We start from the raw sequence: 114,780 nt of genomic DNA, 5'->3' as shown, positions 1-114,780 counted from the left end.
CCTCGCCCGGCGCCGGGCGGATGTCCTCTTCGCGATGCTCCGCGACGGAACCTTCTACGAACCTCAGCCCGCTGGATCAGCCTGAAGCACCAAGAACGCGTCTGGCCTCGACCCACACGCGCTCGAACTCCTCCGCAGAGATCTCGGCTGCCTGCGGCTGGTCCTGCCAGCCGTCGAGCGCAGCCTCGGCCAAGACACCGTATTGACGTTCATAGCGACCCATCGCCGCGAGATCGGCGTGATCACGCAAGTGCAGCACCTCTTCCAAAGAGGCCGCCGTCACCGGCCGTGAGTCCTTGCCCCGGACCTCAACGTGACGCGCCGCCCAGCCCTCGTCATCGGCCTCGAAATACAGCCACAGATCTTCGTCCTCGTAGTAGGTGCGGAACCAGGTCGTCATGCCCCCATCCTCACTCACCAGCAGCCCGCGCCACCTTGACCGAACAGATAGGGGCACCCCCCGACCACCACGCCTGGTCCGGCCGGCTCCGGGACAGTGACCCGCGGGCCGATCCGTGGTTGCATGCGAATCGCCTCTTCGTCGACGTGAAAGGACCCCGACTCCTGATGAGACGTCAACTCGCCGCCCTGGCCGCGTTACTGGGTGCCCTCGCGCTGGGCTCGGGCACGGCCTCGGCCGCCGGTGAGCCGCACTGGGCCGAGGCCGGCACGGCGTACACCGGCACCCTCGGCGGCGGTCAGGGCCTGGCCAGCCGGGCGGACGGCTCGCTGCTGTACCGCGGACTGGCCTCCATCCCGCTGGAGCTGCGCCTGAAGGGCTGGAACCACATCGGTGACCCGGACATCGCGCGCGGGTACGTCGTCGACGCCTACCAGGGCGCCGACGCCGCCACTTCGAAGATGTTCACGGTGACGACCCCGGCCGGCCGGCGCCTGGAGTACGTCCACCCGCTGAACCCGGGCGAGAAGGTGAACAACTCCTTCGCCGCCGTCTCGCCCGACGGGCAGTGGCTGGTGGCGGGCGAGTGGGGCGAGCAGCGCCGGCTCCAGGTCTTTCCCGCGCCGCTGCTGAACCCGTCCACACCGCAGGCCGGCGGGGAGCTGAAGGAGGCCGGGCAGATCAGCCTCGACCGGCCCGTGCGGGACATCCAGGGCTGCGACTTCGTCACCGACACCCGCCTGGTGTGCGCCTCCAACGACGCCACGGGCACGCTGTTCCCCGACATCCGGCCGCTGCTCCAGGTCGACCTGCCGGGGAGGCTGGACGGACGGCCGGTCACCGGCACGGTGAAGAGCCTGTTCGCACTGCCGCAGCGCAGCGTGTGCACCGGCACCTTCGAGGCGGAGGGCGTCGACTACGACGCCGGCAGCGGCACCCTGCGGACGCAGATGATCCCGCCGGGCGTGTGCGCGGTCAGCACGACGGTGTACTCCTACCGGCAGGTCACGGACTGACCGGTGAGCGGTACGGGGGCCGCGCGACGGGTGGGACGTCGCCGCGGCCCCCGCCGCGTACGCCGGGCGCGGGGCTCAGGCGTAGAACCGCGACAGGCTCTGCAGGACCGCCGCGGGCTTCGCGCCGCCCTCGATCTCGAGGGTGCCGTCGACGGTGATCTGCACCCCGCCCGGCACCTCCTCGACCTCCGCGAGCCGCCCGGCCAGCCGGATGCGGGAGCCGACCTTCACCGGGGCGGGGAAACGGACCTTGTTCAGGCCGTAGTTGACCTTCGTCGTCACACCCTGGACGTCCAGCAGTTCGGTGAACAGCGGGATGAAGAGGGAGAGGGTGAGGTAGCCGTGCGCGATGGGCGCGCCGAACGGGCCGTCCTTGGCGCGCTCGGGGTCCACGTGGATCCACTGGTGGTCGCCCGTGGCGTCGGCGAACGTGTCGATGCGCTCCTGCGTGACCTCGATCCACTCGCTGGTGCCCAGGTCGCTGCCCGCGAGCTTCTTCAGTTCGTCGAGGCCGTTCACGGTGATGCTCATGCGATTCCTTACCTGTTGCCGTACCGGGTACGGACTCGGGACTTGAGGAGCTTTCCTGAGGCGGTGCGCGGGAGTTCGTCCGCGAGCACCACCGACTTGGGGATCTTGTACTTGGCGAGCCGGCCGGCCAGGGAGGCGAGCACCTCGTCGGGGTCGAGCGAGGCGCCCTCACGCGGGACGACGACCGCGCGCGGCACCTCGCCCCACTTGTCGTCGGGCACGCCGATGACCGCGCACTCGACGATGTCCGGGTGGGCGAGGAGCTGGTCCTCGATCTCGGCGGGGTAGATGTTCTCGCCGCCCGAGATGATCATGTCCTTGATGCGGTCGACGATGAACACGTAGCCGTCTTCGTCGACCTGGGCCGCGTCCCCGCTGCGGAACCAGCCGTCGGCGAACGAGGCGGCCGTCTCCTCGGGCAGCCCCCAGTAGCCGGGCATGACGTGCGGCCCGCGCACGACGACCTCGCCCACCTCCCCGACGTCGACGGGTGTCAGGTCCGGCCGCACCACCCGTACGTCGCTGAAGAAGTGCGGTACGCCGGCCGAGCCCGCCTTGCGCACGGCGTGCTCGGCGTCCAGGAACAGCGTGCCGGGCGCGGCCTCGGTCATGCCGTAGCCCTGGAGGAAGGTCAGACCGCGCTCCTGGTAGGCGGCGATGAGCGGGGTGGGGACCGGGGAGCCGCCGCAGGTGAGCAGGCGCAGGGACGACAGGTCGGCGTCCTTCCAGCGCGGATGCCGGGCCACCTGGTCGAACATCGTCGGCACCCCGAACATGAAGGTGATCCGGTGCCGTTCGATCAGGTCGAAGGTGGCCTCCGGGTCGAACGCCTCGACCAGCACGCAGGTGCCGCCCTTGAGCAGCACCGGCAGGGTCAGCATGTTCAGGCCGGCGGTGTGGAACAGCGGGGCGGAGACCAAGGCGCGCTCGTCGGCGATCAGGTCGGTGTCGACCAGGACGTTGACCGCGTTCCAGGTGATGTTGCCGTGGGTGAGCATCGCGCCCTTGGGGCGGCCGGTCGTGCCCGAGGTGTACATGATGATGCAGGTGTCGTCGGGACCGACCGGTTCGTCGATCGGCTCCTGGGACGCCTCGGCGACGGCCCGCTCGTACTCGGCCCCCACCTCGAGGTACGCCCGTACGTCCGTGCTGCCCGGCAGCCCGGCGACGAGCCCGGCGTGGGAGGGGGCGTACACCAGCGCCTTGGCGCCGGAGTCCGCGAGCTGGTAGGCGATCTCCGGGCCGGCGAGGCGGGTGTTGAGCGGGACGAAGACCGCGCCGAGCGTGCCGGCGGCGAACAGGGTCTCCAGGTAGGTGGGGTGGTTCGGGCCGAGGTAGGCGATCCGGTCGCCGCGTCGTACGCCCCGTTCCCGCAGGGCGTGGGCGAGGCGGGTGGTGCGGTCGTACAGCGTGGCGTAGTCGGCGGACGTCTCGCCGTGGATCAGGGCGGTGCGGTGGGGGGTCTTGCGGGCCCGGCGGGCGGGCCACGACCCCAGTCCCTCGTTGCGCATCGTCGCGCCCCTTTACGGTGTCGTCAGCCCGAGCAGGCGGGCGGCGTTCTCCTTGAGGATCCTCGGCCGCACCTCGTCCTTGATCGGCAGCTTCTCGAAGTCGGCGAGCCAGCGGTCGGGGGTGAGGACGGGGAAGTCGGAGCCGAAGAGGACCTTGTCCTTCAGCAGTGTGTTGGCGTACTGCACCAGCTGCGGCGGAAAGTACTTCGGCGACCAGCCGGACAGGTCGATGTACACGCCCGGCTTGTGTGGCGACGGCGAGGGCCTCGTCCTGCCAGGGGAAGGACGGGTGCGCCAGGATGATCTTCAGGTGCGGGAAGTCGGCGGCCACGTCGTCCACGTGCAGGGGGTTGGAGTACTTCAGCCGGATACCGCCCCCGCCGGGGACCCCGGCGCCGATGCCGGTCTGGCCGGTGTGGAAGAGGGCGATCGTGCCGGTCTCCTCGATGACCTCGTAGAGGTCGTACGCCACCGAGCGGTCGTTGGGGAAGAAGCCCTGGATGCTGGGGTGGAACTTGAAGCCCTTCACCCCGTACTCCTCCACCAGGCGCCGGGCCTGCCTGACTCCCGCCCTGCCCCGGAAGGGGTCGATGGAGGCGAAGGGGATCAGCACGTCCGCGTTGGCGGCGGCGGCCTCGGCGACCTCCTCGTTGGGGACCGGCCGGGTGCCGGTGGCGGACTCGGCGTCCACCGTGAAGATCACGGCGGCCATGTTCCGCTCGCGGTAGTAGGCCGCGGTCTCCTCCAGCGTCGGCTTCCGCTTGCCCTCGACCTTGAAGTAGGCGGAGGAGGCGTCGTGCAGGTCGTCGTCGAGCGAGGAGTGGCCCTTGGAGGACACCTCCGCGTGGGTGTGGACGTCGATGGCGACCAGGTTGTCGATGTCCATCAGGCCTCCGGCAGCTTCGGCGCGGGGATGCCGACCGTCTGCGGTTCGGCGCCGACCGAGGTGGGGAAGGCGTCGGCCAGGGCGTCGGGGGTCCAGCCGCCGTCGGCGTACGCCGCCCTGATCTCCTGCGGATGCGACCAGAGTGCCACCTTGTCGCCGCCGATGCCGATGCACTGGCCGGTCACGTCCCGCGCCCGCTCGGAGGCGAGGAAGGGGACCAGGGCCGCGCAGTCCTCGGGGGTGCCGAAGCCCTCGCCCTTGCGCAGGAAGTCCGGCAGCGACTCGCCGTTGCGCAGGGCCTCGACGTACGGGGCGAAGGCGGGGATGGTCTCGGTCATCGCGGTGGCGGCGACCGGGATGATCGCGTTGACGGTGACGCGGGCGCGGGCCAGCTCCATCGACCAGGTGCGGGCCATCGCGGCGATGCCGGCCTTGGCGGCGGCGTAGTTCGTCTGGCCGAAGTTGCCGCGCTGCCCGGCCGGCGAGCCGACCAGGATCAGCGTGCCGCCCTCGCCCTGCTCGCGCATCCGCACGGCGGCGGCGCGCGCGCAGGTGAAGGTGCCCCTGAGGTGGGTGGTGAGCACCGCGTCGAAGTCGTCGTCGGTCATCTTCCACAGCACCTTGTCGCGCAGGATGCCCGCATTGGTGACCAGGATGTCCAGGCGCCCGAACTCCGTAACCGCCCGGTTCACCAGCCGGTCGGCGGCCTCGGAGGTGCCGACCGGCACGACCTCGGCGACGGCGGTGCCGCCCGCCTCGGTGAGGGACTTCACGGCCGCCTCGGCCACGGCCTCGTCGACGTCGTTGACGACCACGGACGCGCCGTGGGCGGCCAGGGCCTGGGCGTAGGCGAGGCCGAGGCCGCGGCCGCTGCCGGTGACGACGGCGGCCTTACCGGTGAGATCGATGCTGGGCACGGTGCGGTCCCTTCACGCAGGGTCGGGTGGTGCGGATTCCGAGATCGAAGCTAAGAGCAATAATTGGTGACGTCAATAGTTGTTGCGGACCGGGTGGCTGCGCCAGACTGGACCCAGCACCAGCGACCGCCGCACGACCAGGGAGTCCGCCATCGCCCGCCAGCCGCACCCGACGAGTCCGACCGCCGCTCCGATCGACGCGCACGAGCCCTGGATGCGGGAGCTGCACGCCGACACGGGCTATCTGCTGTACCGCCTGGGCCTGCGCTCCGGGCAGCTGTTCAACGCCACCCTCCAGCAGTCCGGCCTGCGGCTGCGCCACTACGCGCTGCTGCGCTTCCTCGCCACCGCCGAGGGCGCCCTGCAGCGCGAGCTGAGCGCCCGGCTCGGCTACGACCCGAGCGCGATCGTCGGCCTGGTCGACGACCTGGAGAAGCTCCGGCTCGCCCAGCGCCGCCCCTCCCCCGACGACCGCCGCAGCCGGATCGTCGTCCTGACCGAGGCGGGCCGGGCCTTCCTGCGCGACACGGACGAGGCCGGGCAACGGGTCACCGACGAGCTGCTCGCCCCGCTGGACCCGGCCGAGCGCGCCACGCTGCACGCGCTGCTGCTACGGGTCGCCGAGGACGGATTGAGCTGATGCCCGCGGGCACCCCCACCGCGCCCGACCGGCTGCTGGCCGTGCTCGCCGCCTTCGACCACGAGCACCCGGCCCTGTCGCTGACGGACATCAGCCGCCGGGCCGGGCTCAGCCTGACGACCGCGCACCGCCTGGTCGGCGCGCTCGCGCGGTGGGGCGCGCTGGAGCGGGACCCCTCCGGCGTCTACCACGTCGGGCTGCGGCTGTGGGAGGTCGCGGCGCTCGCCCCGCGCGGCCTGGCGCTGCGGCAGCTGGCCCTGCCGTACCTGGAGGACCTGTACGAGGCGACGCACGAGAACGTGCAGCTGGCCGTGCGCGACGGGCGCGAGGTCGTCTACATCGAGTGGCTGTCGGGGCGGTCGGCGGTCGGGGTGCACATCCGGGTCGGCGCGCGCTGGCCGCTGCACGCGACCGGGGTCGGCCTCGCGCTGCTGGCGCACGGCGAGCCGGAGGTGCAGGAGGAGTACTGCGCGGGCCCGCTCGCGTCCTTCACCCCGTACACCCTCACCGATCCGGTGCGGCTGCGCCGGGTGCTGGCCGAAGTGCGGCGTACCGGGGTGGCGGTGAGCGACCGTCAGGTCACCGAGGACGCGCTCTCGGTGGCGGCTCCGGTCCGCGGGCCGGGCGGGTCGGTGGTCGCCGCCGTGTCCGTCGTGGTGCCCCAGGCCGGCGCGCAGGTGCCGGCGCTCGTCCCGGCCGTACGGCTCGCGGCGCGGGGGATCTCACGGGCGCTGGGCTGGCAGCCGGAGCGCGTCTGAGCTACTCGTTCGACCGGACGACCGGTTCGGCGACGGGCACGGTCGGTGCCGGCGCCCAGGTCGACCGGACGAGCTGGAACGTTCTCATCATCCGGGTCCCGTCCGAAGCCGCAGCAGCGGACGAGACCGCCGACGCCTGCGAGCCGCCGAGTCCGGGCTCGGGGCGAGACGTCCGTCCGGCCGACGAGGCCGACGAGGCGCCGGCCGCCGGAGTGGGCCGCTTCATCCACGGCGGCGGTGAAGCAGCGGCTCACGCCGCCCTCGCGGTCGCCGATGCGTGGAGAGCACGGGCCTTGCCGCGGGATCGGGAGACTTCCTCACCGCGGACTCCGCCAGCCGGCCTTCGATGCCGGGCGTGCATACCACCAGCGCGCCGCCCCGACTGCCGCTCCAGTGCATCTTTGCCCCACAAGTCCGTTGCAATTTCAATGAATTGAGGTACTGTCAGCGACGGAACCGGATCTACAGCTTCCATTCGTTCCTCTTCCCCAAAGGGTGACGTATGCACAGAGCACGACGAGTGCTGCTCCGGCTGGCGACGGGTTTGACAGCCCTTGCGACGCTGAGCGGCATCGCTACCACCGCTTCCGCCTCCCCCCACGACCCGTCCCGGACCGGGACACGGCAGTACAGCGCGGACGACGACTTCACAGCCGTCTGGTCCCGCGCGGACGCCCTCAAACTCCGGCAGGACAAGACCAACACAGCTCCTCGCGTGTCGCCCGACTTCCCGGTGATGACCGACAAGGTGTGGGTGTGGGACACCTGGCCGCTCACCAGGCTCAACACCCAGACCGCCACCTACAAGGGCTGGCACGTCATCTTCTCGCTGACGGCTCCGCGCTCGGTGCCGTTCGGTGACCGGCACTGGTACGCGAAGATCGGCTACTTCTACTCGCGTGACGCCAAGAGCTGGAAGTACGGCGGCGACCTGTTCCAGCCCGGCACCTCGTTCGGCTCGCGTGAGTGGGCCGGCTCGGCGGCGCTCGTCGGCGACAAGGTGTACTCCTTCTACACCGCCTCCGGGCGCGACAACGGCGGGGTCGACCCCAACGACGCCCTGCAGCGTCTGGCGCAGGCGACCGGCAAGATCCACGCGGACAGGAACCGCGTGTGGTTCACCGGCTTCCGGGACCACCGCATCATCGCCCAGGCCGACGGCAAGCTGTACCAGACCCTCGAACAGTCGCAGCAAGGCCCGATCATCTACGCCTTCCGTGACCCGTTCGTCTTCCGCGACCCGCGGGACCGCAAGATCCACCTGCTGTTCGAGGGCAACACGGGCGGCACCGCGGGCACGTACCAGTGCACCAAGCGTGACATCGGTGACGTCCCGGCCGGCCACGAGGTGCCGGCAGACGCGAAGTACTACACGGGCAACATCGGGCTGGCCACGGCCGACGGCGACAGCATGCGGAACTGGAAGCTCCAGCCCCCGCTGCTCTCGGCCAACTGCGTCAACCAGCAGACCGAACGGCCGCACCTGGTCATCCGCGGCGGCAAGTACTACCTGTTCACGATCAGCCACAAGTTCACGTTCGCGCCGGGGCTGAGCGGCTGGGACGGCCTCTACGGCTTCGTCGGACCGGCGCTGCGCAGCGACTACCGGCCGCTCAACGGCAGCGCGCTGGTCCTCGGCAACCCCGAGGACGCCCCCACACAGCAGTACTCGCACTACGTGATGCCCAACGGACTGGTGGAGAGTTTCATCGACACGGTCCCGACCCCCGACGGCGGGACCCGCTTCGGCGGCACCCTCGCACGCACGCTCGTGCTGGCCCTCAAGGGCGACCGGACGAGGCTGGTCGGCCAGTTGGGCTACGGCTTCATCCCGTAAAACAGCCTGAGTCGAGCAGCCATCCGATCCCACCACGTCAACCGTGGGTGGTGGCGGGTGACCACTCGGCGAAGCACGAAGCCATGCGCTTGCGGGCGCCCTGGACCCGCTGCGGGTGACACGCAGCGGGTCCTGTCGGGCGATCTTCCGGCTGTACCCGCATGAGGGACAGGCCGACGGGCGATGCCCGGGGACTTGCTCACTGGCCCGGCGAGGCACGTGCCGGGAGACACCCCTGTCCCGAGGGCCACCGAAGCTGGTGAAGAAGGCCGCCACCACACCTTCATGGGGTGAACTCCCCGTCTTCTCAAGCACTTTGTTCTGCTTCACCTCTTGACGACCGCAGGGGCGCGGAGCACATTGGCGACACTTCTGAGAGCGCTCTCATACTCCCCGGAGGCGCGCTCGAAGCCACCCGCGCAGCTTCATCCGTACGAGAGGCAACCCCCACATGAGCCAACTCTCCGGCACATCCCGCAGACGGCGGCCGCTGAGGCAGGCGCTGGTCGCCGTGGCCGCCACGCTCGGTCTGGCGGCGGGCGCCGCGGCCGTCGCCGGCCCGTCCGCGAGCGCCGCGGCGCCGCCTCCCCCGTCGGGCTGGACCCAGGTCTTCGCCGACGACTTCAACGGCGCCGCGGGCAGCGGCGTCAACACCGCCAACTGGCAGTACGCGACCGGCAAGGGCTACCCGGGCGGCCCCGCCAACTGGGGCACGGGCGAGATCGAGACGATGACGTCGAGCACGGACAACGTCTCGCTCGACGGCAACGGCAACCTGCGCATCACCCCGCGGCGCGACGCGGCCGGCACCTGGACGTCGGGCCGCATCGAGACCAACCGCACCGACTTCCAGCCCCCGGCCGGCGGCAAGCTGCGCGTGGAGGCCCGCATCCAGGTCCCGAACGTCACGGGGGCCGCTGCGAAGGGCTACTGGCCGGCGTTCTGGATGCTGGGCGCGCCCTACCGGGGCAACTACTGGAACTGGCCCGGCGTCGGCGAGCTGGACATCATGGAGAACACCCAGGGCCAGAACACGGTGTTCGCCACGATGCACTGCGGCACCTCGCCGGGCGGCCCCTGCAACGAGACCAGCGGCATCGGCGGCAACACGACCTGCCCCGGCACGACCTGCCAGGCCGGTTTCCACACCTACCGCATGGAGTGGGACCGCTCGACGAGCCCGGAGGAGATCCGGTTCTCCGTCGACGGCCTCACCTACCACACCGTGCGCGCCAACCAGGTCGACGCGACGACCTGGCGGAACGCCACGGACCACGGTTTCTTCATCATCCTCAACGTGGCGATGGGCGGCGGCTTCCCCGACGCGTTCGGCGGCGGCCCGGACGCCGGCACCCAGCCGGGCCACCCGATGCTCGTGGACTACGTCCAGGTGCTGTCGGCCGGCGGCAGCGGCACCACCCCTCCGCCCGGCGGCGGCACCCGCGACGCCTACGGCACCCTCCAGGCCGAGTCGTACGACGGGCAGTCCGGGGTGAGCACCGAGGCGACGTCGGACGCGGGCGGCGGCCAGAACATCGGCTCGCTGGCCAACGGGGACTGGGCGCTGTACAAGGGCGTCGACTTCGGCTCCACCGCGGCCCGGCAGTTCAGCGCCCGGGTCGCCAGCGGCGCGGCAGGCGGGGTCAGCGGGCTGGTCGAGGTGCGGCTGGACAGCCGCAGCAACGCGCCCGTCGGCAGCTTCGCGGTGGCCAACACGGGCGGCTGGCAGTCCTGGCGGACCATCCCGGCGAACATCACCGGCGTGACCGGCACCCACGACGTGTATCTGACCTTCACCAGCGGACAGCCCGCGGACTTCGTGAACGTCAACTGGTTCACCTTCGGGCACTGAAGCGCCTCGCCGTAGCGGGGTGGCTCCGCGGGTGCGCGGAGCCACCCCGCGCCGGTGGAAAAGCGCGTGCGGGCCGCCGGCGGCCCGTGGCAGGCTCCGCCGGGTGAACCGTGCGCAGCTCTCCCGACTGGCCCACGCGGACCATCCGATCGCGGCCCCGCTCGACGACGACTCGGTGCGCCGCCTGCTGGACCAGGGCATCCCCCGCCCCGACGCCCGGGTCCTCGACCTCGGTTGCGGCGGCGGGGAATGGCTGCTGCGCGCCCTGACCGCGCATCCGCGGCTGCGGGCCGAGGGCGTCGACCTCGCCGAGGCCGCCCTGGCGCACGCCCGGCGGTCCGCGCACCGGCTCGGCGTCCAGGACCGTCTCGTCCTGCACCACGCGGACGCCGCCTCCTTCACCTGCCCGCACCCCTTCGACCTGGTGCTGTGCGTGGGCGCCACGCACGCCTTCGGCGGCCTGCCGCCCACCCTGGCGGCGGCGCGCCGGCACCTGGCTCCCGGCGGACGGGTCCTGGTCGGGGACGGCTACTGGGAGCGCCCGCCCTCCCCGGAGGCGGTCGAGCTGCTCGGCGACCTGGCCGACCTGCCGACCACGGTGGACCGCGTGGTCGCCGACGGGTGGACCCCGGTCCAGGGGCACCTCAGCACCCGCCGGGAACTCGACGCGTACGAGTGGGCCTGGACGGGCTCACTGGCCTCCTGGGCCCTGGACCACGCCGACGACCCGGACAGCGGGAAGGCGCTCGCGGCGGCGGACGCCCACCGCACCCAGTGGCTGCGCGGTTACCGGGACTCCTTCGGCTTCGTCTGCCTGGTGCTGCGGCCGACGTCCGGCTGAGTCGGTCCGGGCACGGTCCCTCAGCGGCCGGGGCCGCACCGGTACAGGGTCGGTACGCTCGTCGTTCCCCCGGCCGGGACACGCGAGGGAGTGGTGTAGGCCGAGGCCGGGACCCGGGCGCAGGCCGACTCGACCCAGTCGGTGATCCGCGCGGTGGCCGTCGTCCCGCCGCCCCGGCCGCCGGGCAGGGCGCCCGCGCCCCGGGCGCCGCCCAGCAGCACGTACCGCAGCTCGCCGCTGCCGACCAGCTGACGGAACCGCGCCGGGGTCGGGAAGGGCACCGCGCCGCTGAAGCCGCCGAGCGGGAGGACGTGAGCGCCGGTGGCGAGGATGTACGGGGACGCGGTGGTCCAGCTGGTGGTGGCGAAGACGTAGGCGGCCGAGCCCTGGTGCGCGGTGGTGTAGTCGAGCACCTCGCGCTGCGCCGTGGTCAGTTGCCCGTCGCCGAACCCGCCGAAGCCTCCCGCGAGGAGTGCCCGGCTGCCGTGCGGTGTGCCGCCGTCCCACCGCACGCGGGCGACCGGACCGCCCGCCGCGGTCACCGCGCCGTGGCCGCGGTCCGGGCCGGTCGGGCCGACCGCGCCCATGCCGGAGGCGCGGTAGCCGGGGTCGAAGACCTGCACCGCCCACGCGCCCGGCGCGAGCAGTACCGCCGCGAGGGACGCGGCCAGGGCGGCGACGGCGAGCCGCCCGCCGGACGGGGTGCGGCCGGGGCGGGCCAGGACCAGCAGGACGACGGCGGTGAGCCCGAGCGCGCCCACCACGGGCGCCAGCCACGGCAGGAACGAGGGGAACCGGCCGGCGAGATACGCGCTCCACCCCGCCGTCGCCGCGACCGCGCCCGGCAGGGCCCAGGCGCGGCGGCCGCCGGCCCGGTAGGCGCGCCACAGCACCGCCAGGCCGCCACCGGTGAGCGCGGCGAGCGGTACGGCGATGACGCCCATGTAGTACGTGTGGCCGCCGACGCTGCCGGCGCTGAACACCAGGAAGAACGTGGCCAGCCAGGTGCCCCACAGAAGGAATCCGGCACGGATCCCGTCGGTGCGCGGGCTGCCCCGGCGCCACAGCAGGCCGCACAGGAGGGACACGGCGGCGAACGGGTAGAGCCAGCCGGTCTGCGAGGCGAGCGACGTGCCGAACATCTTCGCCCAGCCGTTCTGGCCGGCGCCCCGGCCGCCGGCCGTCGCCCTGGTTGTGCGCCGGTGGCCCGCCCCACGGGCCGCGCTGCCGCCGTACCGGCCGCCGCCCGACTTCCCTGCGCCGCCGGGGTGTTCGACCCGGCCGCCCGGACCGGGACCACGCGCGCCCGCGTGCCATCCCCCTCCCCCGCCCTGCGTGGCGCTGACGCTGCCGGTGGCCGCCGCGCTGATGCCGAGTGCGGGGAAGCGGTTGAGGAAGTTGTAGCCGACCACCATGCTGAACGCGGAGTCGTCGGTGGTGCCGTCCACATAGGGCCGGTCCCTGGCCGGGGTCAGGCTGACGGCGAGCATCCAGGACGCCGACACGGCGGTCATCACGACGGCCGCCGCCCCGAGGTGCGCCAGCCGCTTGCGCGCCGGGACCGGCGCCGAGACCAGGTACACCAGGGCGAGCGCGGGAAGCACCGCCCACGCCTCGAGCATCTTGGCCTGGAAGCCGAGTCCGACCCACACCCCCGCGAGCAGCAGCGGCCGCAGCCGGCCGTCCCGCGCGGCACGCTGGGTGGCCTCCGCCGCCAGCAGCAGGCACAGGGTGAAGGCGGGGTCCTCGACCGCGGTACGGAAGAGCCCGACGGCCACCGGCGTCACCAGGAACGCCGTGGCGGCGGCCAGCGCCGCGTTCACCCCGGCCCAGCGGCGCACCAGCCGGTGCAGCACCAGCAGGCTCGCCACGCCCTCCAGGACCTGGGGAACCGTCAGCGCCCACGGGTGGAATCCGAGGACCCGGGCGAAAAGGGCCTGCGGCCACAGGAATCCCGGCGCTTTGTCGAGGGTGAGGGAGTTCCCCGGGTCGAACGAGCCGTAGACGAACGCCTTCCAGCTCTCCGTCATGCTGCGGACGGCGCTCGCGTAGAACGTGTGGTACTGGCTGTGGTCGATGCCCCAGGTGTAGAGCGCGGCGGCGAGCGCGGTGAGGATCAGCAGGGCCAAACGCGCGTACGCGGGCTGGTGGGCCGGTGACCTCCAGGGCGCGCGGCGGCGGGGACCGTCGGGGACGGGACGAACGGGGGCTGTGGTGGCCATGCCCCGCAGTTTTCGGCAGCGCGCACCGCCCGTGACGCCGCGGCGGCGCCCTTCGGGCGGATTCTCGCCGGACTCTGGTGATTCCCTTGTCTCTTCCGGGGATTTCCCCGTGCTTCTGGGCATCGTCTTGTACATCCACCGCACAGTGGGCGCACAGCGCTCCCTCAGCGCAGCTCCGCCCGGAACGCCGCCGGTGTCCGGTCGGTGTGCTGGTGGAAGAACTTGGAGAAGTTGGCCGCGTCGGGGAAGCCGACCGCCGCGCCGACCCGGCCGATCGGCAGGTCGGTGTGGGCGAGCAGCCGCTTGGCCTCCAGCACCACCCGCTTGTCGATGAAGGACTTGGGCGTCTCGCCGGTCGCGGCGCGGACCGCGCGGACCAGGGTGCGGCGGGAGTAGCCGAGCGCGTCGGCGTAGGCGCTGACGCTGTGGTTGGTGGCGAAGCCCTGCTCCACCGCGTCGCGGAAGCGGGTGAAGGTGGTGTCGCTCTGCCCGGGCGAGGCCTCGGCGGAGCTGGTCGCGAGGTGGGCCAGGCGGACCAGGAACGCGGACAGGGAGTGCCGCAGCACCGCCGTGTGCAGGCTCAGCGGCAGGGTGGTGGTGTCCTCGTACTCGCGGCGCAGCTGGTCGAGCGCCGCGCGCAGGGCGGTGAGCTGCGGTTCGTCGGGGTGCAGCAGGGGCGGCAGGTCGTAGCGGTACAGGCCGGTGGCCTCGACGGTGGCGCGGGGCAGGAAGCCGGGCTGCATGGTCAGCACGGTTCCGCGGTACTCGCTGGTGCGCGAGAAGCGGTGGACCTGCCCCGGGCGGATCCACAGCAGGTCGCTGGCCGTGGCCTCGTACTCGGCGAAGTCGACCATGTGCCGGACCGGGCCGTCGCTGAACAGCATCACGACGTGGAAGTCGATGCGGTGCACGCGCTCCGGCTGCACCCCGCCGGGATGCCAGGGGCGGCCGGGGCCGCTCATCGGGCCGACCTGCATACCGACGCCGAGGACGCTCAGATCGACCGGGAAGGGGAAGGTTCTGATCCCGTCGCCGCCACCGTCCCCGTCCGCACCCCGCACGGTTGTGTCCGCCATGTCCGTCTCGTGCCGTCCTGTTCCCGCCGCGCCGTCGTGGTGCTGTCCCACTTTCACCACAGGCTGGCACACCGCGACCTACCGCCCAAAAAATCAGACTTTTACTTTTGAACGCGTCAGACCAGCTACTTCGCTCGGATCGAGGACTTCTTGAAGATGAGCACGCAGACAACCGACCGCTTGGAGTGGACCGAACTGGACCGGCGTGCCGTCGACACCGCCCGCCTGCTGGCGGCCGATGCCGTGCAGCGGGCCGGCAACGGCCACCCGGGCACCGCGATGAGCCTGGCCCCGGCCGCGTACACGATCTTCCAGAAGCTGATGCGGCACGACCCGGCCGACCCGGAGTGGACGGGCCGGGACCGTTTCGTGCTGTCGCCGGGCCACACCTCGCTGACCCTCTACACCCAGCTGTACCTCGCGGGCTACGAGCTGGAGCTGGACGACCTGAAGGCCTTCCGGACCCACGGCTCCAAGACTCCGGGCCACCCGGAGTACGGGCACACCGCCGGGGTGGAGACCACCACCGGCCCGCTCGGGCAGGGCGTCGCCAACGCCGTCGGCATGGCGATGGCCGCCCGCTACGAGCGCGGCCTGTTCGACCCGGACGCCCCCGAGGGGACCTCCCCCTTCGACCACACCATCTGGGCGATCGTCTCCGACGGCGACCTGCAGGAGGGCGTCTCCGCCGAGGCGTCCTCGCTCGCCGGTCACCAGAAGCTCGGCAACCTGGTCTTCCTGTACGACGACAACCACATCTCCATCGAGGGCGACACGGCGACCGCGTTCTCCGAGGACGTGCTGAAGCGGTACGAGGCGTACGGCTGGCACGTGCAGCGGGTCGAGCCGGCCGGCAACGGCGACATCGACGTGCACGCCCTGTACGCGGCGCTGAAGGCGGCGCAGGCCGAGACCGGGCGCCCCTCGATCGTCGCGATGCGCACGATCATCGCCTGGCCGGCCCCGAACGCGCAGAACACGGAGGCCGCGCACGGCTCGGCCCTCGGCGAGGACGAGGTCGCGGCCACCAAGCGGGTCCTCGGCTTCGACCCGGAGCGGACCTTCCAGGTCGACGACGAGGTCCTCGCCCACACCCGCAAGGCCCTCGACCGGGGCGCCGAGGCGCACGCCGCCTGGGACAAGCGGATCGCCGCCTGGCGCGGGGACCACCCGCAGCGCGCCGAGCTGTTCGACCGGGTCAGCAAGGGCGAGCTGCCCAAGGGCTGGGAGGACGCCCTGCCGGTGTTCGAGCCCGGCAGGTCGGTCGCCACCCGGGCCGCCTCCGGCAAGGTCCTCCAGGCGCTCGGCGCGGTGCTCCCCGAGCTGTGGGGCGGCTCCGCCGACCTGGCCGGCTCCAACAACACCACCATCGACAAGAACAGTTCCTTCCTGCCGAAGGACAACCCGCTGCCCGAGGCCGACCCGTACGGCCGCACGATCCACTTCGGCATCCGCGAGTTCTCCATGGCCGCGGAGCTGAACGGCATCGCCCTGCACGGCAACACCCGTGTCTACGGCGGCACCTTCCTGGTGTTCTCCGACTACATGCGCAACGCGGTGCGCATGTCGGCGCTGATGCAGCTGCCGGTGACGTATGTGTGGACGCACGACTCCATCGGCCTGGGCGAGGACGGCCCGACGCACCAGCCCGTCGAGCACCTGGCGTCGCTGCGGGCCATCCCGGGCCTGAACGTGGTCCGCCCGGCCGACGCCAACGAGACCGCGATCGCCTGGGCCGAGATCCTCACGCGGCACGCCACCCGCCCGGCGCCGCACGGTCTGGCCCTGACCCGGCAGGGCGTGCCGACGTACGCGCCGGACCCGGACGCGGCGCGCGGCGGCTATGTGAGGGTCGAGGCGGAAGGCGGCGAGCCCCAGGTGATCCTCATCGCCACCGGCTCCGAGGTGCACCTCGCCGTCGAGGCGCGCGAGCGGCTCCAGGCCGCGGGTGTGCCGACGCGGGTGGTGTCCATGCCGTCGGTGGAGTGGTTCGAGGAGCAGCCCCGCGCGTACCGCGAGCGGGTCCTGCCGCCGTCCGTGAAGGCGCGCGTCGCGGTGGAGGCCGGGGTCGGGCTGACCTGGTACCGGTTCGTGGGGGACGCCGGGCGGATCGTCTCCCTGGAGCACTTCGGCGCCTCCGCCGACGCGAGGACCCTGTTCGCCGAGTACGGCTTCACCGCCGAGAACGTCGTCGCCGCGGCCCGGGAATCCCTCGCCGCCGCGCGTGGCTGAGCCGACTTCCGGAAAGAAGAAGATCACTGTGACCACCGAAGCAACCACCACCGCGGGAGCGCTCGAGCGCCTCTCCGGTCAGGGTGTCTCCGTCTGGCTGGACGACCTGTCGCGCCGGCGGATCGAGTCGGGCAACCTCGCCGAGCTGATCGCGACCAACCACGTCGTCGGCGTGACCACCAACCCGTCGATCTTCCGGGCGGCCATCGGGTCCGGCGAGGGGTACGAGGAGCAGCTGGCCGAGCTGGCGGTGCGGGGCGTGACGGTCGACGAGGCCGTGCGGATGATGACGACCGCCGACGTCCGCGCCGCCGCCGACGTCCTCAGGCCGGTGTACGAGGCGACCGGCGGCCGGGACGGCCGGGTCTCCCTCGAGGTCGACCCGCGCCTGGCCCACGACACGGCGGCCACCGTCGCCGAGGCCCGGCAGCTGGCCTGGCTCGTCGACCGGCCCAACGTGATGATCAAGATCCCGGCGACCAGGGCCGGCCTCCCGGCGATCACCGAGGTGATCGGCGCGGGCATCAGCGTCAACGTGACGCTGATCTTCTCGCTGGAGCGCTACCGCGCGGTCATGGACGCCTACCTGGCGGGCCTGGAGAAGGCCGCCGCCCAGGGCCTGGATATGAGCACCGTCCACTCCGTGGCGTCCTTCTTCGTCTCCCGCGTCGACACCGAGATCGACAAGCGGCTGACCCTGCTGGGCACCGACGAGGCCCTCGCCCTGAAGGGCCGGGCGGCGCTGGCCAACGCGCGGCTCGCCTACGAGGCGTACGAGCGGGTCTTCGCCGGTGAGCGCTTTCTGGCCCTGGCGGGCGCCCGCGCGAACAAGCAGCGGCCGCTGTGGGCCTCCACCGGGGTGAAGGACCCGGCCTACCAGGACACCCTGTACGTGGACGAGCTGGTCGCCCCGGGCACGGTCACCACCCTGCCGGAGGCCACCTTGCACGCCGTCGCCGACCACGGCGCCGTCACCGGCGACACGGTCACCGGCGGCTACGCCCAGGCCCGCGCCGACCTCGCGGCGATCGAGCGGCTCGGCATCTCCTACGACGAGGTCGTGGAGCAGCTGGAGGCCGAGGGCGTCGCCACGTTCGTCACGGCCTGGCAGGACCTGCTGGACGCGGTCACGAAGTCCCTCAACAGCAAGGGAGTTGACGCTTAGATGAGCGAGGAGATCCCCGTGGCGGACCCGGCCGCCGCCCCCGCCAAGAGCACCGCCGTCCTGGCGGCCGCGCTCACACCGGAGAACCCCGAGCGACCGGACTTCTGGTCCAACCCGCTGCGCGACCCGCGCGATCGCCGCCTGCCGCGGGTGGCGGGCCCGTCCGGTCTCGTCATCTTCGGCGTCACCGGCGACCTGTCCCGCAAGAAGCTGATGCCGGCGGTGTACGACCTGGCCAACCGCGGCCTGCTGCCGCCGGGCTTCTCGCTGGTCGGCTTCGCCCGCCGGGACTGGGAGGACCAGGACTTCGCGCAGGTCGTGCACGACGCCGTGCGCGAGCACGCCCGGACCCCGTTCCGCGAGGAGGTCTGGCAGCAGCTCGCCGAGGGCATGCGGTTCATCCCGGGCGACTTCGACGACGACACGGCGTTCAAGCAGCTGCGCTCCGCCGTGGAGGAACTGGACGCCTCCCGGGGCACCAGTGGCAACTACGCCTTCTACCTGTCCGTGCCGCCGAAGTTCTTCCCGAAGGTCGTCCAGCAGCTGAAGAAGCACGGCCTGGCCAACGCGCCGGAGGGCTCCTGGCGGCGGGCCGTCATCGAGAAGCCGTTCGGGCACGACCTGGCCTCGGCGCGCGAGCTGAACGCGATCGTGCACGACGTGTTCGACCCCGAGCAGGTCTTCCGCATCGACCACTACCTGGGCAAGGAGACCGTCCAGAACATCCTGGCGCTGCGCTTCGCCAACCAGATGTTCGAGCCGATCTGGAACCGGTCCTACGTGGACCACGTGCAGATCACCATGGCGGAGGACATCGGCATCGGCGGCCGGGCCGGCTACTACGACGGCATCGGCGCCGCCCGGGACGTCATCCAGAACCACCTGCTGCAGCTGATGGCGCTCACCGCGATGGAGGAGCCCGCCTCCTTCGACGCGGCGTCGCTGCTGACGGAGAAGCTGAAGGTGTTCCGGGCCGTGCAGCTGCCCGAGGACCTCGGCAGGCACACCGTGCGCGGCCAGTACGCGCCCGCCTGGCAGGGCGGCGAGCGGGTGTGCGGCTACCTGGAGGAGGAGGGCATCGACCCGGCCTCCACGACGGACACGTACGCCGCGATCAAGCTGAACATCGACAACCGCCGCTGGGCGGGCGTGCCGTTCTACCTGCGCACCGGCAAGCGGCTGGGACGGCGGGTCACCGAGATCGCGGTCGTCTTCCAGCGGGCCCCGCACTCCCCCTTCGACGCGACGGCCACCGAGGAACTCGGCCAGAACGCGATCGTCATCCGCGTCCAGCCCGACGAGGGCGTGACGGTCCGGTTCGGTTCCAAGGTGCCCGGCACGTCGATGGAGATCCGGGACGTGACGATGGACTTCGCCTACGGCGAGTCGTTCACCGAGTCCAGCCCGGAGGCGTACGAGCGGCTCATCCTGGACGTACTCCTGGGAGACGCCAACCTGTTCCCCCGTCACCAGGAGGTGGAAGAGTCCTGGCGGATCCTCGACCCGGTCGAGGAGTACTGGGCGCACCACGGCAGGCCCGCGCAGTACGCCGCGGGCAGCTGGGGACCCGCGGAAGCCGACGAGATGCTCGCACGAGACGGACGGAGCTGGCGCAGGCCATGAAGATCGATCTGACCGACACCACGGCAAGCAAGATCAACAAGGCCCTGGTGCAGGGCCGCCGGGCGATCGGCACCCCCGCCGTGGGCATGGTCCTGACGATGGTGATCGTCACGGACGAGGAGAACGCCTACGACTCGATCAGGGCCGCCGAGGAGGCCTCGCACGAGCACCCCGCGCGCACCCTGGTCGTCATCAAGCGGCACGCCCGCACCCCGCGCGACCGCACCCGCTCCCACCTCGACGCCGAGGTCCGGGTGGGCGCCGACGCGGGCACCGGCGAGACGGTCGTGCTGCGCCTGTACGGCGAGGTGTCCGAGCACGCCGACTCGGTGGTGCTGCCGCTGCTGCTGCCGGACGCGCCGGTGGTGGTGTGGTGGCCGGTGGACGCGCCCGAGAACCCCGCGAAGGACCCGCTCGGGGCGCTCGCCCAGCGGCGCATCACCGACATGTACGCCGTCGAGCACCCGCTGCAGGCGCTCCAGGCCCGGGTGACGTCGTACGCGCCCGGCGACACCGACCTCGCCTGGACCCGGCTCACCCCGTGGCGCTCGATGCTGGCCGCCGCCCTGGACCAGGCCCGGCTGACGGTGACCTCGGCGGCCGTGGAGAGCGAGGCGGAGAACCCGAGCGCCGAGCTGCTGGCGCGCTGGCTCCAGGCCCGGCTGCACGTGCCGGTCGAGCGGGTGGAGACCGCCGGCCCGGTCGTCACCGGCGTACGGCTCGGCACCGACAAGGGCGAGATCGTCATCGACCGGCCCGAGGGCCCGCTGGCCACCCTGCACCTGCCGGGCCAGCCCTCGCGCACCCTGGCGCTGAAGGTCCGCCCCACCTCCGAACTGATCGCCGAGGAGCTCCGGCGCCTCGACGCGGACGAGATGTACGCCGTCGCCCTGCGCGGCGAGGCAACCGAGGAGATTCCCGCACATGTCTGATTCCCCCCTGCTCACCCGGCGGCCCGAGTGGACGGCCCTGGAGGACCACCGGGCGCAGTGGCACGCGCATCTGCGTGACCTGTTCGCCGACGACCCGGGCCGCGCGGAGCGGTACGTCGTGCACGTCGGCGACCTGCGCATCGACTACTCCAAGCACCTCGTCACCGACGAGACCCTCGCCCTGCTCCGGGAACTGGCCGCCGCCACCGACGTGTTCGGGCTGCGCGACGCCATGTTCCGCGGCGAGAAGATCAACATCACCGAGAACCGGGCCGTGCTGCACACCGCGCTGCGGGCGCCCCGGGACGCGGTGATCGAGGTCGACGGCGAGAACGTCGTGCCGAAGGTGCACGCCGTCCTGGACAAGATGGCCGGCTTCGCGAACCGGGTCCGCTCCGGCGAGTGGACCGGCCACACCGGCAAGCGCATCCGCAACGTCGTCAACATCGGCATCGGCGGCTCCGACCTGGGCCCGGCGATGGCCTACGAGGCGCTGCGCCCGTACACGGCACGGGAGTTGACCTTCCGGTTCGTGTCGAACGTGGACGGCTCCGACCTGCACGAGGCGGTACGGGACCTGGACCCGGCGGAGACGCTGTTCATCGTCGCCTCCAAGACCTTCACCACCATCGAGACCATCACCAACGCCACCTCGGCGCGCTCCTGGCTCCTGGCCGGGCTCGGGGGCGACGAGAAGGCGGTCGCGCGGCACTTCGTGGCCCTGTCGACGAACGCCGAGAAGGTCACCGGGTTCGGCATCGACCCGGACAACATGTTCGAGTTCTGGGACTGGGTCGGCGGGCGCTACTCGTACGACTCGGCGATCGGCCTGTCGCTGATGATCGCCATCGGCCCGGACCGGTTCCTGGAGATGCTGGACGGTTTCCGCATCGTCGACGACCACTTCCGCAACGCCGACCCGGAGGCCAACGCCCCGCTGATCCTCGGCCTGCTGGGCATCTGGTACGGCGACTTCTTCGGCGCCGAGTCCCACGCGGTGCTGCCGTACTCGCACTACCTGTCGAAGTTCACCGCCTACCTGCAGCAGCTGGACATGGAGTCCAACGGCAAGTCGGTGCAGCGCGACGGGCGGCCCGTGCAGTGGCAGACCGGGCCGGTGGTGTGGGGCACGCCCGGCACCAACGGGCAGCACGCCTACTACCAGTTGATCCACCAGGGCACCAAGCTGATCCCCGCCGACCTCATCGGCTTCGCCCGGCCGGTCGCCGAGCTGGCCGACGAACTCAAGGCGCAGCACGACCTGCTGATGGCCAACCTGTTCGCGCAGGGGCAGGCGCTCGCCTTCGGCAAGACCGCCGAGGAGGTGCGCGCGGAGGGCGTGCCCGAGGAGCAGGTGCCGCACCGCACGTTCCAGGGCAACCACCCCACCACCACCGTCCTGGCCACCGAACTGACCCCGTCGGTGCTGGGCCAGCTGGTCGCCCTCTACGAGCACAAGGTGTTCGTGCAGGGCGCGATCTGGAACATCGACTCCTTCGACCAGTGGGGCGTCGAGCTCGGCAAGGTCCTCGCCAAGCGCGTCGAGCCCGCGCTGACCGAAGGGGCCGAGGTGCCCGGCCTCGACTCCTCCACCGCCGCCCTCGTGGCCGCCTACCGCTCGCTGAAGAACGCTGACAACGCGCAGGGAGAAGTGAACTGACATGCAGCTGGGCCTGATCGGTCTCGGGAAGATGGGCGGCAACATGCGCGAGCGGATCCGCCGCGCCGGCCACACCGTCCTCGGCTACGACCGCAACCCCGACCTGTCCGACGTCGGCAGCCTGGCCGAGCTGGCCGAACGGCTCGACGCCCCGCGCACGGTGTGGGTGATGGTGCCGGCCGGCGCCGCCACCCAGTCGGTCATCGACGAGCTCGGCGAGCTGCTCGAGCCCGGCGACACCGTCGTCGACGGCGGCAACTCGCGCTGGAGCGACGACGAGAAGCACGCCGCCGAACTCGGCGCCAAGGGCATCGGCTTCGTCGACGCCGGCGTCTCGGGCGGCGTGTGGGGCCTGAAGAACGGCTACGCCCTGATGGTCGGCGGCGACAAGGAGCACGTCGACCGGCTGAAGCCGATCTTCGACGCGCTCAAGCCGGACGGCCCGTACGGTTATGTCCACGCGGGCCGGGTGGGCGCCGGGCACTTCGCGAAGATGGTCCACAACGGCATCGAGTACGCCATGATGCAGGCCTACGCCGAGGGCTGGGAGCTGCTGGAGGCGGTGGACTCGGTGGACAACGTCCGCGAGGTGTTCCGCTCCTGGCAGGAGGGCACCGTCATCCGCTCCTGGCTGCTGGACCTGGCGGTGCACGCCCTCGACGAGGACGAGCACCTGGAGAAGCTGCGCGGCTACGCCGAGGACTCCGGTGAGGGCCGCTGGACGGTGGAGGCGGCCATCGACAACGCCGTGCCGCTGCCCGCGATCACCGCCTCGCTGTTCGCCCGGTTCGCCTCCCGCCAGGACGACTCCCCGCAGATGAAGATGATCGCGGCGCTGCGCAACCAGTTCGGCGGGCACGCGGTCGAGCAGGCGAAGAAGGCGTGAGGCACCGTGGGTGATCTGCTGCTGGTCCGGCACGGCGAGACCGAGTGGAGCAGATCGGGACAGCACACCAGCTTCACCGATCTGCCCCTCACCCGGCACGGCGAGGAACAGGCCAGGTCCCTCGCCCCGCTGCTGGCACACCGCCCCTTCGCGCTCGTCCTGACCAGCCCGCTGGCCCGCGCGGTGCGCACCGCCGAGCTGGCGGGCCTGTCCGGGGCGGTGCGCGAGCCGGACCTGCGCGAGTGGGACTACGGCGGCTACGAGGGCGTCACCACCGAGGAGGTACAACGCACCCGGCCCGGCTTTGACCTGTGGACCGACGGCGTGCCGCCCGGCCCCGACGGGCACCCGGGCGAGTCGCCCGAGGAGGTCGGCAAGCGCGCCGACCGGGTGCTGTCCCGGGCGGCCATGGCCCTGCCGGACGGCGATGTCCTCCTCGTCGCCCACGGCCACTTCCTGCGCGTCCTCACAGCCCGCAGGCTCGGCCTGCCGCCCGCCGAGGGCCGGCTGTTCCGGCTGGAGACGGGCACGGTGAGCCGGCTGTCCACCGAGCACGGCAGGCCGGTGATCCAGGAGTGGAACGTCCGGGCGGCAAACGGGAGTTGACAGTGCGTGCCGGAGCCCGTCAGAGTCCCGGCTGATGGAGATCGACGAGCTGACGGCAGCGGAAGTGCGGGTGTGGCGGGCGTTCGCCACGGGTGCGCTCGTGGACTTCCGCGAGACACCCGAGGAGGACCCGGCCGGCGGCGGCACCTGGGGACCGGAGCGCACCGTCCGTGCCGAGGTGGTGCGGACGCTGCTCCTCAACGGCCCCCAGATGGACGGCGAGGTGGCCGCGCTGAGCCTGGCGGGCGCCCGGATCACCGGCTTCCTCGACCTTCAGTACGCGACGGTCGACCACCCCGTGCGGCTGCGGCACTGCCACTTCGAGGAGGTGCCGCGGCTGTACGCCTGCCGGCTGCGCGAGCTGAACCTGAGCGAGTCGGTGCTGCCCGGGCTGGTCGCCCACGCGATGCGGGTCGACGGGGTGCTGCGCATGACCCGCTCCCGCTTCCAGGGGCCGGTGCGGCTCGGCGGAGCCGAGATCACCGGCAGCGTGTACATGGAGAGCGCCGAGGTCGCCGCACCGGACGCCGACGAGCCGGTGCTCCAGCTCAACCAGGCCGCCCTCGGCGCCGACCTGTGGGCGCCCGGGCTGCGCACCCGGGGGCAGATACGGCTCAACGGCGCGAGCGTCGCCGGGTCGCTCAACCTGAACGAGGCACGGCTGGCCAACCCGGGTCTGCCCGCCCTCGACGCGGAGACGCTCGGCGTGGAGGGGCACCTGCTGCTGCGGCACGCGGAGGTGCGAGGCTGGGTCGGCCTGCGCGGCGCCCGGATCGCCGGCCGCCTCGACCTGTCGTACACCCGCCTGTCCCACCCCGACGGAGCCGTGCTGCGCGTCGGCAGCGCCACCATCGGGGAGCTGTGGCTGCGCAAGGGCGGCCCGCTGGAGGGCGCCCTGAGTCTGCGCCGCGCCCAGCTGGACGTGCTCTACCTGGAGCCGGAGAAGGTGCCCGAGCGGGTCCACCTCAGCGGGCTGGCGTACACCACCCTCACCCCCCATGAACCCGCCGAACGGCGCCTGCCGATGCTGGAGCGGGAGGGCGACGGCTACGTCCCGCAGGTCTACGAGCAGTTGACGGCCGCGTACCGCCGCATCGGCGACGACCGCGCGGCCCGCCAGGTCCAGCTCGCCAAGGAGCGCCGGCACCGCGGCACCCTCCCCTGGTACGGCCGGGTGTGGGGGCACGTACAGGACGCCACCGTCGGCTACGGCTTCCGCCCGCTGCGCGCCGCCGCCTGGCTGCTGTCGCTGCTGGCGGTCGGCTCCGTCGTCTACGCCCTGCACCACCCGGCCCCGCTGAAGGCGGACGAGGCCCCGCCGTTCAACCCGGTGTTCTACACCCTCGACCTGCTGCTGCCGGTGATCTCCTTCGGGCAGGAGCCGGCGTACGCCCCCGAGGGCTGGTACCAGGCGCTGGCGTACGGGCTGGTGCTGACCGGCTGGATCCTGGCGACGACCGTGGTCGCCGGTGTGTCCCGGACGGTCAGCCGCCAGTAGCGCGGCGCGGAATCCCGTACACCCGCTCCACCCGCAGCCGCAGGACCATGCGGCGGTCGCGGACCATGGCGGCGCGGTAGTCGTCCCAGTCGGGGTGTTCGCCAAGGACGTCGCGGTAGAGGCGGATGAGCTCCTCCACCGTCTCGTCGTGGGGGTCGCGTGCGACCGGTGAGAGGTCGGCGGTGCCCTCGGCGACCGTGTAGGCCCAGCGGTCGGGGGTGGTGACGTGGTAGGACGCCCGGGGGTCGCGGCGCAGGTTGCGGGTCTTGGCGCGGTCGGCCGTGATCGAGACCCGGATGATCCGCTCGTCGGGGTCGTAGGCGTGGCTGACGTTCGACAGCTGGGGGCGGCCGTCGCGTTTGAGGGTGACCAGCACTCCCCCGTGGCTGTCGGAGAGCAGTGCGAGAAGGGCGTCCTGCGTCGCGTCCTGAGTCATGTCTTGGGCAACGGGTGGGCGGGCGGTCGGATTCCCTCCGTTTCCTGCGCCACGATGCGTCTGAGGTGCTCAGGTGCGGGTATGCCGGATGTCACCTCGACGAGCACGACGGAGGAAAAGCGATGGCACAGCTGTGGCAAGAGGTCGACCCGGGCGAGGCGGGGCTGGACGACAAGGCGCTGGACCGTCTGGACCAGCATCTCGCCCACTACGTCGACGAGGGGCGCCTGCCGGGTTTCCTCGTGTCCGTCGCCCGTGGCGGGCGCGTCGCCCACCTCACCACGCACGGCCTGCGGGACGTCGCGGCCGGGCTGCCCGTCGAGAGCGACACCCTGTGGCGGATCTACTCCATGACCAAGCCGGTCACGGCGGTGGCCGCGCTGATGCTGGTGGAGGAGGGGCGGCTGTCGCTCGACGACCCGCTGGAGCGGCACCTGCCGCAGTTCGCGGAGCCGCGGGTGTACGTCAGCGGCTCCGGGCCCGAGGACCTGGTGACCCGCCCGGCGGCCGGGCCGATACGCGTGCGGCACCTGATGACGCACACGGCGGGCCTGACCTTCGGCTTCTACCACACCCACCCGGTCGACGCCCTCTACCGCGCGGCGGGCCTGGAGTCGTCGGTGCCGCCGGGCAAGGACCTGACCGCGACGATGGAGGTGTACGCGAGCCTGCCGCTGCAGTTCGATCCGGGGACGCAGTGGAACTACTCGGTGGCCAGCAACGTGCTCGGCCGGGTGATCGAGGTGGTGTCCGGGCAGCCGCTCGACGTGTTCATGGCCGAGCGGGTCTTCCGGCCGCTGGGCATGACGGACGCCGGGTTCTGCGTGAGTCAGGAGCAGGCGGGACGGCTGGCCGAGATGTACGGGGAGGCGAGCGACGGCGGCATCGAGGTGATCCCGGGGCTGCCGCTGCACGGCCGGCCCCGGTTCCTGTCCGGCAGCGGCGGCATGGTGGCCTCCGCGCACGACGTCCACCGCTTCATGGAGTTCCTGCGCCGCCGCGGCGAACTCGACGGCGTACGGCTGCTGACGCCCGGGACCGTGGAGCTGATGACCTCCAACCACCTGCCGGGCGGCGCCGACCTGCGCTCGTTCGGCAGCAGGCCCGCGCACGACGAGCCCGGCAACGAGGGCGTCGGCTTCGGCCTCGGCGTCTCGGTGGTGATCGACCCGTCCCGTACGCAGGCCCCCTCCGCGCTCGGCACGTACGGCTGGAGCGGGGTGGCGACGACGACGTTCTGGGTGGACCCGGGCCGTGACCTGACGGTGCAGTTCATGACGCAGGTGCGGCCCAAGTCCTCGCACACGATCTTCCGGGACCTCAAAGCGCTGGTCCACGAGGCCGTCGCCGGGTGAGCCCTACTCGTTCGCGAGGCCGAGTTCGCGGCAGGCCTGACGGAACCGGTCCAGGCAACGCCCCCACGGCCCGCTGACACCGAAGTCGAGCAGGTGCGGCAGCAGGGCGGCGGAGAAGTCGGTGCTGGACTCCTTCGGCAGCAGGGAGGGCAGGTTGTCGATGGCGATGAGGTCCAGCGGGGGCTGTGCGCGCAGGCGGCGCACGGGGGCGTCCCAGTCGGTGGTGCGGTCGTAGACCGGCAGGACGTTCAGCGGGGAGCCGACGTCGCACGTCACGTCGCACAGGGTGCGCAGGCGGCGGGCGGGGTCGTCCAGGTCCTGCTCCCGCAGGAAGGGCGGCACGGGGCTGGTGGCGAGGACCGCGTTGACCATCACCTCGTGGTCGAGCAGGGCCCGGCGGTCCAGGTCGCGGGTCTCGGCGACATCCCAGCAGGTCGGGTCGGTCCCGGCGGTGGCGAAGGCCACCCGGGCGCCCCGGCCGCTGCGGCCCAGCGCGCCGACCACCAGGGCGGTGAGGGCGGGGTCCGCGGCGGCGGGCCGGAGCGTCTCGTCCAGCTCCTCCTTCGTGGTGGGGGTCAACGGGGCCGTCAGCCTCCCCCGGTGCTGGAGCACGGCGAGCGCGGCGCCCAGGTACCCGGCCCAGAAGCCGAAGGCGGCGAGCCGCCGCCCGCTGTCGTCGACCAGGTACTCCAGGTCCAGCAGCGCCCCTTTCCCGGCGGTGAACCGGCGCAGCAGCTCTGCGGCGCCCGGCTGCTGCTTGTAGGCGTGTCCGAAGAACACGTGGCGGTGTGCCAACTCCGCGGGCTCGTCGGGCAGTTCCTTCAGGCCGACGACGACGGCGTCCCGGGGCGCCGACACCCAGGAGCCCGCGGGCGCGACGCCGCAGCCGGCCGCCTCGTACTCCTCCACGGGGAAGATCCGCTGCGGGGACTCCTCCACGGTCACCCGTACGCCGGCCTCGACGAGCCGTCGGGCGTCGGACGGCACGATCGGCGTGCGCCGCTCGGTGCTGCGGGCCTCGTGGCGCAGCCACAGGTGGAGCTCGGTCATACCAGGTGGTCCTCCGGGCGCGGAGCGCCGGCCGCCGACCGGCCGGCGCTGAGCGGACTGACGTCCCCGAAGAGTACGCGGCCCGAAGGCGCCGTCAGGACCAGTGCGCCACCGCGTCGAGGTGGGGCAGGTGGTGGTCGAGGCGCTCCCGCTTGGTGCGCAGGTAGGTGATGTTGTTCTCGCACGGCTCGATCAGCAGCGGCACCTGCTCGGCGACCTTGATGCCGTGCTCCAGCAACGCCTCGCGCTTGCGCGGGTTGTTGGACATCAGGCGCACCGAGCGCACCCCGAGGTCGTGCAGGATCTCGGCGGCGACGCGGTAGTCGCGGGAGTCCACCGGCAGGCCGAGCGCCAGGTTCGCCTCCACGGTGTCCAGGCCCTCCGCCTGGAGCGCCATGGCGCGCAGCTTGGCGAGCAGGCCGATGCCGCGGCCCTCGTGCCCTCTGAGGTAGACGACGACGCCGGCGCCCTCGGCGACGACCGCGCGCAGCGCGGAGTCGAGCTGGTCGCCGCACTCGCAGTGCTGGGAGCCGAACGCGTCGCCGGTCAGGCATTCCGAATGCAGTCGCACCAGCACGTCGTCGGTGCCGATCTCGCCGTAGACGAGCGCCACTTGCTCGTCGCCGCGGTCGTGGTCGAGGTAGCCGACCGCCTGGAATTTCCCGTACACCGTGGGCAGCGGGGCATTCACGACGCGTTCCGCGCCGGTGCGCTGCGGGGACTTCTTGCCGAGGACGCCAACTTTTTCTGTCATGATTCTCGAGTTCCTAAGCAGAGACGAAAGGCCGTGAAGCAATGAGTGGTTCGGGGACGCGGGCGGCATTCGGTCCGGTGGCGGGACTGCTGCCGGTGGACACCACGGAAGACGTACGGACGCGGGGCTCGGGTGTCTCAACGCAGGTCGCGGTGCTGCCCGTCGGGAGCTTCGAGCAGCACGGCCCGTACCTTCCGCTGGCGACCGACACGCTGGTGGCCTGTGCCGTCGCGCGGGAGATCGCCGGCGCGTACCCGGTGCACCTCCTTCCTCCGGTGACGATCTCCTGCTCGCACGAGCACGCGGCCTGGCCGGGGACCGTCTCCATCTCCTCGGTGACCCTTCACGCGGTGATACGGGACATAGCGGCTTCGCTCCGCCGTTCGGGCGTCGACGTCCTGGTGGTCGTCAACGGGCACGGCGGAAACTACGTACTGGGCAACGTCGTTCAGGAGTCCTGCGCGCGGGGCGAGCGGATGGCGCTGTTCCCTGCCGTGGAGGACTGGGAGGCGGCGCGCGAGCGGGCGGGGGTGGCCACCTCGCTGCTCACCGACATGCACGCGGGGGAAATAGAGACCTCCATCCTTCTGCACGCGCACCCGGAATTGGTCCGCCCCGGATACGAGACCTCCGATTTCGTCGCGGACGACCGGCGTCATCTGCTCTCCCTCGGTATGTCCGCCTATACCGATTCGGGCGTCATCGGACGCCCTTCCCTCGGCTCGGCGGAAAAGGGGAAGGAACTGCTGGCGAGCCTCGCGGATTCGTTCGCCGCGTATTTCTCGCTGCTGACCGGTGGGAAGGACGCCGAGCCCGGGCGGGACTGACCGGCGCGCAGGCCGCCGTACCAGCGGGCGAGGAGGACGACGACGCCGGGCAGGCTCGCCACCAGGCTGAGCACCCCGTAGACGACGGCGACGGCGAGGCCCCTGCCCGCGCCCAGCCCGGCGGCGCCGAACGCCCAGGCGGTGACGCCCTCCCGGGGCCCCCAGCCGCCGACGTTCAGCGGCAGGCTCATGGCGAGCAGTGCCAGCACCGCCAGCGGCAGCAGCACCGTCGCCGGGGCCGCGGTGCCGGCGACACGGGCGGCGAGCACGAACATCGCCACGTACCCGGCGAGCACGACGACCGAGGAGGCCAGGACGCCCGGCCCGTTGCGCCGGGAGACCAGGCTCTCGCGGGCCTCGGTGAGCGTGGCGCGCAGCGCCCGGCCACGGCGGGACGGACCGCGGTTCATCCGCACGGCCAGGACGACGGCGAGCGCGCCGAGCGCGGCCAGGCCCGCGAGCGGGGCGAGGTGCCGGGCCTCGGCCAGCACCGGCGACGGCATGGTCAGCAGCACCACGGCGCCGACGGCGAACAGCGCGAGCTGCCCGGCGGCCCGCTCCAGCACCACCGACCGCACGCCCCGGCGCAGGTCGCCGGTGCTCTGCCCGTGCCGCACGGCCCGGTGGACGTCGCCGAGGACACCGCCGGGCAGGGCCGCGTTGAGGAACAGGGCGCGGTAGTAGTCGGCGACGGCCGCCCCGAGCGGCAGCCGGATGCCGAGTCCCCGGGCCACCAGGGCCCACCGCCAGGCGCTGCACACGGTGGTGACGAGGCCGATGCCGAGCGCCGCGAGCAGGCTCACCGCGTCGATCCGGCGCAGCCCGTCCAGGAACACCCCGGTGCCCAGCCGCCACAGCAGCACGGCGAGGATGGCGATCCCGGCGAGGGTGCCGAGGTGGGCGCGCAGGCCGCGCGGGGCCCGGCGGGCCTCCTGGTGCGCGGGCCCGGCCACCACCGGCGCCTCGGCCGTCTGCGCGCTCATGAGGCTCCGCCCGCCGGCCGGCACAGGGCGAGCAGGTCGCTGTGGTGGACGACCACCCGCAACTCGCCCGCCGCGCAGGCGCGGAGACGTTCCGTCAGGTACGCCTCGGCGCGCTCCGCGAGCTCCGGACGCTGCTCGACGGCCGCGCCGACCCAGCCGCGCAGCCACTGCTCGGTCAGCGCGGCCTGGTCCGGGCCGAGCCGCCAGGGGCTCGGATGCACCCGTACGGTCGCGCCGTGCGCGGCGAAGGCCTCGGCGGCGACCGTGACCGCGTCGGGGCCGAGCAGGCCGGTGCGGCGCTGGTGGGCGTTGAACGCCTCGGCGATCTCCGCGTCCAGCGGGTGGGACGGGGTCAGGTCGACGCGCCCGGCCACGGACAGCGTGAGCAGGGCCGGGCAGCCGGCTCCGGCGCAGGCGGCGGCCAGGGCGTCGATCTCCTCGCGGGTGAGGACGTCCAGGAGCGCGGAGCAGGTGACCAGGGACGCGCCGTGCAGGGCGTCCGCGGTGAGGCGGGCGACGTCGCCGCGGCGGGTCTCGACGGTGACCCGGCTGCCGTCGGCGGCGGAGCGTGGGGCGGCGACGGCGGCGAAGTGCAGCAGGTAGGGGTCGCGGTCGTGCAGCACCCAGTGCTGGGCGCCGTCCAGCAGCGGGGCCAGCCAGCGGCCCATCGAGCCGGTGCCGCACCCGATGTCGTGGATCACCAGCCCGCCTCGGCCCGGCAGGTTGGCCAGCCGGATCCGCAGCGGGTCGAGCAGGTCGTGGGCGCGTGCGGCGGCGTCGGCCGGTTCCCGCAGCTGGAGCCACTCGGGCGCGTAGCGGGGCGGCTCACCGGCCTCCTCCGGCCCGGATTCCCGCAACCGCAGCGTGGCCCGCTCGGCAGGCCCCGCACCGGGGATGACCTGCCCGGCCGCCTCGGCACCTGCGCCCGGGGCGACCCGGCGGGCCGCCTCGACGGAACCCGCACCCGGCGCGGTCCGTCCGGCCGCCTCGACGGCGCCCATGCCCGGAGCCGTCCCGCCGGCCGCCTCTGCGGGACCCGCACCCGGAGTCATCCGGTCAGCCATCTCGACGGAACTCAGGCCCGGGGCCATCCCGCCGACGACCTCGACAGGCCCCGCCCCCGCGGCCATCCGGCCGGCCGCTCCGGCGGTGTCCCCAGGCCCGGGCTGGGCCGGTATCGCTCCGCTGAACTGCGCGGTCGCCGGGTTCGTCATGCGGCCCTCCGGGGCTCGGTCGGGAGTCGGCGCAGGACGGCGGCCAGACTCTGTGCCGTGGTCGCCCAGCCGTTCAGGGCGGCGCGGCGGCCGCGGGCGGCGGCCTTCAGCCGGCGGCGTACATCGGCCTCGCCGAACCAGCCGCGCAGTTCGGCGGCGATCGCCGCGGGGTCCTCCGGCGGTACGAGGATGCCGGGCACCCCGCCGTCGGGGGCGCGGCCCACCGCCTCCGGCAGCCCGCCGACGTCCGTGGCCAGCACCGGGATGCCGCGCGCCAGGGCCTCCGTCACCGCCATGCCGTACGTCTCGGCGTAGGAGGTGAGGACCATCAGGTCGGCGCTGGCGTAGCTGGCGTCGAGTGCGGCGCCGGACTGCGGCCCGGCCAGCTCCAGCCGGCCGGCCAGGCCGTACTTGGCGATGAGCGTCCGCAGGTGGGCGACGTACTGGGGGTCCTGGGTCAGGGAGCCGACGCACACGCAGCTCCACGGCAGGTCGGCGACCTTGGCCAGCGCCTCGATCAGCCGGTGCTGCCCCTTGCGCGGGGTGACGGCGGCGACGCACAGCAGCCGGGAGACCCCGTCGGTGCCGGGCGCGAGGGGCGCGATGTCGGCGCCCGGGGCGGCGACGTGCACCCGGTCGGGGGCGAGGCCGTGGTGGGAGACCAGGCGGCGCACCGCCCAGTCGCTGGTGGCGATCACGGCCGGCACGGCCCGCAGCACCGCCCGTTCGAGGGCGTCCAGTTCGGCCGCCAGGGCGGGCTCCAGCCCCGTCTCGTCACCCAGGGGCAGATGGACCAGGACGGCCATGCGCAGCCGGTCCGCCTCGGGCACGACGATCTCGGGGACCCCGCAGGCCACCAGCCCGTCGAGGAGGACGACACTGCCGTCCGGCAGCTCCGCCAGCGTGCGGGCGAGTTCAGTACGGGCCGCCGCGCCGGGCCGGGGCCAGTCGCCGGGTACGGCGTGCTTGTGCACCTGCCAGCCGAAGCCGGGCAGGTCCAGGCTCACGCGCCGGTCGTAGGCGTTGCCGCCGCTCGGCGCGGATGGGTCGTCGACACCGCCCGGCAGCACGAAGTGCACGGAGCGCAAGGACATGGGGATGATCTCGGCGTTCTTCAGGGCCGGGTGCTGCACCGGCACGTAGTTCAGTGCCGGTGCGGCCTGCCCGGGCCGCAGCACGGCCGGGGCCGCCTGCTCGGGCCGTTCGATGGTCGTGTCGGTCACAGCGCACGCTCGTAACTCGCCCAGGCGATGTGCGACTCGTGCAGGGTGACGGTGAGCCCCGCGATGCCCTTGGCGCCCTCGCCCATGGCGCCCTTGTGGATGCGTTCGGCGAGCCGGTCGGCGATGACCTTGGCCAGGAACTCGGTGGAGGTGTTGATTCCGGCGAAGTCGGGCTCGTTGTCGAGATTGCGGTAGTTCAGCTCGCTGACCACGGCCCCGAGTTCGCGGGTGGCCAGGCCGATGTCGACGACGATGTTGTCCTCGTCCAGCTGTTCACGCCGGAACGTGGCGTCCACGAGGAACGTGGCCCCGTGCAGGCGCTGCGCGGGTCCGAAGACCTCCCCGCGGAAGCTGTGGGCGATCATGATGTGATCGCGGACGGTGATGCTGAACAACGGACGACCCTCCAGGTGCGGCGCGTCTGCTCCCCGGCCGATGGCCGCCGGGGATGCCGTGTAGTACGGCTGTTTCCCTTCCCGTGTTCAGCCCCTCTTACGTTCTTTTCTCAGGTCAGGCGGTCTTGCTTTTTCCCAGGTCCGGCCTACGGAGTGTCAGCGGGTGCCGCCGTACCGCACGCGGTGGCACAGGGCGGGGATCTCGCCGGAGGCGAGCTTCGGCAGCACCTCGGGCAGCTCCTCGAAGGCGGACTCGCCGGTGACCAGGGCGTCCAGGGCGGGGTCGGCGAGCAGGTCGAGGGCGAGGGCGAGCCGGTCGGCGTAGCTGCGGCCGGCGCGGCGCGGGGAGACGGTGCCGACCTGGCTGCTGCGGATGACCAGGCGGCGGGAGTGGAACGCCTCGCCGAGCGGGAGGCTCACCTTCCGGTCGCCGTACCAGCTCAGTTCGACGACGGTGCCCTCGGCGCCGAGCAGTTCCAGCGACCGGGTCAGGCCCTGCTCGGTGGCGCTGGCGTGCACGACCAGGTCGCAGTCGCCGAGGGCGTCCCCGGGTGCGGCGAAGCCGACGCCGAGGGCCTTGGCGATGCCGGCGCGGGAGGGATCGGCGTCGACCAGCTGGACGCGGACCCCGGGGAAGCGGGCGAGCAGGGCGGCGACCGAGCAGCCGACCATGCCGCCGCCGACCACCGCGATCCGGTCGCCGACCAGGGGCGCCGCGTCCCACAGGGCGTTCACGGCGGTCTCGACCGTCCCGGCGAGCACGGCCCGTTCGGCGGGCACAGCGTCCGGTACGACGGTGACGGCGCTCGCCGGAACGACGTACCGGCTCTGGTGCGGGTAGAGGCAGAACACGGTGCGTCCGGCGAGCGCCTCGGGCCCCTCCTCCACCACGCCGACGCTGAGGTAGCCGTACTTCACCGGACCCGGGAAGTCGCCCTCCTGGAACGGCGCCCGCATGGCCGCGTACTGGCTTCGGGGCACCCCGCCCCGGAAGACGAGCGTCTCGGTGCCGCGGCTGACCCCGGAGTACAGGGCGCGCACGAGGACCTCGTCCTCGCCCGGCGCCGGCAGCTCGACGTCCCGGATCGCGCCCCGGCCGGGCGTCTCGAGCCAGAACGCGCGTGCGCTGCGGTTCATCGGAAGTCCTCCTGAACGATCGGGAAGCGGCGTGCGTACCGAGGGGTGCACCGAGTGGGTGCACAGGCCGCGCACAAGGTAGCGGCGTTGATCGACTCTGTCACACGGCCGGAGGATGTTCGGTGGCCCTGAACAGTACGTACGACGCGAGGCTCGTCCAGCAGGAGACCGCCGTGGGGGCGGGTGTGCAGGTCCTGTTGCTCGCCCTGCTCGGCTCGGCGATCGGCATGGGCCCGGCGGGCTGGCTGACCGGCCTGGCGTTCGCGTTCGCCACCTGGGCGGTGCTCTCCCGGGCCCTGCACCGCTCCCGGCTGCGCTCCTTCGGTCCCGCCAACCGGGTCACGCTGGGCCGCGCCACCCTCGTCGGCGGCGTGACCGCGCTGGTCGCGGACTCCTTCCAGGACTCCCCGCCGGTCTCGCTCCTCGTCGGCCTGACCGCCGTGGCACTGATCCTCGACGGGGTCGACGGCAAGGTGGCCCGCCGCACCGGCACCTCCACCGCGCTGGGCGCCCGCTTCGACATGGAGGTCGACGCGTTCCTGATCCTGGTGCTCAGCGTGTACGTGTCCATGGAGCTGGGCCCGTGGGTGCTGCTGATCGGCGGCATGCGGTACGTGTTCGTGGCGGCGGCCAAGGTGTGGCCCTGGCTGACCGCTGCGCTGCCGCCGAGCACGGCCCGCAAGACGGTGGCCGCGCTGCAGGGCGTGCTGTTGCTGCTGGCGGGCGCGGATCTGCTGCCGTACGCGGCCGCCTTCGGGGTGGTGGCGCTGGCGCTGGGGCTGCTGGTGTGGTCGTTCGGGCGGGACGTGCTGTGGCTGTGGCGGACCTCCAGGACCGCGGCCGGGACCGGGACCGGGACCGAGGCCGGGACCGGGACCGAGGCCGCACCCGTGCCGTCCCGGCCGGCCGTCGCCGAGCTCGTCGCCTGACGGGCCCGTGCCCTCCAGGGCAGGCCGGTCGCCGGGCTCGTCGCCTGACGGGCCTCACGCCCGGCGCGGCAGCACCACCACCGCCAGCGCCGGTACGGCGGCCAGCACCAGCCACGGCACGGCCGGGGGCAGCCCGGCGTCCAGCAGGGTGCCCGTCGCGGAGCTGCCCGCCAGGACGATCAGGCCGGAGACCGAGGACAGCGCCCCGGTGTACAGGCCGAGCCGGCCCTCCTCGGCGAGGTCGGGCACCCAGGCCCGGGCCGCGGGGGCGACGAGCATCTGGCCGAGGGTGAGCAGGACCACGTAACCGGCCGCGGGCACAAGCCCGGTGGTTCCCGTCCACCCGGCGGGCCGCGCGGCGCCCACGACCGCGAACCCGGCCGCGATGAGCAGCAGTCCGGCCGCCATGGACCGGCGCAGGGCCAGCCGCTCCCCCACCCAGCGGGTGACCGGCAGCTGCGCGGACACCACCAGCAGCGAGGACAGCGCGAACAGCCAGGCCAGCGCCGCCTGTGAACCGGTGGCGCGCTCCACCTCCTCGGGCAGGGCCAGGTAGAGCTGGTTGTAGGCGAGCAGATAGGCGCCGTACGCGCAGCACAGCGCCAGGAAACGGCGGTTGCGCAGCAGCAGCCGCGCCCCGCCCTCGACCCGGGTGTGCGCCCGGCCGGGGATGCGCTGCGGCAGCAGCCGGGCGTGCCCGGCCAGGACCAGTACGAAGATCCCGGCGCCCGCGAGGCACACGGTGCGGAAGTCGACCGCCAGCAGCAGCGCGCCGAGCAGCGGCCCGAGGAACGCCCCGGCCTGACCGGCCACGGTGAACAGCGCCAGCACCCGGGTACGGGACCCGCCGCCCGCCTCCTCCCACAGCACCGCCTGCCGGGCGACCTCCGACTCCACCGCCGGTGAGAACAGCGCGGCAGCGAACCCGATCAGCAGCACGGCACCGATGACCGTCCAGGTCCGCTGCGCGTAGCCGAGCCAGACGAACCCGGCGACCCGCAGCACACAGCCCGCCAGCACCACGGGCCGGATGCCGTACCGGTCGGCCAGTGCCCCGCCCACGACGAACAGCCCCTGCTGGCTGAACGTCCGCAGCCCCAGCACGAACCCCACCAGCCAGCCCGCCATGCCGATGGCCTGTCCGAGGTGTGCGGACAGGAAGGGCAGCACTGCGAAGAAGCCGATGTTGAAGGCGAGTTGGGTGGCGATCAGCAGCCGCAGCAGGGGCGACAGGCGGGTCCGTCCGGGCGTCTCGCGCCGGCGGACGATCGACAGGGTGGTCATCATCGGGCTGCCACCAACTCCCTTGGCTGTACTTGTGGTTCGGGTGCCTGGTCGGGCGTGCGTGGGGTCCGGCGGGGCCGTCGTACGCCGCCTGCCGCGGTGACCGCGAGGGCGCCGAGCAGGGCGAGGGCGGCGGCCGGGGCGAGGACGGCCCAGGGGGCGCGTTCGGCGTAGGGCTGGTTCTCGGCGAGCAGCAGGCCCCACTCGGGGGACGGCGGCTGGGCGCCGAGGCCGAGGAAGCCGAGCGAGGCGAGGGCCAGGGCCACGCCCGGCAGCCGCAGCAGGGCGTGGCGGGTGACGGGCGGCAGGACGGCGGGCAGCAGTGCGCGGCGCAGTAGGTACGGACGGTCCGCGCCGAGGGCCCGGGCGGCGGCGAGGTGCGCGGTGGCGCGCTCCTGCCGCAGCAGTGCGGAGGTGTGCGTGGCGAGCGGGGCCCAGGCGACGGCGGTCACCGCGAGGGCGGGCGTGGCGCCGCCGCTGCCCGCGACGGCGGCGACGAGGAGCGCGGCGAGCACGGGCGGTACGGCGGCGGCCATTTCGGCGAGCGGCCCGGACAGCCGCGGCACCAGCCCCAGCAGTACGCCGAGGAACAGGGTGGCGGCGCTGAGGGCGAGGGCGAGCAGCAGCGTGTCGAGGGCGCCGTGGGCGACGCGCGCGAGCACGTCCCGGCCGAGCGCGTCGGTGCCGAACGGATGCGTGAGGGAGGGCGCCTCAAGCCGTTCGCCGGTGTTCAGGGCGAGCGGGTCGCGGGGCAGCCCGAGGGCGAGCACGCCGAGCAGCAGACCGCCGTGCGCGAAGGGCAGGATCCGGCGGGCCGGCGGGGCCGGCCGGTGCAGGGTGGGCAGGGCGCCGTCGCGCAGGGCGGGCCCGCCGAGGAAGCGGGCCGCGAGCCGGCCGCCGCCGGTCGCCACCGCGCCGGTCAGCAGCAGGGCGAGGGTGCCGGTCTGCAGGACGGGCAGGTCCTGGGCGAGGGCGGCCTGGAGGGTGGTGCGGCCGAGGCCGGGGATGTCGAAGACCTGTTCGACGGCGACCGCGCCGCCGGTCAGGCCGACGGCGAACAGGCCGAGGTTGGGCAGCAGGGCGGGCAGACAGCGGCGTACCGCCTGACGGGCGATGCGCCGCCCCGGTATGCCCCGCGCGACGGCGGCCCGCGCCCAGGGTTCCGCGAAGGCGCCGGGCAGCAGGTCGTCGAGGAGCCGCCCGAGCACGGCCCCGGCGGGCAGGCCGAGAGCGAGCGCGGGCAGCACGGTCCACCGCGGCCCGTACCAGCCGAGCGCGGGCAGCCAGCCCAGCTGCACGCCGACGACGGTGGCGAGCACGGACGCGGTGAGGAACTCGGGCAGCGCGGCGAGCACGGCGGACCCGCTGCCGCCCCCGCGGGCCCGTCCGCCGCTGCGCAGGGTACGGGCGCACACCAGCGCGGCGGTGCAGCACGCGACGGCGAGCGCCACCGCCATCAGCAGCAGCGAGACCCCGAGCGCCCGTAGGACGCCGGGCATGACCTCGGCGCCGGAGATCCAGGACCGCCCGGCGTCGGCGCGCCACAGCCCGCCCAGCCACCCCGCCAGCAGGCTGAGCGGCCCCTGGTCCAGGCCGAGTTGGGCGCGGATGCCGGCCAGCACCTCGGGGGTGGGGTCGCGGTCGGCCGACCGGGCCTTGAGGACGGTCAGGGCCGGGTCGGTGTGCGACAGCCAGGGCAGCAGCCCGATGCCGCACACCAGGGCGAGGGCGAGACCGGCCCGCCACAGCAGGTGCCTCATGGGTCAGCGCCGCGTTCCCGTGCCGACGAGGGTGCGCTCGTACGGGTCGAGGAGCACGCCCCGCACGTCGGTGCCGACGCCGGTGATGATGCGCTGGTGCACCAGCGGCAGCACGGCGTCGGTGCGCAGGACCGCCGCCTCCGCCGCCATGGCCGCGTCCTGCCGTTCGGAACTGTCGGCGGTCCCCTCGGCCTTGGCCACGGCCCGGTCGACGGCCTTGTCGCACAGCTGGGCGATGTTGAAGCCGCCGTCGCAGGTGTGGTCACTGGCCAGGACGGCGACGGGATCGCCGGTGTCGAGGAGGGTGTTGCGGGCCAGCACGAAGGCGTCGAACTTCCCGTTCAGGGCGTCGCTCTCCAGCCGCGAGTACTCCCGCACCTCCAGCTTCACCCGGAACCCGGCCTGCTCCAGCTGCTGCTTGATCACCTGGGCGACCTCGGGCAGTTCGGGCCGGTTGTCGTACGTGGCGAGGGTGAGGGACGTGCCCTTGGCGCTTCCCGCCGCCGCCCGGTCGGCGGGCTTGACGCGCTTGCCCTCGGCCCAGGTGACGGCCGGGCCGTAGATGCCGGCACCGGGGTCGGCGTGCCCCTCGTACACGCCCCGGGCGAGCGCGGAGGTGTCGACGGCCTGGCGGGCGGCGGCGCGCAGCTTCGGGTCCTTGAAGGGACCGGAGGCGGAGTTGAGCAGCAGGCTGGTGGTGCGGGTGGTGGCGGTCTCGCGGCGGGTGTCACGGTCCAGCGTGGCCGCCTGGGAGACGGGGACCGCCTCGGCGATGTCGACCTGGCCGGTGCGCAGGGCGTTGGCGCGGGCGGTGCCGTCGGCGATGAAGCGCGCGTCGATACCGGGGGCCTGGGCGCGGCCGCCCCAGTAGTCGTCGAAACGGTCCAGGGCGGCGGAGGAGGACCCGTCGACCTCGGTCAGCTCGAACGGCCCGGTCGCGGTGCCGACCGGGTCGACGCGGCCCTCGCCCTTGTACGCCTTCGGGGAGAAGACGGCCAGGCTCGGGCTGGACAGCCGCAGCGGCAGGATCGGGTCGGGCGCGCCGGTGGTGATCCGTACGGCGTGGCCGCCGTCGGCCGTGGCCGTCAGGCGCACGCCGGACAGCGCCGCGGGAACGGGCTTGGCCTTGGTGGCGCGGGTCAGGGCGGCGGCGACGGCGGACGGGGTGACGTCGGTACCGTCCTGGAAGGTGGCCTCGCGCAGGGTGAACCGCCAGGTGCGGTCGTTCTCGCGGCGCCAGGACGCGGCGAGCGCGGGCGAGGCGGCACCGTTGGCGTCCAGCGCGGTCAGCCCCTCGGTGACCCCGAGCCGGCTGAGGAGGGTCGCGTCGGCTCCGTACGGGGAGAGGCGCTCGGCGGGCGGGAAGGCGAGGGCGACCCGCAGCCGGGAGCCACCGGCGGCGTCCCCCTTGGAGGAGTCGCCGCCCTGCGAGGCGAAGCAGCCGGTGAGCAGCGGGGCGAGGGCGAGAGCGCTCAACAAGCGGCGGGAGGTCCGGTGCATGGTGCTCACCGCCCCATCGGTATCTCGAAGTGCACCACGCCGTTGCCGCCGCCCGGGTCCTCCCGTTCGTCGTGCACGACCTTGCCGATCGACCGCCAGAACGCCTCGGCGCCCGGCACGGCCGGGTCGGTGTGCAGATAGACGGACCGGTAGCCGCCGTCGGCCTCGGCGAAGGCGAGCAGCTCCTCGACGAGACGCCGGGCGAGACCCCGGCGCCGGTGGCCGGGCCGGACGTACACGCGGCGCAGCTGGGCGGTCTCGCCGGAGGGGTAGCGCTCGGCGAGATGACGCGGGTTCGGCGGATGGGCGGGCCCCCGGGAGTCCAGCGCACCGGTGGCGACGACGTCCCCGTCGTCCGGGTCGAGCGCGACCAGGAGGGTGTGGCGGGCCGGGAGCAGGTAGGCGGACACCGGGTCGATGATGTCGCCGTGCCAGCGGGGCACGTAGCCGGTGCCGAAGTCGCGGTAGACGGTGTCGAGCATCACCGCGCGTGCGGCGTCCAGGTGTGCGTGACCTGCCGTCTTGATGCTGTAGATGTGCACTTGCACATCATATGCATTAAGGCGGGGGTGGGTGATGGTGGGGGTGGGGTTCTGAGGCAGGGCCGGGGTTGAGCCTGGGGCGGGTCGCGGGGTGGGGCCCGAGGTGGACGCCGGGGCGGATCGAGGGGTGGACCCCGAGGTGGGCGCAGATGCAGGTTCTGCGGCCGACCTGGGGTGGGCACCGAGGCGGGTGGCATGGCGGGCGCCGAGTGAGTTCGCGGCGGTTGCGAGGCGGATCCCCGGGCGACGCTGGGCCTCGGGGCGGCCGGCAAGGCGGACCGGATCGGGCGGCACAGGACACCCCAGGTCAGGTTCGACACCGGACCACGGGTCGGGCCGAACGACGGCCCCCGAGTCGGGCCGCGAGACCAGCCCCGCGCCCCCAGCGAGCCCGGGACGGGCCGCTGGACAAGCCCGAGGCGACCGGCCGGGCGCGACCCGTCGGCGAGTTGAGAGGGAGACGCGCGATTTGACAGTGATCAACACAGACCTCAACCTAGCAACATGACATCCATTTTCAAAAATAAAATCGAGGAGCAGCGGGCGTGAGGATCGCGTTCGTCGGCAAGGGCGGCAGCGGCAAGACGACCCTGTCGGCCCTCTTCTCACGCCATCTGGCGCACTCCGGGGCCCCGGTGCTCGCCATCGACGGCGACATCAACCAGCACCTGGCCGAGGCGCTCGCCCCCGAGGCGCCGGAGCCCTTCGCCGCCCCTCCCCTCGGTCCGCACCTGACCGAGATCAAGGACTACCTGCGCGGCAGCAACCCCCGCGTCCCCTCCGCCGAAGCCATGATCAAGACGACCCCGCCGGGCCGCGGCTCTCGCCTGCTGCGCCTGCTCGGCGACGACGAGCTGCACGCGCGGCACGTCGGCCGGGCGGGTGGCGTGCCGCTGATGGTGACGGGCGAGTTCGACGAGAGCGACCTGGGGGTGGCCTGCTACCACTCCAAGCTCGGCGCGGTGGAGCTGTATCTGGGCCACCTGGTCGACGGCCCCGGCGAGTACGTGGTCGTCGACATGACGGCCGGGGCGGACGCCTTCGCCTCCGGCCTGTTCACCCGCTTCGACATGACGTTCCTGGTGGCGGAGCCCACCCGCAAGGGCGTCTCGGTCTACCGCCAGTACCGGGAGCACGCCGAGCAGTTCGGCATCCGCATCGCGGTCGTCGGCAACAAGGTGACCTGCGAGGACGACCTGCTCTTCCTCAAGGAACAGGTGGGCGACGACCTACTGGCCCACCTGGTGCACTCCCCCTGGGTCCGCTCGGCCGAGCAGGGCCGCCCCGACGGCGGCCTGGACACCCTGGAGCCGCACAACCGGCACGCCCTCGACGTGCTGCGCGAGGCGGTCGACGCCCACCCCCGCGACTGGGAACGCCTGCACCGCCACGCCGTCGAGTTCCACCTGCGCAACGCCCGCTCCTGGGCGGACGCGCGGACCGGCCAGAACCTGGCCGAGCAGATCGACCCGAACTTCGTACCGGGCCCGTCCGCACTGACCTGACGACCCCCCTCTGTCACTTCCCCCTCTCCCTCTCTCGACCAGACAGGACACCCCGACATGTCTCTCGACGTCTCCCCCGAGCTCCTCGCCGAAGCCGAACGCGGCGACATCCGCGAGCAGGACTTCGTGGACACCGTCCGCACGTCCCTCCCCTACGCCTACGACCTGATCGCCTCCCTCGCCGCCGACCTCAGGACCGGCACGGCCGAGTTCACCGACAACCAGACCCCTCCCCCCTCCGAGAAGGAACGCGGCCAGCTGCTGCGCGCCCTGGCCAGCGACGCGATCCGGGGCAGCCTGGAGCGCCACTTCGGCGTGAAGCTGGCGTTCCAGAACTGCCACCGGGTGGCGGCGTTCCGGCCGGAGGCCGGGGACGGGGAGACGTATGCGCGGTTCACTTCGGTGCGGGCGCAGGTACTGAATCAGTCGCCGGAGTTCAGGGACTGCTGAGGCGGGGAAGAAGCGGTTCTCGTGATCCTCGGGGCACCTGATGTCGGCGGCGCGATGACAGGTATCGGGTTACCCGCATCCGGCAGGCGGGTGACGTCATGAGGAGTGCAGAGCCCCGAGCACGTCATGACGACGGAGCCTCTTCCTGGGGCCTCGCGCACGAAGTGGAGAGCCGCCTCAGGCCGGATCAGGTGCGGGACAGGGTCGCCGCCAGCGACTGGAACCAAGCGCCGTAGGAGAACGGCTCGGGCGCACCGACCTCCATGCCGAGTTCGGCGGCTGCCAAGGCGTAGCCCCCCTCGTCCAGAGGGAGGGCGAGCAACTCGTGGAGTTCGCCCACGAGGCGTGCGACCAGGTGGGGGTCGGTGGTGGCGGCGTAGTCGGCAACGGCGGCGTCGTGGTCGGGGAACTCGTCGACGATGTCCTGCGAGAACCAGCCGCCGAGCAGTTGCGCGGTTTCCGGGAAGCGCGCGTGCCACTCCCAGTGCGTCTGCGGGGACGCCGGTTCCGGAACGTCGCCTTCCTCGATGCTCTTCCACAGGTGGTCAGCCAGCACCATCAGCCAGTCGCCGATCTCGGACTGAGGCATCCCAGTGTCCGGGATCGCGTAGAACTCGCCCAGTTGGTGCCGGACGCGACCCGGTGGGTTGCGGCTGTACTCGCGCAGCTGGCGCTCCGCCTCCGCGATGGCCCACGGGCGGGTGTGCCAGGTGTGACGGAGATACGCGTCCAGCGCGCGACTGCGCCGCTCCGGGGTGTCGTCGGCCGGCTGCCCCAGGTAGGCGCGCATCACCTGGTCCAGCTCGCCGTAGCGGCGGTCGTGTTCGAGAGGCTTCATGGACATGAGCGGCAGCAGCCCTACAGGTAGAACGGGACAGTCGTGTGGACGACGAAGCCGTGCGGGCTCGATGGCTCCCGGCGCAGCACCACACGTGCCGCGCGGACGTCGACGGGTCCTCGCCCGGCCAGCAAGTCGCCCTCCAGCTGAACCCGGCCCACGGGCTCCTCGCGGGACGGCCAGGCGGCCTCGATGGTGAGGCGGGCCCGGGTTCCCTGGGCGAGCCAGCGGTGGATGGCCTGCTCGTTGGCGGTCACCACCTGCTGGGTCGCCCAGGGGGCGGTCATCCGGTCGGGGTAGGAGGCGGAACGGGTCAGCACGGGGGCATCCTCTCGAAGGATCTGGTCTGGGGCTGTGTACGACGGTCACTAGTGCCGCATCAGGCAACGTTCGCCCTGTTCACGATCTCGCGGAGCCGTTCGTCGGCGGCGTGCTTGTTCCGCCAGATGATGTAGCGGCGGATCATGCTGCCCTGCTCCTTGTGGCTGGCGTGGTCAGTGCCATCGAGCGTGAAGTAGCGCAGGGCGGTGAACTGGGCCTCGATGCGGTTCAGCCAGGAGCTGTTGGTCGGCGTGTATGCGAACTCGACGTTGTTGGCCGCGGTCCAGTCGCCGACCCGGGTGTCCTTCTTCGTGGTCAGGTGCGGGGAGTAGTTGTCGAGCACGATCGCGATGCGGATCTTGGGCGGGTAGAGGCTGCGCAGGTAGCGGCAGAACTCTGCAAACCTCGTCCGGCTCTTCCTCGGCTTGATGTGCCCGTAGAGCTTGTCCTTGCCCAGGTCGTAGGCGGCGAACAGGTGCCTCACCCCATGCGGGCGGGTGTAGGTCGCCCGCATGCGGGGCCTGGGTTCCCGGTCGGGATCCTTGTGCTTCCCGCTGCGCTCGGCCCACTGTCTCCCGGGGTGGGGCTGGAGGTTGAGCGGCCCGAACTCGTCCAGACAGAAGATGACGTCGGGCTCGCCGTCCTCGGGTATGACCTCGCCGTCGGCGATCGCATACAGGTGCTCCACGCGGGCCTTCTTGGCGGCATAGTCGGGGTCGCGAGAGGTCTTCCAGGTCTTTATGCGTTGAAAGGACACGCCCTCCTCGCGGAGCAGGATGCGCAGGCCCTCGTGGCTGATGTCGTCGACCACCCCCTCGGCGACCAGGAAGTCGGCCAGCTTGGCCAGGCTCCAGGTCGAGAACGGCAGGCCGTGCTCGGCCGGCCTGGACTTGGCGATCTTCTTGATCTCGCGCCGCTCGGGCAGCGTGAAGGACCTCGGGCGTCCGCCCTTGTACTTGAGGGCGCCTCGAAGCCGTCGGCGTTGAAGTCGTGGATCACATCGCGGACCCGGTCGTCGCTGGTGAACGTCACCTCGGCAATCTTCGCCACGAGCATGCCCTGTGCGGACAACAGGACCATCTGCGCCCGCCGCCAGGTCACCACCGAGCCGGTGCCCCTGCGGAGGATCCGCAGCAGCCGCCGCCCCTCATCGACATCGATCTCACGAACCCGCACCCGCCAGGCCACCGATCAGCCCGGCTGCCCGGTCCGGCCGCCGGCACGACGCCGCAGCCACACCGCCTCCGCAGGCGTAAGGTACGGGTCGGCCAGCTTAGCTTCGGTCACTTCCCGGATACGTCCCGCAGGATCGGTCCGACAGCCCTTGCACACGCTGTTCACCAGCAGACTCCGCCCCAGGCGGGCGGCCAGTCCGGGCACCTCCGCGCAGCCGATGGTCACCATGGTCATCGCAACATCCGCAGCGGGATCACCACCCCCCGCGTTGCGCCAGTCGATCACCACGGGGCCCCGCTGGGTCAGAAGCACGTTGCCCGGATGCAGGTCCAGATGCAGCACTCGGTCGTCACCTGACCTCGCGAACCGCTGGGGCAGCCACGTCGGCGCCGGCAACGCATGCAACCGGTCGTGCAGGCCGCCCAACGTTCGGCCGAGGGATCCGACCCGCCACGGGCGCCGGGCCAGCACCTCCAGCATCGTCGGCCCGGTCAACCGCTCCAGGACCATGTCGGTATCGGTGACCTCGTACACCTTCGGCACGGGATACCCACAGGCCGCCAGATGCGTCATCAACCGCGCTTCCAGCTCCGTTGGCCCGCCCTGCCGATAACGCCGCAGCACCCTGGACTCGTCCAGGGCATACACGTCAGCGTCCCGCCCCCGCCCGATCAACTCCATGCAGGGCAGTCTGTCCTGACGGCGTACCAGCCGCCAACAGGGCGAACGTTGTCTGACGCGGCACTAGTTGGAGAAGCTCCAGAACAGGCCGACCTCGGTGTCCGAGACGACGACCAGGCCGCAGTCCTCCATGAGGACGCTCAGCGGGGCGTACCCCAGGCTCTCCAGCGTGAAGTCGAGTGTGCCGGGCGCGCTGCCAGTCTTGCTGACGTTGGTGTGATAGGTGGCCTCGTCCCCGTACCGCGCGAGGATCGTGCGTGCCATCTCCCTCAGCTCGTCCGGAGACTCGTCGAAGTACCGGAGGTTGGACAGGGTGCAGCCGGTCTCGGTGAGGGCCAGGAGCAGGTTCTCGGCACTGTCCCGGTCGATCTCCTCGAGGCGCGGCGCGACGTACTCCGGGCGGTGGACGGCGAAGGGCCAGGTGGGGTTCCCCACGCGCTCCGGGTCCTTCTCCGCATCGTCGACGCGGGCCCAGCCCCGAGGGTCCGGCACGGCCCGGGCCATCAGCGCGAGAACGTCGAGCGTCCAGTCCTCGTGGCGGCGCGGGCCGGTGGCGATGTACGCAAAAGCGTCCCGGTACAGGTGGTGTACCGCGGAGTCCCAGGACGTCTGGTCGGTGGACATGTGGTGCGGGCCTTTCTCACCAGGGCTAGGGCTTGTAGGGCATCGACGTCATGACCGTGAACGGCGGGTTGCGGCTGCTGTCGTACCTGATGCGCGTGTCGATGCCGGTCACGTCGTACGCCTTGGCGTTCACCCCGCCCTCTTTGTACCCGGACAGCGGTCGAGGCGCTGAAGCACCGGCTGATCCCCTCCCCACGCGACAGCAACCGCTCGTACGCGGACTTCGTCGGGGACCTCACGGACTGGACCTCACCACCGGTCATGGGAGGCCTGTCCTCGGAAACAGCACTTGCGCCTTGCTGTAGGCTTCAGGGTCGCGTGCTCGCGCCGGGTCGTGACTTTGAGCCCTGCTGCCTTGGGCCGAGCCTGTTCCCGCCGAACGGACGGTACGGCGCCATCGTCACCGGCCGCTTGCCGGGCCCTCGGCTCGCGGCACAACGAGCCGGGCGGCGACGGAGGCGAGCCAACCGCTGGGGCTGTACGGGGCCGGAGGGTCGACCTCCATTCCTAGTTCGGCGGTGGCCACGGCGTAGTCGGACTCGTCCAGGTCGAGGGCGAGGAGCTCGTGGAGCTCACCGAGGAGCCGGGCCACCAGCTGCGGGTCGGTGTGCGCCAGGTAGTCGGTGACGGCTGCCTCGAGGTCGTCGAATTCGTCCGGCATGTCCTGGGAGAACCAGCCGCCGAGGAACTGTCCGAGTTCCGGGAAGCGTGCGTGCCACTCCCAGTGGGTCACGGGCGTGGCCGGGGGCGGGACCGCGCCCTCGGTGACGCTGTGCTTGATGTGGTCGGCGAGACAGTGGAGCCACTGCTGGATGTCGCTCTCGGGCAGTCCTACGTCAGGGACGGCGTAGAACTCCCCCAGACGCAAGCGCAGTCGTCCGGGCGGGTGCTCGGCGTACTCGCGCAACTGCCGTTCGGCGACAGCCAGCGCCCACGGGCGGGTGTGCCAGGTGTGCCGCAGGTAAGCGGTCAGCGCCAGGCTCGCTCGCTCCGGTGTGTCGTCGGCCTGCTGTCCGGTGTAGACGCGGATCACCTGGTCCAGCTCGCCGTAGCGGCGGTCATGATCGAGGGGGCTCAGGGACACGGGTATTCAGCCTCTACGGGGTCACAGGTAGATGGGGAACGTGGAGTGCACGACGAATCCGTGGGGACGGGATGCGTCGCGTCTGACGATCACTCGCGCCGCCCGCACGTCGACGGGCCCCCGCCCCGCCAGCGTCATCGCCTGGAGGAGTACCTGCCCGACGGGATCGTTCCGGGAGGGCCAGGCCGACTCGATGGTCAGTCGCGACCTCGTGGACTGCGCCAGCCATCGGTGGATGACCTGCTCGTTCGCGGTGACGACCTGCTGGGTAGCCCACTGAGCCGTTTCGCGGTCGGGATATGTAGCGCTTCGGGTACGCATGACAGTGGACCCGTCACCTGGCATCAAACGCCCAGAAAACTCCGACCTCTTCGGATGACACGACGACGAACCCGAAGTCACCGATGAACTCGGTGAAAGGATTCCAGCCGGTGATCCCGTTCGCGAGGTCCGGTGACGGTGTTTTCCGTGCTTCAGTGACGTTGCTGTAACAGGAGATTCGGTCTCCGTACCGGTGGAGCACAGCTCGAGCGTCAACGAGCGCCGCCCTGGTCTGTTCCTCAGTTCCGACCGGTCCCCATTCGTACGTCATCTCGACCAGCAGGCGAGCGGTTGTCTCGGCCGTCACGGGATACAGACGGCTCCCCAGCCCCTCCTCGGACAGCGGGACGAAGGGATAGCAGGGTCGGCTCTCGGTCCGCTGCTCGTTGCCCTTGTCCCAGTCCAGGATGATCCATCCGCGAGGATCGTCGACCTCCCGGTTCATCACCGCCAGCGCATCCCTTTGCCAGCCGGCACGGGTCCGCGGGCCGGTCGCCGCGAAGGTGTACACGTCCTCCAGTAGACGCTGGACAGTGTTTTCCCATGGGACCTGGGTCATGATTCGCATTCTCTTTTCGTACGGATCGGTCACAGCGCTGCTCGCCAGATCAATGCGGTAGACGCCGTTCTTGGTGTCCTCCGGGTTGGTCCAGCGATGCTCGGTCTTAAATTCGTTGAGCGCCCTCATACCGACTCCCTCCGCCCGCGCCTCCTGGGCTTCGAACATCGGAGCACTCCGGTGTGCTTCGTCCAACGGTCCTATAAGCGCGTCGAGTTGCGGAACGAGCACGTCGACCCGTCGGTTGTACTCGGTGACGATCGCGTTCAGCTTCGCCGTGTCCATGCTCAGGACGATGCCCTGACCGGTCGCGTCGTGACCGGTCTCGGGAATGTGCCGACGTGCGCTCAGTCGACGCGGCAGGTGCGGCCTTTGAGGCACGAGGAACGTTGTAGAGCCGTCCGGGCGTGTTTTCACCACCTGAGGGTGGTCTCGCTGTGCGGCAACGAACGGTGCGAGCGCGTCATCGACTACAGGGGAGCGCCGACCTCGGCAAGCAGCACGGGACCGTTGACACTTGTCTTGTCCCAGGAGGTGCGGCCCGTGTGCCGCCCCGGTGCAGGAGGGGGCCCTAGGGGGCCGCTCCTGGCCTCGGAGGCCCGTCACCGCTGTGGTGACGGGCCTCCGTGTGCCGCTAAGCCACCGTCACCGGCGCCGCCGCATACCCCACCGGCCGCACCGTGAAGACGCCCCGCCCCCGCGTCCGCCCCCGCAACGCCGTCGCGTAACCGAACACCTCCGCCAGCGGCACGGTCGCCGTGACGACCACCGCGCCGGCCCGGGTGATGGAACCCCTCACCCGGCCGCGGCGGGCGGCCAGGTCACCGAGGACGCCGCCGACCGCGTCCTCGGGCACAGTGACCGTGACCTCGACCACCGGTTCCAGCAAGACCATCGCGCAGGCGCGCAGCGCCTCGCGCAGGCCGAGCCGGCCCGCCGTGCGGAAGGCGGCCTCCGAGGAGTCCTTCACGTGAGTCGCCCCGTCGGTGAGGGTGACGCGCAGGCCCGTCACCGGGTGGCCGCCGAGCGGGCCCTCGGTGAGGGCGTCCCGGCAGCCGGCCTCGACCGCGCGGAGGTACTCCTGCGGGACCCGCCCGCCCACGACAGTCGAGCGGAACTCGAACCCCGTGCCGCCGTCCAGCGGCTCGACGTCGAGGACGACGTGGGCGAACTGCCCGGCGCCGCCGTCCTGCTTGACGTGTCGGAACACGTGACCGGAGATCCCGCGTCCGACGGTCTCCCGGTAACTGACCTGCGGACGGCCGGCCTTGATCTCGAGGCCCTGCTCCCGGCGGATCCGCTCCACCGCGACCTCCAGATGCAGCTCGCCCATGCCCGCCAGCACGGTCTGGCCGGTCTCCGGGTCGGCCCGTACGCCCAGCGAGGGATCCTCCTCCACCAGCCTTGCCAGCGCGGCGGCCAGCCGGCCGGTGTCGGTGGCCCGGCGCGCCTCGACCGCGACGGAGACCACCGGCTCGGCCACGCCCGGGGGTTCCAGGACGATCGGCGCGTCCGGAGCGCACAGGGTCGAACCCGTGCGGGCCGACTTGAGGCCCACCACCGCCACGATGTCCCCGGCAACGGCGCGCTCCAGCGGCACGTGCCGGTCCGCCTGCACGCGCAGGATGCGGCCGATCCGCTCGGTGCGCCGCGCGCCCGCGTCCCACACCGTGTCTCCCTTCTCGATCGTGCCCGAGTACACCCGCAGGTAGGTGAGCCGTCCCGTCGGGGTGGCGTGCACCTTGAACGCCAGCGCCGCGAGCGGGGCCGCCGGGTCGGCGGGCCGTTCCTGTTCCATGCCGTCGCCGTCGCCGCCACCGTCGCCATCACCATCACCATCGCCATCGCGGGTGCCGCGTACAGGCGGTACGTCGAGCGGCGAGGGCAGGTAGGCCACGACGGCGTCCAGCAGCGGCTCGATGCCGCGGTTGCGGTAGGCCGACCCGCACAGCACGACCACGCCGTCGCCGTCGTGGGTGAGGTCCCGCAGGGCGGTGGTGAGCGTCCGGGCGGAGAGCGTCCCCGTGGTGCAGTACTCCTCCAGTGCCTCCGGGTGGAGTTCGGCCACCGCCTCCTCCAGCAGTCGGCGACGCCGGGCCGCCTCCGCGAGGAGGCCGTCCGGCACAGGGCCCTCGGTGACGGCGTCGCCGTCCGCCCAGAGCAGCGCCCTCATGCGCGGCAGATCGACGACACCGGTGAAGCCATCCTCCGCGCCGATCGGCAGCTGCGTGACCAGCGGCGCCGGGTGCAGTCGCGCGCGGATCGACGCGACGGCCGCGTCGAGATCGGCACCCGCGCGGTCCATCTTGTTGACGAACGCGATCCTCGGCACGCCGTGCCGGTCCGCCTGCCGCCACACCGACTCGCTCTGCGGCTCGACACCCGCGACGGCGTCGAACACCGCTACGGCTCCGTCCAGCACGCGCAGCGAACGTTCCACCTCGTCAGCGAAGTCGACGTGGCCGGGTGTGTCGATGAGGTTGATCCGGTGTCCGTCCCAGGCGCAGCTCACCGCCGCGGCGAAGATGGTGATGCCCCGGTCCCGTTCCTGCGGGTCGAAGTCGGTGACGGTCGTGCCGTCGTGGACCTCGCCGCGTCTGTGGGTGGTGCCGGTGGCGTACAGGATCCGCTCGGTGACGGTCGTCTTGCCGGCGTCGACATGGGCGAGGATGCCCAGGTTGCGGACGGTGGCGAGCGGGTGGGCGGGGTGGCGTTCGCGTGTGGTGCGCACGGCCCTTGGCCTTTCGGTGGGTGCTGTTGCGGGCAGCGCGATCGGCCGGACGAGACAGCGGCCCGCCAAGGGGGCCTGAGAGACAGCAGCTACTTGCTGGAACTCGGGACGCTCGTCACGGCATCCGGTGCCGGCCGCGCAGCGGGCACCGGGCGGGCGAGGACACCAGGATCACCTCGTACCGGGAGGGGGGAACGACGACAGCGGTGCGGTCACGCACGGCCGGGCTCCCCTCTCTCGTCACGACGACGCACCGCCTCGGCGCGGGCGGCGCGTGTGATGTGTTGTGTGGTGAGTGTAGGGAGACCAGCCCGCTGCGAGCACCGGGTTTTCCGCCCGCCCGTCCGCCCCGAGGCCCCACCCGGGTAAGACGGCCACACGCACCGGCCTTACCTCCCCCCGCTACCGTCCCCCCGGCCCACTCCCCACTCCCCGAGGAGGCCCATCCGCATGACCGCTGACGCGACCGCAGCCCCGCCGGAGCTGACCACGGGCCGGCTGCTGTCCTCCTGGCAGCCGGACGTGCCCGCGCTGCTGCTGGTCGCCGTCCTGGGGGCGCTGTACGGCTGGGGTGTGCTGCGGCTGTGGCGGCGCGGGGAGCGCTGGCCGGTGGGCCGGGTCGTGGGGTTCGCGATGGGCGGGCTGGGCGGGCTGGTCGTGGCGACGATGTCCGCGCTGGCGGTGTACGACCATGTGCTGTTCTGGCCGGCCGCCGTGCAGAACGTCCTGCTCGACCTGGTCGTCCCGCTGGGCCTGGCTCTCGGGGATCCGCTGAGCCTGGCCGTGCGCGCGCTGCCGGAGGGCGCCTCGGCCCGGGTCCGGCGGGCGGTGACCGGCCGGGTGGTGCGGGTGCTCACCTTCCCCCTGGTCAGCACGGTCCTGGTGCTGGCCACCGAGCTGACGCTCTACCTCACGCCGTACTTCGCCACCGCCCTGCGGATCGGCTGGCTGCACGAGCTGATGTACCTGCATCTGCTGCTGGCCGGCTGTCTGTTCGTGATGCCGGTGCTCACGCACGAGCAGGCGCTGCCCGCCTGGTGCACCCACCCGGTGCGGGCCGCGCTGGTGTTCCTCGACGGGGTCGTGGACGCGGTGCCGGGCGTGGTGGTGATGACCCACGGCACCCTCATCGCGGGCGCCTGGTACCTGCGTCACACGCCGGGCTGGGCGCCCGACCCGTCGTACGACCAGCAGCTCGGCGGCGGGGCGATGCTCGGTGTCGCCGAACTGGTCGCGGTGCCCTTCCTGCTGGCGCTGCTGGTGCAGTGGGCGCGGCACGAGCGGGGCCGGGCGGCGGACCTGGACCGCCGTCTGGACAGCGAGCTCGTTCCCGCGGCCGGTGCGGCCCGGCGGTCCGACACCGGCCCCGCCGGACCCGAGCTGGTCCGCCCCTGGTGGGAGACGGAGCAGAGCGAGATCGCCGACCGGATCCGCCGGCAGGGGACGGTGGGCTGATGCCCTCAGGCCGCGGTGTAGCCGAGCTGGCGCCTCATATAGGGGGTCATGAGGGTCTTCGCCTTGGTGAGGGTGGTGGTGCGGCTGCCGAGGACCGCGGTCTCGCCGCCCGGCACGGGCAGCAGGGTGACGCCGTCGGCCGGGCCGAACGGCACGATGAGCGGGGTGCGCCGGATCGGCCGGTAGAACCGGGGCTGTCTGCGGTGTCTGGCGGAGGCGCGCAGGTGGGCGCGGATGTTGTGGGCGGCGAGGTCCGCCTGGGCCAGCGCCGCCGGGGTGATCTTGAGTTCGCTGACGTCGTTCACGTCGCCCACCGCGAAGACGTCGGACCGGCCCTCGACCCGCAGCGTGCGGTCGACCTTCACGTGCCCGCTGCCGTTCAGCCAGTCGCCGTGCCCGGCCAAGCGCAGCCAGAGCGTGTTGGGGGTGGTGCCCGTCGCCCAGAAGGACAGGTCGGCGGTGAGGACGGTGCCCTGGGCGTCGCGGTAGGTGCCGTAGTCGTGGCCGGGCGAGATGAAGGAGTCGAGCCGTACCTCCACGTCGTGGGATTCCAGCCAGGCGCGGGCCTTGTCCCCGGCCCGGGCGCTGCCGGTGGAGTGCAGCAGTGCGGGGCCGGAGTGCGCGAGGGTGACGCGGGCGTCGGGGCGGGCCAGGCGGATCTCGGCCGCGAGTTCGACGCCGGAGGGCCCGCCGCCGACGACGAGGACGTGTGCGGCGCCGGCGATCTTCTGCTGGTGCTCGGCGTACGACTTGGCCGCCTCCTCGACCGTGGTGCCGGTGAAGCGGGCCGGCTCGGGATAGTCGGCGCCGGTGGCGATCACCACCACGTCGTACGGGAGGCGCTCGCCCGTCGCCAGGACCACCTGCCGTTCGGCGGTGTCGATGCGGACCACCTTGCCCACGACCATCCGGCCGTGCTCCAGCAGCCGGTCGTAGGGGATGAAGGGGGTCATCGACCACTCGGGGTGCACACCGGCGCGCAGCGAGGCGACGCGGTGGAAGAAGACCTCCTTGCGGTCCACCAGGGTGACGCGCGCGGTCGCGTCCAGCCGTTTCGCCAGGCGGACGCCCGCATAGCCGCCACCGATCACCACTACGTCGCCGTCACGCACACCGAGTCTCCTGTGCCTGGAGGGGGAGGGATGCGAGCGCCGCGACGGGTGCGCCGGCTCCGGCCGCTCGACTGCCGGTGCATTAAAGGACTGACGAGGCTTCGTGGGTGTTCTGTGAAGTGACGGCACGGGATGCGGCACGGAATGCGGCGCGGAATGCGGCGCGGAATGCGGCGCCGTATCGCGGCGCGGGATGCCGTACGCGGCGGGCCCGGCGGGTTCGCCCACCCGCATCCGGTCGCCCCCAAAGGCGACACAGTGCTAGAAATGGGACATGATCGGACGTTCCCTCCGGTCGCGGACGACAGCGGCACCGCCGTCCGGCGGACGGCGGCTCCCTCACCCGTCCCGCCGTCCGGAGGGGGGACGGGGGCCCGGCCGTCGCCTGTCGCCCTCCCTGAGCGTCCGTACGCTGGCCGCGCAGGTCTTCCTGCTCCAGCTGGTCATCGTGCTGGTGCTGGTCGCGGCGGCGGTGGCCGCCCTGGTGGTGCAGGGGCGCTACGACGGGGAGGAGGACGCCAGGAACCGGTCGCGGGCCGCGGCGGCGGCGTTCGCGCACGCGCCGGGCACGGCGTACGCGCTGCGCTCGGCCGATCCGACGGCCCTGCTCCAGCCGGCCGCGGAGCGGGTCAGGCAGGGGTCCGGCGTCGACTTCGTCACCGTGACGGACCGGCGGGGCGTACGGCTCACTGATTCCCAGCCGGAGCTGATCGGCACCAGAGCCGAGGGCGTGGAGCGGGCGCTGGCGGGTGAGGCGTTCACCGAGACGTTCCATGGGAAGCCGGTCGACGCCGTGCGTGCGGTCGTCCCCGTGACCGACGCCAGCCGGCGCGTGGTGGGCGTGATCAGCGCAGGGGTCCAGTTCGAGACGCTGGGGCACGTGGTGAACCGGCAGCTGCCGGTGATGCTGGGCTCGGCGGCGGCGGCGCTCGCGCTCGCGACAGGCGGGACGGCACTGGTCAGCCGTCGCCTGCGGCGGCAGACCCACGGCCTGGGGCCGGTCGAGATGACCCGGATGTTCGAGCACCACGACGCCGTGCTGCACGCGGTGCGCGAGGGGGTGCTGATCGTCAGCGGCGACGGGCGCCTGCTGCTCGCCAACGACGAGGCGCTCCGCCTGCTCGACCTGCCCGAGGACGCCGACCAGCGCCCGGTCGCCGAGCTGGGGCTCAGCCCCCGCCTGACGCGTCTGCTGGTGTCGGGCGAGCCGGTGTCCGACGAGGTCCTGCCGGCCGGTGAGCGGCTGCTGGCGGTCAACACCCGGCTCACCGAGCCCTACGGCGGCGCGCAGGGCCTGGTGGCGACCTTCCGGGACACCACGGAGCTGACGGCCCTGTCGGGACAGGCCGAGGTGGCGCGGGGACGGCTGACCCTGCTGTTCGAGGCGGGGGTGCGGATCGGCACCACCCTCGACATGCGGCGCACCGCGGAGGAACTGGCGGACGTGGCGGTGCCGCGCATGGCGGACTACGTCACGGTGGAGCTGCTCGACTCGGTGCTGCGCGGCGAGGAGCCCACGGGCGCGGTGTCCCGGATGCGGCGTACCGCGCTGAGCGAGGCCCGGGCCGGGCATCCGCTGCAACCCGTCGGAGACCTGATCCGGTTCGTGGTGGCCGACACGCCGATGGTGGCGGCGCTGCACCGCGGCAAGGCCGTCCTGGTGCCGGACCTGCACACCGCGCAGGACTGGCGGGCCCAGGACCCGGAGGGAGCCCGCGAGGCGCTGGAGTACGGCATCCACTCGCTGATCACCGTGCCGCTGCGGGCCCGGGGTGTGGTGCTCGGCATGGTCAACTTCTGGCGGGGCCGGGGCGCTCCGCCGTTCGAGGAGGAGGACGTCGCGGTCGCCGAGGAGCTGGTGGCCCGGGCGGCCGTCGCCATCGACAACGCGCGCCGGTACGCGCGCGAGCACGCCATGGCCGTGACCCTGCAGCGCAGCCTGCTGCCCCGGGAGCTGCCGGAGCAGGACGCGCTGGAGATCGCCTGGCGCTACCTGCCGGCCCAGGCCGGGGTGGGCGGCGACTGGTTCGACGTGATCCCGCTGCCCGGCTTCCGGGTGGCGCTGGTGGTCGGTGACATCGTCGGGCACGGGCTGCACGCCGCGGTCACCATGGGCAGGCTGCGGACCGCCGTGCTGAACTTCTCCTCGCTGGACCTGCCCCCGGACGAACTGCTCGGCCACCTCGACGAGATGGTGAGTGCGCTGGACACCCGTACGGCGCACGCGGACAGCGACGGCGCGCCGGTCACCGGTGCCACCTGCCTGTACGCCGTGTACGACCCTGTCAGCGGGCACTGCGCGCTCTCCCGCGCCGGGCACGTGGCACCGGCCGTGGTGGATCCAGAGGGCCGGGTCACCTTCCCCGACCTGCCGCTGTCGCCGCCGCTGGGGGTCGGCGGGCACCCCTTCGAGGTGGGCGAGCTGGACCTGCCCGAGGGCAGCCGGCTCCTGCTGTTCACCGACGGTCTGGTCGAGGACCGCAGACGGGACATCGACGAGGGCCTGGAGCGGCTCCGGTCCGCCGTCGCCCGGCCGGACCAGTCGCCGGAGGAGACCTGCCGCGCGGTCATGGACACGATGCTGCCCGGGCACCCGAGCGACGACGTGGCGCTGCTGGTCGCCCGCACCCGGCGCCTGGACCCGTCCCGGGTCGCGGTCTGGGACGTGCCGTTCGACGTGACGGCCGTCTCCCGGGTCCGTACGGAGGTGGGCCGCCGGCTGGCCGAGTGGGGACTGCACGCGTCGTCCTTCAGCACGGAACTCATCCTCAGCGAGCTGCTCACCAACGCGATCCGGTACGGCGCCGCGCCGGTACGGGTCCGGATGCTGCTGGGCCGCACCCTGGTGTGCGAGGTCTCCGACGGCAGCAACACCTCCCCCCGGCTGCGGCGCGCGGCCACCACCGACGAGGGAGGCCGCGGCCTGTTCCTCGTCTCGCAGTTCGCGCAGCGGTGGGGCACCCGGTACGTGGCCGACGGCAAGGTGATCTGGGCCGAGCAGACCCTGGGGCACATGCCGGAAGCGGACGCGGCCGGGCTGATCGAGCAGCTGGCCTGGTGAGACCGTCCGGGGAAGCGGCTGCCGACCGCTCCCCCGGCGGTGGCGGCCGCCCGGTGTCCCCTTCTGTCACAGCGGTGACAGTTGTCGGCGTTTCGGCCACCTCGGCCCGCACCACAGGCCGTGCGGCACCGCGCGCACGCCGTCACGCCCCCCGGATTCCACGGCCGGCAGGTCGTCCGAAATCGAGCGTGTTCGATTCCCTCGCGGTCTCGTTGTGCCTGGCACCGCCGGACCGTCCGGGTGCGGCGCCGACGCGACGAAGGGACGCGGATGACCGTGACCGACACCTCGGCCGAACACTGCGAGACACCACCTCCGCCACCGCCGGCCACCATCAGCTTCGAGGGAAAGTTCGGCAAGAACCCGCTGGAAGACGCCAGTTTCGCGAGGATGTGCGCGCGCCTGCCGTCCGTCCTCGGCCAGACCGCGCGCATGGCCTGGGGGGTCGACCGGCGCGCGGTCGTCCTGCTGCTCGCCTGTCAGCTCCTCACCGGTGCCGCGGCCGCCGTGGTCCTCGGCTTCACCGCCGAGGCCATGACGCACCTCCTCGGAGGCGGGACGGTGGCCGACCGTCTGCACGCCGCCCTGCCCGCCCTCGTGGTCGTCACGACCGCGGCGGCCATCGGCCGGATCAGCGGCGCCCTGGCCTCCTACGCGGACGGACGCATCACCCCGCGTCTGGTCACCGAGGCCGACGTCGCTCTGGTCTCCGCCGTCTGCCGGGTCGAGGCCTGCGCATACGGGGAGGACGGGTTCGCCGACCGGCAGGAGGCCGCCGAGGTCGGTGTCACCCGCACCACGATGATGGTCCAGGACGCGCAGCGGTTCATGGCCGCGCTCATCCGCATGATCGCCGCGGCGGGCGTGATCACCGCCCTGCACTGGCTGATGCTGCCCCTCCTCCTGCTCGCCGTGCTCCCCGCCGGCGCGGGGGCCGTGCTGTCCGCCCGAGTCGACTACGAGACCCACTACGCCAACATCGGCGACCGCAACGTGCGCGGCATGATGCGCTGGTGGGCCACCTACGCGCGGCACGGCGACGAGGTCCGCGCCAACGGGATGACCGGTTACCTCGTCTACTGGTACCGGGCCCTGTCCGAACGCATCGACCAGCGCACGCTGACCGCGGCCCCGCGGATGCTCCGTATCGTCCTGGCGACCTCGGGCCTGGGCGGCGTGTTCCTGCTGACGACCTGGGCCGCCCTCGCGTGGCTCGCCGGCACCGGGCGTATCGCCCTGCCCGTCGCCGCCACCGCCGTGGTCGCCGTGCAGACCACGCTGGGCGCGCTGTCCCAGCTCGTGCAGAACGGCGCCGCGCTGTTCCACACCTCGCTGTACCTGGCCGACATGCGCGACTTCCTCGACATGGCCACCGAGCGCGCCCCGCAGCGCGGAGAGCTGACCGTCCCGGAGCGGGTGGAGGAGATCCGGCTCGACGAGGTCGTCTACCGGTACCCCGGCAAGGACGAGCCCGCCGTCGACGGCGTCTCCCTCACGCTGCGCCGCGGCGAGATCCTGGCGATCGTCGGCGAGAACGGCTCGGGGAAGTCCACGCTGACCAAGCTCATCACCGGGATCCTCCTCCCCGACAAGGGCCGCGTCCTGTGGGACGACACCGATCTGGCCCGGGCAAGGCCCGACTCTGTCTGGCAGCGGACCTCACTGGTCCCGCAGAACTTCGCCTGCTGGCCCCTGAGGGTCCGGGAGAACATCACCCTGGGCCAGCCCAGGAGCTACGACGACGCCCTGGTGTGGGAAGCCATCGACGCCGTGGGCATGCGCGAAGCCGTCGAGAAACTGCCCAGGCAGCTCGACACGCTGCTCGCCCGCGAGCTGTTCGGCGGCGCCGAGCTGTCCGGCGGACAGTGGCAGCGGCTGGTCTGCGGCCGTGCCCTGTACCGGCGTACTCCCCTGATGATCCTCGACGAGCCCACCTCGCAGATGGACCCGCGCGGTGAGCACCGGATCTTCCTCGAGATCAGGCGCATCGCCGCCGAGCGGATGACGATCGTCGTCACGCACCAGCTGGAGAACACCCGGCTCGCGGACAGGATCATCGTCATGCAGAACGGCCGCATCACCGAACAGGGACGGTACGACGAGCTGATGCACGCCGGCGGTCTCTTCGCCGAACTCGTCGCCCTCGCCAAGGACCGGTAGGCACGGCAGGGTGCGCATACGCGAAGGGGTGGCCGGGACTGCTCCCGGCCACCCCTTGAACGCTCTGTGTCCGAGGGGGGACTTGAACCCCCACGCCCGATAAAGGGCACTAGCACCTCAAGCTAGCGCGTCTGCCATTCCGCCACCCGGACTAGGTGTCTGCCGCCTGACCGGGGCGTTTCCCCGCGGCGACACGCACCACCATACCAAGGTTTCGGAGTGCCTTTCACCTGCGTTCTTCCGTCCTCGCAGGGCCTGGGCACATGGCCCTATCCGTCACCTCGGTCGCGTAGGGCGCGTACGAGGCGGGCCGTCTCGGTCGGGGTCCTGCCGACCCGGACACCCGCCGCCTTCAGCGCCTCCTGCTTGGCCGCGGCCGTGCCCGACGAGCCGGACACGATCGCGCCCGCGTGGCCCATCGTCCTGCCCTCGGGCGCGGTGAAACCGGCGACATAGCCGACGACCGGCTTGGTGACGTGCTCGCGGATGTAGGCCGCCGCGCGTTCCTCCGCGTCGCCGCCGATCTCGCCGATGAGGACGATCAGCTCGGTGTCGGGGTCGTCCTGGAAGGCAGCGAGGCAGTCGATGTGCGTCGTGCCGACGACCGGGTCGCCGCCGATGCCGACACAGGTGGAGAAGCCGAGGTCGCGCAGCTCGTACATGAGCTGGTACGTCAGCGTGCCCGACTTGGACACCAGTCCGACGGGGCCGGGTTTGGTGATGTCGGCGGGGATGATGCCCGCGTTGGACTGGCCGGGGGTGATCAGGCCCGGGCAGTTGGGGCCGATGACGCGGGTGCCCTTGGTCCTGGCGTACGCGGTGAAGGCGACGGTGTCGTGGACGGGGATGCCCTCGGTGATCACGACCGCGAGCCCGATGCCGGCGTCGGCCGCTTCGACGACGGCCGCCTTGGCGAAGGCGGGCGGCACGAAGACGACGCTGACGTCGGCGCCGGTCGCGCGGATGCCGTCGGCGACCGAGCCGAAGACGGGCACGGCGCGGTCGTCCAGGTCGACGGTCCGGCCGGCCTTGCGCGGGTTGACGCCGCCGACGATGTCCGTGCCGGCGGCGAGCATGCGCCGGGTGTGCTTCATGCCCTCGCCGCCGGTCATGCCCTGGACGAGGACCTTGCTCTCTTTCGTGAGGTAGATCGCCATGTGCTGTCTCCTCAGGGTGTGGTGGCGAGTTCGGCGGCGCGGCGGGCGGCGCCGTCCATGGTCGGGACCTGGTGGACCAGCGGATGGGCGCGTTCCTCGAGCAGGGCGCGGCCCCGCGCCGCGTTGTTGCCGTCGAGACGCACGACGAGCGGCTTGGTCAGGTGCATGCTGTCGACGGCCCTGACGATGCCGTCGGCGACGGCGTCGCAGGCGGTGATGCCGCCGAAGACGTTGACGAGCACCGACTTCACGTCCGGGTCGGAGAGGACGAGCGACAGGCCGTCGGCCATGACGCGGGCGTTCGCTCCGCCGCCGATGTCGAGGAAGTCGGCGGGGCGCGCCCCGCAGCCGGCGACCACATCGAGGGTGGACATGACAAGCCCGGCGCCGTTGCCGATGACGCCGACCTCGCCGTCCAGCTTGACGTAGTGGAGGCCCTTGGCGGCGGCCGCCGCCTCCAGCGGGTCGTCGTGCTCCGCGTCCTGGTCGCCCCAGCGGGCCTGGCGGAAGCGGGCGTTGTCGTCGACCGTGACCTTGCCGTCGAGCGCCAGGATCCGGCCCTGTGGCGTGCGGACGAGCGGGTTGACCTCGACGAGCAGGGCGTCCTCGCGGACCAGGACCTCCCACAGGCGTACGAGGACGTCCGCGGTCTGCGGGGGGAGCCCGGCCGCCTTCGCGATCTCGGCGGCTTTGGCCGAGGTCACGCCCTCGGCCGGGGAGACGGGGACGCGCGCCACGGCCTCGGGCCGGGTGGCGGCGACCTCCTCGATCTCCATGCCGCCCTCAGCGGAGGCGATCGCGAGGAAACCCCCGGCGGCACGGTCGAGCACGTAGCCGACGTAGAACTCCGCTTCGATGTCGACAGGCTGGGCCAGCATCACCGTGCGGACCGTGTGGCCCTTGATGTCCATGCCGAGGATCTGGCGCGCGACGAGTTCCGCGGCGACCGGGTCGGCGGCGATCCGCACCCCTCCCGCCTTGCCCCGGCCTCCGGTCCTGACCTGGGCTTTGACGACGACGCGGCCACCGAGCCGGCGGGCGATGTCCCGGGCTTCCTCGGGTGAGCCGGTCACCTCGGCCCGCGGCACCGGAATGCCGTGTGCCGCGAACAGGTCCCTCGCCTGGTGTTCGTACAGGTCCATTCCGACTCCTGCCTCGAAAGTGCCGCACGCCCCCTGGACACCACCCACGGGATGCGGGATAAAAAGCTTCATACAGTATCCGTCGACTGTATGCAATGTACGGCAGGCGTCGGCACTCCCCTGAAGGGACAGGACGCCCGGAACCATGCACCAGACGAGGTACAAGTGAGGTGAACGCCCATGACCACCAAGGCGCTTGAGGGCATCCGGGTCCTCGACATGACGCACGTCCAGTCCGGGCCCTCAGCGACCCAGCTGCTGGCCTGGCTCGGCGCGGACGTCGTCAAGCTGGAGGCGCCGACCGGCGACATCACGCGCAAGCAGCTGCGCGACCTGCCGGACGTCGACTCCCTCTACTTCACCATGCTCAACTGCAACAAGCGGAGCATCACCCTCAACACCAAGACCGAGCGCGGCAAGGAACTCCTCACCGAGCTGATCCGGCGCTCGGACGTCATGGTCGAGAACTTCGGGCCGGGCGCGGTCGACCGGATGGGCTTCACCTGGGACCGCATCAAGGAGATCAATCCACGGATCGTCTACGCCTCCATCAAGGGGTTCGGCGAGGGCCCCTACACCAACTTCAAGGCGTACGAGGTCGTCGCGCAGGCCATGGGCGGGTCGATGTCGACCACCGGTTTCGAGGACGGGCCGCCGCTGGCGACGGGGGCCCAGATCGGGGACTCGGGCACGGGTGTCCACGCCGTGGCGGGCATCCTCGCGGCACTGCTCCAGCGGGAGCGCACCGGGCGCGGGCAGCGGGTGAACGTGGCCATGCAGCACGCGGTGCTCAACCTCTGCCGGGTGAAGCTGCGCGACCAGCAGCGCCTGACACACGGTCCCCTCGCCGAATATCCCAACGAGGACTTCGGCGACGAGGTTCCCCGCTCCGGGAACGCCTCGGGCGGCGGCCAGCCGGGCTGGGCGGTCAAGTGCGCGCCGGGCGGCCCGAACGACTACGTGTACGTCATCGTGCAGCCCGTCGGCTGGCGGCCGATCAGCGAGCTCATCGGCCGGCCGGAGCTGGCCGACGACCCCGAGTGGGCGACGCCGGAGGCCCGCCTGCCCAAGCTGAGCAAGATGTTCCAGCTGATCGAGGAGTGGTCCTCGACGCTGCCCAAGTGGGAGGTGCTGGAGCGGCTGAACGCGCACAACATCCCGTGCGGGCCGATCCTGTCCACCAAGGAGATCATCGAGGACCGGTCGCTGGCCGCCAACGAGATGGTCGTCCGCGTTCCCCACCCGCAGCGCGGCGAGTTCGTCACCGTCGGCAGCCCCCTCAAGCTCTCCGACTCCCCCGTCGAGGTGACCACCTCCCCGCTGCTCGGCGAGCACAACGAAGAGATCTACCTCGGCGAACTGGGCCTCGGCGACGAGGAACTGCGCCTGCTGAAGTCGAACGGAGTGATCTGACGTGAGGGCCGAAGACCGGGTGCTGCGGGTGCGGGCGCTCCTGAACTCCGTGCGGGCCGAGGGACGCACCGCGCTGACCGCGCCGGAGGGCAAGGTGCTCGCCGACGCGTACGGGATCGCCGTACCGGGCGAGGAACTGGCGCGGGACGTCGAGGAGGCGGTGGCCTGCGCGGCACGCCTCGGCGGTCCCGTCGTGATGAAGATCGTCTCCCCGGACATCCTGCACAAGACCGAGGCGGGCGGCGTCATCGTCGGCGTCGAGGGGGCGGCGGAGGTACGGACCGCGTTCCGCACGATCATCGACCACGCGCGCGCGTACGACGCCCGGGCCCGCATCGAGGGCGTGCAGGTGCAGCAACTGCTCCCCCAGGGGCAGGAGGTCATCGTCGGCGCGGTGACCGACCCCACGTTCGGGAAGGTGGTGGCCTTCGGGCTCGGCGGGGTGCTCGTGGAGGTCCTCCAGGACGTCACCTTCCGGCTCGCGCCCGTGGACGCCGACGAGGCGCTGTCCATGCTGGACTCCATCCGGGCGGCGGAGGTCCTGCGCGGGGTACGGGGGCAGGCCGGTGTGGACCGGTGGGCGGTCGCCGAGCAGATCCGCCGCGTGTCCCAACTGGTGGCGGACTTCCCGGAGATCGCCGAGGTGGACCTCAACCCGGTGATCGCGACGGCGCAGGGGGCCGTCGCGGCCGACATCCGGGTGATCCTCGCGACCGAGACGCCCCGGGAGCGCCGCAGGTACACGCGGGACGAGATCCTCACGTCCATGCGGCGGTTGATGCAGCCGTCGTCGGTGGCCGTCATCGGTGCCTCCAACGAGCAGGGCAAGATCGGCAACTCGGTGATGCGCAACCTCGTCGACGGCGGTTTCGCCGGCGACATCCACCCGGTGAACCCCAAAGCCGATGACATCCTGGGCCGCAAGGCGTACAAGAGTGTCACCGACGTTCCCGGTGAGGTGGATGTGGCGGTCTTCGCGATCCCCGCCCCGTTCGTGGCCTCGGTCCTGGAGGAGGTGGGACGCAAGAAGATCCCCAACGCCGTACTGATCCCCTCCGGGTTCGCGGAGACCGGGGAGCACGAACTGCAGGCGGAGATCGTGGACATCGCCGAGCGGTACGGCATCCGGCTGCTCGGGCCGAACATCTACGGCTACTACTCGACGTGGCAGGACCTGTGCGCCACGTTCTGCACGCCGTACGACGTCAAGGGCGGGGTGGCGCTGACCTCGCAGTCGGGCGGCATCGGGATGGCCATCCTGGGCTTCGCCCGCACCACGAAGACGGGTGTGTCGGCCATCGTCGGGCTCGGGAACAAGTCCGACCTGGACGAGGACGACCTGCTGACCTGGTTCGGCGAGGACCCGCGCACCGAGTGCATCGCGATGCACCTGGAGGACCTGAAGGACGGGCGGGCCTTCGTGCAGGCCGCGCGGGCGACCGTGCCGAAGAAGCCGGTCGTGGTGCTGAAGGCGGGCCGTACGGCGGCGGGCGCGAAGGCCGCCGGCTCGCACACCGGCGCCCTGGCCGGGGACGACGCCGTGTACGACGACATCCTGCGGCAGGCCGGGGTGATCCGGGCGCCCGGGCTGAACGACATGCTGGAGTACGCGCGTGCGTTGCCGGTGCTGCCCACCCCGCAGGGCGACAACGTCGTGATCATCACGGGGGCGGGCGGCAGCGGGGTGCTGCTGTCGGACGCGGTGATGGACAACGGCCTGTCCCTGATGGAGATCCCGCCGGACCTGGACGAGGCGTTCCGCCGGTTCATCCCGCCCTTCGGGGCCGCGGGCAACCCGGTCGACATCACCGGGGGCGAGCCGCCGTCGACGTACGAGGCGACGATCCGGCTGGGTCTTCAGGATCCGCGGATCCACGCGCTGGTGCTCGGCTACTGGCACACCATCGTCACGCCGCCCATGGTCTTCGCGGAGCTCACCGCGCGCGTGGTGGCCGAGTTCCGGGAGCGCGGGATCGTCAAGCCCGTGGTCGCATCCCTCGCGGGTGACGTGGAGGTCGAGGAGGCGTGCCAGTACCTCTTCGAGCGGGGTGTCGTCGCCTACCCGTACACGACCGAGCGGCCGGTGGCCGTGCTCGGCGCGAAGTACCGCTGGGCGCGGGCGGCCGGCTTGCTGGGGGGCGATTCATGACGTGAGTGAGCGGGGGACCGGCCGACGGTGCGCGTCGGCCGGCTCCGGGACCCGAGCGCGCACGAAAGGCATGGGACAGGGGGCGCTGGCCAGATCTTTCGACGCAAGGGGTGCTGACGGCATGACAACCACCGACTACTCGACATCCGTCCCCTTCAGGGAGGTGACGGACCGCAACGGCCGCGTGTACCGGATCGGCGAGACCGACATCGACATCATGGGCCGGCCACGCAGGTGGATGGTCATCCTGCCCTGGATCGGCATGATGGGCATCAGTTCCGCCGAGTACGCGTTCACGTCGGCGGAGGACACGCTGCACGAGGCCCACCTGTGGAGCAGTGGGCACATCTTCTGGCTGATGGGCGTCTGGGTGTTCTGCCAGGCGGCCGTGGCCTTTCCGGCGGGCCGGCTGCGGGAGAGCGGCCGGCTGCCCGCGCGTGCGGCCATGCTGCTCGGCGCGGTCGGCACCCTGCTGGGCTATCTGTCCCTGGCGTACGCGCCGCATGTGATCGTCGCCTATCTGGGGTTCGGCGTGTGCAGCGGCATCGGTGCCGGTCTGGTGTACGCGACCTGCGTGAACATGGTCGGCAAGTGGTATCCGGAGCGCAAGGGCGGCAAGACGGGGTTCGTCAACGGCGGTTTCGCCTACGGGTCGGTGCCCTTCGTGTTCCTGTTCACCGGGTACATGGACCTGAGCAACTACGAGACCGTGCTGGCCACCGTGGGTGTCGGCCTGTGCCTGATGGTGGCCACGGCGGGCTGGTTCTTCCGGGACCCGCCGAAGAACTGGTGGCCCGCGCACGTCGACCCGCTCACGGCGACCGACGACCCGAAGATCCGCCGGGCCCTGGAGAAGAACCCGCCGGCGGTCAAGCAGTACACCCCGCGGGAAGCGGCCCGTACGCCGGTGCTGTGGATGATGTGGTTGTGCCTGCTGTGCACCGCGGGGATCAACATCTTCGGTATCGCCTTCCAGGTGCCGTTCGGCAAGGACATGGGCTTCGCGGGCGGGATCGTGGCCACCGCCATGTCCCTGAAGGCGATCGTCAACGGCACCGGGCGCGGCGTCATCGGCTGGATCTCCGACCGCTACGGCCGCCGCAACACGCTGATCATCGTCTGCCTCGTGCTGGGCACCGCCCAGTTCGGCGTGCTGGTCTCGGGCCAGATGGGCAGCATGCCGTTCTTCCTGTTGTGCTCCATGGTCTCCGGCTTCGGCGGCGGGGCGATCTTCCCGCTGTTCGCGGCCATGACGGCGGACTACTTCGGGGAGAACAACAACGCCTCCAACTACGGCATGGTCTACAGCTCGAAGCTGATCTCGGGCCTGGTGGGCTCCGGGGTGGGTTCGATCGTGGTGGGGGCCTGGGACTACCAGGGCGCGTTCGTCCTGGCGGGCTGCATCGGTCTGGCCTCCGCGGTGCTGGCGCTGTTCCTGAAGGCGCCGGGCAGGCCGAAGGCCCGGCGCGTGGTGCCCAACCCGCAGCCCCTCGGCGAGGAGGCGGCCTAGGGTCCCGGCCGGCTGACGCGGCGTGTGACGGAGGAGGCCCTCCCCGGGTGCGGGGAGGGCCTCCCCGTGCCGTGGTGTCAGCACTTCTCCCTGAGGCTGTGCAGGTGCGCGCCGGAGCGGCGGGCGAAGGTGAAGGACTCGGCCGGGTTGTCGTGCTCGGCCTGCCAGTGGTGGGCGAGCCGGTGCCCGCGCAGCCGGGTCACGGCGGAGATGAACCGCTGGTAGTCGATGTCGCCGTCGCCGACGTCGACCATGCGGTAGCCGTACGGGTTCGACGGGTCGCTCTCGCCGTCCTTCACGTGGAACAGCGGGTAGCGGTGCGGCTGCTTCAGGACGTAGTCGAGCGGCTCGAAGGGCGCGGGCGTGCCGTCGGGCCGCCTGGAGAAGCGGAACTGGCCCACGTACGCCCAGTAGATGTCCATCTCCAGGTGGACCAGGCCGGGATCGGTCTCGGCCAGCAGGACGTCGTACAGCCGGACTTTGGGGTTGTCGGCGGCGAAGGAGAACTCCTCGGAGTGGTTGTGCTGGTAGAACTTCATGCCGCGTGCCCTGGCCGCCGCGCCGTAGGTGTTGAAGTCCTCGGCGGCGCGCTTGACGGCGTCGACGGTGGAGCCGTAGCGGAACGGTCCGGCGGCGGTGCCGATGTGCTTCAGGCCGAGCGCCTCGGCGTCGTCGAGGACCTTGGTGAGGTTCTGGGCGAAGGTGTAGGCGTTCGGGTCGTCGGAGTGGTAGCCGACGTGGCTGCCGATCGGGGTCAGGCCGTGGTTCCGGGCCAGCCGGCGGAGCTGAGTGAGGGTGATGGGGCCGGCCGAGCCCTGTGTGTAGCCGGCGAACTCCACCTCGTCGTAGCCGTACTTCTCCAGCTCCGCGAAGACGGGGGCGAAACCGAGGGTGGAGACCTTGTCGCGCAGGCTGTACAGCTGGATGCCGAGCCGGCCGGGCGGCAGGACCGGGCGGCCCCGGCCTCGGTGTGCGGCGGCGGTGTCCGCGGCGGTCGCGGGGGCCGACGCTGAGCCCAGCAGGGCGGCGGCGGTGGCGCCGGCGGCCACGCCGAGCATGCCCCGTCTGGTGAGGCGGTGGGCCAGTTCGGGGTCGGGCTGGGAGATGCGGCTCATGCCTGGAACTCCTCGGTGTCGGGCGGCCTTGTCAGTGGTGAGTGCTTCACTTGTGACCAGTCAGGACAGACCTGCCAGGTGGAGCAGGAGTGCTTTCACGTCGGTGGCCGCGACGCGGTCGCCGACAGCGCGGGGGGTGGAGCAGATGAGGAGCGGACCGTCGTCGTCGCTCGCGGGAAGGCGGCCGTGGCTGCCGCGAATAGGTGAGGGGTCCAGGGGCACGACCGCCATGCGGTAGCGCATGCCGAGTTTCTTGCGCGCCAGTGCGGTGGCCGCCTTGACCCTGACGTAGGGGTCGAGGGGATCCATGAAGAGTTCGGCCGGGTCGTAGCCGGGTTTGCGGTGGATGTCGACGAGCCGTGCGAAGTCGGGCGCGCGGGCGTCGTCGAGCCAGTAGTAGTACGTGAACCAGGCGTCCGGCTCCGCCACGGCGACGAGTTCGCCGGCCCGCGGATGGCCGAGATGGTGGGTCTTCTTGCCCTCGTCGTCGAGGAGTCGTTCGATGCCGGGCAGGCCGTCGAGGGTGGCCCGGGTCGCGTCGAGGTCCTCGGGCCGGCGCACGTACACGTGGGCGATCTGATGGTCGGCGACCGCGAAGGCCCGTGAGGCCGTCGGGTCGAGGTATTCCATGCCGTCCTGGGTGTGCACCTCGAGCAGTCCGGCGCGGCGCAGGGCGCGGTTGATGTCGACGGGCCGGTGCACGCGGGTGATGCCGTACTCGGACAGCGCGACGACGGTACGGCCCTCGGCGCGGGCGTCGTCCAGCAGCGGGGCCAGGGCGGTGTCCAGGTCGGTGGCCGCCTGGAGGGAGCGCGGGTCGTCGGGGCCGTAGCGCTGCAGGTCGTAGTCGAGGTGAGGGAGGTAGCACAGCGTCAGGTCGGGGTGGCGGGTGCGCAGGACGTGGCGGGTGGCGTCGATGATCCACTGGCTGGAGACCAGGTCGGCGCCCGGGCCCCAGAAGTGGAACAGGGGGAAGGTGCCGAGCGTGTCGGTGAGTTCGTCGTGCAGGGCGGGCGGCCGGGTGTAGCAGTCGGGTTCCTTGCGGCCGTCGGCGTAGTAGACGGGACGGGGGGTGACGGTGATGTCGGTGTCGGCGCCCATGGCGTACCACCAACAGATGTTGGCGACCGTGTAGCCGGGGTGGGCGCGGCGGGCGGCGTCCCAGAGTCTGTCTCCGCAGACGAGTCGGTTGTGCTGCCGCCACAGCAGGACCTCGCCGAGGTCGCGGAAGTACCAGCCGTTGCCGACGATGCCGTGCTCCGAGGGGAGGGTGCCGGTGAGGAAGGTCGCCTGGGCGGCGCAGGTGACGGCGGGCAGGACGGTGCCGAGCGGTGCGTGGGAGCCGGACCGGGCGAGCGCCTTGAGGTGCGGCATGTGGTCGAGGAGACGGGGGGTGAGGCCGACGACGTCGAGCACGAGCAGCGGGGTGGGGCCTGGGTCCGCGGGTCGCGGGCTCATGGCAGCTCCTTCAGGCCGAGGTCGGTCAGCAGGTCGCGGGCGAGGGCGAGTTCGGCGGCGATGCCGTCGGTGAGCTGGGCGCGGGCGCGGGGCCGCAGCTCGGGCGGGAGGGCCTGCCAGGTGTAGGTCTCGACCTCCAGGTGGTGGGTGAGCGGGTGCGGGCCGCCGACGAGCCGGGTCAGGGCGGCCTTGAGCACCGGGAGAGTGGAGGTGAGGGGCGCGGCGGGGGCCGCGTGCAGCGGGACGTGGAAGTGGGCGCGCCAGGGCGCGCCGTCCGGCAGGGTGCCGGCGCTCAGGGCCTCGTCGAGGTCGTCGGTGCCGCGCAGGCCGGCGGAGGTGGCCGTGCGGGTCTGGTGCAGGAAGCGGGGTTCGGCGAAGGCGGCCAGGGCGTCGCGGACCTCGGGCCGGTGGGGGTGCTCGGCGTGCAGGGCGGCCGACAGCTGGGATTTGACGATGCGGACGCGGGCCTCGGTGAGCGCGTCCAGGGCGGTGTGCGGATCTTCGAAGGAGGTGGCGAGATGGCAGGTGTCCACGCAGATGCCGATGCGGTCGTGGGCGATCGCGGTCAGCGGGGCGATGGCGTCGCGGGTGGTCTCGACGACGCAGCCGGGTTCCGGTTCCAGGCCGACGCGGATGGAGCGGCCGGTGAGGTCCTGGAGGGCGTCGAGGCGTTCGGCGAGGGTGCGCAGGGCGGTGCGGGCGGCCTCGGCGCGCGAGGCGTCGTGGGCGGTGCGCCAGGCGAGCGGCAGGGTGGAGACGCTGCCCTCGGTGACGTCCGAGGGGAGCAGCGCGGCCAGGACCCGGGCCAGGGCGGCGGTGTGGTGCAGGCGTGCGGGGTCGGCCCAGTCCGGCCTGTACACGCGGTACTTGACCTCTTCGGCTCCGAAGCCCTCGTAGGGGAAGCCGTTGAGGGTGACGACCTCCAGGCCGCGCCGGTCGAGGGCGCGGCGCAGGCCGCGCAGTGCGGCCGGATCGGTGTCCAGGGTGTGGGCGGCGTCCTTGGCGAGCCACAGGCCGATGCCGAGCCGGTCGCGTCCGAGGCGGCGGCGGACGGGCTCGCAGTGGTCGCGGAGCTGGGCGAGGACACCGTCGAGGGTCTCGGCGGGGTGGACGTTGGTGCAGTAGGCGAGGTGGACGGTGGATCCGTCGGGGTGGCGGAAGCGCATCGCTCACACCTCCGCGGCCGGGACGCCGGCGGGCTCGTGCCCGTCGTCCCGCGGGGTGCCGCGCAGGAGGGAGTTGCCCTCGTGGGTGGTCTCCGTGCGGGTGACCTCGAGTTCGAGGCGGCCACTGAGTCCGTAGAAGGCGACGGGGTTGCGCCACAGCACCCGCTCGACGTCGTCCTCGCCGAACCCCTCGGCCAGCATCAGGTCGGCGACCTTGCGGGTCTTGAGGGGGTCGCTCCTCCCCCAGTCGGCCGCGGAGTTGACCAGGACCTGCTCGGGTCCGTAGGCGCGCAGGATGGCGACCATGCGCTCCTCGTCCATCTTGGTGTCGGGATACACCGAGAAGCCCAGCCAGCAGCCGCTGTCCTTGGCCTCTTTGACGGTGGTCTCGTTGAGGTGGTCGACCAGGACGCGCTCCGGGGGCAGGGCGGACTCGCGCACGACGTCGAGGGTGCGGCGCAGCCCGGCGAGCTTGTCGCGGTGCGGGGTGTGCACGAGCGCGGGCAGGCCGTGGTCGGCGGCGAGCTGGAGCTGGGCGGCCAGGGCGCTGTCCTCGGCGGGGGTCATCGCGTCGTAGCCGATCTCGCCGACGGCCACGACGCGGTCCTTGACGAGATACCGGGGCAGTTCGTCCAGGACGGGGCGGCAGCGCGGGTCGTTGGCCTCCTTGGGGTTGAGGGCGAGCGTGCAGTGGTGGGCGATGCCGTACTGGGCGGCGCGGAAGGGCTCCCAGCCGAGGAGGGAGTCGAAGTAGTCGAGGAAGGAGGCGGGAGAGGTGCGGGGCTGGCCGAGCCAGAAGGACGGCTCGACCACGGCGCGGACGCCGGCGGCGTACATGGCCTCGTAGTCGTCGGTGGTCCGGGAGGTCATGTGGATGTGGGGGTCGAAGAGGCGCATCAGGACTCCTTGCCGTGGGGGTGGTCCGTGCGGTGCGGCGGTATCGACGGGGGTGTCGGTGACACCGAGGACCGCGGTGACGCTGCAGACGGCGGTGCCGACGGGCGGGGCGGCTGTGTCGGGGGCAGGTCCGTCCGGGGCTGGTCCGTCAGGGCCGGGTCTGTGGCGGGCAGGTCCGTCAGGGCCAGGACGCGGTGCAGGTCCTGGGGGACGGCACGGCCGGCTGCGGTGCGTTCGGCGGCGTAGTCGGCGAGCATGCGGGCGAGTTCGGCGTCGCCTCCGGCGCGCCGGGACAGGTCCGCCACGTGGTCGACGCAGACGCCGGTGAACAGACACTTCAGCACGGCGTGACGCCAGGGGTGCGGGGCCAGGTGCCGGGCGGCGTACGGGCCCACGGCGGCGGCCAGGAGCCGGGTGTCGTTGGTGCGCAGGGCGTCCTCGACGAGCGGAAGGGCATCGGGGCCGGGCACGAGGTGCGGCAGGGCGTGCAGGACCGCGCGGCGCTCGTCGGCGGTGCCCTGGAAGTAGACCCGGGCCAGGGCGTCGGCGTCGGCACGGGCCGCGTGCAGGATCAGCACGCGGGCGGCGTCGGCGTGGGCCGGGCCGCAGCGGCGCCCGGCCTCGGCGAGCCGCAGCTCCCACAGGGAGAGGGGGCCGTGGCGGCCGGGCTGGGCGGCGGCCTCGTCGAGGGCCTGCTCCAGCCAGGCGCGGGCGTCGTCGCCGAGGTGGGTGGTCAGGTGACGGCGCAGGGTGTCCGGTGGCGTGAGGGCGAGCGTGGTGCCGTGGGCCGCGTCGGTGGGCCGGGGGGCCGGAGGGCCGGCCGCATGTGCCGTCGGGGCGGCGTGGGGTCGGGTCATGGGGTGCTGCTCCCTTCGGGCGTGGCCGAGGGCTCGCCGTGGGGTGGGCCGGTGGGGGGCGGGGCCGGGATGGAGGGAGCGGTCGGGACTGAGGCCGTGGACGGCGGGGCCGGGGTGCCGGGAGCGGTCGGCCGGGAGACGGCGGCCTGGGACGCGTCGCGGAGGAAGGAGAGGGAGTGTTCGGCGAAGTGGGGGCCCGCGTGGGAGTGGCGGGGCAGTTCGACGACGGTCAGGCCCTGGTACCCGGTGTCGGCGAGGGCCGCGAGGACGGGCGGGAAGTCGATCTCCCCCGACCCGAACGGCAGGTGTTCGTGGACGCCGCGGCGCATGTCCTCGATCTGGACGTGGCGCAGCCAGGGCGCGGCGGCGCGGACGCAGTCGGCGGGCGGGAGCGGTTCGAGGCACTGGCAGTGGCCGATGTCGAGGGTGAGACCGAGCAGGGCCGGGTCGCCGAGGGCGCCGCGCAGGCGGTGGAAGTCGGCGAGGGTGGCGAGGAGGTGACCTGGTTCCGGTTCGACGGCGAGCTGCACGCCGGCGGTGGTGGCGGCGTCCAGGACGGGGCCGAGGGCCTCGGTGAGGCGTTTCCACGCCGTCTCCTCGTCGGTGTCCGCCGGGACGGTGCCGCTGAAGCAGTGCACGGCGTGGGCGCCGAGGTCGGCGGCGACCTGGACGGCCCGGGTGAGGAGGCCGGCGCGGCGGGCGCGGTCGTCCGGGTCCGGGTCCAGCAGGGAGGGGCCGTGTTTGCGGCGGGGGTCGAGGACGTAGCGGGCGCCCGTCTCCACGGTGACACCCAGGCCGAGCGCGTCCAGCCGGTGCGCGACCCGGCGGGTGCGGGCGGCCAGGTCGGGGGCGAGCGGGTCGAGGTGCATGTGGTCGAGCGTCAGGCCGGCCCCGTCATAGCCCAGGTCGGCGAGCAGGGCGAGGGCGTCGTCGAGGCGGAGGTCGGCGAGGCCGTTGGTGCCGTAGCCGAAGCGAAGGCGGGCGGCCGGGCGAGCGGCCGTGCCGTCGGTGGCGTGCCGGGGTCCGGGGCTCATGTGATGCTCACCTTCCTCGCGAACGTCCGCCCGAACGGGGCCAGGGCCGCGACCAGCAGGGCGGTGGCCGGGGCGCCGGAGCGGGCGGTGAGTGTGGCCTGGAGGGGGATCGTGGCGCGGATGCCGGCGCCGACGGCGCGTTGGACGAGCGGGGGTGAGGGGTTGAGGAGGGCGTGGAAGCAGGGGCGTGCGGTGGTCGCGGCGTAGGCGGTGGCGAGGGCGGTGGTGAGAGCAGGGGTGAAGTGCGCGGGTGTGAGGTGGGCGGGTGTGAGGTGTGCGGTGGCCTGTGCCGGCCGCCGGGCTCCGATGAGCCGGCCCGGGGCGTCCGTCCTCCGCGGCCGGAGGGTGGGCAGTCGCTGGACGGTCGATTCCCCTTGGTCGGCCAGGAGTCGTGAGGAGCGGTGGGTCGTCAGGCGCGTCAGCAGGGCGGTCGTGGCGAGTGCCGTCAGGGGCGGCAGGGCGGAACCGCCCTTGGTCTCCTGGCGGGACAGGGTCGTCACGGCGAGGGTGTGGGTGCCGAGGAGGGCGGCGCAGGGCAGGGCCTCGAGGGGGCGGCCGGTGGTGGACGCGGCGCCCAGCAGGAGATCCAGGCCGCGGGTCGCCGCCATCGCCAAGGGGCCCGCGGGGGTGTGTTTGAGGGTGAGGTCGTAGGCCCAGACCAGGGCGGCGAGGGGCGCGGCGACGGCGAGCGCGGGGCGGCCCGCCCGGGCTGCCAGGGTGAGTCCGGCTCCGGTGAGGGCGCCGGCCACGGTGAGGGCGGCGGCCGGGCGGATACGGCCGGACGGGAGGGGGCGGTGCGGGCGTTCGGCAGCGTCCTCCGCACGGTCCGCCCAGTCGTTGAGGGCCATTCCGGCCTCGTACAGGCACAGGGAGGAGCCGATGGCGAGCAGGGTCCGGGCTTCGGGGCGCGCCCCGGCGGCCGCAGCGCCGGCCAGGGCGTCGCCGGGGACGGTGAACAGGGCGGGCAGGCGCAGCAGTTCCGCCCAGGCCCGGCCACGGCTCGGGCGAGGGGTCTCCCGGCGCGCTGGGCCGCGGTCCGCGGTCTCGCCGTGCGCCGCCCGTCGACCGCCTCCGGCGCGCCCCGACCCACCGTCGCCCTCGCTGCTGCCGTACGCCTGCCGACCGCTGCCCTTGATCCGACCGTGCGCCGACCCACCACTGTCCCCGGCACTCGCCGATCCACCGAACCCACCGCTGGTCCCGGCGCGCCCCGACCCGCCGAACCCGCCGCTGCCCCCGGCGCGCCCGGACCCGGCGAACCCGCCGCTGCCCCCGGTGCCGCCCTGCCCAAGCCCGCCGCTGCCCCCGCCGCTGCGGTCCGCCGGGCGGTGTGCGGGGTGCCGCCCTGCGTCCCCCCGCGTCACAGCCGCTCCACCGGCCCGCCGCCGTGCTCCCCGTCCACCGGCCCGAGCTCCGTGTCCGCCGCCCCCTCGCCCTGCTCCCTTCCGGCCGGCCCGGCGCCCCGCGCCCCTGCCACCGGCCCGGCTGTGCGCAGCCTCTGTGCCAGGCCGGTCAGGGCGGCGTACTGGTCAGCCAGGCCCGGCGGGCTGTCCCCGACCGGGTCCTTGAAGTAGAAGCCGAGTTCGGCGAGCGGGCCGGACAGGCCCGCTTCGTGGGCGCGGGCGGTCAGCCGGACCAGGTCGAGGACCAGCGGTGCCGCCAGAGCCGAGTCGCAGCCCTGCCAGATGGTCTGGAGGATCATGCGGGTGCCGAGGAAACCGTCGAAGGCGATGTGGTCCCAGGCCGTCTTCCAGTCACCGAGCGCGGGGACGTCGTCGATGTGGACCTCCCCCTCGGGAGCACGGCCGAGGGTGTCGGCGAGCACGCGTTCCTTGCCCGCGTTCTTCGCCGCGGCGGCGGCCGGGTCGGCCAGGGCCGCGCCGTCGCCGCCGCCCAGCAGGTTGGTGCCGGACCAGGCCCGTACGGTCAGCGCCCGCTGGGCGAACATCGGTCCGAGGACCGAGCGCAGCAGGGTCTGGCCGGTCTTGCCGTCGCGGCCGGCGTACGGCAGGCCGCAGGACTCGGCCAGCGGGGCCAGCGCCGGGTGGTGCAGGCCGGTCGAGGGGGTGAAGTTGACGTACGGGCAGCCCGCGCGCAGGGCCGCCGCAGCGTACAGCGAACTCGGCGGCAGCTGCGCACCGTCGGCCACGGGCTCGGTGGACGCCACGTTCACGACCACCGCCCGGGCCAGACCGCGCCGGCGTACAAAGTCCTGGATGTCCGCGGTGAAGGCCGCGATCAGTTCCCGCGCGTCCCTGGTGTCGCCCGGGACGGGGCCGCCGGGTCTGATCTCCCGGTCGGCGGCGGCCAGTTCGGCGGCCACTGCGGCGGGCAGGCCCGCCGGCAGGACGCCTCCGGCGGCCAGCGCCTCGGCGCGTTTGGGCAGCGGGCAGTCCAGCGTGTCGTGCCCGCCGAAGACCAGCGACGACAGCGCGGGCAGGCCGCTGTCCGCGCACACGGGCGTCTCGGTCACCAGACCGGTCGGCGGATGCAGGCCCGCGGTCAGGGCGGCGCAGCCGGCCACCACGGTGGTGGCGACCGAGCCGCGCGCTCCGATCAGCCACACGCCGACACGCGGGTCGGGACGGGACACGGACATGAGCAGCCTCCTCGTCGAGGACGGAAGTCCAGAAGTCCGGGACACAGGCCCGGGCACAGGTCCGGGCACAGATCCGGGACACAGGCCCGGAAGGCGGCGGGCGGGAGTCCGGCGTCCCCCGCCCGCCGCCGCTCAGTGGCCCTGCGCAGCCGGGTGTGCCGACGGCTGCGCGGGCAGTTCCTTGATCCGGATGTTGCGGAAGGCCACCTGGTCACCGGCACCGTGGTTCTGGATGCCGATGTGGCCGTCCGTCAGGCTCCGGGCCGGGTCGGTGTTGGTGAAATCGTTGATCTTCACCCCGTTGAGCCAGACGCGCAGGCGTTCGCCCTCCACGCGGATCTCGTAGGTGTTCCACTCCCCCGGCGGGTTCAGCGCCCGGTCACGTTTCTTCAGATCGGCGGAGCGGAAGCCGTAGATCGCCCCGGTGGTCTTCTCGGGTACGTCGGTGGCGTCGATCTGGATCTCGTAGCCGTGGTCGACCGCCGACCACGGGTCGTCCGAGGGCGGGAAGCCCACGAACACACCGGAGTTGTCGTCACCGGAGGCGCCGGCCATCCTCCAGTCCAGCTTCAGCGAGTACGACGAGAAGCCGGAGGCGGCGTACCAGAGCAGGCCCATGCCGCCCGACGACGTGAGCGTGCCGTCCTCGGACCGCGTGAAGGAGCCCGGGCCGGCCTGCCGCCAGCCGTCCACGGAGGTGCCGTCGAACAGGGCCCGGTACCCGTTCTCCGGCCGGCAGTCGGCCTGCGCGGCGCCGATCGCGTAGCGGATGCCGCCCAGCAGGTGCTGCCGGAAGGCCGGTTCGGCGTAGGACTCCTTGGTGTGGCCGCCGCCGGTGTAGAAGGCGCGGCCGCCCTGGTAGGTCTGGCACCAGGCGATCGGGTGATCGCCGTGCATGGTGCCGCCGGTGTACGACGACTCGTCGAGCGAGGCGAGGACGTGGGCCCTCTCGCGCGGGTTGGAGCGGTAGTTGTACCACTCGTCCGTGCGGTTCCATGCCTGTGGCAGGCCCGAGGTCGCCGGGTGGGCCCGGTCCTCGACCCGCACCGTCGCGGGCTGGATCGCCGGGTGCGACTGGAAATAGGCGCCGGCGAGGCCGCCGTAGAACGCCCAGTCGTACTCGGTGTCGGCGGCGGCGTGGATGCCGACGTAGCCGCCGCCGCGCCGGATGTAGCCCTCGAAGGCGCTCTGCTGGGCGGCGTCGAGGACGTCGCCGGTCGTGGACAGGAACACCACCGCGGCGTAGCGCCGCAGGTTCGACGCGGTGAACGCGCCGGCGTCCTCGGTCGTGTCGACCGCGAAGCCTGCCGTCTCGCCGAGCTGCCGCACCGCCGCGACGCCGTCGGGGATGGAGTCGTGGCGGAAGCCCGCCGTCTTGGAGAACACCAGCACCCGTGCCTCCTGCGCGGGCTGCGAGGTGGCCGGTGCCGAGACGCAGCCCAGCAGCAGGGCCGCGCCCGCGACGCCGGTCGTCAGTCGTCCGGTTGCGCGCATGTCCGCCTCCCTCAGCCCGTCGTGAAGGTGAAGTCGTCGACGTCGTACAGGGCGCCGGAGCCGCTGCCCTTGAACACGAGGTACAGCGTGGTCGTGCCCCGGGGTGCGCGGGACAGGTCGGCGCTGACGTCCTGGAAGGTCTCCCAGCCGCCGGTCACCGGCACGGTCGCCTTGCCGAGCAGGGTGCCCGTCGAGGAGCCGGCGCGGATCTCGAGGGTGCCGCCCGCGCCGCCGGAGGAGACGCGCGCCGAGATCTTCCTGGCGTTGCTCAGCAGGTACGGCGTGAAGGAGATCCAGTCGCCGTTGTGGATGTCGCCGACCGTGCGGCCGCCGTGCGCGGTCTCCTTGGTGATGACCGAGATCCCGGCGGAGTTGCCGAAGTGCTCGGCCTGCCGGTGCCGGGGCTGGGCGACGTTCTGGTCGTGTGTGGTGAGCGGGGCCTGGCCGCCGCCTCCGGTGTCGGTGTACTCGGCGTCGATCACGCCGAAGATGTTGGCGTCCTCGTCGTGGCCGCCGTCGGCGCTGGTCTGCAGGGTGCCGGTGCAGCCGTTGGCGGAGGTGAGCGGATGGCCGTGGGTGTCGTGGCCGAGGACGAAGGTGACCTTGACCCTGGCGCAGTCGATCGCCGAGCCGTCCTCCGGGTCGGTGACCTTCACGGTGAAGGGGATGGCGTCACCGAAGCTGAACAGCTGCCCGTCCTTCGGTGTCTCCAGGACGACCTTCGGCGCGGTGTTGCCGACCACGATCTGCACACTGGCGCTGCCGGTGCGGCCGGAGGGGTCCTCGGCGGTCAGGGTCGCGGTGTAGGTGCCGTTCCTGCGGTAGGTGTGGGTGGGGTCCGCCGATGTGGACGTGGTGCCGTCGCCGAAGTTCCAGCGGTAGGTGAGGGCGTCGCCGTCCTGGTCGGTCGTGCCCTCGGAGGAGAAGCGGACCCGCAGCGGGGCCTGGCCGGAGGTGCGGTTCGCGGCGGCCTGGGCGACGGGCGAGTGGCCGTCGCTGGCGTTCTCGATGCGGTACAGCGCCGAGTTGTCGTCGCCGCCGAACCAGGCGGTGCCGTAGTCGAGCACGTACAGCGCCCCGTCGGGCCCGAAGGCCATGTCCATCACCTGGGTGCCGGTCCAGGGGAAGGGGTTGATCGACTGCACGGTCCCGGCGGGGTCGGTGACGATCCGCTTGATCCAGCGCCGGCCGAACTCACCGGCGAAGAAGTTCCCGTCGTAGGCCTCGGGGAACTTCACCGGCGAGTCGAGCGCCGGGTCGTAGTGGTAGACCGGGCCGCCCATCGGGGACTCGGAGCCGGTGCCGAACTCGGGCAGCGAGCCGCCGTCGTAGGGGATCCAGGCGGGCTGGGCCGGGGGCAGGTCGGTCAGGCCGGTGTTGTGCGGGGAGGTGTTCTTCGGGGCGGAGCAGTCGAAGGCCGCCCCCGACGCGCCGGTCGCGAAGTCGTAGTCGACATAGGCGTCGTTGTCGCCGGTGCAGTACGGCCAACCGTAATTGCCGGGGCCCGTCACCCGGGCGAACTCGACCTGGCCGGCCGGGCCGCGCGCCGGGTCGGCGGCACCCGCGTCCGGGCCGTAGTCGCCGACGTACAGGATCCCGGTCTCCTGGTCGACGCTGAAGCGGAACGGGTTGCGGAAGCCCATCGCGTAGATCTCGGGCCGGGTCCTGTCGGTGCCGGGCGGGAAGAGGTTGCCCTCCGGGACGGAGTACGAGCCGTCGGCGTTGACCTTGATGCGCAGGATCTTGCCGCGCAGGTCGTTGGTGTTGCCCGCGGAGCGCTGGGCGTCGAAGGCCGGGTTGCGGCCGGCTCGCTCGTCGATGGGGGTGAAGCCGTCCGACTGGAAGGGGTTGGTGTCGTCGCCGGTCGACAGGTACAGGTTGCCCGCCGCGTCGAAGTCGATGTCGCCGCCGACGTGGCAGCACAGGCCGCGGGAGGCCGGGACGTCGAGGATCTTCTTCTCGCTGGCGGTGTCCAGGGTGCCGTCGGTCTTCAGCACGAAGCGGGAGAGGCGGTTGACGCCGTCGAAGGGCGCGAAGTCGGCGGCGGTGCCGGTCTCCGGGGCGTCGCCCGCGGGGGTGTTCAGCGGCGGCGCGTAGTACAGGTAGATGAAACGGTTCTCCGTGAAGTGCGGGTCGACGCCGACGCCCTGGAGGCCCTCCTCGTCGTGGGAGTACACCTCCAGCTTGCCCGCGAGCCTGGTGTTCCCGGCGGCGTCGGTCAGGCGCAGTTCGCCGTCGCGGGAGGTGTGCAGGACCGAGCGGTCCGGGAGGACGGCGAGCGACATGGGCTCGCCGACCTCCGCCTCGCCCTTGGCGAGGGTGACCTGCTGGAAGTCCTCGGCGGCGACGGCCTGTCCGTCGGCGGCGGCCACCGCGCCGGTGGCGTCGGCCGCGCCGGTGGCGGCAGCGCCCGCCGGGGGTGCGGCGAGGGTGAGCGAGGCGCCCGCCAGCAGGGCCCCGCTCAGCAGGGCGACGGCCTTGCGCAGGGCCGGACGCCGGCGGGACGGGCGTGGTCTGTGCGTCTCGTTTCTGTCGGTGCCTTCGGTGCGGTCTATCCCGTGCACGGGTGCCTCCGTCAATGGAGCCGGTTGTACGGGCGGGTGCGTACGCCGGGATGCGCCGTCATCCCGGAGAGGTGACACGTGGGTCAGTTGCCGAACGCCGCGTCGAAGGACGCCGACGGCGGCTCGAAGTCGTACGCCTTCAGACGGGTCAGCGCCTCCGGGGCGCCCTGGAGCCGGTCCATGGCGGCGTCCTCCCACTCGATGGAGACGGGGCCCTGGTAGCCGATGGAGCGCAGCATCCGGAAGACGTCCTCCCAGGGCACGTCGCCGTGCCCGGCGGAGACGAAGTCCCAGCCGCGCCGGGGGTCGCCCCAGGGCAGGTGGGAGCCGAGGCGCCCGTTGCGTCCGTCGAGGCGCTTGCGGGCCTCCTTGCAGTCGACGTGGTAGATCCGGTCGCGGAAGTCCCACAGGAAGCCGACCGGGTCGAGGTCCTGCCAGACGAAGTGCGACGGGTCGAAGTTCAGGCCGAAGGCGGGCCGGCGGCCGACGGCGTCCAGGGCACGGACCGTCGTCCAGTAGTCGTACGCGATCTCACTGGGGTGGACCTCGTGCGCGAACCGGACTCCCTCGGCGTCGAACACGTCCAGGATCGGGTTCCAGCGCTCGGCGAAGTCCTGGTAGCCGCGCTCGATCATCGCCTCGGGCACGGGCGGGAACATGGCGACCAGGTGCCAGATGGCGGAGCCGGTGAAGCCGATGACGGTGTCGACGCCGAGGGCGGCGGCGGCGCGGGCGGTGTCCTTCATCCGGTCGGCGGCCCGCCGCCGTACACCCTCCGGGTCGCCGTCGGCCCACACCTCGGCGGGCAGGATGGCCCGGTGGCGTTCGTCGATGAGGGCGTCGCACACGGCCTGCCCGACCAGGTGGTTGGAGATCGCCCAGCACTTCAGGCCGTACTTGTCCAGCAGCGCGCGGCGCCCGTCCACGTAGGACGGGTCGGCCAGGGCCTTGTCGACCTCGAAGTGGTCGCCCCAGCAGGCGAGTTCCAGGCCGTCGTAGCCGAAGTCGCGGGCCAGGCGGCAGACCTCCTCCAGGGGCAGGTCCGCCCACTGGCCGGTGAACAGGGTGAAGGTGCGCGGCATCGGATCCAGCCTCCTTCAGGCCGCTATCGGCGTGTAGACGGAGTTCTTCTCGGCGCTCTCCTCGACCGCCGCGAGGACGCGCTGCACCTGCAGCCCGTCGGCGAAGGAGGGGTCCGGGCGGCGGCCCTCGGCGACGGCGTGGACGAGGTCGCGGGCCTGGTGGACGAAGGTGTGCTCGTAGCCCAGGCCGTGGCCGGGCGGCCACCAGGCGTCCAGGTAGGGGTGGTCGGGTTCGGTGACGAGGATGCGGCGGAACCCGGCGTGCGCCCCGGGTTCGGTGCCGTCGTGGTACGACAGCTCGTTGAGCCGCTCCAGGTCGAAGGCGAGGGAGCCGCGCTCGCCGTTGAGCTCGATGCGCAGGGCGTTCTTGCGGCCGGTGGCGTACCGGGTGGCCTCGAAGGAGGCGAGGGCGCCGGAGGTGAACCGGCCGGTGAACAGGGCGGCGTCGTCGACGGTCACGGCCCCGGTGCCGGTGGCCGACACGGCGGACAGGCCGCTGGTCGGCCCGCCCGGCAGCGGCCGCTGCCGTACGAACGTCTCCGTCAGCCCGGAGACCCCGGCCAGCTGCTCCCCCGCCACGTACTGCGCGAGGTCGACGATGTGCGCCCCGAGGTCGCCGAGCGAGCCGGAGCCGGCCAGTTCCCTGCGCAGCCGCCAGGTCAGCGGGAACGCGGGGTCCACCAGCCAGTCCTGGAGGTAGGCGACCCGGACGTGCCGCAGCCGGCCCAGGCGGCCCTCGGCGACCATGCGGCGGGCCAGCGCGGTCGCGGGAACGCGGCGGTAGTTGAAGCCGACCATCGCCAACTGGCCGCGCTCGTACGCCTCTTCGGCCGCCCGGGTCATGGCCTCGGCCTCGGCGACGGAGTTGGCGAGGGGCTTCTCGCACAGCACGTGCTTGCCCGCGGCGAGCGCGGCCAGCGCGATCTCGGCGTGGCTGTCGCCGGGGGTGCAGATATCGACGAGGTCGACGTCGTCCCGTTCGACCAGGGCACGCCAGTCGGTCTCGGTGTCCGCCCAGCCGTGCCGGCCGGCCGCCGCCCGTACGGCGGTGGCGTCGCGGCCGCAGATCACGGCGAGTTCGGGGTTCAGCGGCAGGTCGAAGACGCGACCGGCGGTGCGCCAGCCCTGGGAGTGGGCGGCGCCCATGAAGGCGTAGCCGACCATGCCGACGCGCAGCGGCGGCTTCCCCCTGTCCTTCCCCGTCTCCTTCCCCGTATCCGTCCCCTCGTCCTGCTGCGGCTGTGCCATACGGATGTCCTCCTCGTCCTGGTCGGGGTGGCGCGCGTGGCGGGTGCGGGCGGAACGGGTCACTTGAAGCCGGTGGGCATGTACTGGTCGACGTTGGTCTTGTCGACGACGGCCGAGTAGAGCGTGATGGACGCCGGGATCTCGTACTCGGCCATGCCGCCGACGCCCTTGCCCTGGCCGAGGGCGCGCGCGAGGTCGATGGCGGAGGCGGCCATGGTCGGCGGGTACAGCACGGTCGCCTTCAGCACGCCGTTGTCCTGCTTGATGGCCTGGAAGGCGGAGAGGGCTCCGGCGCCGCCGACCATCAGGAAGTCCTCGCGCCCGGCCTGTTCGATGGCGCGCAGGGCGCCCACGCCCTGGTCGTCGTCGTGGTTCCACAGCGCGTCGAACTCCGGCTGCGCCTGCAGCAGCTGGGCCATCTTGGCCTGGCCGGACTCGACGGTGAACTCGGCGGCCTGGCGGGCCACCTTCTTGATGTTGGGATAGTTCTTCAGGGCGTCGTCGAAGCCCTGGGTACGCTGCTTGGTCAGCTCCAGGTTGTCCAGTCCGGCGAGCTCGATCACACGGGCGCCGGCCTTGCCCTTGAGTTTCTCGCCGATGTAGTGGCCGGCGTTGAGGCCCATGCCGTAGTTGTCGCCGCCGATCCAGCAGCGGTAGGCCTGCGGGGTGTTGAAGATCCGGTCGAGGTTGACGACCGGGATGCCGGCGCGCATCGCCTTCAGCCCGACCTGAGTGAGGGCCTTGCCGTCCGCGGGCAGCACCACCAGCACGTCGACCTTCTTGTTGATCAGGGTCTCGATCTGGCCGATCTGCTGGGCGGTGTCGTTGGAGCCCTCGGTGATCTCCAGCGTCACGTCCGGGTATTTCTCGGCGCGCTTCTTGGCGTTGTCGTTGATGGCGTTGAGCCACCCGTGGTCGGCCTGCGGTCCGGCGAAGCCGATGGTGACGGGCTTGCCGGGCTTGGCGTCGGCGGCGGGCTGGTCGTCGGCGGCCGGCTCGTCGGCGCCGGAGGGCTCGTTGCTGGTGCACCCGGCAAGGAGGGCGCCGGCCCCGACGGCGGCGGTCCCGAAGAGCAGACCTCTGCGGCTGGCGACGCGGCTCGTCAGGCGGCTCGTGACATCAGGCATGGCGGTGAACCCTTTCCTCAGGTCGTGCTCGCGGTACGGCGCTGGACCAGCACGGCGGCGACGATGATCGCGCCCTTGGCGATCTGCTGGACGTCGCTCTGCAGGTTGTTCAGGGCGAAGATGTCGGTGATCGTGGTGAAGATCAGGACGCCGAGCACGGAGCCGGTGATGGTGCCGCGGCCTCCGCTGAGCAGGGTGCCGCCGATGATCGCGGCGGCGATGGCGTCGAGTTCGTAGAGGTTGCCGTTGGTGTTCTGGCCGGATCCGGACAGCACGATCAGCAGGAACGCGGCGATGCCGCAGCACAGCCCGGACAGCAGGTACAGGTACAGCCGCTGGCGGCGTACGTCGATGCCGGCGAGCCGGGCGGCCTCCGCGTTGCCGCCGACGGCGACGGTGCGGCGCCCGAAGGTGGTGCGGTTGAGCAGCAGCCAGCCGATGACCGTCACGACCGCGAAGACCAGCACCAGGGGCGGGATGCCGAGCACATAGGCGTCGCGTTCGCCGAGGTCGAGCACGCCGGGCACGGTGACGATCTGTGTCCTGCCGTCGGTGATCTGCAGCGCCAGTCCGCGTGCCGAGGCGAGCATGGCGAGGGTGGCGATGAACGGCACCATCCCGCCGTAGGCGATGAGCAGCCCGTTGACCAGTCCGCAGCCGACGCCGACGACGATCGCGGTGAAGAGGATGCCGCCGAAGCCGTACTCCTGGGTGGCGACCGTGGTGGCCCACACGGAGGCGAGGGCGACGATCGCGCCGACGGACAGGTCGATCCCGCCGGAGGTGATGACGAAGGTCATGCCGACGGTGACGACACCGATCACCGAGGCCTGGGTGAGGACGAGTTGGAGGTTGCGGGTGTCGAGGAACTCGTCCGGCTTGGTGATCCCGCCGATGACGACCAGCACGGCCAGGACACCGAGCAGGGACAGGGTGCGGACATCCGTGCGGGCCAGCAGGCCGCGCCAGGCGGGCGGCCGGGCCGGGGGCACCTTGTCGGTGCTGTCCCGCGGCGGGGAGACGGGCTGCGTCATGACGCCGGGCTTCCTTCCATGACGAGGTCGAGGACGCGGTGTTCGTCGAGGGCCCGGGCGGGTGCCTCGTGCACCACCCGCCCCTCGCGCAGCACCAGGACGCGGTCGGCGAGGCCGAGCACCTCCGGCACCTCGCTGGAGACCAGCAGCACGGCCAGCCCTTCGTCGGCCAGCCGCCGCACCACCGCGTACAGTTCGGCGCGGGCGCCGACGTCGACACCGCGGGTGGGTTCGTCGAGCAGCAGCACCCGGCAGCCGCGCAACAGCCAGCGCGCCAGGACCGCTTTTTGCTGGTTGCCGCCGGACAGGGTGCGCACGGGCACGCCCGGGTTGTCGGGCCGCAGCGACAGCTCCCGGGTGGCGGCCCGGGCGGCACCGAGCTCGGCGCCCCGGTCGATCCAGCCGCCGCGCGAGAAGCGGGACAGCGAGGACACCGACACGTTGCGGGTGACGGACTCCAGCATCAGCAGGGCCTGCGCCTTGCGCTCCTCGGGGGCGAGCCCGAGCCCGGCCCGTACGGCGGCCCGTACGCTGCCCGGCTTCAACGGCCGCCCGTCCACCAGCACCTGACCGGCGGTCGGTTTGCGTGCTCCGTAGACGGTCTCGAGGATCTCGGAGCGCCCCGACCCGACCAGACCGGCCAGTCCGACGATCTCGCCGGGGTGCACGGTGAGGTCGAGCGGCTCGAACTCGCCCTGCCGGGCCAGCCCCCGCACCTGGAGGACCGGCCGGCCCGCCGCGGTGTCACGGGAGGGCCGCTCCGGGAAGACGTACTCGACGTTCCGCCCGGTCATCAGCGCCACGACCTCGCGGGTGGGGGTGGTCCTCGCGGGCAGTCCGCCGGCGACGGCCCGGCCGTCCTTCAGCACGGTCACCCGGTCGCCGATGCGGCGGATCTCCTCCAGGCGGTGCGAGATGTAGACGACGGCGACGCCGTCGGCGGTCAGGTCGCCGACGATGCGGAAGAGGTTGTCCACCTCGTCCGGGTCCAGGGCGGCGGACGGTTCGTCCATCACGATGAGCCGGACGTCGTGCGAGAGGGCCCGGGCCATCGACACGATCTGCTGCTGCGCCGCCGACAGCTCCCCGACCAGCCGGGCCGGATCGATCTCCGGGTGACCGAGTCGCCGTAACAGGCGTGCTGTCGAGGCACGTGCCGTCTTGCCGCGCACCACGAAACCGGCCGCGGTCGGCTCATGGCCGAGGTGGACGTTCTCGGCGACCGACAGGTGCTCCACCAGGTCGAGTTCCTGGTAGATGGTGGCGATGCCGAGGCGCATGGCGGCGATCGGTGAGCGCAGGACGACCGGTTCGCCGCGCCAGCGGATCGTGCCGGCATCGGGCTGGTGGGCGCCGGCCAGCACCTTGATCAGGGTGGACTTCCCGGCGCCGTTCTGGCCGAGCAGGCAGTGCACCTCGCCGGCCTGGACGTCGAGGTCGACGCCGTCCAGGGCCCGGACCCCGGGGAACGACTTGGTGATGCCGGACATGCTGAGCAGCGGTGGTTCTGATGCCATGCGGATTCCCCTCGGCGGGCGTGCGGGCCGGTGCAAGGGCGTTCGTGGTGCAGGCGGTTCAGGACGGGGTGCTGGTGGTACGGGCGTGTGCAGGGCAGGGCAGGGCAGAGCGGTGCGCTGTGCTGGTGGGCCGTACGAGCGAAGAGGCTTACGCGGGTGAGAACAGGTGGTCGCTGATGAGCCGGGCCGCGCCGATGACTCCGGCGGTGGGGCCCAGCTCGCCCAGGACGATGGGCAGGTTGCCGGTGGCCAGCGGCAGTGACTGGCGGTAGACCTGGGTGCGGATCGCGGCGAGCAGGGTGTGGCCGAGGCCGGTCACCCCGCCGCCGATCACCACCAGGCCGGGGTTGAAGAAGCTGACCAGGCCGGCGATGACCTGGCCGGTGCGGTTGCCGCCCTCACGGATCAGGTCGAGGCAGGTCGCGTCACCGGCGGCGGCCGCGGCGGCGACGTCGGCGGCGGTGAGCGCGCCGTTCGCCTCCAGCCGGCCGGCGAGCTCCAGTGAAAGCCCCTGCTGGGCGGCCTCGGTGGCGTCGCGGGCGAGGGCCGCCCCGCTGAAGTGGGCCTCCAGGCAGCCGCGGTTGCCGCAGGCGCAGGGACGGCCGTCGGGCACGGCCTGGATGTGCCCGATGTCGCCCGCGCTGCCCGTCGTCCCGCGGTAGACCTGACCGCCGACGACGATGCCGCAGCCGATGCCGGTGCCGATCTTGACGCAGAGGAAGTCGGCGACGGTGCGGGCGACACCCGCGTGCTGCTCCCCCAGCGCCATGAGGTTCACGTCGTTGTCGACCATGACCGGGCAGCCCAGGTCCTGGCTGAGGGCCTCCCGGACGGGGAAGCCGTCCCAGCCCGGCATGATCGGCGGAGCCACCGGCACGCCCTCGGGGAAGCGGACCGGACCCGGGACGCCGATGCCGGCGCCGTCGAAGCCCTCCGCGAGGCCCGAGGCCCTCAACTTCGCGGCCATGGACAGGACTTGCTCGAAGACCGCGACCGGGCCCTCGCGTACGTCCATGGGCTGGTTGAGGTGACCGAGGATCTCCAGCTCGGCGTTGGTGACGGCGACGTCGACCGAGGTCGCGCCGATGTCGACGCCGAGGAACCGCAGGTGCGGGTTGAGCCGGACGTTGTGGGAGCGGCGGCCGCCGCGCGAGGCGGCGAGTCCGTCGGCCACCACCAGCCCCGTCTCCAGCAGCCGGTCCACCTCGACGGCCAGCTTGGACCGCGACAGGTCGACCTGGTCGCCCAGCTGGGCGCGGGAGTTGGGGCCAGCGTCACGCAACAGCTTCAGCAGCTTGGCCTGATGGGCGTTCGCGGGTCGTGCCGTCATGCGTCTCACGAGCCCCTCCCCGCCTCGATCGGCCTGTGCGCGCCGGTTTCCGGCCACGTCCGCGGCTTGCTTTCGGAGGGAACGTAGCAGCGGCTGCCGGGGCTGGGAAGAAGTCGCGCGGAAATTGCCCCCAACTTTCTCCACTCACAGGACAAAGACCTCCGTGCCCGCTACGAGCGAGGCCGCTCGTGGTAGGAGCGCCGTGTGTGCTCGGTGTGAGCACGCATGAGCTGGGTGGCCCGCTGTTCGTCGCCGGCGGTGATCGCGGCGATCAGCTCCCGGTGCTCGATCCAGGACTCCCGGCCGCGCTGCCGGGCGACGGGCGTGTAGTACCAGCGCACCCGGCGGTCGACCTGCCCCGCGAGTTCGGCGAGGACGGCGTTTCCGGCCAGCTCCATCACCTTGGCGTGGAAGCGGGCGTTCAGGGCGACGGCTCCGTCCACGTCGTCGGCGGCGACGGCCGCCTCGCCCTGCGCGCACAGCTCGTCCAGGGCCCGCACGCCCGCGCTGTCGGCGTGGGCCGCGGCGAGCCGGGCCGCCTCGGCCTCCAGGAGTGTACGGACGGTCAGGAGCTGGTCGGCCTCCTCCTCCGTCGGCTCGTGCACGAACGCACCCTGGGCGGGCCGCAGATCGACCCACCCCTCGGTGTTCAGCCGCTGGAGGGCCTCGCGCACCGGCTGGCGGGAGACGCCCAGGTGCCCGGCGAGTTCACTCTCGACGAGATGCTGCCCGGGCTTGAGGGCGCGGGTGGTGATGAGTTCGAGCAGTGCCTGGTAGACGCGGTCGCGCAACGGGCCGGGGCGTTCGAGCTTGGGCACCGTCCCCTGGGGCAGTCCGGTCGACAGCATGGCGGTCCCCTCCTCGGCAGGGCCGTGGCAGGCGGAAAAAAGTCCTGTCACCGCACGGTCAGCGAGCTGATTGTCTTTTGTGTACAGTCCACGGCGCGTAAAAGCCAGGCAAAAGACGAGTCGACCGCGTCACATTTCTGGCGAGAACACGTCAGGGGCCGGCCACGCTCGGACTCAGGGGCAGCGGACCACCTGTCCGGCGTACGACAGGTTCCCGCCGAAGCCGAACAGCAGGACCGCGTCGCCGCTGGAGATCGCGCCCCGCTCGATGAGCTTGGAGAAGGCGAGCGGGATGCTCGCGGCCGAGGTGTTGCCGGACTCGGTGACGTCCCGGGCGACGACGGCGCCGACGGCGCCGATCCTGGCGGCGAGCGGCTCGATGATGCGCAGGTTGGCCTGGTGCAGCACGACGGCGGCGAGGTCCCGCGGTGCCACGTTCGCCCGCTCGCAGGCCTGGCGCGCGAGGGGCGGCAGCTGGGTGGTCGCCCAGCGGTAGACGCTCTGCCCCTCCTGCGCGAACCGCGGCGGGGTGCCCTCGATGCGCACGGCGTGCCCCATCTCCGGCACCGACCCCCACAGCACCGGACCGATGCCGGGCTCGGTGCCTTCGGGGCAGGCCTCCACCACGGCGGCGCCCGCACCGTCGCCGACCAGCACACACGTGGTGCGGTCGGTCCAGTCGGTCACGTCGGACATCTTGTCGGCGCCGATGACCAGGGCCCGGCTCGCCGCACCCGCGCGGACGGCGTGGTCGGCGGTGGCTAGGGCGTGGGTGAATCCCGCGCACACCACGTTGACGTCCAGTGCGGCGGGCGAGGGCACGCCCAGGCGGGCCGCGACCCGGGCCGCCGTGTTGGGCGACCGGTCGATGGCGGTGGACGTGGCGACGAGCACGAGGTCGATGTCCGCGGGCGTCAGTCCGGCCGACGCCAGGGCCTTGGCGGCGGCGTGGCCGGCCAGTTCGTCGACCGGCTCGTCGGGGCCGGCGATCCGGCGGGTGCGGATGCCCACACGGCTCGTGATCCACTCGTCGCTGGTGTCGACCATGCCCGCCAGGTCCTCGTTGGTGAGCACGGTGGCGGGCTGGTAGTGGCCGACGGCGGTGATGCGCGAGCCGTTCATGGGTGGATCCCCCTCGATGCCGGTGAGTAGCGGGATTCACCAGTGTGATGAGTGACTTGCGGGTACGGCGGCAGGTGATACCACAGGAAACGGGCGCCCGGCTTGTCGGCTTCCCTCACTCCGTGGGACGTCCGAGCAGTGCCGGGTGAAACCGGATGTCCGCGCAGTCCCCCGGCGCACCGGGGCGACCGCTCACCCGGTGAACAACCGCGTGGCCTTCTGGACGAGTTCGTACAGCCCGTAGGCGAGCGGCACGCCCACCCACAGCCAGGCCAGGGCGATCAGGCCGCGGCGGCTAGGCGGACTCTGGCTGCTGTCGTCCGGCATCGGCGACCTCCTTCGGCGCGGGGACCGGGACGTGGTGGCGGGGGTGAACGGGCCTGACGAGCTCGTTGGCGGCGAACCCGACGACGAGCAGCCCGATCATGATCAGGAACGACAGGCCGTAGAGCGACGCGCCGTGCCGGCCGGCCTCCTCCTGCCGGTCGGCGACCCAGTTGACGATCAGCGGTCCGAGCACTCCGGCGGTGGACCAGGCGGTGAGCAGCCGCCCGTGGATGGCGCCGACCTGGTAGGTGCCGAAGAGGTCCTTCAGATAGGCGGGGACCGTGGCGAAGCCGCCGCCGTAGAAGGAGAGGATCACCAGCGCGCACAGGACGAACAGCGGTTTCGAGGAGTCGCCGAACAGCGCGATGAGCGCGTACATCAGCGCGCCGGCGCCCAGATAGACGCGGTAGATGTTCTTCCGCCCGATCAGGTCGGACGTCGAGGACCAGCCGATCCGGCCGGCCATGTTCGCGGCCGACAGCAGGGCGACGAACCCGGCGGCCGCCGTGACCGACACCGGGGCGGCGGTGTCCGCGAAGAAGTCCCTGATCATCGGGGCGGCCTTCTCCAGGATGCCGATCCCGGCGGTGACGTTGGTGCAGAGCACGATCCACAGGCACCAGAACTGCGGGGTGCGGACCGCGCTGCGGGCCGAGACCTGCGGGCCGGTGCGCACCTGCGGCCCGGCCCCGGCCGGCTTGCCGGCGCGCGGCACCCGGACCAGCAGCACACCGAGGAGCATGAACACCGCGTACGACAGCCCGTGCACGAGGAAGGCGAGCGCGATGCCGGAGCTGTCGCCGCCGAACGACTCGAGCATCCGCGCCGACCACGGGGAGGCGATGAGCGCGCCGCCGCCGAAGCCCATGATGGCGATGCCGGTGGCCATGCCGGGCCGGTCCGGGAACCACCTGATGAGGGTCGACACCGGCGAGATGTAGCCGATGCCCAGTCCGACGCCGCCGACGAAACCGTAGCCGAGGATGATCAGCCAGTACCGCTCCGTCGCGGCGCCGAGCGCGGACAGCAGGAAGCCGGAGGAGAAACAGACCAGGGCGACGGTCATCGCCCAGCGCGGCCCGTTGCGCTCCACGAACGTGCCGCCGAACGCGGCGGACAGCCCGAGCATGACGATGGCCAGCTGGAACGGCAGCGCGCTCTGGGTGCCGCTGATGCCGAGCGCGGACTCCAGCGGCGCCTTGAACACGCTCCAGGCGTAGGCCTGCCCGATGGAGAGGTGGACGGAGAGAGCGGCGGGCGGGACGAGCCAGCGGCTCCAGCCCGGCGGCGCGGTGGGGGGACTCATGAGTCCTGAACGCTAGGGAACGGCGCGGTGGTTGAGAAGCCGTTGGAGGGACGGTGTACGACGAGCGGCCTTCCTGGCGCGCCGAACGGTCGGCGCACCCGGGGCCGCGTGTTCCATTCTGTAGACGATATGGGCTGTTCCGGGCCCGGCCCGTGGAGGACAATGACCAGCACGGACACACATCCGCGACCGACGGGGCTGATGGGGACATGGGACGAGTCACCGAACGACGCAAGGTGCTCCGGATCCGGGACGGCGCGGTCTCCAGCCGCCCGGACACGCTCGTCGCCGAGGAGCCCCTGGAGATCCGGCTGAACGGCAAGCCGCTGGCGATCACGATGCGCACCCCGGGCGACGACTTCGCGCTCGCCGCCGGGTTCCTGGTGAGCGAGGGGGTGCTGGGCGACGCCGCCGACCTGCAGAACATCGTCTACTGCGCCGGGGCGACAGCCGACGGCTCGAACACCTACAACGTGGTGGACGTACGGACGGCCCCCGGTGTGAAACTCCCCGACATCACCCTCGAGCGCAACGTCTACACCACCTCCTCCTGCGGCCTGTGCGGCAAGGCGAGCCTGGACGCCGTGCGGACGACGGCCCGCTGGCCCATCGCCGACACTCCCCCGCTGCGGGTGGAGCCCGAGCTGCTGGCGAGCCTTCCCGACCGGCTGCGGGCGGCCCAGCGGGTCTTCGACCGGACCGGGGGCCTGCACGCGGCGGCGCTGTTCGCGGAGGACGGCGAGCTGCTGGACATCCGGGAGGACGTGGGCCGGCACAACGCGGTCGACAAGCTGGTCGGCCGCGCCCTGCGGGAGGGGCGGCTGCCGCTGTCCCGGACCATCCTGCTGGTCTCCGGCCGGGCCTCCTTCGAACTGGCCCAGAAGGCGGTCATGGCCGGCATCCCGGTGCTCGCCGCGGTCTCGGCGCCGTCGTCCCTGGCGGTGGACCTGGCCGCCGAGACCAACCTGACGCTGGTGGGCTTCCTGCGGGGCAGCTCCATGAACGTGTACGCCGGCCAGGACCGGATCGCCCTGCGCACCGCGGCCGCCCAGAGCTGAGCCGGGCTCCGCCACGCCCGGCCGACGCGGAGCACCTCCCGCACCGCGGAGGGCCGTGTCAGGCCTCTGACCTGGGCCCATCGGCCCGGCCGTCTCCGGCCTGCCCCTTTCCGGCCGGATACCTCCGTCCCGCCCGCCCGGGCACCTCCGGCCCGGACATCTCATCCCGGCCCCTCCGTTCCGACGGCCCCCGTCCCGGCCGCCTCCAGCCCGGGCATTCGCCCCAACTGCCCCCGCCCCGGACACCTTCGTCCCGACACCCACGGCCGGGCAGGCTCCGCCCTGGATTCCCCCGACGAGGACCCTCACGACGCAACCACACCCGACCCACCCCGCCCCAGGCACCCTACGACCCGGCGCCCTCCACCCCGGAGACCCGCGTGAGCATGTCCAGGAACTGCTCCCGCTCGGCCGGCGCCAGAGGGGCCAGCAGTGTGTCGTTGGCCTCGCGCGCGACCTTCTCGCACCGCCTGAGCAGCCGGGCCCCCTCGTCCGTCAGCGACACCGCGTTCTTGCGCCGGTCCTTCGGATCGGGTGCGCGCAGGACGAGGCCCGCGGACTGGAGGTCGTTGAGGATGCCGACCAGGTCCTTCGGATCGAGCCGCACGCTCCGGCCGAGGTCGGCCTGGGCGACGGGGGCCAGGTCGCGTACGGCGGAGAGCACGACGTGGTGCCACATCTTCATGCCCTCGGCGGCCAGCGCCTCGGCCACCAGGGCCCGGCCGCGTGCGGCGGCGCGGCCGAGCAGCCAGCTGGGCAGGGAACGGATCGCGGGGAGGGGGGCTTCGGTCATGCCCGCAGCCTAGCCCGGAAACCGTTGGTCCTCCCTATGAACTTCCGATACCGTTGGGTTCCCCAACGAAGTCATGGGACTTCCCAACGAACCGAGAAGCAACGAGTCTGACCCTGGAGGTGCGATGCGCCGCATCCGCTACACATCCCGAGGCGGCCCCCTCTTCCTGGAGCAGGTGCCCGCTCCGGAACCGGGCCCGGGAGAGCTGCTCGTCCGTACGGAGGCCGTCGGCGTCACCCTGCCGGTCGTGCGCAAGGTCACCGAGAGCCCCGACCCGGTGCCGCTGGGCGGTGAGATCGCGGGGGAGGTGGTGGCGACCGGCGACGGCGTGCGCGAGTTCCGCCCGGGCGACCGGGTGACGGGCCTGTGCTTCGGCCACGGCTACGCCGACCTGGCACCCCTGCACGAGTCCATGGCCTCCCCGATCCCCGCCGGCGCGAGCGCCGTCGACGCGGTCGCACTCGTCCGCAGCGGCCTGGTGGCTCTCGGCGCCCTGGCGGCGGCCCGGCCGGCCCGGGGCGAGGCGGTGCTGGTCACGGCCGCGGCGAGCGGGGTCGGCCATCTGGCCGTGCAGCTCGCCCGGGCGCGAGGAGCGGGCCGCGTGGTGGGGGCCGTGTCCGACCCGGCCAAGGCGGACTTCGTGCGGGGCCTCGGCGCCGACCACGTCGTCACCTACGGCGAGGCGAACTGGGGCGCGCCGGTCGACTACGCCCTGGACGGGGTGGGCGGCGACCTGCTCACCCCGGCGCTCGCGGCGCTCACCCCGGGCGGGCGGCTGGTCGCGTACAGCTCCGGCGGCGGCACGATCCAGGCGTACGACCTGCTGGCCGGGGCGAAGACCGTGACGGGGTTCCAGATGGCGCGCCTCGCCCGCGAACGGCCCGAGCTGTACGAAAGCCGGCGGCGGGAACTGTGGCAGCTGTTCGCGGACGGCGCGCTCAGGCCCGTCGTCCACGGGCCCTTCGCGCTTCAGGACGCGGAGAAGGCGCACGAGGCCGTCGCGTCGCGGAGCAATCTCGGGAAGGTCGTGCTCCTCCCCTGAGGGCGCGACACGCTCCTCGCACGTCCGCACGTCCGCACGTCAGCACGTCCGCACGGCGCTGCCGCGCGGCGCTGTCGCCGCGCACGACCCACAGGCCCACCCGCCGCCGAGCGTGGGCGGCCGGCCGGTGCCGAGCTGCGACGTGAACCGGCCGGAGGCCACCCGGACGGCGGCGCGGCTCAGCCGGGACGCGTTCCCGTACCGACCGCGGTCGGTGACGCCGCGGCCGGCACAGCGGCGCCGGCCTCCCGCACCGGGTCGTGGGCGCGGCGCTTGGCGAGCACCGCGCAGACCATCAGCTGCATCTGGTGGAAGAGCATCAGCGGCAGTACGGCCAGCGAGGCCTGCGCGCCGAACAGCACGCTCGCCATCGGCAGCCCGGCGGCCAGGGACTTCTTCGACCCGGCGAACTGGATCACGATCCGGTCCTCGCGGCAGAAGCCCAGCGCCTTGCCGCCGTACCAGGTCAGCGTCAGCATCACGGCGAGCAGCACCGCCTCGACGGCGAGCAGCCCGGCCAGCCGGACGGGGCTGACCTGGTGCCAGATGCCCTGGACCATGCCCTGGCTGAACGCGGTGTAGACGACGAGCAGGATCGAACCGCGGTCGACGAGGCCGAGCACCTTCTTGTGCCGGGTGACGAACCCGCCGATCCAGCGGCGCAGCAGCTGCCCGGCGAGGAACGGCACGAGCAGCTGGAGCACGATCTTCACCAGCGCGTCGGCGGAGAAGCCGCCGCCGCTGCCGCCGAGCAGGGAGGCCGCCAGCAGTGGGGTGGCGACGATGCCGACCAGCGAGGAGAAGGAGCCCGCGCAGATCGCGGCGGGCACGTTGCCGCGCGCGATGGAGGTGAAGGCGATCGACGACTGCACGGTCGAGGGCACCAGCGTCAGGAACAGCAGCCCCTGGTACAGCGGGTGCGTCAGCAGCACCGGCACCAGCCCGCGGGCCGCCAGGCCCAGCACCGGGAAGAGCAGGAAGGTGCAGGCCAGGACGGTGACGTGGAGCCGCCAGTGCCGCAGCCCGTCCAGCGCCTCACGGGTGGACAGGCGGGCACCGTAGAGGAAGAACAACAGGGCGATCGCGGCGGTCGAGGCGCCGGACGCCACGTCGGCGCCCGTCCCGCGCGCCGGGACCAGGGCGGCGAGCCCCACGGTCCCGAGCAGCAGCAGGATGTAGGGGTCGATCGGCAGCCGACTCGGCCATCGCAGGCGTTTCACGGTGCTCCACTTGCTCGGTGCTGTCGGTGGTACAGGGGTCCCCTCCCCATCGTGCTCCCTCCCCGGCCGATCGGGAATCCCGTATACCGCTCTCACTGTCATCACGCTCCGCGATAGCGTGGAGCCGTGTACGACCCCTCCCACCTGCGCACGTTCCTGTCGGTCGCGCAGACCCTGAGCTTCACCCAGGCCGCCCGGCGGCTCGGACTGCGGCAGTCCACCGTCAGCCAGCACGTACGGCGCCTGGAGGACGCCACCGGGCGGCAGCTGTTCACCCGGGACACCCACTCCGTGGAGCTGACGGAGGACGGGGAGGCGATGCTCGGCTTCGCACGCCGGATCCTGGAGGTGCACGAGCAGGCGGCGGCGTTCTTCCGGGGCACCCGGCTGCGCGGCCGGCTGCGCTTCGGCGCCTCCGAGGACTTCGTGCTGACCCGGCTGCCGGAGATCCTGGAAGGCTTCCGCCACGACCACCCGGAGGTCGACCTGGAGCTGACCGTGGAGCTGTCCGGCACCCTGCACGAGCAGCTGGCGGCCGGAAAGCTGGACCTGGTCCTGGCCAAGCGGCGGCCGGAGGACCCGCGCGGCGAGCTGGTCTGGCACGACCGGCTGGTGTGGATCGGCGCCGAACGGCTGCGCCTCGACGCCGACCGCCCGGTGCCGCTCATCGTCTACCCGCCGCCCGGCATCACCCGGGCACTCGCCCTGGAGGCGCTTCAGCGGCAGGGCCGCCAGTGGCGGATCGCCTGCACCAGCGGCAGTCTCAACGGCCTGGTCGCGGCGGCCCGGGCGGGCCTGGGGGTGATGGCCCACTCGCGGGGTCTCATCCCGCCCGGCCTGGTGCGGGTGGCGGACCGGGCGGGCCTGCCCGAGCTCGGCCGGGTCGACTTCGTCCTGGTCCACGGCCGCCGCCCCTCCGCCCAGGACGCGGCGGACGCCCTGGCGGCGGCGATCCTGGCGGGCAGCGACCGGTTGCAGGGCCGGCGGGGCGAGGGGCTGTGACGCTTTCTGGCGCGCCGGCGCTGAACGGGGAGAGGCCGGTACCCGGGAAGGCGCCGGGTCAGGACCCCGGCCGTGGCCCAGTCGTACAGATTCGGTGGAGATTACGGCACCGAAACTTACTGAACCGTCAGGATTGTGTCCGGCCCTTCCGCGGGTGAGCGCTTTGTCCCCCGCTGACCAGCGCGGACCTGAGCGGTGCTCGCCTTCGCGCCCTCTCCCGGCCTCCGGCCGGGTGGGGTAGCTTTCACGGCGCTGTGCGGAGTGCCACGAAGAGCGGGGAGCGGGTTTGCGCGAGTTCACCAACCCTCCGTTGGCGCTGGCACCGCCGGTGGGCGGTCTGGCCGACGTCGTCTTCCGGTATGCCCAGGAGGACCCGCTGCACATCGCGCTCGGCCGCAAGGACGACAGCGGGCAGTGGCGGGACGTGACCAGCGCCGAGTTCCGCGACGAGGTGCTCGCCCTGGCGAAGGGGCTGCTCGCCCAGGGCATCCGGTTCGGCGACCGGGTCGCGATCATGTCCCGCACCCGCTACGAGTGGACCCTGTTCGACTTCGCCCTGTGGACGATCGGTGCCCAGGTGGTGCCCGTCTACCCCACGTCCTCGGCCGAGCAGTGCTTCTGGATGCTCTACGACGCCGAGGTCACCGCCGCGATCGTGGAGCACGAGGACCACGCGATGACGATCGCCACCGTCATCGACCGGCTCCCGCAGCTGCGCCGGCTGTGGCAGCTGGACTCCGGCGCCCTGCAGGAGCTGTACGACGCGGGCGCTCATCTCGACGACGAGGTGGTGCACCGGCACCGGCAGGCCGTGACCCCCGACTCGGTCGCCACGATCATCTACACCTCGGGCACCACCGGACGCCCCAAGGGCTGTCTCATCACCCACGGCAACTTCATGTTCGAGGCGGACACCGTCATCGAGCGCTGGGAGCCACTGTTCCACTCCCGCAAGGGCGACGAGCCGGCGACGCTGCTGTTCCTGCCGCTCGCGCACGTCTTCGGGCGGATGGTGCAGGTCGCCGGGATCCGCGGCCGTGTGAAGTTCGGCCACCAGCCGCAGCTGAACGCCGCCGCCCTGCTGCCCGATCTGGCCGCGTTCCGGCCGACGTTCATCCTCGCGGTGCCGTACATCTTCGAGAAGGTGTTCAACGCCGCACGCCGCAAGGCCGAGAAGGAGGGGCGGGCCGGGCCGTTCGAGAAGGCCGTCGAGGTGGCCGTGACGTACGCGGACGCCATGGAGGCCAAGGCGTGGGGCACCGGCCCCGGGCCGTCGGCGGGGCTGCGCATGCAGCACCAGCTGTTCGACAAGCTCGTCTACTCCAAGGTGCGCGCCGCCATGGGCGGCCGCATCCGGCACGCGATGTCGGGCGGCTCGGCGATGGACCGGCGGCTCGGGCTGTTCTTCGCGGGCGCGGGCGTGCACATCTACGAGGGCTACGGCCTGACCGAGTCCACGGCCGCGGCGACCGCCAACCCGCCCGGGCGCACCCGCTACGGCACCGTCGGGCAGCCCATCCCGGGCGTCACCGTGCACATCGCCGACGACGGCGAGATCTGGCTGCGCGGCGCCAACGTCTTCCAGGGCTACCTCAACAACCCCAAGGCCACCGACGAGACCCTGCACGACGGCTGGCTGGCCACCGGCGACCTCGGCTCGCTCGACGAGGACGGCTACCTCACCATCACCGGCCGCAAGAAGGAGATCCTGGTCACATCGGGCGGCAAAAGCGTTTCACCAGGGCCGCTGGAGGAACGCGTCCGGGACCATCCGCTGGTCAACCAGTGCATCGTCGTGGGCAACGACCGTCCCTACGTCGCCGCGCTGGTGACCCTGGACCAGGAGGCCGTCGAGCACTGGCTGATGATGCGTGACAAGCCGAGGATGACCCCGCAGCAGCTGGTGCGCGACCCGGACCTGGAGACGGAGATCCGGCGCGCGGTGGTGGCGGCCAACACGCTGGTGTCGCAAGCGGAGTCGATCCGCACGTTCCGCATCCTGGCGCAGCCGTTCACCGAGGAGCACGGCCTGCTCACGCCCTCGCTGAAGCTGAAGCGGAAGGCGATCGAGAAGGCCTACGCCGACGAGGTCGAGGCTCTGTACCGCGCCTGAACCGTCCCCGCATGTCCCCTTGGTCACGTGTGTTATCCCCGAATTCTCCCGTCAGGAATGCATCGCGGTGCGTGATCGTTGACGATGGGAGTACCACCTGACGACAACCGTAAGGATCGAGAGCTCGTGAGCAGCAAGGTCCCCCCGATCACTCTGAACAACGGCGTCGAGATGCCCCAGCTGGGCTTCGGTGTCTGGCAGGTGCCGGACGACGAGGCCGAGTCGGCTGTCACGACGGCCCTGGAGGCCGGGTACCGCAGCATCGACACGGCGGCGATCTACGGCAACGAGGAGGGCACCGGCAAGGCCATCGCCGCGTCCGGTATCCCCCGCGAGGAGATCTTCGTCACCACCAAGCTCTGGAACAGCGACCAGGGGTACGACTCCACGCTGCGCGCGTTCGACACGTCCCTGGCCAAGCTCGGCCTGGACTACGTCGACCTGTACCTGATCCACTGGCCGCTGCCGGCCCGGGACACCTACGTCGACACCTACAAGGCGTTCGAGAAGCTGCACGCCGACGGCCGGATCCGGGCCATCGGTGTCTCCAACTTCCTTCCGGAGCACCTGCAGCGGCTGATCGGCGAGACGTCGGTCGTCCCGGCGGTCAACCAGATCGAGCTGCACCCGCACCTCCAGCAGCGCGCCGCCCGCGAGTACCACGCGGAGCAGGGCATCGCCACCGAGGCGTGGTCGCCGCTCGGCCAGGGCAAGGGGCTGCTGGAGGTCCCGGCGATCGTGGCCATCGCCCGCAAGCACGACCGCACTCCCGCGCAGGTCGTGCTGCGCTGGCACCTGCAGCTCGGGAACATCGTCATCCCGAAGTCCGTGACGCCGTCCCGGATCAAGGAGAACATCGAGGTCTTCGACTTCAGCCTGGACGACGAGGACCTCGCGGCGATCAGCGCCCTGAACGAGGACCGCCGGCTGGGCCCGGACCCGGCGACGTTCGACATGGCCTGAGGCCGCGACCGGCACAGGTGGGCAGGGCCCGTTCCCGGGCCCTGCCCTTCGTCGCCCCCTGACCGTCCCGACCCCTCAGACGACCACGCTCCCGGCCGCCCCGCCACGCACACGTGCCCGCCGCCCCCGGCCAGGACCCCGAACACCCCGTCACATCTCCCCGCCCGGCCCTGGAGGGACCCCCCGGCCCCGGAGGAACCCGCCGCCGGCCCGGAAGACCGCGCCCCGGCCGCCCAGACGCACACGTACCCGCCGCCACTGTCCAGGACCCCGAACACCCCGGTCACACCTCACCGCCCCGGCCCGGAGAAGACCGCCGCCCGGCGCGCAGGGACCCGTCGTAGCAGGCCGGGGTCAGTCAGATCGTTCGCATCGCCGTGTGCACCGTGTGCGCGGCCAGGACGAACACGTCGGGGCGGCGGTGCACGCTCGCCTCGTCCTCGGGGTCGAGGAGCCGGTCCAGGGTGGCGCGGTCCTCGGCGTCCAGGGCGTCCGCGAGGGTCTCGCGGGTGCGGGACAGGGACGCGGCGACGTAGGCGCGGGCCCGGTCCGGGGCCGGGGCGGGCAGGTCGAGCAGGAAGCTGCGGGTGCGGGTGTGTTTCAGGCCCGCCGCCGCCAGTAGCCCCGGCCAGTACTCGGCCTCCGCGACATGGCCGGGCAGCTCGGCCCGCATCCGGGTGAACCAGTCCTCCTCCAGCACGTCGATCCGGGCCTGGAGCCCCGGCCGGCCGATGCCGATGTCCCGCGGCAGGAACCGGGCCGGCAGGCCGCCCTCCATGAGGGCCAGGGTGCCGCCGGGCGCCAGCCGCGCGGCGCACGCCGCGAGTGCGGCGCGCTGGTCACCGAGGTGATGCAGGCTGCGGCTCGCCCACAGCAGATCGGCCGGATAGTCCAACTCGTCGAGCACGTCGGGAAGTTCCCCGGCGAGCGTGCCGAAGCGGTCGGCGACCCCCTGCCGCTCGGCCCGGGCCCGGGCGCGTTCCAGCAGCGGTGCGGAGCTGTCCACCGCGACGACCCTGGCACCCGGGAACGTCTCGGCGAACAGGCACGAGACCACACCGGGCCCGCTGCCCGCGTCGACGATCAGCCCCGGCTCGGTCACCTCCTTCCCCAGCCAGGCCAGCGCCCGTTCGTACAGCGGGGTGAACAGCTCGGCCTGGCTCTCCAGCAGCGGGCCCATCTCGGCCCAGTCGACGTGGGTGTGATCGTGGTGGTGCGCCATGGGATCAGCCTCTCGCTCGGATGCGCCCAGCGTGCGCCGACGCACCGCGCGGAGGCCACCGCTGTTGCCGGTACCGCAAAAACGGCGTACCGCCGGGACCTGGCTCCGTGCGGGAGCAGGCCCCGGCGGGATCAGCCGGTCAGGACAGCGGCGGGTAGGCGTTCCTCATGAGCTCCTGGAACTGGGCGGAGAACCAGTGGCCCGACAGCGGGGCGTTCGGCAGGGCGCCGGACATGTGGTTGTTGTTGCGCGGGTTGCCGGTGTACGTCGGGTCGCACATCCGGTCGAAGCCCTTGCCCTCGTCGTTCGGGATCGCCGAGCTGGCGCCGTCGGACTCCCCCGGCGGCTTCATCCACACATAGGCGTCGATGCCGGTCGCCGGGTTGGCCTGCGGGCGCTCGCCGAGGCCGGCGCCGGACTGGTTGCACCAGTTGCCGGTGTTCAGGCGCCGGTCGATGCGGCCGCCGTCGACGTAGGTGTCCACGTCGGTCTTCGCGCCGGGACCGGTCGGCCGGGCGCTGCCGCCCCAGCCGTTGCGGGAGGTGTCGATGAGCATGCCGACGCCCGAGGGGAAGCCCTGGTTCACGGCCTCCTGGCGGAAGGCCTGGGCGTAGGACAGCTCGTCGACGTACCGGTTCCAGTCGACCCACTTCGACTCGCGCACGGACTTGCCGTTCACGGAGTCGTTGATGGTGAAGTACTGCTCCTTCAGGGCGCTGTAGTTGGCGGTGTTGGTGATGAAGCCGTGGACGTCGTTGACCGTGGCGCCCTCGGCGGTCGCCGCCTGCTTGATGAGCTGGACGCTCGGCGCGAAGTTGTCGTCCCAGCCGAGCCAGCCGTGGTGCCCGGCGTCCACGTAGTTGTAGACGTTCGGGACGTCACCGAGCTTGTTGAGCGCGTAGCCGACACCCTTGATGTAGTTGCCGTTGGCCTTCATCGTGTCGCAGTTGGGGGTGGCCGTGGCCCGCGGCGAGACGTTGGTGACGAGGTTGGGCAGGGAGTCGAGCTCGACCGTGGTGACGATCCGCAGCGAGGCGTACTTCGGGTCGGCCAGGATCGCCTTGATCGGGTCGATGTACTGCGTCTTGTACTTGTCGATCTCGTCGGGCTTCAGTTCGCCGTTGGAGGCGAGCGCGGCGCAGTCGCGGCCCGGCAGGTTGTAGATGACCAGCTGGACGACGAGTTCGCCGCTGCCCTTCTGCTTCAGGGCCTCGTCGAGGTGGGCCCGCAGCCCCATCTTGCCGTTCGCGCCGTTGATGGCGGCGGTCCGGTCGATCCAGACACCGGTGGGCTGGTTGGCGATCCGGCTGCCGCCCGGCTCGGCGGCGGCCAGCCGCGACCACTCCGGGTTCACGTACACCTTGGCGCCGGCGTACGGGTTGTCGACCCGGCTGCCGCCGGTCGGGGGCGGGTCGGTGGGGCCGCCGGGTCCACCGCTGCCGTCGTCGACGTTGCAGGTCACGCCGTCGAGGGTGAAGGTGGCGGGCACGGCGTTGCTCCCGCTGTAGCTGCCCTGGAAGCCGAAGCTGACCGAAGAGCCGGTCGCCAGGCTCCCGTTGTAGGACTCGTTGGCGGCGGTGACGGCGGTGCCGCTCTGGCTGAGCTTGGCGTTCCAGGCGTTGGTGACCTTCTGGTTGCCGCCGTAGGTCCACTTCAGCTGCCATGCCGACTTGGCGGCGCCGTTGTTGGTGACGGTCACCGCGGCGGTGAAGCCGGAGCCCCAGTCGTTCTGCACCTTGTAGTCGACGGTGCAGGGGATCGCGGCGGTGCCGGCGCCGCCCGGGTCGGCGGCGAGGGCCGTCCCGGAGGCACCGGCGGTCAGCGCCAGGGCGGCCAGAAGTGCGGTTCTGGTGCGGCTCATGAGTGGGGGTTTCCTCTTCCGTAGGGGGTCCGTCGTCCTTGCGGGGTGGAGCGCGTGCGACTGCCTCGGCACTGCGTGCGGGACAGGGCGGGACCACGGCTGCGGTGCGGGACGTGCCGGGTCCGGCCCGGGCAGGAGAGGTCACTGCGGACGGGGAGGTGCGACCGTGCGGGCGCGGATACCGGCGCCGTGGCGGCCGATGCGACCGCCGGGCCCGGGCGGGCGGCGGCGCCGGATAAAAGTACTGAACGCGGGGGGTGTCGCATGAGCGAGTCCTTGCAGTTCGAGCGCGCCGTGACACAGGCGCCGACTGGTGGAGTCGCTCCCACTGGTGGCATCGAAGCTAGCGCCAAGTGACGGTGAAGAACAGGGGAGTCACTGACTTTTGCTCAACTCGGCCCGTCGAATCTTTTCGACTCTTCGAACACCTTGACCCCCTTGACCCCCGTCCTCACTATGGGAGCGCTCCCACTGGTTCAAGCCTTGACTTCTCCGCCTTGACTCCCCAAGCCGCAAGGAGGAACCAGCACCATGCATCCCCCACCCAGGAGGCGCAGAGCCGTGCGGCGGTTGTGGACCGCCGCCCTCGCGGCTCTCGCGCTTCCGCTGACGATGCTCTCCACGGGATCGACTCCCGCGCAGGCGGCGGCGGTTCAGTGCAGTGTCGACTACAAGACGAACGACTGGGGCTCCGGCTTCACCGCGGACGTGACCCTCACCAACCGCGGCACGGACGTCATCGACGGCTGGACGCTGACCTACTCCTACACCGGCAACCAGAGGCTCCAGGGCACCGGCTGGAACGGTACCTGGTCGCAGTCCGGGCAGAACATCACCGTCAGGAACGCCGCGCACAACGCGCGGATCGCCGCGGGCGGTTCCGTCTCGGCGGGCGCGCAGTTCGCCTACAGCGGCACCAACACCGCCCCGGCCTCCTTCGCGATCAACGGCACTCCCTGCACCGGCGCGCACCAGCCGCCGGTCACCGTCCTCACCAGCCCCGCCGCCGGCGCCGTGTACACCCAGGGCGAGGCCGTCCCGCTGGCGGCCACCGCGGCGGCCGCGGACAACGCGTCCATCACCAAGGTGGAGTTCTACGACGACACCAAGCTGCTGGGCACCGACACCAGCGCGCCGTACTCGCTCTCGGTCTCCGACTTGACCGTGGGCAGTCATTCCCTGGTGGCGAAGGCGTACGACAGCCTGGGCGCCTCCGCCGACTCCACCCCGGTCGGCATCACCGTCGCCTCGGGCCCCCTGGTCGTCGCCTCGCCGACCCAGCTCGGCGTCCAGCAGGGCAAGACGGGCACGTACGAGGTGAAGCTGTCCAAGCAGCCGGCCGCGAACGTCACCGTCACGACCGCCCGCGCGAGCGGCAACTCGCAGCTCACCGTCACCGGCGGCGCCTCGCTCACCTTCACCCCGCAGAACTGGAACACCGCGCAGAAGGTGACCATCACCGCCGCCGCCTCCGGCACCGGCCCGGCCGTGTTCGAGTCGACGGCCCCGGGCCACGCCAAGGCGTCGGTCACCGTGACGCAGCTGGCGGCGACGAAGACGTACGACGCCCGCTTCCTGGAGCTGTACGGGAAGATCACCAACCCGGCGAACGGCTACTTCTCCCCCGAGGGCATCCCGTACCACTCGGTCGAGACGCTGATCGTCGAGGCGCCGGACCACGGTCACGAGACCACCTCCGAGGCGTACAGCTACCTGCTGTGGCTCCAGGCGGCCTACGGCCGGGTCACCGGCGACTGGTCGAAGTTCAACAACGCGTGGGAGACCATGGAGAAGTACATGATCCCCACCCACGCCGACCAGCCGACGAACTCCTTCTACAACGCCTCCAAGCCGGCGACCTACGCGCCCGAGCTGGACACCCCGGGCGAGTACCCGGCGAAGCTCGACTCCGGGGTCTCGGTCGGTTCCGACCCGATCGCGGGCGAGCTGAAGAGCGCGTACGGCACGGCCGACATCTACGGCATGCACTGGCTGCAGGACGTCGACAACGTCTACGGCTACGGCAACGAGCCCGGCAAGTGCGAGGCGGGCCCGACCGCCACCGGACCGTCGTACATCAACACCTTCCAGCGCGGCGCGCAGGAGTCGGTGTGGGAGACGGTGCCGCAGCCGACCTGCGACGCCTTCAAGTACGGCGGGAAGAACGGCTACCTGGACCTGTTCACCGGTGACGCCTCCTACGCCAAGCAGTGGAAGTTCACCAACGCCCCGGACGCCGACGCGCGTGCCGTGCAGGCCGCGTACTGGGCCGACAAGTGGGCCAAGGAGCAGGGCAAGGGCGGCGAGGTCTCCGGGACCGTCGCCAAGGCCGCGAAGATGGGCGACTACCTGCGCTACGCCATGTACGACAAGTACTTCAAGAAGATCGGCAACTGCGTGGGGGCCTCGTCCTGCCCGGCCGGCACCGGCAAGGACGCCTCGCACTACCTGCTCTCCTGGTACTACGCCTGGGGCGGCGCGACCGACACCTCGGCGGGCTGGTCCTGGCGCATCGGCTCCAGCCACGCGCACGGCGGCTACCAGAACCCGCTGGCGGCGTACGCGCTGAGCAGCTACGCCCCGCTGAAGCCGAAGTCGGCGACGGGCCAGGAGGACTGGGCCAAGTCCCTGGAGCGGCAGCTGGAGTTCTACCGCTGGCTCCAGTCCGACGAGGGCGCCATCGCCGGCGGCGCGACCAACAGCTGGCAGGGCCGCTACGCGACCCCGCCGGCCGGGAAGTCGACGTTCTACGGCATGTTCTACGACGAGAAGCCGGTGTACCACGACCCGCCGTCCAACCAGTGGTTCGGCTTCCAGGCCTGGTCCATGGAGCGGGTCGCCGAGTACTACCAGCAGACGGGCAGCGCGCAGGCCAAGGCGGTGCTCGACAAGTGGGTGAAGTGGGCGCTGTCCAAGACCACGGTCAACCCGGACGGCACCTTCCGCATCCCGTCGACGCTCGAGTGGTCGGGCCAGCCCGACACCTGGAACAAGGCGAACCCCGGTGCCAACAGCGGCCTGCACGTCACCGTCGCCGACTACACCAACGACGTCGGCGTGGCGGGCGCGTACGCCAGGACCCTGACGTACTACGCCGACCGCTCCGGTGACACGCAGGCCGCCGCCACGGCGAAGGCGCTGCTGGACGGCATGTGGAAGAACCACCAGGACGCGCTCGGCCTCGCCGTTGCGGAGACCCGCACCGACTACAGCCGCTTCGACGACCCGATTTCCATCCCGAGCGGCTGGACCGGCACCATGCCGAACGGCGACACGATCAACTCCTCGTCGACGTTCGACTCGATCCGCTCCTTCTACAAGAGCGACCCGGCCTGGTCGAAGATCGAGGCCTATCTGAAGGGTGGCGCCGCGCCCTCCTTCACGTACCACCGGTTCTGGGCGCAGGCGGACATCGCCCTCGCTCTCGGCTCGTACGCGGAGCTCCTCGAGTAAGCCCCGCTGACTCCGCGTGCACGGCCCCGTCACCGGACGCCGGGGCCACGGCCGGGCGGTCCCCACCCGCACGGGGGGCCGTCCGGCCTCGCGCGTTCCTGACCTCCTCCAGGAAGGACCCCACCGTGCGAAGAACTCCCCTCCTCACGGCCGTCTCGGCGCTGGCGGCCGGTGTGCTCGTGGCCGCCGCCCCGCTCGCGCCGGCCGCCGGGAAGCCGGCGGTGTCGATCGCCGCCGACACCTACAGCTGGAAGAACGCCCGGATCGACGGCGGCGGTTTCGTACCCGGCATCGTCTTCAACCGCAAGGAGAAGAACCTGGCGTACGCCCGCACCGACATCGGGGGCGCGTACCGCTGGCAGGAGTCGACGAAGAGCTGGACCCCGCTGCTGGACCACATCGGCTGGGACGACTGGGGGCACACCGGCGTGGTCAGCCTCGCCTCCGACTCCGTGGACCCGAACAGGGTGTACGCGGCGGTGGGCACGTACACCAACAGCTGGGACCCGAAGAACGGCGCGGTGCTGCGCTCCGTCGACCGGGGCGCGACCTGGAAGAAGGCCGACCTGCCCTTCAAGCTGGGCGGCAACATGCCCGGCCGCGGCATGGGCGAGCGCCTGGCGGTCGACCCGAACAAGAACAGCGTGCTGTACCTGGGCGCGCCGAGCGGCAAGGGCCTGTGGCGCTCGACGGACTCGGGTGCGACCTGGTCGCAGGTGGCGAACTTCCCCAACGCCGGGAACTACGCGCAGGACCCGAGCGACACCTCCGGCTACGCGTCCGACAACCAGGGCATCGTCTGGGTCACCTTCGACGAGTCGACCGGCACCTCGGGCAACGCCACGAAGACCGTCTACGTCGGGGTCGCCGACAAGGACAACGCGGTGTACCGCTCCACGGACGCGGGCGCGACCTGGCAGCGGCTGGCGGGCCAGCCGACCGGCTACCTGGCCCACAAGGGCGTCCTGGACGCCAAGAACGGTTACCTCTACCTCGCCTACAGCGACAAGGGCGGCCCGTACGACGGCGGCAAGGGCCAGTTGTGGCGGTACGCGACGGCCAGTGGCACCTGGAGGAACATCAGCCCGGTGGCGGAGGCCGACACCTCCTACGGCTTCAGCGGCCTGACGGTGGACCGGCAGAAGCCGGGCACGGTGATGGCGACGGCGTACAGCTCCTGGTGGCCGGACACGCAGCTCTTCCGCTCCACCGACAGCGGCGCCACCTGGACGAAGGCGTGGGACTACACCTCGTACCCCAGCCGCGAGAACCGCTACACCATGGACGTCTCGTCGTCCCCGTGGCTCACCTGGGGCGCGAACCCGTCACCGCCCGAACAGAGCCCGAAGCTGGGCTGGATGACGGAGGCGCTGGAGATCGACCCGTTCGACTCCGACCGGATGATGTACGGCACCGGCGCGACGATCTACGGCACCGAGAACCTCACGAACTGGGACGGCGGGAGCAAGTTCACCGTCAAGCCGATGGTGCGGGGCCTGGAGGAGACGGCGGTCAACGACCTGGCGTCGCCTCCGTCGGGCGCCCCGCTGCTCAGCGCGCTCGGCGACGTGGGCGGCTTCCGGCACACGGACCTGACGAAGGTGCCGTCGATGATGTTCACCCAGCCGAACTTCACCACGTCCACGAGCCTGGACTTCGCCGAGTCCGCCCCGGACACGGTGGTGCGGACCGGCAACCTCGACTCGGGCCCGCACATCGCGTTCTCCACGGACAACGGCGCCAACTGGTTCGCAGGGACCGACCCTTCGGGGGTGAGCGGCGGCGGGACGGTCGCGGCGGCGGCCGACGGCAGCCGGTTCGTGTGGAGCCCGGACGGCGCGGGCGTGCACCACACGACGGGCTTCGGGACCTCCTGGCAGCCTTCCAGCGGCATCCCGTCCGGTGCGATCGTCGAGTCCGACCGGGTCGACGCGAAGACCTTCTACGGCTTCAAGTCCGGGAAGTTCTACGTCAGCACGGACGGCGGCGCGACGTTCAAGGCGTCGGCGGCGACCGGGCTGCCCAGCGGTGACAGCGTGCGCTTCAAGGCGCTGCCGGGCGGCAAGGGCGACATCTGGCTGGCGGGCGGCGCGGCGGACGGCGCGTACGGTCTGTGGCACTCCACGGACGGCGGTGCGAGCTTCACCAAGCTGGCGAACGTCGAGCAGGCCGACACCATCGGCTTCGGCAAGGCGAAGGCCGGCGCCTCGTACCAGACGCTGTTCACCAGCGCGAAGATCGGTGGGGTGCGCGGCATCTTCCGCTCCACGGACAAGGGCGCCACCTGGACCCGCATCAACGACGACGCCCACCAGTGGGGCTGGACGGGCGCGGCGATCACGGGCGATCCGCGCGTGTACGGCCGGGTGTACGTCTCGACCAACGGCCGCGGCGTGATCTACGGCGACACCTCCGACACCGGCGGCGGCGACAACGGCGGCGGCACTCCCGCGCCGACCGGCTCGTGCGCGGTGACCTACAAGATCACCAACCAGTGGTCGGGCGGGTTCCAGGCCGACGTCCAGCTGAGCAACACCGGATCGAGCGCCTGGAACGGCTGGTCGCTGAGCTGGTCCTTCGCGGACGGGCAGAAGGTCTCCCAGCTGTGGAACGGTGAGTTCACCCAGTCGGGTGCGGCGGTCACGGTGAAGAACACCGGCTGGAACGCCACGGTGGCGGCGGGCTCGTCGGTGAGCTTCGGGTTCACGGGGAGCACGTCGGGGACGAACACGAAACCGGCCGCGTTCAAGCTGGGCGACCAGAACTGCACGGTGAACTGACCCACGGACGCGCGCCCTCAGGGGCGCGCGTCCTCCCTTCCAGATCACAGATGGATCACCACCCGTTCACACCCCTCACGCTTTCTTCACATCCGGAGTTAAGTTGAACTCCCGACGAAAGCCCAGGGGGACCCCTTGTCGTACCCGCCGTCTCCGCCCATGCCGCCCGCGCCCTTCCCTCCCGCGGCGCCGCCGGGGCCGAAGTGGGCCCGCAAACGCTTCGTGATCCCCGCGGCGGTGGCCCTCCTGCTGCTCGGCGTGGGGATCGGCTCCGCGGGCGGCGACGGCACCGACGGCCGGGCCGGGGCCCGGCCCACCGCCACCAAAACGGTCACCGCGCCTCCCAAGGCGGCGCTCTCCGACCAGGCGGACGCCGCGCCGACGCCCACGGTCACCGTCACCAAGACGGTGAAGCCGAAGCCGGCCAAGACGCGGGACACGAGCGAGGACGCGCCCTCCGGCAAGGCCGTGTTCAAGGTGTGGGGCAGCGCGCCCTCCGGCGTCGAGGTCACCTACGGCAGCGACGGCACCAACCTCCAGGGCAAGGGGCTGCCTCTGGAGAAGACCCTGACGGTCAAGGACGACGCCCTGTACTACCAGGTCACCGCCCAGCTCATGGGCGGCGGCGACATCCGCTGCTCCGTCACCATCGACGGCAGGACCAAGTCCGGGCGGGCCCAGGGCGGCTACAACATCTGCTCCGCGCAGCTCAACTCGGACTTCGGCGGAGGTTTCAGCTAGCCCTGCCGCCCGGGTCGCCGTACCGCTCCGCCAGTCGGGCGACTGCAGCCGGTGGCGGATCCTGTGGCCCCGGCGGTTTCCGGAACGCCCTGAGGGTGAACACCGGGTCGGGGCGGGGCCGGTCCTGGTCGGGCAGCGCGGCGAGGCGGGCGGCGAACAGGTCGGCCAGCGGGCCGTCCGGGGGCAGGGTCATGAACCAGCCGCGCCGGAGGTCGGCGATGGTGCGGCGCGGGCTGCGGCCCTGCCCGACGCCCCGGAAACGGGCCTGCCCGGCCGGGACCAGGCCGTGCGCGGCGGCGCAGGCCTCGACCGCGGACGCGGTGTCCGGGACCGGGCTCGGCGGCCGCTCGGCGAGGACGACATCGATGTCGCTGCCCACGTTGTGGGAGGGACCCTTGTCGACCGTGGTGACGTACACCCCGCCGGGCCGCAGCACCCGGGCGCACTCGCCGACGATGGTCCGCACGTTCTCGGCGCTGCCCGCCAGGTGCAGCAGCCAGACGCTGCTGACCGCGTCGAACACGGCGTCGCGGAACGGCAGGCACCGGCTGTCCCCTCGTACGACGGCGCCGGGCAGGCGGGCGGCGGCCCGACGGGTCATCGCGGGGGAAAGGTCGAGGCCCGTGACGCGCAGACCGGCACGTGCGGCGGCCAGGCGCCGCGTGACGATGCCGGTTCCGCAGGCGACGTCCAGCAGACCGCGCGCGTCCTGCGGGACGAGACTCAGTACCGCCTCGGCGGCGGCAGCCGCCCTGGGCTCGCCGCCGCGCGAGGCGTCGTAGCGCTCCGCTTCCTTGTCGTAGTCCAGCACGCGCCTCAGTGTGCCCCGTGTCCCGGGGCCAGGTCCTCCACCCTGCGGGCGAGCTCGAAGTCCTTCTCGGTGACGGCGCCGCCCGCGCTGTGCGTGTGCACGGACAGGGAGACGGTGTGGTAGCCGAGCGTGAGGTCGGAGTGGTGGTCGAGCTCCTCCTGCACCTGGGCGATGTGGACGACCATCGCGGTGGCCGCGAAGTGCGAGCCGAGCCGGTAGGAGCGGGTGAGCCGGTCCCCGTCGAGCGCCCAGCCCGGCAGCTCGGCCAGGCGGTCCTCGATCTCCTTGTGCGACAGCGGTTCGGCGGGCATGGGCTGCGCTCCTTCCGTCGGGCCGGCCGTGCGGGTCTCCTTCAGCCTGCCACAGCGGGACCGCGCGGGCCCTGGCCTGGACGGGTGCCTCCCCGGTGCGGCCGCCGGTCGGCTACCGTCCTGGCATGACCACGGCCACGTCCGGTGACGCCCCCACCGACCGGGGAGTGGGTCCGCTGCTGCGGGCCTGGCGACAGCAGCGGCGGATCAGCCAGCTGGAACTGGCGTTGCGCGCCGACTCCTCGGCTCGCCACATCAGTTTCGTCGAGACGGGCCGCGCCCGGCCCAGCGAGGAGATGGTGCTGCGCCTGGCCGAGCACCTGGACGTGCCGGTACGGGAGCGCAACGCGCTGCTGCTCGCGGCCGGTTACGCCCCGCGCTACCCGGAGACCCCGCTGGACGACCCGGCGCTGGACGCGCTGCGCGAGGGCGTCGAGCGGCTGATCCGGGGGTACGAGCCGTACCCGGCGCTGGTGTTCGACGCGACGTACCAGGTGGTGGCCGCCAACCGGGGCATCATGATGTTCCTGGAGGGGGTCCCCGAACACCTGCTCCAGCCGCCGCTCAACGCGATGCGGCTCACCCTGCATCCTGAGGGCATGGCACCGCGCATCCGTAACCTGCGGGCCTGGCGCGGGCATCTGCTGGAGCAGATGGAGCGGCAGATGGCGCTGCACCGCTCGGCACCGCTGCGGGAGCTGTACGAGGAGGTGGCGGCGTACCCGGTGCCGGACGACGCCTCGGGCGTGGCCGACGCGGACGAGCCGCCGTACCCGTGTATCGCGCTGCCGATGCGGATCGAGCACGAGGGCAGGACGCTGTCCTTCGTCTCCTCGGTCTCCACGTTCAACACGCCGATGGACGTGACCGTCGCCGAGCTGGCCATCGAGACGTTCGTCCCGGCCGACCCGGCTACGGTCAAGTACCTTCAGACGCTTGTTCCCTGACGGACTTTCAGCGCCGTGTGCTGCAGGGCGGCGAAGCCGGCCACGACCAGCGCCTGGAGCACGGTCCACACCGCGCCCGCCGTGCTCGGCGTGAGCCACAGCGCGAGCGCGACGAGGCTCAGCACGGACCAGGCGAGGTTGGCCTCGACGACCGCCCGGACGCCGGGCACCGGCGGAGCGTGCCGCGCGGCCAGCAGGCCGACCCCCGCCGCGTACAGCGCGAGGAAGGCCCCGAGGCCGAGCAGCAGCGCGCCGTCGACGTCGAACAGCCGCCCGAGGGGGCCGGAGAGGGCGAGGTAGGCGAGCGCGTTGGCGCCGGTCACCACCGCGTCCAGCGCCAGGAAGCGGCGCAGCATCGACTGCGGTTCACCGGTCCGGGCAAGCACGGCAAGCTGGGTCGCGGACATGACGCATCACCCTCCGTCGGGGTCGGGTCCTTGGCGTACGAGCGAACGGGCCGGGTCCCGGACCGGAGTGCGCCGGCCCGGAACCCGACGCGTCCACGATCCCGCCCGGGGGCGGACCGGGTCGATTACCCGCGGGGTAATGCCCCGGCGCGCTGCCGCGGCCCCGGGCCCAGGCCCTCCCTGCCCCGTCCGGCACGCGCATGCGCGGGGGGCAACGCGGTGCCCAGCCGTCTCGTACAGCCGCGCAGGGCTGGTTTCTTCGCTTCGGCCCCGTGAGACTGTCGGCGGGACATGACAGACTGATCGTAGGCTTCGGCGCGTTGGGGAGGCGTGGCGTGAGTGAGCGGCGGGCCGCGCCCACCGTGGGCCAGGTGGTGCTGGGAAAGCGGCTTCAGGAATTGCGGGAGGCGGCGGGGCTCGGGCGTGAGGAGGCCGCCCGGGTGCTGCGGGTCGCCCCGGCGACCGTGCGGCGGATGGAGACGGCCGAGGTCGCGCTGAAGATCCCGTACGTGCAGATCCTGCTGACCGCCTACGGGGTGCCCGACGAGGAGGTCGCCGCGTTCGTGGAGCTCACCGAGGAGGCGAACCGGCCCGGCTGGTGGCAGCGGTACCACGACGTGCTGCCCGACTGGTTCAGCCTGTACGTGAGCCTGGAGGGCGCCGCCCGGATCATCCGTTCCTACGAGCCGCACTTCGTGCCCGGCCTGCTGCAGACCGAGGCGTACGCGCGTGCCGTCATGCAGGCCGGGACCATCGGCACCGCGGGGCCCGAGACGGTCGAGCGGCATGTGGCGCTGCGCATGGAGCGGCAGCGGCTGCTGGAGCGGCGCAACCCGCCCCACCTGTGGGTGATCATCGACGAGACGGTGCTGCGCCGCCCGGTGAGCCCCGACGGCGCGGTGATGCGCGACCAGCTCGACAAGCTGCTGGAGTACGCGACGCGCGACCGGGTCACCCTCCAGATCGCCGAGTTCGACGACGGTCCGCACCCGGGGACGTACGCGCCGTTCTCGCTGTTCCGCTTCGCCGAGCCGGAGCTGCCCGACATGGTGTTCACCGAGTACCTGACCGGTGCCCTGTACCTGGACTCGCGCAAGGAGGTCTCCGCGCACCTGGAGGTCCTGGACCACATGACGGCCCGCGCGGCCTCCACCCAGCGCACGGAGAAGCTGCTGCGGGAGTACCGCGAGCGGTTCTGACCCGGGGGCGGCAACCTCGGCCGCACCGGTGGCGTCTTCCGGACGGCAGGTACGCCGCACCACCCGGCCCGCGAGATCAGGAGCAGACGCCCTATGACCGGATCCGACGCCGTGTCCCCCGGCATCGACACCAGCAGACCGCACCCGGCCCGGGTGTACGACTGGTGGCTGGGCGGCAAGGACAACTACCCGGTGGACGAGGAGCTGGCCCGCAAGATCCTCGCCGCGGACCCCACGGTGCTGCGCGGGGCGCGCGCCAACCGCCGGTTCATGCAGCGGGCCGTGCGCACCGTCGCCGAGGCCGGGACACGCCAGTTCCTGGACATCGGCACGGGCATCCCCACCGAGCCCAACCTGCACCAGGTGGCGCAGGGGGTCGCCCCGGAGGCGAAGGTCGTGTACGCCGACAACGACCCGATCGTGCTGCGGCACGCGGAGGCGCTGCTGCGCGGCACCCCCGAGGGCGCCACGGAGTACGTGCACGCCGACGTGCGGGACATCGACACCCTGCTGCGCCGGGCCGGTGAGGTGCTGGACCTGCGCGAGCCCGTCGCGCTGTCGCTGGTCGCGCTGACCCACTACCTGGACGACGACCCGGACGGCGACGACGTGTACGGGCTGCTGCGCGCGTACGTCGCCGCACTCGCCCCGGGCAGCCACCTGATCCTGTCCCAGGTCACCGCGGACCTGAACCCGCAGGCCGTGGGGAAGGCGGCCGAGCACTTCCGGCGCGGCGGCACCCCCTTCCACCCGCGGTCGCTGACCGAGTTCTCCCGCTTCTTCGACGGGCTGGAGCTGCTGGGTCCCGGAGTGATCCCCGTGCACGGGTGGCGTCCGGAGCCCGAGGACGTGGCGGCGCAGGCGGAGGGCATCGTGCCGGTGTACGCGGGGGTGGCCCGCAAGCCCTGAGCCCACCGCAAGCCCTGAGCCACGGCAAGTCCTCAGTCCACCGCAAGCCCTCAGTCCACCGCACGGCCGGGGCCCTGACCCGTACGGGCGCCGCCGACGGGTGCGCCGCGCCGCCCGCCCCTAGCGTCGAGGCGAGAGAGCGCGAGGAGGCCCGATGCCCGGATTCGAGGTGCTGTACCAGGCGGCCGCGCTGTGCCTGATGTACCCCGGCGAGGACTTCCGGGCCCGGCTGCCGCTGCTGCGGGAGGCCGCCCCGCAGCTGCGGGAGTTCCTCGACCACGCGGCCCTCACCCCGGAGCGGGAGCTGGCCGAGCACTACGTCCGCACCTTCGGCGAGGGCAACCGTCACCGGTTGCAGCTGAGTTGGTGGCACGTGGGTGACAACACCTGGCAGCGCGGCAGGGAACTGAACCGGTTCCACGAGCTGTACCGCGCCCACGGGCTCACGTTCAGCGACGACGAACCGGCCGACTTCCTGCCCGGCGTCCTGGAGTTCACGGCCCGCACCGGCGAGTTGGAGCTGCTCACCGGGTACCGCGACGCCCTGGACCAACTGCGGGACCGGCTTACCGAGTTGAGCACGCCGTACGCGTCGGTCCTCGGCGCCGTGTGCGCGACGCTGCCGGCCACCCGGGCAGGAGGCTAGGCGGCACCTCCCCTGGCGTCGCCCTCACCGCCCTTGTCTCCCCGGTCCCCCCTGCCGTCGCCGGCGGCCCTGTCCTCGTCGACGATCTCCGCGTCGACCACCCCCTCCTCGTCCTGCGGGGGCGAGGTGCGCTGCGGCCCGGTGTCATCAGGGGGCGTCTGCTGGGCCTGGGCGTACAGGGCCTGGCCCATCTTCTGGCTGACCGTGGCGAGTTTCTCGACGGCCGCGCGCAGCTCGGCGGTGTCGGCCTGCCGCTCCAGCTGCTGCTTCAGCTCGCCGACGGCCGACTCGACCTCCGCCCTGGTGTCCGCGGGGACCTTGTCGGCGTTGTCGCGGAGGAACTTCTCGGTCTGGTAGACGAGCTGCTCGCCCTGGTTGCGGGTCTCGGCGGCCTCCCGGCGCCTGCGGTCCTCCTCGGCGTACTGCTCGGCGTCCCGCATCATCCGGTCGATCTCGTCCTTCGGCAGCGCGGAGCCGCCGGTGACGGTCATCTTCTGCTCGCGGCCGGTGGCGAGGTCCTTCGCGGAGACGTGCATGATGCCGTTGGCGTCGATGTCGAACGCCACCTCGATCTGCGGCACCCCGCGCGGCGCGGGCGGCAGACCGGTGAGGTCGAAGACGCCGAGCTTCTTGTTGTACGCGGCGATCTCGCGTTCGCCCTGGTAGACCTGGATGCCGACCGAGGGCTGGTTGTCCTCCGCCGTGGTGAAGATCTCCGAGCGGCGGGTCGGGATCGTGGTGTTGCGCTCGATGAGCCTGGTCATGATGCCGCCCTTGGTCTCGATGCCCAGGGACAGCGGGGTGACGTCCAGCAGCAGGACGTCCTTGACGTCGCCGCGCAGCACGCCCGCCTGGAGGGCGGCGCCGACGGCCACGACCTCGTCGGGGTTGACGCCCTTGTGCGGGTCCTTGCCGGTGAGGTCGCGGACCAGCTCGGTGACCGCGGGCATCCGGGTCGAGCCGCCGACGAGGATGACGTGGTCGATCGCCGACAGCGGGATGCCTGCGTCCTTGACCGCCTGGTGGAAAGGTTTGGTGCAGCGCTCCAGCAGGTCGGCGGTGAGCTGCTGGAACTGGGCGCGGGTGAGCTTCTCGTCCAGGTGCAGCGGTCCCTCGGCGGAGGCCGTGATGTACGGCAGGTTGATCGACGTCTCCGTCGAGGACGACAGCTCGATCTTGGCCTTCTCGGCGGCCTCCCGCAGCCGCTGCACGGCCATCTTGTCCTTGCCGAGGTCGACGCCGTAGGTGTT

Annotated in this window: 93 protein-coding genes, 1 tRNA gene and 4 pseudogenes (1 of these 98 only partly in view); 38 read left to right on the top strand and 60 right to left on the bottom strand. The window is 72.3% G+C overall.

The features are described 5' to 3' along the window. Positions 1-85, top strand: a pseudogene (locus tag AB0K80_RS12850) (transposase); its annotated part reaches 491 nt to the left of the window's first position; the annotation flags it as partial. On the opposite strand, the gene AB0K80_RS12845 reads toward AB0K80_RS12850, so the two are convergent. Beyond that, positions 77-400 (bottom strand): hypothetical protein, encoded by a 324-nt coding sequence (locus tag AB0K80_RS12845; protein ID WP_365668756.1) that lies wholly within the window; start codon positions 398-400, stop codon positions 77-79. The pseudogene AB0K80_RS12850 and the gene AB0K80_RS12845 overlap by 9 nt on opposite strands. 167 nt (positions 401-567) lie before the next feature. On the opposite strand from AB0K80_RS12845, the gene AB0K80_RS12840 reads away from it, so the two are divergent. Continuing rightward, positions 568-1,416, top strand: coding sequence for a hypothetical protein (locus AB0K80_RS12840; RefSeq protein WP_365668754.1), 849 nt, complete (start codon positions 568-570; stop codon positions 1,414-1,416). A 75-nt stretch (positions 1,417-1,491) separates the two neighbouring features. On the opposite strand, the gene AB0K80_RS12835 is transcribed toward AB0K80_RS12840, so the two are convergent. The 4 genes and pseudogenes from AB0K80_RS12835 to AB0K80_RS12820 all read right to left on the bottom strand — a co-directional run bounded on the left by AB0K80_RS12835 (position 1,492) and on the right by AB0K80_RS12820 (position 5,261). Next, positions 1,492-1,947, bottom strand: a complete 456-nt coding sequence (locus AB0K80_RS12835; RefSeq protein ID WP_365668752.1) for a MaoC family dehydratase — start codon at positions 1,945-1,947, stop codon at positions 1,492-1,494. An 8-nt stretch (positions 1,948-1,955) separates the two neighbouring features. Continuing rightward, positions 1,956-3,458, bottom strand: coding sequence for a long-chain fatty acid--CoA ligase (locus tag AB0K80_RS12830; RefSeq protein ID WP_365668750.1), 1,503 nt, complete (start codon positions 3,456-3,458; stop codon positions 1,956-1,958). Between the two features lie 12 nt (positions 3,459-3,470). Next, positions 3,471-4,344: pseudogene (locus tag AB0K80_RS12825) on the bottom strand (amidohydrolase family protein). Then, a complete protein-coding gene (locus AB0K80_RS12820) occupies positions 4,344-5,261 on the bottom strand; it encodes an SDR family oxidoreductase (protein WP_365668749.1) in 918 nt (305 codons plus the stop codon). The pseudogene AB0K80_RS12825 and the gene AB0K80_RS12820 overlap by 1 nt, the downstream one beginning before the upstream one ends. A 214-nt stretch (positions 5,262-5,475) precedes the next feature. On the opposite strand from AB0K80_RS12820, the gene AB0K80_RS12815 reads away from it, so the two are divergent. From AB0K80_RS12815 to AB0K80_RS12795, 5 genes are all read left to right on the top strand, one after another. After that, the gene (locus tag AB0K80_RS12815) at positions 5,476-5,901 is read left to right on the top strand and encodes a MarR family transcriptional regulator (protein WP_365669150.1); all 426 of its coding nucleotides are present in this window, start codon (positions 5,476-5,478) and stop codon (positions 5,899-5,901) included. Further along, positions 5,901-6,659 carry an IclR family transcriptional regulator gene (locus tag AB0K80_RS12810; RefSeq protein WP_365668747.1) on the top strand — a complete coding sequence of 253 codons (759 nt, stop codon included), beginning with the start codon at positions 5,901-5,903 and terminating at the stop codon, positions 6,657-6,659. The genes AB0K80_RS12815 and AB0K80_RS12810 overlap by 1 nt, the downstream gene beginning before the upstream one ends. 502 nt (positions 6,660-7,161) lie before the next feature. Beyond that, the gene (locus AB0K80_RS12805; protein ID WP_365668745.1) at positions 7,162-8,496 is read left to right on the top strand and encodes a glycoside hydrolase family 68 protein; all 1,335 of its coding nucleotides are present in this window, start codon (positions 7,162-7,164) and stop codon (positions 8,494-8,496) included. Between the two features lie 451 nt (positions 8,497-8,947). Beyond that, on the top strand, positions 8,948-10,348 hold the full coding sequence (locus AB0K80_RS12800) for a glycoside hydrolase family 16 protein (RefSeq protein WP_365668744.1): 1,401 nt from the start codon (positions 8,948-8,950) through the stop codon (positions 10,346-10,348). A 103-nt stretch (positions 10,349-10,451) separates the two neighbouring features. After that, positions 10,452-11,189: a class I SAM-dependent methyltransferase gene (locus AB0K80_RS12795; protein ID WP_365668742.1), complete on the top strand. Its 738-nt coding sequence runs from the start codon at positions 10,452-10,454 to the stop codon at positions 11,187-11,189. 20 nt (positions 11,190-11,209) lie between these two features. Here the strand turns inward: AB0K80_RS12795 and AB0K80_RS12790 are convergent, their stop codons facing one another. Further along, on the bottom strand, positions 11,210-13,411 hold the full coding sequence (locus AB0K80_RS12790; RefSeq protein ID WP_365668741.1) for a glycosyltransferase family 39 protein: 2,202 nt from the start codon (positions 13,409-13,411) through the stop codon (positions 11,210-11,212). A 164-nt stretch (positions 13,412-13,575) separates the two neighbouring features. Continuing rightward, positions 13,576-14,487: an AraC family transcriptional regulator gene (locus AB0K80_RS12785; protein ID WP_365668739.1), complete on the bottom strand. Its 912-nt coding sequence runs from the start codon at positions 14,485-14,487 to the stop codon at positions 13,576-13,578. A gap of 156 nt (positions 14,488-14,643) precedes the next feature. On the opposite strand from AB0K80_RS12785, the gene tkt reads away from it, so the two are divergent. The 8 genes from tkt to AB0K80_RS12745 are packed head-to-tail and all read left to right on the top strand — an operon-like array spanning position 14,644 to position 25,089. Further along, complete coding sequence (gene tkt, locus AB0K80_RS12780; RefSeq protein WP_365668737.1) at positions 14,644-16,719, top strand: transketolase; 2,076 nt, start codon at positions 14,644-14,646, stop codon at positions 16,717-16,719. Positions 16,720-16,741: 22 nt separating this feature from the next. Beyond that, the gene (gene tal, locus AB0K80_RS12775) at positions 16,742-17,884 is read left to right on the top strand and encodes a transaldolase (RefSeq protein ID WP_365669148.1); all 1,143 of its coding nucleotides are present in this window, start codon (positions 16,742-16,744) and stop codon (positions 17,882-17,884) included. Continuing rightward, positions 17,885-19,507, top strand: a complete 1,623-nt coding sequence (gene zwf / locus AB0K80_RS12770; RefSeq protein WP_365668735.1) for a glucose-6-phosphate dehydrogenase — start codon at positions 17,885-17,887, stop codon at positions 19,505-19,507. Beyond that, a complete protein-coding gene (opcA, locus tag AB0K80_RS12765) occupies positions 19,504-20,439 on the top strand; it encodes a glucose-6-phosphate dehydrogenase assembly protein OpcA (protein WP_365668733.1) in 936 nt (311 codons plus the stop codon). Before zwf ends, opcA begins: the two co-directional genes overlap by 4 nt. Next, entirely contained in the window at positions 20,432-22,099 is a 1,668-nt protein-coding gene (gene pgi / locus AB0K80_RS12760; RefSeq protein ID WP_365668731.1) for a glucose-6-phosphate isomerase, read from the top strand. Before opcA ends, pgi begins: the two co-directional genes overlap by 8 nt. Before the next feature lies 1 nt (position 22,100). Further along, the gene (gnd, locus tag AB0K80_RS12755; RefSeq protein ID WP_365668729.1) at positions 22,101-22,985 is read left to right on the top strand and encodes a phosphogluconate dehydrogenase (NAD(+)-dependent, decarboxylating); all 885 of its coding nucleotides are present in this window, start codon (positions 22,101-22,103) and stop codon (positions 22,983-22,985) included. A gap of 6 nt (positions 22,986-22,991) precedes the next feature. Then, positions 22,992-23,591, top strand: a complete 600-nt coding sequence (locus tag AB0K80_RS12750; protein ID WP_365668727.1) for a histidine phosphatase family protein — start codon at positions 22,992-22,994, stop codon at positions 23,589-23,591. Between the two features lie 34 nt (positions 23,592-23,625). Beyond that, positions 23,626-25,089 (top strand): membrane-associated oxidoreductase, encoded by a 1,464-nt coding sequence (locus AB0K80_RS12745; protein ID WP_365668725.1) that lies wholly within the window; start codon positions 23,626-23,628, stop codon positions 25,087-25,089. On the opposite strand, the gene AB0K80_RS12740 is transcribed toward AB0K80_RS12745, so the two are convergent. After that, positions 25,076-25,525 (bottom strand): PPOX class F420-dependent oxidoreductase, encoded by a 450-nt coding sequence (locus AB0K80_RS12740; RefSeq protein WP_365668723.1) that lies wholly within the window; start codon positions 25,523-25,525, stop codon positions 25,076-25,078. The genes AB0K80_RS12745 and AB0K80_RS12740 overlap by 14 nt on opposite strands. A 122-nt stretch (positions 25,526-25,647) precedes the next feature. Here AB0K80_RS12740 and AB0K80_RS12735 point away from each other — a divergent pair, with 122 nt between their 5' ends. Continuing rightward, positions 25,648-26,880: a serine hydrolase domain-containing protein gene (locus AB0K80_RS12735; RefSeq protein WP_365668721.1), complete on the top strand. Its 1,233-nt coding sequence runs from the start codon at positions 25,648-25,650 to the stop codon at positions 26,878-26,880. 3 nt (positions 26,881-26,883) lie between these two features. Here AB0K80_RS12735 and AB0K80_RS12730 read toward each other — a convergent pair whose 3' ends face one another. Beyond that, positions 26,884-27,930: a saccharopine dehydrogenase gene (locus AB0K80_RS12730; RefSeq protein ID WP_365668719.1), complete on the bottom strand. Its 1,047-nt coding sequence runs from the start codon at positions 27,928-27,930 to the stop codon at positions 26,884-26,886. A gap of 94 nt (positions 27,931-28,024) precedes the next feature. Then, positions 28,025-28,684, bottom strand: coding sequence for a GTP cyclohydrolase II (ribA, locus tag AB0K80_RS12725; protein ID WP_365668717.1), 660 nt, complete (start codon positions 28,682-28,684; stop codon positions 28,025-28,027). A 41-nt stretch (positions 28,685-28,725) separates the two neighbouring features. On the opposite strand from ribA, the gene AB0K80_RS12720 reads away from it, so the two are divergent. Beyond that, positions 28,726-29,511 carry a creatininase family protein gene (locus AB0K80_RS12720; RefSeq protein WP_365668715.1) on the top strand — a complete coding sequence of 262 codons (786 nt, stop codon included), beginning with the start codon at positions 28,726-28,728 and terminating at the stop codon, positions 29,509-29,511. 104 nt (positions 29,512-29,615) lie between these two features. Here the strand turns inward: AB0K80_RS12720 and AB0K80_RS12715 are convergent. The 5 genes and pseudogenes from AB0K80_RS12715 to AB0K80_RS12695 form a co-directional block, all read right to left on the bottom strand. Next, positions 29,616-30,494, bottom strand: a pseudogene (locus tag AB0K80_RS12715) (lysylphosphatidylglycerol synthase transmembrane domain-containing protein); the annotation flags it as partial. After that, positions 30,491-31,390 carry a methyltransferase domain-containing protein gene (locus tag AB0K80_RS12710; protein ID WP_365669146.1) on the bottom strand — a complete coding sequence of 300 codons (900 nt, stop codon included), beginning with the start codon at positions 31,388-31,390 and terminating at the stop codon, positions 30,491-30,493. The pseudogene AB0K80_RS12715 and the gene AB0K80_RS12710, both read right to left, overlap by 4 nt. Positions 31,391-31,704: 314 nt before the next feature. Further along, complete coding sequence (locus tag AB0K80_RS12705) at positions 31,705-32,886, bottom strand: glycosyltransferase family 4 protein (RefSeq protein ID WP_365669144.1); 1,182 nt, start codon at positions 32,884-32,886, stop codon at positions 31,705-31,707. Positions 32,887-32,927: 41 nt separating this feature from the next. After that, positions 32,928-33,326, bottom strand: coding sequence for a 6-carboxytetrahydropterin synthase (locus tag AB0K80_RS12700; RefSeq protein WP_365668713.1), 399 nt, complete (start codon positions 33,324-33,326; stop codon positions 32,928-32,930). A 156-nt stretch (positions 33,327-33,482) separates the two neighbouring features. Beyond that, complete coding sequence (locus AB0K80_RS12695) at positions 33,483-34,463, bottom strand: zinc-binding alcohol dehydrogenase (RefSeq protein ID WP_365668711.1); 981 nt, start codon at positions 34,461-34,463, stop codon at positions 33,483-33,485. A gap of 122 nt (positions 34,464-34,585) precedes the next feature. Between AB0K80_RS12695 and AB0K80_RS12690 the strand changes: the two genes are divergently transcribed. Beyond that, positions 34,586-35,392, top strand: coding sequence for a CDP-alcohol phosphatidyltransferase family protein (locus tag AB0K80_RS12690; RefSeq protein WP_365668709.1), 807 nt, complete (start codon positions 34,586-34,588; stop codon positions 35,390-35,392). Between the two features lie 54 nt (positions 35,393-35,446). Here the strand turns inward: AB0K80_RS12690 and AB0K80_RS12685 are convergent, their stop codons facing one another. Genes AB0K80_RS12685 through AB0K80_RS12670 form a run of 4 tightly spaced genes read right to left on the bottom strand, consistent with a single transcriptional unit; the run spans position 35,447 to position 40,478 of the window. Next, entirely contained in the window at positions 35,447-36,676 is a 1,230-nt protein-coding gene (locus tag AB0K80_RS12685; protein WP_365669142.1) for an MFS transporter, read from the bottom strand. Continuing rightward, positions 36,676-38,436, bottom strand: coding sequence for an ABC transporter permease subunit (locus AB0K80_RS12680; RefSeq protein ID WP_365668707.1), 1,761 nt, complete (start codon positions 38,434-38,436; stop codon positions 36,676-36,678). Before AB0K80_RS12680 ends, AB0K80_RS12685 begins: the two co-directional genes overlap by 1 nt. Before the next feature lie 3 nt (positions 38,437-38,439). Further along, positions 38,440-39,936 carry an ABC transporter substrate-binding protein gene (locus tag AB0K80_RS12675; protein WP_365669140.1) on the bottom strand — a complete coding sequence of 499 codons (1,497 nt, stop codon included), beginning with the start codon at positions 39,934-39,936 and terminating at the stop codon, positions 38,440-38,442. Between the two features lie 5 nt (positions 39,937-39,941). Next, on the bottom strand, positions 39,942-40,478 hold the full coding sequence (locus tag AB0K80_RS12670; protein WP_365668705.1) for a GNAT family N-acetyltransferase: 537 nt from the start codon (positions 40,476-40,478) through the stop codon (positions 39,942-39,944). 545 nt (positions 40,479-41,023) lie between these two features. Here AB0K80_RS12670 and AB0K80_RS12665 point away from each other — a divergent pair. Together AB0K80_RS12665 and AB0K80_RS12660 are read left to right on the top strand one after the other, a co-directional pair. After that, positions 41,024-41,983: an ATP-binding protein gene (locus tag AB0K80_RS12665; RefSeq protein ID WP_365668703.1), complete on the top strand. Its 960-nt coding sequence runs from the start codon at positions 41,024-41,026 to the stop codon at positions 41,981-41,983. Between the two features lie 57 nt (positions 41,984-42,040). Next, positions 42,041-42,433, top strand: a complete 393-nt coding sequence (locus AB0K80_RS12660) for an SCO5389 family protein (RefSeq protein WP_365668701.1) — start codon at positions 42,041-42,043, stop codon at positions 42,431-42,433. 187 nt (positions 42,434-42,620) lie between these two features. Here AB0K80_RS12660 and AB0K80_RS12655 read toward each other — a convergent pair whose 3' ends face one another. The 9 genes and pseudogenes from AB0K80_RS12655 to fusA all read right to left on the bottom strand — a co-directional run bounded on the left by AB0K80_RS12655 (position 42,621) and on the right by fusA (position 50,768). Further along, positions 42,621-43,277, bottom strand: coding sequence for a contact-dependent growth inhibition system immunity protein (locus AB0K80_RS12655; RefSeq protein ID WP_365668699.1), 657 nt, complete (start codon positions 43,275-43,277; stop codon positions 42,621-42,623). A gap of 14 nt (positions 43,278-43,291) precedes the next feature. Next, complete coding sequence (locus AB0K80_RS12650; RefSeq protein ID WP_365668697.1) at positions 43,292-43,591, bottom strand: RNase A-like domain-containing protein; 300 nt, start codon at positions 43,589-43,591, stop codon at positions 43,292-43,294. A gap of 59 nt (positions 43,592-43,650) precedes the next feature. Then, positions 43,651-44,780 (bottom strand): annotated as a pseudogene (locus AB0K80_RS12645) (IS630 family transposase). Positions 44,781-44,783: 3 nt separating this feature from the next. Beyond that, on the bottom strand, positions 44,784-45,449 hold the full coding sequence (locus AB0K80_RS12640; protein ID WP_365668695.1) for an aminoglycoside phosphotransferase family protein: 666 nt from the start codon (positions 45,447-45,449) through the stop codon (positions 44,784-44,786). A gap of 63 nt (positions 45,450-45,512) precedes the next feature. Beyond that, entirely contained in the window at positions 45,513-46,073 is a 561-nt protein-coding gene (locus AB0K80_RS12635) for a hypothetical protein (protein ID WP_365668693.1), read from the bottom strand. 400 nt (positions 46,074-46,473) lie between these two features. Next, a complete protein-coding gene (locus AB0K80_RS12630) occupies positions 46,474-47,157 on the bottom strand; it encodes a contact-dependent growth inhibition system immunity protein (protein ID WP_365668691.1) in 684 nt (227 codons plus the stop codon). Between the two features lie 21 nt (positions 47,158-47,178). Continuing rightward, positions 47,179-47,478, bottom strand: coding sequence for an RNase A-like domain-containing protein (locus tag AB0K80_RS12625; RefSeq protein ID WP_365668689.1), 300 nt, complete (start codon positions 47,476-47,478; stop codon positions 47,179-47,181). A gap of 13 nt (positions 47,479-47,491) precedes the next feature. Further along, a complete protein-coding gene (locus AB0K80_RS12620) occupies positions 47,492-48,322 on the bottom strand; it encodes a hypothetical protein (protein WP_365668687.1) in 831 nt (276 codons plus the stop codon). Between the two features lie 349 nt (positions 48,323-48,671). After that, on the bottom strand, positions 48,672-50,768 hold the full coding sequence (fusA, locus tag AB0K80_RS12615) for an elongation factor G (protein WP_365668685.1): 2,097 nt from the start codon (positions 50,766-50,768) through the stop codon (positions 48,672-48,674). Positions 50,769-51,218: 450 nt separating this feature from the next. Between fusA and AB0K80_RS12610 the strand changes: the two genes are divergently transcribed. Then, positions 51,219-52,223 carry a cytochrome c oxidase assembly protein gene (locus tag AB0K80_RS12610; protein WP_365668683.1) on the top strand — a complete coding sequence of 335 codons (1,005 nt, stop codon included), beginning with the start codon at positions 51,219-51,221 and terminating at the stop codon, positions 52,221-52,223. 5 nt (positions 52,224-52,228) lie between these two features. Here AB0K80_RS12610 and AB0K80_RS12605 read toward each other — a convergent pair whose 3' ends face one another. Next, entirely contained in the window at positions 52,229-53,335 is a 1,107-nt protein-coding gene (locus AB0K80_RS12605) for an FAD-dependent oxidoreductase (RefSeq protein ID WP_365668681.1), read from the bottom strand. Between the two features lie 274 nt (positions 53,336-53,609). Between AB0K80_RS12605 and AB0K80_RS12600 the strand changes: the two genes are divergently transcribed. Further along, positions 53,610-56,396: a SpoIIE family protein phosphatase gene (locus tag AB0K80_RS12600; RefSeq protein WP_365668680.1), complete on the top strand. Its 2,787-nt coding sequence runs from the start codon at positions 53,610-53,612 to the stop codon at positions 56,394-56,396. Between the two features lie 270 nt (positions 56,397-56,666). After that, positions 56,667-58,556, top strand: a complete 1,890-nt coding sequence (locus tag AB0K80_RS12595; protein ID WP_365668678.1) for an ATP-binding cassette domain-containing protein — start codon at positions 56,667-56,669, stop codon at positions 58,554-58,556. A 67-nt stretch (positions 58,557-58,623) separates the two neighbouring features. Here the strand turns inward: AB0K80_RS12595 and AB0K80_RS12590 are convergent. The 3 genes from AB0K80_RS12590 to sucC form a co-directional block, all read right to left on the bottom strand. Continuing rightward, positions 58,624-58,708 (bottom strand) — tRNA-Leu (locus tag AB0K80_RS12590). A gap of 117 nt (positions 58,709-58,825) precedes the next feature. Continuing rightward, positions 58,826-59,713, bottom strand: coding sequence for a succinate--CoA ligase subunit alpha (sucD, locus tag AB0K80_RS12585; RefSeq protein ID WP_365668676.1), 888 nt, complete (start codon positions 59,711-59,713; stop codon positions 58,826-58,828). Between the two features lie 11 nt (positions 59,714-59,724). After that, positions 59,725-60,855 (bottom strand): ADP-forming succinate--CoA ligase subunit beta, encoded by a 1,131-nt coding sequence (gene sucC / locus AB0K80_RS12580; RefSeq protein ID WP_365668674.1) that lies wholly within the window; start codon positions 60,853-60,855, stop codon positions 59,725-59,727. A 180-nt stretch (positions 60,856-61,035) separates the two neighbouring features. Here sucC and frc point away from each other — a divergent pair, with 180 nt between their 5' ends. The 3 genes from frc (at position 61,036) to AB0K80_RS12565 (ending at position 65,927) form a co-directional block, all read left to right on the top strand. After that, complete coding sequence (gene frc / locus AB0K80_RS12575; protein ID WP_365668672.1) at positions 61,036-62,268, top strand: formyl-CoA transferase; 1,233 nt, start codon at positions 61,036-61,038, stop codon at positions 62,266-62,268. A 1-nt stretch (position 62,269) separates the two neighbouring features. Further along, the gene (locus AB0K80_RS12570) at positions 62,270-64,417 is read left to right on the top strand and encodes an acetate--CoA ligase family protein (RefSeq protein ID WP_365668670.1); all 2,148 of its coding nucleotides are present in this window, start codon (positions 62,270-62,272) and stop codon (positions 64,415-64,417) included. Between the two features lie 121 nt (positions 64,418-64,538). Continuing rightward, positions 64,539-65,927, top strand: a complete 1,389-nt coding sequence (locus tag AB0K80_RS12565) for an OFA family MFS transporter (RefSeq protein WP_365668668.1) — start codon at positions 64,539-64,541, stop codon at positions 65,925-65,927. 77 nt (positions 65,928-66,004) lie between these two features. On the opposite strand, the gene AB0K80_RS12560 is transcribed toward AB0K80_RS12565, so the two are convergent. The 20 genes from AB0K80_RS12560 to AB0K80_RS12465 form a co-directional block, all read right to left on the bottom strand. After that, positions 66,005-67,042, bottom strand: coding sequence for a sugar phosphate isomerase/epimerase (locus AB0K80_RS12560; RefSeq protein WP_365668666.1), 1,038 nt, complete (start codon positions 67,040-67,042; stop codon positions 66,005-66,007). A gap of 60 nt (positions 67,043-67,102) precedes the next feature. Further along, positions 67,103-68,500 (bottom strand): nucleotide pyrophosphatase/phosphodiesterase family protein, encoded by a 1,398-nt coding sequence (locus AB0K80_RS12555; protein ID WP_365668664.1) that lies wholly within the window; start codon positions 68,498-68,500, stop codon positions 67,103-67,105. After that, on the bottom strand, positions 68,497-69,666 hold the full coding sequence (eboE, locus tag AB0K80_RS12550; protein WP_365668662.1) for a metabolite traffic protein EboE: 1,170 nt from the start codon (positions 69,664-69,666) through the stop codon (positions 68,497-68,499). Before eboE ends, AB0K80_RS12555 begins: the two co-directional genes overlap by 4 nt. A gap of 3 nt (positions 69,667-69,669) precedes the next feature. Then, on the bottom strand, positions 69,670-70,563 hold the full coding sequence (locus AB0K80_RS12545) for a TatD family hydrolase (RefSeq protein ID WP_365668660.1): 894 nt from the start codon (positions 70,561-70,563) through the stop codon (positions 69,670-69,672). Beyond that, positions 70,563-71,420: an EboA domain-containing protein gene (locus tag AB0K80_RS12540; RefSeq protein ID WP_365668658.1), complete on the bottom strand. Its 858-nt coding sequence runs from the start codon at positions 71,418-71,420 to the stop codon at positions 70,563-70,565. Before AB0K80_RS12540 ends, AB0K80_RS12545 begins: the two co-directional genes overlap by 1 nt. Continuing rightward, a complete protein-coding gene (locus AB0K80_RS12535; protein WP_365668656.1) occupies positions 71,417-72,454 on the bottom strand; it encodes a sugar phosphate isomerase/epimerase family protein in 1,038 nt (345 codons plus the stop codon). Before AB0K80_RS12535 ends, AB0K80_RS12540 begins: the two co-directional genes overlap by 4 nt. Continuing rightward, positions 72,451-73,431: an SCO3242 family prenyltransferase gene (locus tag AB0K80_RS12530; RefSeq protein ID WP_365669138.1), complete on the bottom strand. Its 981-nt coding sequence runs from the start codon at positions 73,429-73,431 to the stop codon at positions 72,451-72,453. The genes AB0K80_RS12535 and AB0K80_RS12530 overlap by 4 nt, the downstream gene beginning before the upstream one ends. Positions 73,432-73,814: 383 nt before the next feature. After that, complete coding sequence (locus tag AB0K80_RS12525; protein WP_365668654.1) at positions 73,815-75,053, bottom strand: inositol-3-phosphate synthase; 1,239 nt, start codon at positions 75,051-75,053, stop codon at positions 73,815-73,817. Positions 75,054-75,185: 132 nt separating this feature from the next. Then, positions 75,186-76,547 carry a ThuA domain-containing protein gene (locus AB0K80_RS12520; protein ID WP_365668652.1) on the bottom strand — a complete coding sequence of 454 codons (1,362 nt, stop codon included), beginning with the start codon at positions 76,545-76,547 and terminating at the stop codon, positions 75,186-75,188. 11 nt (positions 76,548-76,558) lie between these two features. Continuing rightward, complete coding sequence (locus tag AB0K80_RS12515; RefSeq protein ID WP_365668650.1) at positions 76,559-79,111, bottom strand: PQQ-dependent sugar dehydrogenase; 2,553 nt, start codon at positions 79,109-79,111, stop codon at positions 76,559-76,561. A gap of 83 nt (positions 79,112-79,194) precedes the next feature. Then, positions 79,195-80,193 carry a sugar phosphate isomerase/epimerase family protein gene (locus AB0K80_RS12510; protein WP_365668648.1) on the bottom strand — a complete coding sequence of 333 codons (999 nt, stop codon included), beginning with the start codon at positions 80,191-80,193 and terminating at the stop codon, positions 79,195-79,197. 15 nt (positions 80,194-80,208) lie between these two features. Beyond that, positions 80,209-81,441, bottom strand: a complete 1,233-nt coding sequence (locus AB0K80_RS12505) for a Gfo/Idh/MocA family oxidoreductase (protein WP_365669136.1) — start codon at positions 81,439-81,441, stop codon at positions 80,209-80,211. Positions 81,442-81,500: 59 nt separating this feature from the next. Further along, positions 81,501-82,568 (bottom strand): substrate-binding domain-containing protein, encoded by a 1,068-nt coding sequence (locus AB0K80_RS12500; protein WP_365668646.1) that lies wholly within the window; start codon positions 82,566-82,568, stop codon positions 81,501-81,503. A 17-nt stretch (positions 82,569-82,585) separates the two neighbouring features. Then, positions 82,586-83,602: an ABC transporter permease gene (locus AB0K80_RS12495; protein ID WP_365668645.1), complete on the bottom strand. Its 1,017-nt coding sequence runs from the start codon at positions 83,600-83,602 to the stop codon at positions 82,586-82,588. Further along, positions 83,599-85,119 carry a sugar ABC transporter ATP-binding protein gene (locus tag AB0K80_RS12490; RefSeq protein WP_365668643.1) on the bottom strand — a complete coding sequence of 507 codons (1,521 nt, stop codon included), beginning with the start codon at positions 85,117-85,119 and terminating at the stop codon, positions 83,599-83,601. The genes AB0K80_RS12495 and AB0K80_RS12490 overlap by 4 nt, the downstream gene beginning before the upstream one ends. A gap of 148 nt (positions 85,120-85,267) precedes the next feature. Next, on the bottom strand, positions 85,268-86,449 hold the full coding sequence (locus tag AB0K80_RS12485; protein ID WP_365668641.1) for an ROK family transcriptional regulator: 1,182 nt from the start codon (positions 86,447-86,449) through the stop codon (positions 85,268-85,270). A gap of 170 nt (positions 86,450-86,619) precedes the next feature. Further along, positions 86,620-87,297, bottom strand: a complete 678-nt coding sequence (locus tag AB0K80_RS12480) for a GntR family transcriptional regulator (RefSeq protein WP_365668639.1) — start codon at positions 87,295-87,297, stop codon at positions 86,620-86,622. 174 nt (positions 87,298-87,471) lie between these two features. Next, complete coding sequence (locus tag AB0K80_RS12475) at positions 87,472-88,419, bottom strand: beta-ketoacyl-ACP synthase III (protein ID WP_365668637.1); 948 nt, start codon at positions 88,417-88,419, stop codon at positions 87,472-87,474. Between the two features lie 192 nt (positions 88,420-88,611). After that, positions 88,612-88,746 (bottom strand): hypothetical protein, encoded by a 135-nt coding sequence (locus AB0K80_RS12470; RefSeq protein WP_365668635.1) that lies wholly within the window; start codon positions 88,744-88,746, stop codon positions 88,612-88,614. After that, positions 88,715-90,052: an OFA family MFS transporter gene (locus AB0K80_RS12465; protein WP_365668633.1), complete on the bottom strand. Its 1,338-nt coding sequence runs from the start codon at positions 90,050-90,052 to the stop codon at positions 88,715-88,717. Before AB0K80_RS12465 ends, AB0K80_RS12470 begins: the two co-directional genes overlap by 32 nt. 209 nt (positions 90,053-90,261) lie before the next feature. On the opposite strand from AB0K80_RS12465, the gene fdhD reads away from it, so the two are divergent. Then, the gene (fdhD, locus tag AB0K80_RS12460) at positions 90,262-91,110 is read left to right on the top strand and encodes a formate dehydrogenase accessory sulfurtransferase FdhD (protein WP_365668632.1); all 849 of its coding nucleotides are present in this window, start codon (positions 90,262-90,264) and stop codon (positions 91,108-91,110) included. 346 nt (positions 91,111-91,456) lie between these two features. Here the strand turns inward: fdhD and AB0K80_RS12455 are convergent, their stop codons facing one another. Further along, positions 91,457-91,903, bottom strand: a complete 447-nt coding sequence (locus AB0K80_RS12455; RefSeq protein ID WP_365668630.1) for a MarR family winged helix-turn-helix transcriptional regulator — start codon at positions 91,901-91,903, stop codon at positions 91,457-91,459. Between the two features lie 124 nt (positions 91,904-92,027). Here AB0K80_RS12455 and AB0K80_RS12450 point away from each other — a divergent pair, with 124 nt between their 5' ends. Continuing rightward, the gene (locus tag AB0K80_RS12450; protein ID WP_365668628.1) at positions 92,028-92,945 is read left to right on the top strand and encodes a zinc-binding dehydrogenase; all 918 of its coding nucleotides are present in this window, start codon (positions 92,028-92,030) and stop codon (positions 92,943-92,945) included. Between the two features lie 179 nt (positions 92,946-93,124). Here AB0K80_RS12450 and AB0K80_RS12445 read toward each other — a convergent pair whose 3' ends face one another. Then, entirely contained in the window at positions 93,125-94,165 is a 1,041-nt protein-coding gene (locus tag AB0K80_RS12445; protein WP_365668626.1) for a bile acid:sodium symporter family protein, read from the bottom strand. Between the two features lie 126 nt (positions 94,166-94,291). On the opposite strand from AB0K80_RS12445, the gene AB0K80_RS12440 reads away from it, so the two are divergent. The 3 genes from AB0K80_RS12440 to AB0K80_RS12430 all read left to right on the top strand — a co-directional run bounded on the left by AB0K80_RS12440 (position 94,292) and on the right by AB0K80_RS12430 (position 98,243). Further along, on the top strand, positions 94,292-95,167 hold the full coding sequence (locus AB0K80_RS12440) for a LysR substrate-binding domain-containing protein (RefSeq protein ID WP_365668624.1): 876 nt from the start codon (positions 94,292-94,294) through the stop codon (positions 95,165-95,167). Between the two features lie 286 nt (positions 95,168-95,453). Next, positions 95,454-97,280, top strand: coding sequence for an AMP-dependent synthetase/ligase (locus tag AB0K80_RS12435; RefSeq protein WP_365668622.1), 1,827 nt, complete (start codon positions 95,454-95,456; stop codon positions 97,278-97,280). 126 nt (positions 97,281-97,406) lie between these two features. After that, complete coding sequence (locus AB0K80_RS12430; protein WP_365668620.1) at positions 97,407-98,243, top strand: aldo/keto reductase; 837 nt, start codon at positions 97,407-97,409, stop codon at positions 98,241-98,243. A gap of 358 nt (positions 98,244-98,601) precedes the next feature. Here the strand turns inward: AB0K80_RS12430 and AB0K80_RS12425 are convergent, their stop codons facing one another. After that, complete coding sequence (locus AB0K80_RS12425) at positions 98,602-99,465, bottom strand: class I SAM-dependent methyltransferase (protein WP_365668618.1); 864 nt, start codon at positions 99,463-99,465, stop codon at positions 98,602-98,604. Between the two features lie 139 nt (positions 99,466-99,604). After that, positions 99,605-101,326, bottom strand: coding sequence for a glycoside hydrolase family 6 protein (locus AB0K80_RS12420; protein ID WP_365668616.1), 1,722 nt, complete (start codon positions 101,324-101,326; stop codon positions 99,605-99,607). 531 nt (positions 101,327-101,857) lie between these two features. Between AB0K80_RS12420 and AB0K80_RS12415 the strand changes: the two genes are divergently transcribed. The 3 genes from AB0K80_RS12415 to AB0K80_RS12405 all read left to right on the top strand — a co-directional run bounded on the left by AB0K80_RS12415 (position 101,858) and on the right by AB0K80_RS12405 (position 108,300). Continuing rightward, positions 101,858-104,779 (top strand): glycoside hydrolase family 48 protein, encoded by a 2,922-nt coding sequence (locus AB0K80_RS12415; RefSeq protein WP_365668614.1) that lies wholly within the window; start codon positions 101,858-101,860, stop codon positions 104,777-104,779. A 125-nt stretch (positions 104,780-104,904) separates the two neighbouring features. Continuing rightward, on the top strand, positions 104,905-107,559 hold the full coding sequence (locus tag AB0K80_RS12410; protein WP_365668612.1) for a cellulose binding domain-containing protein: 2,655 nt from the start codon (positions 104,905-104,907) through the stop codon (positions 107,557-107,559). Positions 107,560-107,718: 159 nt separating this feature from the next. Next, the gene (locus AB0K80_RS12405) at positions 107,719-108,300 is read left to right on the top strand and encodes a hypothetical protein (protein WP_365668610.1); all 582 of its coding nucleotides are present in this window, start codon (positions 107,719-107,721) and stop codon (positions 108,298-108,300) included. Here AB0K80_RS12405 and AB0K80_RS12400 read toward each other — a convergent pair. Further along, positions 108,293-109,111, bottom strand: a complete 819-nt coding sequence (locus tag AB0K80_RS12400) for a class I SAM-dependent methyltransferase (protein ID WP_365668608.1) — start codon at positions 109,109-109,111, stop codon at positions 108,293-108,295. The genes AB0K80_RS12405 and AB0K80_RS12400 overlap by 8 nt on opposite strands. A 5-nt stretch (positions 109,112-109,116) precedes the next feature. Beyond that, positions 109,117-109,422 carry a 4a-hydroxytetrahydrobiopterin dehydratase gene (locus tag AB0K80_RS12395; RefSeq protein ID WP_365668606.1) on the bottom strand — a complete coding sequence of 102 codons (306 nt, stop codon included), beginning with the start codon at positions 109,420-109,422 and terminating at the stop codon, positions 109,117-109,119. Positions 109,423-109,547: 125 nt separating this feature from the next. On the opposite strand from AB0K80_RS12395, the gene AB0K80_RS12390 reads away from it, so the two are divergent. Then, positions 109,548-110,369: a helix-turn-helix transcriptional regulator gene (locus AB0K80_RS12390; RefSeq protein WP_365668605.1), complete on the top strand. Its 822-nt coding sequence runs from the start codon at positions 109,548-109,550 to the stop codon at positions 110,367-110,369. Here the strand turns inward: AB0K80_RS12390 and AB0K80_RS12385 are convergent. Next, a complete protein-coding gene (locus AB0K80_RS12385) occupies positions 110,351-110,776 on the bottom strand; it encodes a hypothetical protein (RefSeq protein ID WP_365668603.1) in 426 nt (141 codons plus the stop codon). The genes AB0K80_RS12390 and AB0K80_RS12385 overlap by 19 nt on opposite strands. 335 nt (positions 110,777-111,111) lie before the next feature. On the opposite strand from AB0K80_RS12385, the gene AB0K80_RS12380 reads away from it, so the two are divergent. The 3 genes from AB0K80_RS12380 to AB0K80_RS12370 all read left to right on the top strand — a co-directional run bounded on the left by AB0K80_RS12380 (position 111,112) and on the right by AB0K80_RS12370 (position 113,530). Continuing rightward, the gene (locus tag AB0K80_RS12380) at positions 111,112-111,975 is read left to right on the top strand and encodes a helix-turn-helix transcriptional regulator (RefSeq protein ID WP_365668601.1); all 864 of its coding nucleotides are present in this window, start codon (positions 111,112-111,114) and stop codon (positions 111,973-111,975) included. A gap of 93 nt (positions 111,976-112,068) precedes the next feature. Continuing rightward, positions 112,069-112,884 (top strand): SAM-dependent methyltransferase, encoded by an 816-nt coding sequence (locus tag AB0K80_RS12375; RefSeq protein ID WP_365668599.1) that lies wholly within the window; start codon positions 112,069-112,071, stop codon positions 112,882-112,884. Between the two features lie 154 nt (positions 112,885-113,038). Next, positions 113,039-113,530 (top strand): molecular chaperone TorD family protein, encoded by a 492-nt coding sequence (locus AB0K80_RS12370; protein ID WP_365668597.1) that lies wholly within the window; start codon positions 113,039-113,041, stop codon positions 113,528-113,530. Here the strand turns inward: AB0K80_RS12370 and AB0K80_RS12365 are convergent. After that, positions 113,527-114,780 (bottom strand): Hsp70 family protein (locus AB0K80_RS12365; protein WP_365668595.1); only part of this gene is annotated, 1,254 nt, incomplete at its 5' end. The genes AB0K80_RS12370 and AB0K80_RS12365 overlap by 4 nt on opposite strands.

Source organism: Streptomyces sp. NPDC052682, from assembly GCF_040678435.1.
Taxonomy (GTDB): Bacteria; Actinomycetota; Actinomycetes; order Streptomycetales; family Streptomycetaceae; genus Streptomyces.
This window is presented reverse-complemented; position numbering and strand designations above follow the sequence as displayed.

What these genes read in the sequence shown, in the direction of transcription:
- AB0K80_RS12845 (WP_365668756.1), bottom strand. Translation starts at nt 400, where the DNA reads ATGACGACCTGGTTCCGCACCTACTACGAGGACGAAGATCTGTGGCTG.
- AB0K80_RS12840 (WP_365668754.1), top strand. Translation starts at nt 568, where the DNA reads ATGAGACGTCAACTCGCCGCCCTGGCCGCGTTACTGGGTGCCCTCGCG.
- AB0K80_RS12835 (WP_365668752.1), bottom strand. Translation starts at nt 1,947, where the DNA reads ATGAGCATCACCGTGAACGGCCTCGACGAACTGAAGAAGCTCGCGGGC.
- AB0K80_RS12830 (WP_365668750.1), bottom strand. Translation starts at nt 3,458, where the DNA reads ATGCGCAACGAGGGACTGGGGTCGTGGCCCGCCCGCCGGGCCCGCAAG.
- AB0K80_RS12815 (WP_365669150.1), top strand. Translation starts at nt 5,476, where the DNA reads ATGCGGGAGCTGCACGCCGACACGGGCTATCTGCTGTACCGCCTGGGC.
- AB0K80_RS12810 (WP_365668747.1), top strand. Translation starts at nt 5,901, where the DNA reads ATGCCCGCGGGCACCCCCACCGCGCCCGACCGGCTGCTGGCCGTGCTC.
- AB0K80_RS12805 (WP_365668745.1), top strand. Translation starts at nt 7,162, where the DNA reads ATGCACAGAGCACGACGAGTGCTGCTCCGGCTGGCGACGGGTTTGACA.
- AB0K80_RS12800 (WP_365668744.1), top strand. Translation starts at nt 8,948, where the DNA reads ATGAGCCAACTCTCCGGCACATCCCGCAGACGGCGGCCGCTGAGGCAG.
- AB0K80_RS12790 (WP_365668741.1), bottom strand. Translation starts at nt 13,411, where the DNA reads ATGGCCACCACAGCCCCCGTTCGTCCCGTCCCCGACGGTCCCCGCCGC.
- AB0K80_RS12785 (WP_365668739.1), bottom strand. Translation starts at nt 14,487, where the DNA reads ATGGCGGACACAACCGTGCGGGGTGCGGACGGGGACGGTGGCGGCGAC.
- tkt (WP_365668737.1), top strand. Translation starts at nt 14,644, where the DNA reads ATGAGCACGCAGACAACCGACCGCTTGGAGTGGACCGAACTGGACCGG.
- zwf (WP_365668735.1), top strand. Translation starts at nt 17,885, where the DNA reads ATGAGCGAGGAGATCCCCGTGGCGGACCCGGCCGCCGCCCCCGCCAAG.
- opcA (WP_365668733.1), top strand. Translation starts at nt 19,504, where the DNA reads ATGAAGATCGATCTGACCGACACCACGGCAAGCAAGATCAACAAGGCC.
- pgi (WP_365668731.1), top strand. Translation starts at nt 20,432, where the DNA reads ATGTCTGATTCCCCCCTGCTCACCCGGCGGCCCGAGTGGACGGCCCTG.
- gnd (WP_365668729.1), top strand. Translation starts at nt 22,101, where the DNA reads ATGCAGCTGGGCCTGATCGGTCTCGGGAAGATGGGCGGCAACATGCGC.
- AB0K80_RS12745 (WP_365668725.1), top strand. Translation starts at nt 23,626, where the DNA reads ATGGAGATCGACGAGCTGACGGCAGCGGAAGTGCGGGTGTGGCGGGCG.
- AB0K80_RS12740 (WP_365668723.1), bottom strand. Translation starts at nt 25,525, where the DNA reads ATGACTCAGGACGCGACGCAGGACGCCCTTCTCGCACTGCTCTCCGAC.
- AB0K80_RS12735 (WP_365668721.1), top strand. Translation starts at nt 25,648, where the DNA reads ATGGCACAGCTGTGGCAAGAGGTCGACCCGGGCGAGGCGGGGCTGGAC.
- AB0K80_RS12730 (WP_365668719.1), bottom strand. Translation starts at nt 27,930, where the DNA reads ATGACCGAGCTCCACCTGTGGCTGCGCCACGAGGCCCGCAGCACCGAG.
- ribA (WP_365668717.1), bottom strand. Translation starts at nt 28,684, where the DNA reads ATGACAGAAAAAGTTGGCGTCCTCGGCAAGAAGTCCCCGCAGCGCACC.
- AB0K80_RS12720 (WP_365668715.1), top strand. Translation starts at nt 28,726, where the DNA reads ATGAGTGGTTCGGGGACGCGGGCGGCATTCGGTCCGGTGGCGGGACTG.
- AB0K80_RS12695 (WP_365668711.1), bottom strand. Translation starts at nt 34,463, where the DNA reads ATGAACCGCAGCGCACGCGCGTTCTGGCTCGAGACGCCCGGCCGGGGC.
- AB0K80_RS12685 (WP_365669142.1), bottom strand. Translation starts at nt 36,676, where the DNA reads ATGACCACCCTGTCGATCGTCCGCCGGCGCGAGACGCCCGGACGGACC.
- AB0K80_RS12680 (WP_365668707.1), bottom strand. Translation starts at nt 38,436, where the DNA reads ATGAGGCACCTGCTGTGGCGGGCCGGTCTCGCCCTCGCCCTGGTGTGC.
- AB0K80_RS12675 (WP_365669140.1), bottom strand. Translation starts at nt 39,936, where the DNA reads ATGCACCGGACCTCCCGCCGCTTGTTGAGCGCTCTCGCCCTCGCCCCG.
- AB0K80_RS12660 (WP_365668701.1), top strand. Translation starts at nt 42,041, where the DNA reads ATGTCTCTCGACGTCTCCCCCGAGCTCCTCGCCGAAGCCGAACGCGGC.
- AB0K80_RS12655 (WP_365668699.1), bottom strand. Translation starts at nt 43,277, where the DNA reads ATGTCCATGAAGCCTCTCGAACACGACCGCCGCTACGGCGAGCTGGAC.
- AB0K80_RS12640 (WP_365668695.1), bottom strand. Translation starts at nt 45,449, where the DNA reads ATGGAGTTGATCGGGCGGGGGCGGGACGCTGACGTGTATGCCCTGGAC.
- AB0K80_RS12635 (WP_365668693.1), bottom strand. Translation starts at nt 46,073, where the DNA reads ATGTCCACCGACCAGACGTCCTGGGACTCCGCGGTACACCACCTGTAC.
- AB0K80_RS12625 (WP_365668689.1), bottom strand. Translation starts at nt 47,478, where the DNA reads ATGCGTACCCGAAGCGCTACATATCCCGACCGCGAAACGGCTCAGTGG.
- AB0K80_RS12620 (WP_365668687.1), bottom strand. Translation starts at nt 48,322, where the DNA reads ATGGACACGGCGAAGCTGAACGCGATCGTCACCGAGTACAACCGACGG.
- AB0K80_RS12610 (WP_365668683.1), top strand. Translation starts at nt 51,219, where the DNA reads ATGACCGCTGACGCGACCGCAGCCCCGCCGGAGCTGACCACGGGCCGG.
- AB0K80_RS12600 (WP_365668680.1), top strand. Translation starts at nt 53,610, where the DNA reads ATGATCGGACGTTCCCTCCGGTCGCGGACGACAGCGGCACCGCCGTCC.
- AB0K80_RS12595 (WP_365668678.1), top strand. Translation starts at nt 56,667, where the DNA reads ATGACCGTGACCGACACCTCGGCCGAACACTGCGAGACACCACCTCCG.
- sucD (WP_365668676.1), bottom strand. Translation starts at nt 59,713, where the DNA reads ATGGCGATCTACCTCACGAAAGAGAGCAAGGTCCTCGTCCAGGGCATG.
- sucC (WP_365668674.1), bottom strand. Translation starts at nt 60,855, where the DNA reads ATGGACCTGTACGAACACCAGGCGAGGGACCTGTTCGCGGCACACGGC.
- frc (WP_365668672.1), top strand. Translation starts at nt 61,036, where the DNA reads ATGACCACCAAGGCGCTTGAGGGCATCCGGGTCCTCGACATGACGCAC.
- AB0K80_RS12565 (WP_365668668.1), top strand. Translation starts at nt 64,539, where the DNA reads ATGACAACCACCGACTACTCGACATCCGTCCCCTTCAGGGAGGTGACG.
- AB0K80_RS12560 (WP_365668666.1), bottom strand. Translation starts at nt 67,042, where the DNA reads ATGAGCCGCATCTCCCAGCCCGACCCCGAACTGGCCCACCGCCTCACC.
- AB0K80_RS12555 (WP_365668664.1), bottom strand. Translation starts at nt 68,500, where the DNA reads ATGAGCCCGCGACCCGCGGACCCAGGCCCCACCCCGCTGCTCGTGCTC.
- eboE (WP_365668662.1), bottom strand. Translation starts at nt 69,666, where the DNA reads ATGCGCTTCCGCCACCCCGACGGATCCACCGTCCACCTCGCCTACTGC.
- AB0K80_RS12545 (WP_365668660.1), bottom strand. Translation starts at nt 70,563, where the DNA reads ATGCGCCTCTTCGACCCCCACATCCACATGACCTCCCGGACCACCGAC.
- AB0K80_RS12540 (WP_365668658.1), bottom strand. Translation starts at nt 71,420, where the DNA reads ATGACCCGACCCCACGCCGCCCCGACGGCACATGCGGCCGGCCCTCCG.
- AB0K80_RS12535 (WP_365668656.1), bottom strand. Translation starts at nt 72,454, where the DNA reads ATGAGCCCCGGACCCCGGCACGCCACCGACGGCACGGCCGCTCGCCCG.
- AB0K80_RS12525 (WP_365668654.1), bottom strand. Translation starts at nt 75,053, where the DNA reads ATGTCCGTGTCCCGTCCCGACCCGCGTGTCGGCGTGTGGCTGATCGGA.
- AB0K80_RS12520 (WP_365668652.1), bottom strand. Translation starts at nt 76,547, where the DNA reads ATGCGCGCAACCGGACGACTGACGACCGGCGTCGCGGGCGCGGCCCTG.
- AB0K80_RS12510 (WP_365668648.1), bottom strand. Translation starts at nt 80,193, where the DNA reads ATGCCGCGCACCTTCACCCTGTTCACCGGCCAGTGGGCGGACCTGCCC.
- AB0K80_RS12505 (WP_365669136.1), bottom strand. Translation starts at nt 81,441, where the DNA reads ATGGCACAGCCGCAGCAGGACGAGGGGACGGATACGGGGAAGGAGACG.
- AB0K80_RS12500 (WP_365668646.1), bottom strand. Translation starts at nt 82,568, where the DNA reads ATGCCTGATGTCACGAGCCGCCTGACGAGCCGCGTCGCCAGCCGCAGA.
- AB0K80_RS12495 (WP_365668645.1), bottom strand. Translation starts at nt 83,602, where the DNA reads ATGACGCAGCCCGTCTCCCCGCCGCGGGACAGCACCGACAAGGTGCCC.
- AB0K80_RS12490 (WP_365668643.1), bottom strand. Translation starts at nt 85,119, where the DNA reads ATGGCATCAGAACCACCGCTGCTCAGCATGTCCGGCATCACCAAGTCG.
- AB0K80_RS12485 (WP_365668641.1), bottom strand. Translation starts at nt 86,449, where the DNA reads ATGACGGCACGACCCGCGAACGCCCATCAGGCCAAGCTGCTGAAGCTG.
- AB0K80_RS12480 (WP_365668639.1), bottom strand. Translation starts at nt 87,297, where the DNA reads ATGCTGTCGACCGGACTGCCCCAGGGGACGGTGCCCAAGCTCGAACGC.
- AB0K80_RS12475 (WP_365668637.1), bottom strand. Translation starts at nt 88,419, where the DNA reads ATGAACGGCTCGCGCATCACCGCCGTCGGCCACTACCAGCCCGCCACC.
- AB0K80_RS12470 (WP_365668635.1), bottom strand. Translation starts at nt 88,746, where the DNA reads ATGCCGGACGACAGCAGCCAGAGTCCGCCTAGCCGCCGCGGCCTGATC.
- AB0K80_RS12465 (WP_365668633.1), bottom strand. Translation starts at nt 90,052, where the DNA reads ATGAGTCCCCCCACCGCGCCGCCGGGCTGGAGCCGCTGGCTCGTCCCG.
- fdhD (WP_365668632.1), top strand. Translation starts at nt 90,262, where the DNA reads ATGGGACGAGTCACCGAACGACGCAAGGTGCTCCGGATCCGGGACGGC.
- AB0K80_RS12455 (WP_365668630.1), bottom strand. Translation starts at nt 91,903, where the DNA reads ATGACCGAAGCCCCCCTCCCCGCGATCCGTTCCCTGCCCAGCTGGCTG.
- AB0K80_RS12450 (WP_365668628.1), top strand. Translation starts at nt 92,028, where the DNA reads ATGCGCCGCATCCGCTACACATCCCGAGGCGGCCCCCTCTTCCTGGAG.
- AB0K80_RS12425 (WP_365668618.1), bottom strand. Translation starts at nt 99,465, where the DNA reads ATGGCGCACCACCACGATCACACCCACGTCGACTGGGCCGAGATGGGC.
- AB0K80_RS12420 (WP_365668616.1), bottom strand. Translation starts at nt 101,326, where the DNA reads ATGAGCCGCACCAGAACCGCACTTCTGGCCGCCCTGGCGCTGACCGCC.
- AB0K80_RS12415 (WP_365668614.1), top strand. Translation starts at nt 101,858, where the DNA reads ATGCATCCCCCACCCAGGAGGCGCAGAGCCGTGCGGCGGTTGTGGACC.
- AB0K80_RS12405 (WP_365668610.1), top strand. Translation starts at nt 107,719, where the DNA reads ATGCCGCCCGCGCCCTTCCCTCCCGCGGCGCCGCCGGGGCCGAAGTGG.
- AB0K80_RS12395 (WP_365668606.1), bottom strand. Translation starts at nt 109,422, where the DNA reads ATGCCCGCCGAACCGCTGTCGCACAAGGAGATCGAGGACCGCCTGGCC.
- AB0K80_RS12390 (WP_365668605.1), top strand. Translation starts at nt 109,548, where the DNA reads ATGACCACGGCCACGTCCGGTGACGCCCCCACCGACCGGGGAGTGGGT.
- AB0K80_RS12385 (WP_365668603.1), bottom strand. Translation starts at nt 110,776, where the DNA reads ATGTCCGCGACCCAGCTTGCCGTGCTTGCCCGGACCGGTGAACCGCAG.
- AB0K80_RS12375 (WP_365668599.1), top strand. Translation starts at nt 112,069, where the DNA reads ATGACCGGATCCGACGCCGTGTCCCCCGGCATCGACACCAGCAGACCG.
- AB0K80_RS12370 (WP_365668597.1), top strand. Translation starts at nt 113,039, where the DNA reads ATGCCCGGATTCGAGGTGCTGTACCAGGCGGCCGCGCTGTGCCTGATG.